Source organism: Methanoregula sp., assembly GCA_041645435.1.
Classification (GTDB): Archaea; Halobacteriota; Methanomicrobia; order Methanomicrobiales; family Methanospirillaceae; genus Methanoregula.
The window spans coordinates 1-115343 of record JBAZQB010000006.1 but is presented as its reverse complement, the minus strand read 5'-3'; the positions used below and the strand labels follow the sequence as shown (position 1 = coordinate 115343).

General features: G+C 52.0%; 122 protein-coding genes (1 of these 122 running past the window's edge). 67 read left to right on the top strand and 55 right to left on the bottom strand.

Features of this window, described 5'->3' with window-relative positions:
• The 3 genes from WC593_12835 to WC593_12825 form a co-directional block, all read right to left on the bottom strand.
• A protein-coding gene (locus tag WC593_12835) for a hypothetical protein (GenBank protein ID MFA4826031.1) crosses the window boundary here: on the bottom strand, positions 1 to 230 show its beginning. It extends 262 nt beyond the left edge of the window; 230 of the gene's 492 nt are visible here — the first part of the coding sequence; the start codon lies at positions 228 to 230; its stop codon lies off the left edge, out of view.
• Between the two features lie 117 nt (positions 231 to 347).
• Positions 348 to 1046: a type 1 glutamine amidotransferase gene (locus tag WC593_12830; protein ID MFA4826030.1), complete on the bottom strand. Its 699-nt coding sequence runs from the start codon at positions 1044 to 1046 to the stop codon at positions 348 to 350.
• 1071 nt (positions 1047 to 2117) lie between these two features.
• Positions 2118 to 2768, bottom strand: a complete 651-nt coding sequence (locus tag WC593_12825) for an HNH endonuclease signature motif containing protein (protein ID MFA4826029.1) — start codon at positions 2766 to 2768, stop codon at positions 2118 to 2120.
• A 134-nt stretch (positions 2769 to 2902) separates the two neighbouring features.
• On the opposite strand from WC593_12825, the gene WC593_12820 reads away from it, so the two are divergent.
• Entirely contained in the window at positions 2903 to 3904 is a 1002-nt protein-coding gene (locus WC593_12820; GenBank protein ID MFA4826028.1) for a competence protein CoiA family protein, read from the top strand.
• A 69-nt stretch (positions 3905 to 3973) separates the two neighbouring features.
• On the opposite strand, the gene WC593_12815 is transcribed toward WC593_12820, so the two are convergent.
• From WC593_12815 to aspS, 3 genes are all read right to left on the bottom strand, one after another.
• A complete protein-coding gene (locus WC593_12815; GenBank protein MFA4826027.1) occupies positions 3974 to 4843 on the bottom strand; it encodes an alpha/beta hydrolase in 870 nt (289 codons plus the stop codon).
• Positions 4844 to 4957: 114 nt separating this feature from the next.
• Complete coding sequence (locus tag WC593_12810; GenBank protein MFA4826026.1) at positions 4958 to 5863, bottom strand: methionine synthase; 906 nt, start codon at positions 5861 to 5863, stop codon at positions 4958 to 4960.
• Positions 5864 to 5935: 72 nt separating this feature from the next.
• The gene (gene aspS / locus WC593_12805) at positions 5936 to 7228 is read right to left on the bottom strand and encodes an aspartate--tRNA(Asn) ligase (GenBank protein ID MFA4826025.1); all 1293 of its coding nucleotides are present in this window, start codon (positions 7226 to 7228) and stop codon (positions 5936 to 5938) included.
• Between the two features lie 143 nt (positions 7229 to 7371).
• Between aspS and WC593_12800 the strand changes: the two genes are divergently transcribed.
• The gene (locus tag WC593_12800) at positions 7372 to 7878 is read left to right on the top strand and encodes a hypothetical protein (GenBank protein MFA4826024.1); all 507 of its coding nucleotides are present in this window, start codon (positions 7372 to 7374) and stop codon (positions 7876 to 7878) included.
• 11 nt (positions 7879 to 7889) lie between these two features.
• Here WC593_12800 and WC593_12795 read toward each other — a convergent pair whose 3' ends face one another.
• The 4 genes from WC593_12795 to WC593_12780 form a co-directional block, all read right to left on the bottom strand.
• The gene (locus WC593_12795) at positions 7890 to 8210 is read right to left on the bottom strand and encodes a zinc ribbon domain-containing protein (GenBank protein ID MFA4826023.1); all 321 of its coding nucleotides are present in this window, start codon (positions 8208 to 8210) and stop codon (positions 7890 to 7892) included.
• Positions 8211 to 8332: 122 nt separating this feature from the next.
• Entirely contained in the window at positions 8333 to 8749 is a 417-nt protein-coding gene (locus WC593_12790; GenBank protein MFA4826022.1) for a HEPN domain-containing protein, read from the bottom strand.
• Entirely contained in the window at positions 8746 to 9291 is a 546-nt protein-coding gene (locus tag WC593_12785) for an ArsR family transcriptional regulator (GenBank protein ID MFA4826021.1), read from the bottom strand. Before WC593_12785 ends, WC593_12790 begins: the two co-directional genes overlap by 4 nt.
• Positions 9292 to 10275: 984 nt before the next feature.
• Positions 10276 to 12429, bottom strand: a complete 2154-nt coding sequence (locus tag WC593_12780; GenBank protein MFA4826020.1) for a beta-propeller domain-containing protein — start codon at positions 12427 to 12429, stop codon at positions 10276 to 10278.
• 139 nt (positions 12430 to 12568) lie between these two features.
• Here WC593_12780 and WC593_12775 point away from each other — a divergent pair, with 139 nt between their 5' ends.
• Complete coding sequence (locus tag WC593_12775; GenBank protein MFA4826019.1) at positions 12569 to 12973, top strand: hypothetical protein; 405 nt, start codon at positions 12569 to 12571, stop codon at positions 12971 to 12973.
• Positions 12974 to 13413: 440 nt separating this feature from the next.
• On the opposite strand, the gene ruvB is transcribed toward WC593_12775, so the two are convergent.
• From ruvB to WC593_12755, 4 genes are all read right to left on the bottom strand, one after another.
• Positions 13414 to 14415, bottom strand: coding sequence for a Holliday junction branch migration DNA helicase RuvB (gene ruvB, locus WC593_12770; GenBank protein MFA4826018.1), 1002 nt, complete (start codon positions 14413 to 14415; stop codon positions 13414 to 13416).
• A 7-nt stretch (positions 14416 to 14422) separates the two neighbouring features.
• Positions 14423 to 15019, bottom strand: coding sequence for a Holliday junction branch migration protein RuvA (ruvA, locus tag WC593_12765; GenBank protein ID MFA4826017.1), 597 nt, complete (start codon positions 15017 to 15019; stop codon positions 14423 to 14425).
• A 4-nt stretch (positions 15020 to 15023) separates the two neighbouring features.
• Positions 15024 to 15494, bottom strand: a complete 471-nt coding sequence (gene ruvC, locus WC593_12760) for a crossover junction endodeoxyribonuclease RuvC (GenBank protein MFA4826016.1) — start codon at positions 15492 to 15494, stop codon at positions 15024 to 15026.
• An 80-nt stretch (positions 15495 to 15574) separates the two neighbouring features.
• Positions 15575 to 16681, bottom strand: coding sequence for a hypothetical protein (locus WC593_12755; GenBank protein MFA4826015.1), 1107 nt, complete (start codon positions 16679 to 16681; stop codon positions 15575 to 15577).
• 165 nt (positions 16682 to 16846) lie between these two features.
• Between WC593_12755 and WC593_12750 the strand changes: the two genes are divergently transcribed.
• A complete protein-coding gene (locus WC593_12750; GenBank protein MFA4826014.1) occupies positions 16847 to 17437 on the top strand; it encodes a hypothetical protein in 591 nt (196 codons plus the stop codon).
• Positions 17438 to 17966: 529 nt separating this feature from the next.
• Here the strand turns inward: WC593_12750 and WC593_12745 are convergent.
• From WC593_12745 to WC593_12735, 3 genes are all read right to left on the bottom strand, one after another.
• The gene (locus WC593_12745) at positions 17967 to 18614 is read right to left on the bottom strand and encodes a TMEM175 family protein (GenBank protein MFA4826013.1); all 648 of its coding nucleotides are present in this window, start codon (positions 18612 to 18614) and stop codon (positions 17967 to 17969) included.
• Positions 18615 to 18690: 76 nt separating this feature from the next.
• Complete coding sequence (locus tag WC593_12740) at positions 18691 to 19059, bottom strand: hypothetical protein (protein MFA4826012.1); 369 nt, start codon at positions 19057 to 19059, stop codon at positions 18691 to 18693.
• An 84-nt stretch (positions 19060 to 19143) separates the two neighbouring features.
• Positions 19144 to 19515 carry a cupin domain-containing protein gene (locus WC593_12735; GenBank protein ID MFA4826011.1) on the bottom strand — a complete coding sequence of 124 codons (372 nt, stop codon included), beginning with the start codon at positions 19513 to 19515 and terminating at the stop codon, positions 19144 to 19146.
• A 132-nt stretch (positions 19516 to 19647) separates the two neighbouring features.
• Here WC593_12735 and WC593_12730 point away from each other — a divergent pair, with 132 nt between their 5' ends.
• Complete coding sequence (locus WC593_12730; protein MFA4826010.1) at positions 19648 to 20331, top strand: flavodoxin family protein; 684 nt, start codon at positions 19648 to 19650, stop codon at positions 20329 to 20331.
• Positions 20332 to 20335: 4 nt separating this feature from the next.
• Here WC593_12730 and ilvA read toward each other — a convergent pair whose 3' ends face one another.
• From ilvA to cofD, 6 genes are all read right to left on the bottom strand, one after another.
• Positions 20336 to 21541: a threonine ammonia-lyase gene (gene ilvA, locus WC593_12725; protein ID MFA4826009.1), complete on the bottom strand. Its 1206-nt coding sequence runs from the start codon at positions 21539 to 21541 to the stop codon at positions 20336 to 20338.
• Positions 21542 to 21594: 53 nt separating this feature from the next.
• Positions 21595 to 22029 carry a nucleoside deaminase gene (locus tag WC593_12720; protein ID MFA4826008.1) on the bottom strand — a complete coding sequence of 145 codons (435 nt, stop codon included), beginning with the start codon at positions 22027 to 22029 and terminating at the stop codon, positions 21595 to 21597.
• Between the two features lie 59 nt (positions 22030 to 22088).
• The gene (locus WC593_12715; protein ID MFA4826007.1) at positions 22089 to 22526 is read right to left on the bottom strand and encodes a hypothetical protein; all 438 of its coding nucleotides are present in this window, start codon (positions 22524 to 22526) and stop codon (positions 22089 to 22091) included.
• A 124-nt stretch (positions 22527 to 22650) separates the two neighbouring features.
• Complete coding sequence (locus tag WC593_12710; GenBank protein ID MFA4826006.1) at positions 22651 to 23838, bottom strand: HEAT repeat domain-containing protein; 1188 nt, start codon at positions 23836 to 23838, stop codon at positions 22651 to 22653.
• Positions 23839 to 24050: 212 nt separating this feature from the next.
• Complete coding sequence (locus WC593_12705) at positions 24051 to 24953, bottom strand: PEGA domain-containing protein (protein MFA4826005.1); 903 nt, start codon at positions 24951 to 24953, stop codon at positions 24051 to 24053.
• Positions 24954 to 25111: 158 nt separating this feature from the next.
• The gene (cofD, locus tag WC593_12700) at positions 25112 to 26014 is read right to left on the bottom strand and encodes a 2-phospho-L-lactate transferase (GenBank protein MFA4826004.1); all 903 of its coding nucleotides are present in this window, start codon (positions 26012 to 26014) and stop codon (positions 25112 to 25114) included.
• A 39-nt stretch (positions 26015 to 26053) separates the two neighbouring features.
• Between cofD and WC593_12695 the strand changes: the two genes are divergently transcribed.
• The 6 genes from WC593_12695 (at position 26054) to WC593_12670 (ending at position 31301) form a co-directional block, all read left to right on the top strand.
• A complete protein-coding gene (locus WC593_12695; protein ID MFA4826003.1) occupies positions 26054 to 27259 on the top strand; it encodes an HD domain-containing protein in 1206 nt (401 codons plus the stop codon).
• Between the two features lie 76 nt (positions 27260 to 27335).
• Positions 27336 to 27809: a hypothetical protein gene (locus tag WC593_12690; GenBank protein ID MFA4826002.1), complete on the top strand. Its 474-nt coding sequence runs from the start codon at positions 27336 to 27338 to the stop codon at positions 27807 to 27809.
• Between the two features lie 10 nt (positions 27810 to 27819).
• On the top strand, positions 27820 to 28266 hold the full coding sequence (locus WC593_12685; protein MFA4826001.1) for a hypothetical protein: 447 nt from the start codon (positions 27820 to 27822) through the stop codon (positions 28264 to 28266).
• Positions 28267 to 28349: 83 nt separating this feature from the next.
• A complete protein-coding gene (locus WC593_12680) occupies positions 28350 to 28904 on the top strand; it encodes a UbiX family flavin prenyltransferase (GenBank protein MFA4826000.1) in 555 nt (184 codons plus the stop codon).
• Positions 28897 to 30132: a UbiD family decarboxylase gene (locus WC593_12675; GenBank protein ID MFA4825999.1), complete on the top strand. Its 1236-nt coding sequence runs from the start codon at positions 28897 to 28899 to the stop codon at positions 30130 to 30132. Before WC593_12680 ends, WC593_12675 begins: the two co-directional genes overlap by 8 nt.
• Before the next feature lie 5 nt (positions 30133 to 30137).
• Positions 30138 to 31301: an aconitase X catalytic domain-containing protein gene (locus WC593_12670; protein ID MFA4825998.1), complete on the top strand. Its 1164-nt coding sequence runs from the start codon at positions 30138 to 30140 to the stop codon at positions 31299 to 31301.
• A gap of 494 nt (positions 31302 to 31795) precedes the next feature.
• Here WC593_12670 and WC593_12665 read toward each other — a convergent pair whose 3' ends face one another.
• Positions 31796 to 32125 (bottom strand): hypothetical protein, encoded by a 330-nt coding sequence (locus WC593_12665; protein MFA4825997.1) that lies wholly within the window; start codon positions 32123 to 32125, stop codon positions 31796 to 31798.
• A 179-nt stretch (positions 32126 to 32304) separates the two neighbouring features.
• On the opposite strand from WC593_12665, the gene WC593_12660 reads away from it, so the two are divergent.
• From WC593_12660 to WC593_12610, 11 genes are all read left to right on the top strand, one after another.
• Positions 32305 to 32625, top strand: a complete 321-nt coding sequence (locus WC593_12660) for a hypothetical protein (GenBank protein MFA4825996.1) — start codon at positions 32305 to 32307, stop codon at positions 32623 to 32625.
• A 112-nt stretch (positions 32626 to 32737) separates the two neighbouring features.
• Complete coding sequence (locus WC593_12655; GenBank protein MFA4825995.1) at positions 32738 to 32956, top strand: ATPase; 219 nt, start codon at positions 32738 to 32740, stop codon at positions 32954 to 32956.
• Between the two features lie 142 nt (positions 32957 to 33098).
• A complete protein-coding gene (locus WC593_12650; protein MFA4825994.1) occupies positions 33099 to 33683 on the top strand; it encodes a V-type ATP synthase subunit E in 585 nt (194 codons plus the stop codon).
• Between the two features lies 1 nt (position 33684).
• Positions 33685 to 34734 (top strand): ATP synthase A1 subunit C, encoded by a 1050-nt coding sequence (ahaC, locus tag WC593_12645; protein ID MFA4825993.1) that lies wholly within the window; start codon positions 33685 to 33687, stop codon positions 34732 to 34734.
• Positions 34727 to 35047 carry a V-type ATP synthase subunit F gene (locus tag WC593_12640; GenBank protein MFA4825992.1) on the top strand — a complete coding sequence of 107 codons (321 nt, stop codon included), beginning with the start codon at positions 34727 to 34729 and terminating at the stop codon, positions 35045 to 35047. Before ahaC ends, WC593_12640 begins: the two co-directional genes overlap by 8 nt.
• A gap of 4 nt (positions 35048 to 35051) precedes the next feature.
• Positions 35052 to 36791, top strand: a complete 1740-nt coding sequence (locus WC593_12635) for a V-type ATP synthase subunit A (protein ID MFA4825991.1) — start codon at positions 35052 to 35054, stop codon at positions 36789 to 36791.
• A complete protein-coding gene (locus WC593_12630; protein ID MFA4825990.1) occupies positions 36788 to 38194 on the top strand; it encodes a V-type ATP synthase subunit B in 1407 nt (468 codons plus the stop codon). Before WC593_12635 ends, WC593_12630 begins: the two co-directional genes overlap by 4 nt.
• A gap of 1 nt (position 38195) precedes the next feature.
• Positions 38196 to 38858, top strand: coding sequence for a V-type ATP synthase subunit D (locus WC593_12625; GenBank protein ID MFA4825989.1), 663 nt, complete (start codon positions 38196 to 38198; stop codon positions 38856 to 38858).
• Positions 38859 to 39211: 353 nt separating this feature from the next.
• Entirely contained in the window at positions 39212 to 39496 is a 285-nt protein-coding gene (locus WC593_12620; GenBank protein ID MFA4825988.1) for a nucleotidyltransferase family protein, read from the top strand.
• Positions 39489 to 39839, top strand: a complete 351-nt coding sequence (locus WC593_12615) for a DUF86 domain-containing protein (protein MFA4825987.1) — start codon at positions 39489 to 39491, stop codon at positions 39837 to 39839. Before WC593_12620 ends, WC593_12615 begins: the two co-directional genes overlap by 8 nt.
• 54 nt (positions 39840 to 39893) lie before the next feature.
• Entirely contained in the window at positions 39894 to 40094 is a 201-nt protein-coding gene (locus WC593_12610) for a DUF2283 domain-containing protein (protein ID MFA4825986.1), read from the top strand.
• A 225-nt stretch (positions 40095 to 40319) separates the two neighbouring features.
• On the opposite strand, the gene WC593_12605 is transcribed toward WC593_12610, so the two are convergent.
• From WC593_12605 to WC593_12595, 3 genes are all read right to left on the bottom strand, one after another.
• A complete protein-coding gene (locus WC593_12605; GenBank protein ID MFA4825985.1) occupies positions 40320 to 41684 on the bottom strand; it encodes an ATP-binding protein in 1365 nt (454 codons plus the stop codon).
• 796 nt (positions 41685 to 42480) lie between these two features.
• Positions 42481 to 43203 carry a hypothetical protein gene (locus WC593_12600; protein ID MFA4825984.1) on the bottom strand — a complete coding sequence of 241 codons (723 nt, stop codon included), beginning with the start codon at positions 43201 to 43203 and terminating at the stop codon, positions 42481 to 42483.
• A 240-nt stretch (positions 43204 to 43443) separates the two neighbouring features.
• A complete protein-coding gene (locus WC593_12595; GenBank protein ID MFA4825983.1) occupies positions 43444 to 45861 on the bottom strand; it encodes a CDC48 family AAA ATPase in 2418 nt (805 codons plus the stop codon).
• Between the two features lie 42 nt (positions 45862 to 45903).
• Between WC593_12595 and larC the strand changes: the two genes are divergently transcribed.
• Together larC and radB are read left to right on the top strand one after the other, a co-directional pair.
• Positions 45904 to 47115 carry a nickel pincer cofactor biosynthesis protein LarC gene (gene larC / locus WC593_12590; protein ID MFA4825982.1) on the top strand — a complete coding sequence of 404 codons (1212 nt, stop codon included), beginning with the start codon at positions 45904 to 45906 and terminating at the stop codon, positions 47113 to 47115.
• Positions 47112 to 47786, top strand: coding sequence for a DNA repair and recombination protein RadB (gene radB, locus WC593_12585; GenBank protein ID MFA4825981.1), 675 nt, complete (start codon positions 47112 to 47114; stop codon positions 47784 to 47786). The genes larC and radB overlap by 4 nt, the downstream gene beginning before the upstream one ends.
• A 115-nt stretch (positions 47787 to 47901) precedes the next feature.
• Here radB and WC593_12580 read toward each other — a convergent pair whose 3' ends face one another.
• Complete coding sequence (locus WC593_12580; GenBank protein ID MFA4825980.1) at positions 47902 to 48501, bottom strand: hypothetical protein; 600 nt, start codon at positions 48499 to 48501, stop codon at positions 47902 to 47904.
• Between the two features lie 231 nt (positions 48502 to 48732).
• Here WC593_12580 and WC593_12575 point away from each other — a divergent pair, with 231 nt between their 5' ends.
• Positions 48733 to 50418 carry a PAS domain S-box protein gene (locus tag WC593_12575; GenBank protein ID MFA4825979.1) on the top strand — a complete coding sequence of 562 codons (1686 nt, stop codon included), beginning with the start codon at positions 48733 to 48735 and terminating at the stop codon, positions 50416 to 50418.
• A 197-nt stretch (positions 50419 to 50615) separates the two neighbouring features.
• Here the strand turns inward: WC593_12575 and dapF are convergent, their stop codons facing one another.
• Positions 50616 to 51434: a diaminopimelate epimerase gene (gene dapF, locus WC593_12570; GenBank protein ID MFA4825978.1), complete on the bottom strand. Its 819-nt coding sequence runs from the start codon at positions 51432 to 51434 to the stop codon at positions 50616 to 50618.
• A 37-nt stretch (positions 51435 to 51471) separates the two neighbouring features.
• A complete protein-coding gene (locus WC593_12565) occupies positions 51472 to 52434 on the bottom strand; it encodes a ribose 1,5-bisphosphate isomerase (GenBank protein ID MFA4825977.1) in 963 nt (320 codons plus the stop codon).
• A gap of 59 nt (positions 52435 to 52493) precedes the next feature.
• Between WC593_12565 and WC593_12560 the strand changes: the two genes are divergently transcribed.
• The 9 genes from WC593_12560 (at position 52494) to WC593_12520 (ending at position 60750) form a co-directional block, all read left to right on the top strand.
• On the top strand, positions 52494 to 53321 hold the full coding sequence (locus tag WC593_12560) for an HAD-IC family P-type ATPase (GenBank protein ID MFA4825976.1): 828 nt from the start codon (positions 52494 to 52496) through the stop codon (positions 53319 to 53321).
• Between the two features lie 76 nt (positions 53322 to 53397).
• Entirely contained in the window at positions 53398 to 55011 is a 1614-nt protein-coding gene (gene atwA, locus WC593_12555; GenBank protein MFA4825975.1) for a methyl coenzyme M reductase system, component A2, read from the top strand.
• A gap of 9 nt (positions 55012 to 55020) precedes the next feature.
• Positions 55021 to 56550, top strand: a complete 1530-nt coding sequence (locus tag WC593_12550; GenBank protein ID MFA4825974.1) for a methanogenesis marker 3 protein — start codon at positions 55021 to 55023, stop codon at positions 56548 to 56550.
• Complete coding sequence (locus WC593_12545; protein ID MFA4825973.1) at positions 56547 to 57005, top strand: methanogenesis marker 6 protein; 459 nt, start codon at positions 56547 to 56549, stop codon at positions 57003 to 57005. The genes WC593_12550 and WC593_12545 overlap by 4 nt, the downstream gene beginning before the upstream one ends.
• A 1-nt stretch (position 57006) precedes the next feature.
• On the top strand, positions 57007 to 57453 hold the full coding sequence (locus WC593_12540) for a methanogenesis marker 5 protein (GenBank protein MFA4825972.1): 447 nt from the start codon (positions 57007 to 57009) through the stop codon (positions 57451 to 57453).
• On the top strand, positions 57450 to 58688 hold the full coding sequence (locus WC593_12535; GenBank protein ID MFA4825971.1) for a methanogenesis marker 15 protein: 1239 nt from the start codon (positions 57450 to 57452) through the stop codon (positions 58686 to 58688). Before WC593_12540 ends, WC593_12535 begins: the two co-directional genes overlap by 4 nt.
• Positions 58689 to 59270, top strand: coding sequence for a methanogenesis marker 17 protein (locus WC593_12530; GenBank protein MFA4825970.1), 582 nt, complete (start codon positions 58689 to 58691; stop codon positions 59268 to 59270).
• Positions 59267 to 60205, top strand: a complete 939-nt coding sequence (locus WC593_12525) for a methanogenesis marker 7 protein (GenBank protein ID MFA4825969.1) — start codon at positions 59267 to 59269, stop codon at positions 60203 to 60205. The genes WC593_12530 and WC593_12525 overlap by 4 nt, the downstream gene beginning before the upstream one ends.
• On the top strand, positions 60205 to 60750 hold the full coding sequence (locus WC593_12520; protein ID MFA4825968.1) for a carboxymuconolactone decarboxylase family protein: 546 nt from the start codon (positions 60205 to 60207) through the stop codon (positions 60748 to 60750). Before WC593_12525 ends, WC593_12520 begins: the two co-directional genes overlap by 1 nt.
• Positions 60751 to 60874: 124 nt before the next feature.
• On the opposite strand, the gene WC593_12515 is transcribed toward WC593_12520, so the two are convergent.
• Positions 60875 to 61315 (bottom strand): hypothetical protein, encoded by a 441-nt coding sequence (locus WC593_12515; protein ID MFA4825967.1) that lies wholly within the window; start codon positions 61313 to 61315, stop codon positions 60875 to 60877.
• 94 nt (positions 61316 to 61409) lie between these two features.
• Positions 61410 to 61754, bottom strand: coding sequence for a hypothetical protein (locus WC593_12510; GenBank protein MFA4825966.1), 345 nt, complete (start codon positions 61752 to 61754; stop codon positions 61410 to 61412).
• 142 nt (positions 61755 to 61896) lie between these two features.
• Here WC593_12510 and WC593_12505 point away from each other — a divergent pair, with 142 nt between their 5' ends.
• The 4 genes from WC593_12505 (at position 61897) to WC593_12490 (ending at position 66784) form a co-directional block, all read left to right on the top strand.
• On the top strand, positions 61897 to 62937 hold the full coding sequence (locus tag WC593_12505) for a virulence RhuM family protein (GenBank protein MFA4825965.1): 1041 nt from the start codon (positions 61897 to 61899) through the stop codon (positions 62935 to 62937).
• A gap of 274 nt (positions 62938 to 63211) precedes the next feature.
• Positions 63212 to 63730, top strand: coding sequence for a protease inhibitor I42 family protein (locus WC593_12500; protein MFA4825964.1), 519 nt, complete (start codon positions 63212 to 63214; stop codon positions 63728 to 63730).
• Positions 63731 to 64042: 312 nt separating this feature from the next.
• Positions 64043 to 64810 carry a helix-turn-helix domain-containing protein gene (locus tag WC593_12495; protein ID MFA4825963.1) on the top strand — a complete coding sequence of 256 codons (768 nt, stop codon included), beginning with the start codon at positions 64043 to 64045 and terminating at the stop codon, positions 64808 to 64810.
• Positions 64811 to 64816: 6 nt separating this feature from the next.
• The gene (locus WC593_12490) at positions 64817 to 66784 is read left to right on the top strand and encodes a protein kinase (protein MFA4825962.1); all 1968 of its coding nucleotides are present in this window, start codon (positions 64817 to 64819) and stop codon (positions 66782 to 66784) included.
• A gap of 118 nt (positions 66785 to 66902) precedes the next feature.
• Here the strand turns inward: WC593_12490 and WC593_12485 are convergent, their stop codons facing one another.
• The 5 genes from WC593_12485 to WC593_12465 form a co-directional block, all read right to left on the bottom strand.
• Positions 66903 to 67277: a hypothetical protein gene (locus WC593_12485; protein ID MFA4825961.1), complete on the bottom strand. Its 375-nt coding sequence runs from the start codon at positions 67275 to 67277 to the stop codon at positions 66903 to 66905.
• A gap of 261 nt (positions 67278 to 67538) precedes the next feature.
• Complete coding sequence (locus tag WC593_12480) at positions 67539 to 67874, bottom strand: hypothetical protein (protein MFA4825960.1); 336 nt, start codon at positions 67872 to 67874, stop codon at positions 67539 to 67541.
• Positions 67875 to 67884: 10 nt separating this feature from the next.
• Positions 67885 to 69096: an ABC transporter permease gene (locus WC593_12475; protein ID MFA4825959.1), complete on the bottom strand. Its 1212-nt coding sequence runs from the start codon at positions 69094 to 69096 to the stop codon at positions 67885 to 67887.
• The gene (locus tag WC593_12470) at positions 69093 to 69770 is read right to left on the bottom strand and encodes an ABC transporter ATP-binding protein (GenBank protein MFA4825958.1); all 678 of its coding nucleotides are present in this window, start codon (positions 69768 to 69770) and stop codon (positions 69093 to 69095) included. The genes WC593_12475 and WC593_12470 overlap by 4 nt, the downstream gene beginning before the upstream one ends.
• Before the next feature lie 11 nt (positions 69771 to 69781).
• A complete protein-coding gene (locus WC593_12465) occupies positions 69782 to 71056 on the bottom strand; it encodes a hypothetical protein (protein ID MFA4825957.1) in 1275 nt (424 codons plus the stop codon).
• 473 nt (positions 71057 to 71529) lie between these two features.
• Between WC593_12465 and asnB the strand changes: the two genes are divergently transcribed.
• Entirely contained in the window at positions 71530 to 73365 is a 1836-nt protein-coding gene (gene asnB, locus WC593_12460; GenBank protein MFA4825956.1) for an asparagine synthase (glutamine-hydrolyzing), read from the top strand.
• Positions 73366 to 73477: 112 nt separating this feature from the next.
• Positions 73478 to 74827, top strand: coding sequence for a mannose-1-phosphate guanylyltransferase/mannose-6-phosphate isomerase (locus tag WC593_12455; GenBank protein ID MFA4825955.1), 1350 nt, complete (start codon positions 73478 to 73480; stop codon positions 74825 to 74827).
• Positions 74828 to 75036: 209 nt separating this feature from the next.
• Here WC593_12455 and WC593_12450 read toward each other — a convergent pair whose 3' ends face one another.
• The 5 genes from WC593_12450 to WC593_12430 form a co-directional block, all read right to left on the bottom strand.
• A complete protein-coding gene (locus tag WC593_12450) occupies positions 75037 to 76875 on the bottom strand; it encodes a YgiQ family radical SAM protein (protein ID MFA4825954.1) in 1839 nt (612 codons plus the stop codon).
• Positions 76876 to 76924: 49 nt separating this feature from the next.
• Positions 76925 to 77512 (bottom strand): PPC domain-containing DNA-binding protein, encoded by a 588-nt coding sequence (locus WC593_12445; GenBank protein ID MFA4825953.1) that lies wholly within the window; start codon positions 77510 to 77512, stop codon positions 76925 to 76927.
• Positions 77513 to 77633: 121 nt separating this feature from the next.
• Entirely contained in the window at positions 77634 to 79460 is a 1827-nt protein-coding gene (locus tag WC593_12440) for a DUF2207 domain-containing protein (protein ID MFA4825952.1), read from the bottom strand.
• Positions 79461 to 79473: 13 nt separating this feature from the next.
• Positions 79474 to 80043, bottom strand: coding sequence for a LemA family protein (locus WC593_12435; GenBank protein MFA4825951.1), 570 nt, complete (start codon positions 80041 to 80043; stop codon positions 79474 to 79476).
• 97 nt (positions 80044 to 80140) lie between these two features.
• The gene (locus tag WC593_12430; GenBank protein ID MFA4825950.1) at positions 80141 to 81112 is read right to left on the bottom strand and encodes an EF-Tu/IF-2/RF-3 family GTPase; all 972 of its coding nucleotides are present in this window, start codon (positions 81110 to 81112) and stop codon (positions 80141 to 80143) included.
• Positions 81113 to 81224: 112 nt separating this feature from the next.
• Here WC593_12430 and WC593_12425 point away from each other — a divergent pair, with 112 nt between their 5' ends.
• Entirely contained in the window at positions 81225 to 82193 is a 969-nt protein-coding gene (locus WC593_12425) for a lysylphosphatidylglycerol synthase transmembrane domain-containing protein (protein ID MFA4825949.1), read from the top strand.
• Here the strand turns inward: WC593_12425 and WC593_12420 are convergent.
• Positions 82190 to 82891 carry a class I SAM-dependent methyltransferase gene (locus tag WC593_12420; GenBank protein ID MFA4825948.1) on the bottom strand — a complete coding sequence of 234 codons (702 nt, stop codon included), beginning with the start codon at positions 82889 to 82891 and terminating at the stop codon, positions 82190 to 82192. The genes WC593_12425 and WC593_12420 overlap by 4 nt on opposite strands.
• A gap of 144 nt (positions 82892 to 83035) precedes the next feature.
• Here WC593_12420 and WC593_12415 point away from each other — a divergent pair, with 144 nt between their 5' ends.
• A complete protein-coding gene (locus tag WC593_12415; GenBank protein MFA4825947.1) occupies positions 83036 to 83767 on the top strand; it encodes a glycosyltransferase in 732 nt (243 codons plus the stop codon).
• 105 nt (positions 83768 to 83872) lie between these two features.
• Complete coding sequence (gene wecB / locus WC593_12410) at positions 83873 to 84964, top strand: UDP-N-acetylglucosamine 2-epimerase (non-hydrolyzing) (protein ID MFA4825946.1); 1092 nt, start codon at positions 83873 to 83875, stop codon at positions 84962 to 84964.
• A gap of 110 nt (positions 84965 to 85074) precedes the next feature.
• Here wecB and WC593_12405 read toward each other — a convergent pair whose 3' ends face one another.
• From WC593_12405 to WC593_12390, 4 genes are all read right to left on the bottom strand, one after another.
• Positions 85075 to 86406 (bottom strand): hypothetical protein, encoded by a 1332-nt coding sequence (locus WC593_12405; GenBank protein MFA4825945.1) that lies wholly within the window; start codon positions 86404 to 86406, stop codon positions 85075 to 85077.
• Between the two features lie 110 nt (positions 86407 to 86516).
• Positions 86517 to 87626: a glycosyltransferase family 2 protein gene (locus tag WC593_12400; GenBank protein MFA4825944.1), complete on the bottom strand. Its 1110-nt coding sequence runs from the start codon at positions 87624 to 87626 to the stop codon at positions 86517 to 86519.
• A 20-nt stretch (positions 87627 to 87646) separates the two neighbouring features.
• Positions 87647 to 89179, bottom strand: a complete 1533-nt coding sequence (locus WC593_12395; GenBank protein ID MFA4825943.1) for a glycosyltransferase family 39 protein — start codon at positions 89177 to 89179, stop codon at positions 87647 to 87649.
• A gap of 125 nt (positions 89180 to 89304) precedes the next feature.
• Complete coding sequence (locus WC593_12390) at positions 89305 to 90162, bottom strand: nucleoside 2-deoxyribosyltransferase (GenBank protein MFA4825942.1); 858 nt, start codon at positions 90160 to 90162, stop codon at positions 89305 to 89307.
• Positions 90163 to 90192: 30 nt separating this feature from the next.
• On the opposite strand from WC593_12390, the gene WC593_12385 reads away from it, so the two are divergent.
• The 7 genes from WC593_12385 to cgi121 all read left to right on the top strand — a co-directional run bounded on the left by WC593_12385 (position 90193) and on the right by cgi121 (position 97274).
• The gene (locus tag WC593_12385; protein MFA4825941.1) at positions 90193 to 90687 is read left to right on the top strand and encodes a DUF367 family protein; all 495 of its coding nucleotides are present in this window, start codon (positions 90193 to 90195) and stop codon (positions 90685 to 90687) included.
• A 241-nt stretch (positions 90688 to 90928) separates the two neighbouring features.
• Complete coding sequence (locus WC593_12380) at positions 90929 to 91960, top strand: type II glyceraldehyde-3-phosphate dehydrogenase (protein ID MFA4825940.1); 1032 nt, start codon at positions 90929 to 90931, stop codon at positions 91958 to 91960.
• A 25-nt stretch (positions 91961 to 91985) separates the two neighbouring features.
• Positions 91986 to 92927 carry a tyrosine--tRNA ligase gene (locus WC593_12375; GenBank protein ID MFA4825939.1) on the top strand — a complete coding sequence of 314 codons (942 nt, stop codon included), beginning with the start codon at positions 91986 to 91988 and terminating at the stop codon, positions 92925 to 92927.
• Positions 92928 to 92957: 30 nt separating this feature from the next.
• The gene (locus tag WC593_12370) at positions 92958 to 93734 is read left to right on the top strand and encodes a serine protein kinase RIO (protein MFA4825938.1); all 777 of its coding nucleotides are present in this window, start codon (positions 92958 to 92960) and stop codon (positions 93732 to 93734) included.
• Between the two features lie 76 nt (positions 93735 to 93810).
• Positions 93811 to 94356, top strand: coding sequence for a KH domain-containing protein (locus tag WC593_12365; GenBank protein MFA4825937.1), 546 nt, complete (start codon positions 93811 to 93813; stop codon positions 94354 to 94356).
• A 154-nt stretch (positions 94357 to 94510) separates the two neighbouring features.
• The gene (locus WC593_12360; protein ID MFA4825936.1) at positions 94511 to 96673 is read left to right on the top strand and encodes an ATP-dependent DNA helicase; all 2163 of its coding nucleotides are present in this window, start codon (positions 94511 to 94513) and stop codon (positions 96671 to 96673) included.
• A 4-nt stretch (positions 96674 to 96677) separates the two neighbouring features.
• Entirely contained in the window at positions 96678 to 97274 is a 597-nt protein-coding gene (gene cgi121, locus WC593_12355; protein ID MFA4825935.1) for a KEOPS complex subunit Cgi121, read from the top strand.
• Positions 97275 to 97361: 87 nt separating this feature from the next.
• Here cgi121 and WC593_12350 read toward each other — a convergent pair whose 3' ends face one another.
• A complete protein-coding gene (locus WC593_12350) occupies positions 97362 to 97850 on the bottom strand; it encodes a MogA/MoaB family molybdenum cofactor biosynthesis protein (protein MFA4825934.1) in 489 nt (162 codons plus the stop codon).
• 611 nt (positions 97851 to 98461) lie between these two features.
• Between WC593_12350 and WC593_12345 the strand changes: the two genes are divergently transcribed.
• The 10 genes from WC593_12345 (at position 98462) to WC593_12300 (ending at position 106040) form a co-directional block, all read left to right on the top strand.
• On the top strand, positions 98462 to 99754 hold the full coding sequence (locus WC593_12345) for an ORC1-type DNA replication protein (protein MFA4825933.1): 1293 nt from the start codon (positions 98462 to 98464) through the stop codon (positions 99752 to 99754).
• A gap of 6 nt (positions 99755 to 99760) precedes the next feature.
• Complete coding sequence (locus WC593_12340; GenBank protein ID MFA4825932.1) at positions 99761 to 100252, top strand: Lrp/AsnC family transcriptional regulator; 492 nt, start codon at positions 99761 to 99763, stop codon at positions 100250 to 100252.
• 9 nt (positions 100253 to 100261) lie between these two features.
• Positions 100262 to 101419: an aminotransferase class I/II-fold pyridoxal phosphate-dependent enzyme gene (locus WC593_12335; protein MFA4825931.1), complete on the top strand. Its 1158-nt coding sequence runs from the start codon at positions 100262 to 100264 to the stop codon at positions 101417 to 101419.
• Positions 101420 to 101527: 108 nt separating this feature from the next.
• Positions 101528 to 102538, top strand: a complete 1011-nt coding sequence (locus tag WC593_12330) for an adenylosuccinate synthetase (protein MFA4825930.1) — start codon at positions 101528 to 101530, stop codon at positions 102536 to 102538.
• Positions 102538 to 102720 carry a methytransferase partner Trm112 gene (locus WC593_12325; GenBank protein MFA4825929.1) on the top strand — a complete coding sequence of 61 codons (183 nt, stop codon included), beginning with the start codon at positions 102538 to 102540 and terminating at the stop codon, positions 102718 to 102720. Before WC593_12330 ends, WC593_12325 begins: the two co-directional genes overlap by 1 nt.
• Before the next feature lie 11 nt (positions 102721 to 102731).
• On the top strand, positions 102732 to 103301 hold the full coding sequence (locus WC593_12320) for a hypothetical protein (GenBank protein ID MFA4825928.1): 570 nt from the start codon (positions 102732 to 102734) through the stop codon (positions 103299 to 103301).
• Entirely contained in the window at positions 103283 to 104224 is a 942-nt protein-coding gene (gene cbiB / locus WC593_12315) for an adenosylcobinamide-phosphate synthase CbiB (protein ID MFA4825927.1), read from the top strand. Before WC593_12320 ends, cbiB begins: the two co-directional genes overlap by 19 nt.
• The gene (gene pdxS / locus WC593_12310) at positions 104221 to 105117 is read left to right on the top strand and encodes a pyridoxal 5'-phosphate synthase lyase subunit PdxS (GenBank protein ID MFA4825926.1); all 897 of its coding nucleotides are present in this window, start codon (positions 104221 to 104223) and stop codon (positions 105115 to 105117) included. Before cbiB ends, pdxS begins: the two co-directional genes overlap by 4 nt.
• On the top strand, positions 105107 to 105697 hold the full coding sequence (pdxT, locus tag WC593_12305) for a pyridoxal 5'-phosphate synthase glutaminase subunit PdxT (protein MFA4825925.1): 591 nt from the start codon (positions 105107 to 105109) through the stop codon (positions 105695 to 105697). Before pdxS ends, pdxT begins: the two co-directional genes overlap by 11 nt.
• 88 nt (positions 105698 to 105785) lie before the next feature.
• On the top strand, positions 105786 to 106040 hold the full coding sequence (locus tag WC593_12300; protein MFA4825924.1) for a hypothetical protein: 255 nt from the start codon (positions 105786 to 105788) through the stop codon (positions 106038 to 106040).
• A gap of 94 nt (positions 106041 to 106134) precedes the next feature.
• On the opposite strand, the gene WC593_12295 is transcribed toward WC593_12300, so the two are convergent.
• Positions 106135 to 106848, bottom strand: coding sequence for a DNA alkylation repair protein (locus WC593_12295; GenBank protein MFA4825923.1), 714 nt, complete (start codon positions 106846 to 106848; stop codon positions 106135 to 106137).
• A 156-nt stretch (positions 106849 to 107004) separates the two neighbouring features.
• The gene (locus tag WC593_12290; protein MFA4825922.1) at positions 107005 to 107382 is read right to left on the bottom strand and encodes a helix-turn-helix domain-containing protein; all 378 of its coding nucleotides are present in this window, start codon (positions 107380 to 107382) and stop codon (positions 107005 to 107007) included.
• Positions 107383 to 107555: 173 nt separating this feature from the next.
• Between WC593_12290 and WC593_12285 the strand changes: the two genes are divergently transcribed.
• From WC593_12285 to WC593_12270, 4 genes are read left to right on the top strand one after another with little or no spacing between them, the layout of a single operon-like run.
• On the top strand, positions 107556 to 108149 hold the full coding sequence (locus WC593_12285; protein ID MFA4825921.1) for a flavin reductase family protein: 594 nt from the start codon (positions 107556 to 107558) through the stop codon (positions 108147 to 108149).
• Positions 108146 to 108967 (top strand): nitroreductase family protein, encoded by an 822-nt coding sequence (locus WC593_12280; protein ID MFA4825920.1) that lies wholly within the window; start codon positions 108146 to 108148, stop codon positions 108965 to 108967. The genes WC593_12285 and WC593_12280 overlap by 4 nt, the downstream gene beginning before the upstream one ends.
• 51 nt (positions 108968 to 109018) lie before the next feature.
• The gene (locus WC593_12275) at positions 109019 to 109663 is read left to right on the top strand and encodes a flavodoxin family protein (GenBank protein MFA4825919.1); all 645 of its coding nucleotides are present in this window, start codon (positions 109019 to 109021) and stop codon (positions 109661 to 109663) included.
• A 34-nt stretch (positions 109664 to 109697) separates the two neighbouring features.
• Positions 109698 to 110141 carry a non-heme iron oxygenase ferredoxin subunit gene (locus tag WC593_12270; protein MFA4825918.1) on the top strand — a complete coding sequence of 148 codons (444 nt, stop codon included), beginning with the start codon at positions 109698 to 109700 and terminating at the stop codon, positions 110139 to 110141.
• Between the two features lie 492 nt (positions 110142 to 110633).
• Here WC593_12270 and WC593_12265 read toward each other — a convergent pair whose 3' ends face one another.
• Entirely contained in the window at positions 110634 to 111485 is an 852-nt protein-coding gene (locus tag WC593_12265; GenBank protein ID MFA4825917.1) for a hypothetical protein, read from the bottom strand.
• Positions 111486 to 111650: 165 nt separating this feature from the next.
• The gene (locus WC593_12260) at positions 111651 to 111836 is read right to left on the bottom strand and encodes a hypothetical protein (GenBank protein ID MFA4825916.1); all 186 of its coding nucleotides are present in this window, start codon (positions 111834 to 111836) and stop codon (positions 111651 to 111653) included.
• Between the two features lie 106 nt (positions 111837 to 111942).
• Between WC593_12260 and WC593_12255 the strand changes: the two genes are divergently transcribed.
• Complete coding sequence (locus WC593_12255; protein ID MFA4825915.1) at positions 111943 to 112275, top strand: DUF1622 domain-containing protein; 333 nt, start codon at positions 111943 to 111945, stop codon at positions 112273 to 112275.
• A 50-nt stretch (positions 112276 to 112325) separates the two neighbouring features.
• Here the strand turns inward: WC593_12255 and WC593_12250 are convergent, their stop codons facing one another.
• Positions 112326 to 112862 (bottom strand): flavodoxin domain-containing protein, encoded by a 537-nt coding sequence (locus tag WC593_12250; protein MFA4825914.1) that lies wholly within the window; start codon positions 112860 to 112862, stop codon positions 112326 to 112328.
• Positions 112863 to 112945: 83 nt separating this feature from the next.
• Here WC593_12250 and WC593_12245 point away from each other — a divergent pair, with 83 nt between their 5' ends.
• On the top strand, positions 112946 to 113128 hold the full coding sequence (locus WC593_12245; GenBank protein ID MFA4825913.1) for a YHS domain-containing protein: 183 nt from the start codon (positions 112946 to 112948) through the stop codon (positions 113126 to 113128).
• A gap of 170 nt (positions 113129 to 113298) precedes the next feature.
• Positions 113299 to 114102: a hypothetical protein gene (locus tag WC593_12240; GenBank protein ID MFA4825912.1), complete on the top strand. Its 804-nt coding sequence runs from the start codon at positions 113299 to 113301 to the stop codon at positions 114100 to 114102.
• Between the two features lie 99 nt (positions 114103 to 114201).
• Here WC593_12240 and WC593_12235 read toward each other — a convergent pair whose 3' ends face one another.
• Together WC593_12235 and WC593_12230 are read right to left on the bottom strand one after the other, a co-directional pair.
• On the bottom strand, positions 114202 to 115014 hold the full coding sequence (locus WC593_12235; GenBank protein ID MFA4825911.1) for a hypothetical protein: 813 nt from the start codon (positions 115012 to 115014) through the stop codon (positions 114202 to 114204).
• A 90-nt stretch (positions 115015 to 115104) separates the two neighbouring features.
• Positions 115105 to 115343: sodium/proton-translocating pyrophosphatase (locus tag WC593_12230; protein ID MFA4825910.1), on the bottom strand; the 239-nt coding region annotated here is incomplete at its 5' end.

Sequence of the window (115343 nt, the reverse complement as noted above, 5' to 3'; positions counted from 1 at the left end):
CGGTCCACGGAAATGCTGACCGATTCGTACGCCGGTACCTCCTGTGTGGGGCCGGGATTCAGCGAGCAGGTTACCGGAGCCGGGGACGGTGCCGGCAGGGGCGTGGAGACCGGTAAGGGGGTTGGTGTTACTGTAACGGGGACGGCCCGGGGGGCCGGCTGCGCACATCCCGCGGCAAGGACACAGAGGATGAGGGCGGACAGGATAAGCAGGCAAAAAGCACTCTTCATAGCAAAGAATATCTGGGGCCCCGGATTAAGACACCTGCGTTCTCTCCGCACGTACCTTGGCTTTCCCCGTATTGACGGGTTGAGAGTGAAGTAACGCGATCCAGTTTTTTTATCGTATCAGTGGACATTCGGCAAATCCCCGTACAAAAATTCCCGGGCCACCAGCCGGCACAGCCGGTTGCTCTCAGCAAGGTACCGCTCCGTATCGCGCCCGATCTTCTCTTGTAAGAATTTTCTTTCTCCTTTTGTCCAGTCCCGGATCAGGTTTTCCGTCATTTCGAGATGGAACTGGAGCCCGAGTGCAGACCCGAGCCGGAAGCCCTGGTGCGGGACCTCCCCACCCCGGCACTGGAGCTTTCCGCCCACCGGCACGTGGAATGTCTCGCCATGCATCTGGAAGACGTGGAAAGTATCCGGGAAGGATGCAAAGACCCCGGTGGAATCGGGTGTTGTGTGGACCGGGCACCAACCGGTCTCGTTTACAAACCGGTATACGGTTGCTCCGTGGGCTGACGCAATCAGCTGGGCGCCAAGACAGAGGCCGAGCACCGGCACCCGCTTCTTTACCGCCCGCCGGATAAGTGCCTTCTCTTCTTTGAGCCAAGGGAGTTCCGCCTCATCGTTCACGCTCATCGGCCCGCCCAGGAAGACGAGATGGGTGGCGTTGTCCATGATGACCGGGTCCCCTTGCCAGAGCCGGGCGTATTCGAACGGGATCTTCTGTTCGGAAAATATATGTTCAAAATAACCGAGCGGTTCTGAAGGTGAGTGCTGGAATGCCCTGACCCGGAGGGGGTGGTCCGATTTTTCCGACATGGTGGTTCCTTGCTTTAGTATCTTTGACGAGGGATATTTCGGGTTTGTGGTGGTGGGGGCACGAGATCTTCTGTCGACATGGGATTTCCTTACACCCTCCACAAAAAAAAATAAATGAAGGGAACGGTCCCGACTTCATGACCCCGGGTCGATGGGTACGTGTTTCGGTAACCTGCCCTCGAAACAATTTCTTGAAATATTTGCAATTTTTTTTCAACCGGATTTTGATTGAAAAATTTTGCGTAGATATCGTTTAAAAAATAAAAATTACCCGAGTGTAAATGAAAATTTTTCAACTACAATGGCGATTGTGATTGTGATTGAAAAAAATTATCCGGATCAATCAATTCTCTCTGCGGAGATGCGAGCGTGACCCCCCCCCTTCGGAAAAGCTAAAAGCCTCTGCCCCGCCGTGCCTCGGAGAGGCCCTTATGCGGGGAATCCTCACAAATATCGATTATTTTCCCCTACCGAAAACCGAGTGAACTCCGATCAAAAAACCCCTAATCCGGGCATTTTGCGGGATTTGATTCCGGGAACTCGCCAAAATGGGCTCCATTGGGGTGAAAATGAGGCCCTGTTCGATCGAAAACTCCTGGAGTATTTGCACAAACAGGGGATCTTTTTCATGCCGGGAAAGGCCGGACTCCGGGTGGTTGTCCGGGACCAGAGATGATCTATTCCGGGCCCTTTGCGGGCTCCGTTTGCCCTTTTTTGGATCCATTTTCCGGTTCCAATGGAAAAGGTGCCAACGCTCACAGAAAATATCAATTTAATCGATTATTTTTCGAAAATACGTGTTTAAAATAGAATTAGACCATGCAATTTAGCGGGCTCCGGTTGGTCTGTGTTTTCTGCCACCCCATTTCAGGTCATAGGGGGTGAAAAAGGCGATGGAAAAGGGCATTGTTGCCCGAAGATGTGATCACGTCGGAGAAATTGGGGGGAACGTGGATAATATTTAGTGGGGATAACAAGCAATTTGCCACACCGAAATACTTGGATTTTGTAAGTGGTTGGTTAAACCTATCCTGAATTTTTACCAGAAGACTCCCCGATATAAAATTGACATTAAACGACTCGGATAAAACATACTCCTCCAATTTTTTTGAAAAGTGAACGATTGATTTCAGAAAACTGTTCTGAGGAATAATAGCAATATTTATGTTGAATTTTTCTTTTCGTTAACAATTCTGAATAACATTTAATAACCTTATGTTCTTCGGGTTTGTTTGAATGATATCCATTGGTAATTATCTTATGACAGTTCGAACATAAAATCATAATATTCTCAGAAGAATCCGCTCCTCCTTGAATAATTGGTTTTATGTGATGTCCTTCAAGATTTAATGTTCCAGCGCAGATCTCGCATTGACTCTCTTGAATGGTTTTTCGCATTTTGCGTAGAGCGTATCTTTTTCTTTCAATTTCTAAACGATTTTGTCTAAGAATATTCTTTAATTCCTCATCAGTAATTACATCATGTTTATGCAAAGTATAAGCCACACCATTGGGAGTTTTTAATGGAATGAAAAAACGTGTATTTTTACCATACTTTTTTTCTCCGACTTTAATCCAAAACTTTTTTACAAGATCGGATATTTCTTTAAGCGTTTTTCCATTTTTATATTTTGCAATTATTAATTTCTCACATTTTTCTCGATTTACTTTTGTTACTCCAAGTATCCCGTATGATTTTGTGATTACTTTTGGATCACTCATACAAATATTATTAAATTTCGTGAATGGAAAATATTTTTCGTGAAAAATGCAATTTACTTTAGAGACACTGCCCTCTGATTGATGAAAAAAATTTATGAAATTATTTTTCAAGTCGTAAAATAATCATTAACTCAATGGAATTTGCTTTATCTGAAAATAATGAGCGGATAGTTGCAAGTCCCGGAGCCAAAGGATTCTGCTCATTATGCGGCGAATTTTTAATTCCTAAATGTGGCAAAATTAGAATCCATCATTGGGCGCACAAAACCCGTGAAGATTGTGATCCGTGGTGGGAAGGGGAAACGGATTGGCATCGTCAATGGAAAAATTTTGTTGAAGAAAAATTTAGAGAGATTACAATTATAAAAGACGGGATTAAGCACAGAGCCGATGTTCAACTACCATCACCTTCTGAAATTATCTTCGAATTTCAGAGAAAACCCTTATCCATTGATGAACGTCAGGAGCGAGAGAATTTTTATGTAAAAATGATTTGGGTAATTCATTTTTCAAAAGACAAAATATTGGAAATAACCGAAAGGAAAATGTATCTTCCAATGTTTGGCGATTCTTACGTCAAAGTAAAAAGTTTCAGTGAGGGATTTTTTCGGCCCCTTCATCCATGCCCGATTTTTTTGGATTTTGATGACGGTGAAATGTTTTGGATAAGAGAGTTTGATGACTATGATAATATGCGAGCAAGATGGTTTTATGGAAGGTTTATTAGGAAAATTGATTTTATCAATCAATATTTGAAAAATCCCTCTTTTTCTGATATCGACGAATTAAAAATTTCACATCATCATCGGGATTATGAAGCAAAACAAAAACAATTGTGGGCCGTTCGAGCAGAATTAAGCGATGTAATGGAAGAATTGCGCATTGCAAAGCAACAAAAATACTTTGATGAACATTTCGAAGAACTGCAAAAAATTAATGAGGAGTTGCGAAAAAAGGACGAAGAGGAAACTCAAAAGCGCCAGTATGAAAAAGACACAAGAAAACGACAAAACGAAGCAGACGCAAGAAAACGACAGTCAGATAAAGATGAAGCAAAAAAACGACAAGAAATAATGAATGGGTTCAATAAAACAATAAACGCATACACAGAATTAAAAAAAGAAGATTTCTGTTGATACACGTTCTTTTAGACGTTAATACACAAGACAAAGTAAAGAGACATTTGCTTTGAGTTTCTTAAAAAATTACGTACTCCACGGCGCCGACTCATTCGCGCCGAAGAATGCGAGTGCATTATTCCCGTAATCTACGGGAGCATAGTGGGACGCGGCATGCGGGAGTCCCTTGTACCGCACGAGCCACGAGCCATTGATCTGCCCGGCTATCTGGAGCGTTACTGCCTCCGGTGTCAGGACATCATCCGTCCCCACGACCAGCATGACATCTTTCTGGATGCCGGAAAGACCGGCATACGAGCCGTTCCATGCAAGATTTGCCTGTGCCTCCCGGTGGACACCCGCGGTCTGGTTGGGATCGATTCCCGCTGCTTCTATCGTGTAGAGCAGTCTCCTGGTCTCGGGAATCCGGATGCTGTACGTCACCGAATCGAGTACCAGTTTCCGTACGCGTTCGGGATGATCGATGACCAGCTGCTGGGAGACCGTGGATCCCATGGAGACCCCGTACACGTGCATGCTGTCATAACCGAGAGCGGTCATCATGCCGGCAGCGTCCTCCGCATACAGCGGGATGGTGGGGGTCGCGTTATTGTCACTGCTGTAGCCCATCCCCCGGTGGTCGTAGGTATAGACATGGTATTTCGTGGCGAGGATGCCGATGAAGGTCTGGTTCCATGTATCGATGGTTGCACCAAATCCCTCAATCATCAGGAGTGGCTCACCGGCACCGAATTCCCGGTACCCCAGCGTAACGCCGTTGACCTGTGCATACTTGACGGGTGTCACGTTGTACGATACGGCCGGATGGGGCTGGACTGCCGGAATCTGACCTGTTGCAGGCGCCGGGCAGGTGCCGGAGTTATTCGTGCAACCCGCCACCGCAAGAAGGCAGATCATGAGGGCAATTGCCAGAATTGTTGTCAGTTTAGTGTTCATGGAAGATCCTCATAACCGATTAATCATCAGGAAACCGGGTTGTCACTTAATAGGCGAAGCCGGAAAATAATTCTTCGCAAACATGGGAAAAACAAAAAAAATGTTTGAAAAAATCTACAGTGCGATCCGCACTTCCTTTGCGGCCTCGCACATGTTCTTGAGTTTCCAGTAGGCAGACTCCCGGCTCCGCATCCGCATCCCGCAGTCGGGATCGATGAGCATCGTCCTGGGCCCGAAGATCTCCACGCCTTTTTCAATCCGCTTCCGGATCTCGGGAACGGTCTCAACCCGGTCGATCGAGGAGTCCACGCAGCCAAATCCGATCATCCGCCCGCCCAGGTCCCGCCGGGAGAGGAGGTCGATGTTGGCCGTGTTGTTGGCAAACTCGAAGTCGAACACGTTGACGTTGAACTTGAGGATCTCGTCAAGCACATTTCCCAGGCCCCCGCAGACATGCATGCAGGTCGGGATGCGGACCGCTTTCGTGATCGCCTCGATTGCTTCCCTGCCCACGTTCAGGTCGGCAATCCCGGTCGAGAAGATCGGTTCATCGATCTGGAGCAGGGTGATACCGGCCGCTTCAAGGCTGCGGGCTTCGACAATGAGGGCGGAGGCCAGATCGATGGCGAGTTCTTCCTTGTTCCGGTACATCGGCGTGCTGATATGCAGGCCGTGGGCGAGCGTGGATGGCCCGGTAATAATCCCCTTTACTTTCGGGGATTTTGACACGGCGTATTTCGTGTCAGCGACCGTTATCGGCCCGTCGGCCGGCTGCACCTTGCCGATCACCTGCTGCTCCCGGATGCCGGGCAGTTTTGCGGTGAACGCCCCGATCATATCGCCCCGCACCTGGCCGTCCGATATGATATCGATGCCGGCAGTGATCTGGTCGGCAACCGCTGTCTCGACTGCGGAGTGGAGCGGATCAAAGAGGCTTTTTAAGCCTCCGCCTTTGACCACCGGGTAGCTGCCCACCACGGTTGTCGCCAGCACCTTGTTGATGAAATATTCCTTTGCCATAACCGGTCCGGAACTCCTGTTTTTTCGTACACCCTTTTGACCCGGGTGCAAAAATAGTAATTGGTCGGGGTATTACGGCACGAGCCGGTGCATATCACGGGGGAAGAGGACTGCCTCGCGGACGTTTGACAACCCGAGCATCGTCATGATGAGCCGGTCTGCGCCCAGTCCCCAGCCGGCGTGGGGTGGCATGCCGTACCGGAACGGCTTTAAGTAGAAGTCGAAGCTCTCGGGGTTGAGGCCCTTCTTTGCGATTTGCTGCACGAGCTGGTCGTGGTTGTGGACCCGCTGGGCACCGCTCGAAAGTTCCATCCTCGGGTGCATGAGATCGAACGCCTTGCAGATGGTGGGATCGTTCTCGTAGGGCATTGCGTAGTACGGCCGGATTTCGGTTGGCCAGTCCACGATGAAGTAGTGACCTCCCATCTCGGCACCGATCGCCCGCTCGGCAGCGCTGCCGATGTCGTCGCCATACTTGATCGGGTCTTCGATCTTCTTTTTCGCGATCTCGATCGCTTCGCTGTAGGGAAGCCGGGGGAACGGGCCTTTCGGCACCGCAAAGTCCGTAATATCCATGTTCGCGAGATGGTCGGAGCAGGTCTTGTCCACATACTCGTACGTCTTTATCACAACATCTTCCAGGATACGCATCACTTCGATGTGGTCCGCGTACGAGACCTCGATATCGATGCTCGTTGCCTCGTTGAGGTGCTTGGTGGTGTTGTGCTCCTCGGCCCGGAAGATCGGCCCGATCTCGTACACCTTCTCAAGGCCGGCAGCCATCATCATCTGCTTGAAGAGCTGCGGGCTCTGGTTGAGGTAGGCTTCCTTGTCGAAGTAAGCAATCGGGAAGAGTTCGGTGCCGCCTTCGGTTGCGGCGGCCACGATCTTGGGGGTGGTGATGGAGATGAAACCTTCGCGGTGGAGATAATCATTTATCGCGTGCATCGCGGCACTGCGGATCGCAAAGACGGCAGCAACCCGGGGTCTCCGCACGTCAAGGAACCGTCCGTCGAGCCGGGTGTCGAGTTCCACGGACACCTTTTCTGAAACATCGAGCGGCAGCGGGGTCTCGGCAAGGCTGATGATCTCAAACGTCTCCGGTATGAGCTCGCGCCCGCCGGGAGCTTTGTCAACTGCCTTGATCTGTCCGCTGATCCGTACCACGGATTCACGGGAGACGGCTTTTGCCGCGGCCAGCACAGCTTCACTCACTTTCTTCTTGGGGATGGTCACCTGGAGGATGCCGGTGCGGTCGCGGATCAAAAAGAAGGCAAGGCCGCCGAGGTCCCTGACCTCATGGACAAAACCGCAGACTTCCGCGTGACCGGTCTCCGGTGTGACTGACTGTATGGGTATACGCATCAAAATCCTATAACAATGGGTCGGGGGGGATAATGGACTTTATGGGAAATGCCGGTTTTTATTGCAGCACCGGTGCAATGAGAGCTTCCCATCATCCAAAACCCGTAAATAGTTCCCTCTCTCCTGTACACTTGGAGCAAAACATGCCGAATTTTCCTGCACACGATAAACCAGAGAGCAAGGAAGGGTGGAGCACCGGAACAAAGGTCCTTGTGGGAATCCTGGCCCTCATTGCCGTCATATGCGTCCTCGCCGTTGTCACCCTGACAGTAGCGGTCATCGAATCAGACACCGGGACTTCCTTTCCATACAGCAACAACTACCGGGTCTCGCTGCCCGACGGGGAACCGGTAACAATCGGGAACAGCAGGATCCTTGTCATGACCTACGAGAATGAGGTTGTTACCGAGGTCGATGGTGTCAAGGAGAAACTCGTGGTCGGTCAGGAACGGATCATCAACCCGAAGCATGCCCGCATCACGGCGCTCGGTATCCCGCTGATGGACACGGACTTCCAGATCACCCTGAAATATCTCGGCACTTCCGGCAAGAATGCCCTGTTTGACATGACGGTCAGGACCTCCCGGCAGATCCCCGAGATGGTCATCAACAAGCTGATTCCCCCCGGCATGAATGCCCAGCCGGTATAACTTTTTTAATACTATTTTCGTTTTAATTGACGTTCAAGAGAATTTTTAATTGTTTTAAATGAACTAAACAATAATATCGTCATTAAACCACCAGTTACGACTAAAATTATTGCCCAACCCCACCACTCAAAATGAAAAATTTGACTAATAGCTGCTGAAAAAATACCTGTAATTATTCCTGAACTTAAACCAATTGCAGTAGAAACTCCAACATTAATCTGATAATTATCTCTGATATCTTCAATTGATTCTTTTGAGAATTGAGTGCCGCATTTTGTGCAAAAGTTTGTCGGAACTGTAGGTTTTGGCGCTCCACATTTTGAGCAAAACATATCATTTCCTTTGATAGATCCTACAAAAATAAGGTTTTGACTTGAAAAGAGATACGCTCCGACCGGGACTTTGTCTTTGCCTTGTCAAAGAGGAAGGGCTTGTGGCCATGGCCCCGGTCTCTTTAATTCCTGACCATCTCGTACACCGTTCGTGCTGACACGACCACGATGCTCGCTGACTCGGCGTTATAGATGCAGCCATAATCAGCACCTTCGCGGAGATCCATGGCAAAAGAAAAGTGTTCCAGCACCACCGGATCGAGTGCTCCCTGATCAACGAGCAGGGCTTCAACTGCATACTTCAGGCAGCGGTGGCTCTTCTCACGGTAGCCTTTGCCAAATACCTGTGACCTGAGTGAGTGAAAGAGCGAATAGTATCCCTGGATGATCGCCCATTTCTCCTGGTGTTCCAGAAGCGATCGCTCTGCTGCGGCAAGATCCGCTTCTGCTTCGTGAAGTTCCTTTGCAACAAGGCCCTGATCAATGGGGATTTTTACGATCTTTCCCCGCTCCAGGCATTCATCGAAACGATATCTCATAGCGGCTCACCTACAAGGATTTTTCCGGATTGTATCCGCTCGAACAGCGGGCGGTCCCGGGTCCGGATCTGCACCGCCTCATCCGGTGATACGATGATGGGAGAAATTTTCCGTGACACACCGGGCTCACAGAGCGATATCAGGGTCTTTGCTGCAGGGCGATCGGTTGTTTCTATGTAGAGATCGATATCGCTTTCCTCCGCATCTTCTCCCACCGCACAACTGCCAAAGAGGATCATCCGCACGATCCCGCTTTGCCCTGCAGTGATGAGCGGCGAGAGTTCAAGCAGGGTTGCAAAAATTTTGGCTTCCCGCACGATTGGATGCGAGATGCTGGCCCGGAACAAGAGCGTCCTCCCTTTCTGCTCGTGTGTCACAAGACCAGATTCCTCCAGTGCCCGGAGCTGTCCGCTCGCAGCACCGGTACTGATCGAGAGTATCTTTGCCAGCTCCCGGACATAGAAACTGTTACGGTAATGGCGTCCGAGAAATACGAGAGTATCGAGTGCGGGAGTGCCGAGCATGTTCATGCTTTTGAACATATGTTCATTATTATGAACGATACTATATAGGAATTGTGCAAGAGACCCCTCCAAATCAGGGTCATTTCCCTCTCATAATATGAGTTAACTCTGATCGCGAAAACCTCGACTGCGGGCATTTTGCAGGCTTTGATTTCTGTATCTCTTCAAAATGGGCTCCGTTTTGGTGAAAATAGACCCCTGTTCGATCGAAAACTCCTGGAGTATTTGCATGAACAGGGGGTCCGGTGCACGTCAGACAAAATCAGGATCCGGGTAGTTTCCCTGTTCCAAGAGATACACTATTCTGAGCCCTATACGGGCTCCGATTGCCATTTTCCGGACCCGGTTTTCGGGTTTTTGGGAAGGGGTGTCAACATCTCGAAAAAATATCGATTAAAACGCGTATTTTCGAAAAAGAAGCGTTTTAAACCGAATAAAACCTGTTGAAATAGCGGGCTTCTGTTGGTCACTTTTATTGCCATATATTTCACATGGTTTTTTTGCAGAAACGGTCTGCAAATGCCCTTGGTTGCCAGTTATCGCTTTCACGTCGGAGAATTGGATATTTTATTGGGTTTTGTGGGATTTTTTACTGGTTGGGAATAATTCCGGTTTGCGGGTAAATGCGTGCACATATTTTTCCAAAAAAAAATTTTCTGATTTTTCTCGCAGGCCTGAAATTTTTTCCGGATTTTCTGTGAGCGGAGAAATTTTTTTAGGATTTTTCAAAAATAATTGCATTGTAGAAAACGTTTTTCACGTAATATATTGCCCCCCTCTTGCGCCACCAGTTCCCCGTTGGGGGACGGGCGCAGTACGATAGCCCGAGTAATGTTACAGGTAATACATTGTCATCGCAATGGGGGGTGCCCCAGTGGCGGGGGCGAAGCCCCCGGGAGTTATTCATGGCCCTTTGGGCCACAGGCGACCATGGATATGACTTATCCATAGTAGCGTCAGAGTTTTCAAAATGTTTTCTACAGAGCAAAAAAAATTTCTCTTTTACTCTCCCATCATCGGTGGATACAATACCTCATCCTTCCCGTCCAGCTGAATCGTCGCAACCGTTGTATTGATCTGGCTTAGCGGGTTGGCAAGGATCTTCGCTGACGAGAGTGTGTAGAGCGTGTCACCGATGTAGAGCGAGCGTTTCACTTCATTTTTCGAGCTGCCATACCAGTAGTACCCGCTGCCGCCCGTACCGTGCTCCACGGTGCCCCGCAGGACAAACCCGGTATCAGGATTTACCCCAAAGACATAGGCTCCGTACCAGACCTGCGGCTGATCGCCGCTCAGCTTCGTATCCTGTACTGCATCCTGCCGGACAACCCGGGCCGGGATCACGAGCAGGTTCTTTGCCTTGTCAAAGAGGAATGCCTTGTGATCCGACAGGGCTGCGGAATCCGAACCGGCATCGCCGATCTCGACTTTGCCAACCTGCCGGGGGTGCTCCACGTCACTCACATCGAAAAGCGCCAGCTTGAGTCCCTGTGCCGAGACACCGCCCCAGTCATTGGTCGCCGTCTCCTTGCCAAGACCGATGACGTAGTTCTTGTCATAGGGGTGGAGGTAATCGGAGTAGCCGGGGATCTTGAGCTTGCCGAGGATCTTCGGGTTTACGGGAGTCGAGAGGTCGATTACAAAGAACGGGTCTATGCGTTTGAACGTGACCATGTAGAGCCGGTCTCCGATGAACCGGGTGGAGTAGATCTTCTCCTGCTCGGCAATGTGCGTCAGTGACCCGATCGTCTTCATCGCACCGTCCAGCACAAAGACATTATTGTACTCGTACTGTCCCCGGGTCGTCCAGACATCGGAAGTGGTTGCAACCCGGAGGTTGTTGTTGTACTCATCCATCGCGAACTGGTTCTTGAGATATCCCGGCACTTCCCCTTTTGCAATATAGGTGATTGCGCCATTGTTGATCCCGATCTTGTGGATTGCCGTAGTGGTCTGGTCGATCTCTTTTTTGCGGATCGCTTCCTGTTCTCCGCTCTTTAACTCTGCGATGGCAGCCTGTTTGTCCGCCTCGTTCATGGTGTTGAAATCTTCGATAATGGAGGATACGGATACCGGTGCTGCACTGCCAACGGATGCCCCCGAACCCTGTATCGCGCCCATTGAGGATTCCGACATCCCCCGCATCGGGCGGTAGATGGTGTGGTACTTCTGGTAGCTCACGTACATCGCATCGGGCGAGACGTAGACGATGTTGCCGCTGCCGACCAGGTACGTCTTTGCATCTTTTGTGGCACCGTTCGTTGCATCAAATGACGTGACGGTGGTAAAATCGTACTGGCGTTCGGGGTTATCGAAGTAGTAGACGTCCGGTGAAACAACCACCTTTGCATTCTCCCGCACAGCAGGGACAATGATCCGGTCATTGTACGGGTACACCGACTCGCGGGAGAGCAGGTACACCGTGGTGCCGATCATCCGGGCATCCGTATAATCCCCGTCAATGGTGTAGTCTTTGAGCAGCTTGGGGTGCGCCCGGTCACTGATGTCGTAGAAGACTGCATGGGTGACCGGTGCAGACCGGTAGTAGGGGTACCGTGGCATCATCGCAACCTTTGCTGCGGTATCTGTGCCCTGCGCCATGTCACTTTCGGTAAATTCTGAAGTACCGGTCGTTAAGAGCACGAGCCGGTCGCCGCTGATGAATATCTCGCGGGGCGTGTCTTCCAGTTCGGTCTTTGAAAGGATGGATGCCGATGATGCCGGGTACGCGTCCACGATCGTGAGCGTACTGCCCGAGATCACGTAGATGTACCGGGCATCATTTTTAACGAAATCCGGTTCATCGACACCCGCAACCTGCACATTTGTCGCTGAGTAGCCGGGCGAGCTGACACTTCCGGTCGAAGGAAGAGCCCCGGACAGGGAAGCGCCCTTTGCCGAGGACTCCTGTACTGCCATGACCGGGACCGGAACCATCCGATCCATTGTCCAGGTCCCGTCCGGGTAATAGTCCGACTCCTGTGCGAGCTGGGTGTTGTTCCTGATGTACTCGCGGATCTCGTCTGCGGAGCTGAATTTTTTGATATCCCCTGCCGGTGCTGTCACGGGGGAGCTCATGCACCCGCTGGCAATGACTGCAGCGAGGATGAGCACGAGCGCGGTGAGCGCGACCAGGGTATGTTTCTTCCTTGACATAGTTGATCAGGATTCAATACACAGGAAAAGATGATGAATCTGGCGTTGACTTCCAAAAAAATGGAAGGTATCCTCGTTTTCCACCAGCATGCCTATCGACCACAAACCTATTCGGAAAGTGCCACTGAGCTCATTTTCTATGGATGGTAATACGCGAAAAAAGGGCTCAGAGATTGTTGTTATCTTTTTCGCTCTCGCCCTTATCAGCCTGGTTATTCCCGGGACCTGTTCAGCGGTGCCTGACGATACCCCGCGGATAACCCCGTTCATAACCTATCCTGATCTCCCGGTAACCAACGACTCTCTTTCCAATCATACGCTCCCCGCCGATTACCAGGCAACCCCAACCCTCCTCAAAGTCCAGGTTGAATTGCCCGATACCGCGTTACCCGCACCGAAAGGGGAAATGGCAGCCGGTCCCCGGGCAATTGGGTTTTCAACCGATCCGGTCTCTCTTGCGATCGTCATACTTGCGATTCTCGTCGCAGCAGCCGGTGTATTTTGGTACCTGAAACGAAAACCGGATGAAGAAAACCGGGAGTGAAAAAAATACAAAACATATCGGCTTTTCGGTGAAATGAATGGAGAACTCCAGAATTAAGTAGATTACAAAGATGGAGGCTGATGCCCCCATACCCCCAAAATAAGATGAACGCCGCCGCCCCCGATGGGACGCCCCCGCGGCGGTTCGGGTGGTGTTTTCTTATAACCGCGATTCGAAAAAAATGCCTTGCCCAGCGAGGACCAAAACGAGGCGGCCGAGCGACCCTATCAGGGGTGGGGAACATCACAATCAAAATTAAAAACCATATTTTACCCCCCCAAAACGGCAGAGAACTAAAATATCAGTCATGAAAAAACCGAAAAAATTTCCGTAGCAGTGATGTATTCATTGACGATCAGCGCGTGCAGTGAGGGTTCGGAAAAGATCTGTTTGAGCCCCCGACCTCTGAACCTGCTTGCCCGGGCAGAAGCACCACATCCTCAGAACAGCGTCTTCTGGGGGTTTTTGAGATGCCGTTGCGCCGCGGGAGTGGTCTGCCTGCCCTGCGGGGTCCGTTTTAAAAAACCGATCTGGATGAGGTAGGGTTCGTACACCTCTTCAATCGTCCGGGTCTCCTCTCCTACCGATATGGCAATGGTCTTTGCCCCGACCGGCCCCCCCCCGAAATCCTCGGCAATAACCGACAGGATGCGCCGGTCCAGTTCGTCCAGCCCGAGCTCGTCGATCTGCATGAGGGAAAGAGCGTTCTTTGCGATCTCTGCCGTGATCGTCCCGTCCCCCTTTACCACCGCAAAGTCCCGCACTCTCCGCAAGAGGCGGTTGCCAATCCGTGGCGTACCCCTGCTCCGCTGGGCGATCGCTGCAGCACCGTCCGGGGTGATGGGAATTTTTAAGATGCCGGCGCTCCGCGTGATGATCTCGACAAGTTCTGCCGGGGAGTACAGATTCAGGCGGATAATAATGCCGAACCGGTCCCGGAACGGCGAACTCAGCAGGCCCTGCCGGGTGGTTGCCCCGATCAGCGTGAAGTGTTCGAGCGTGAGTTTGATCGAACGGGCGCTCGGGCCTTCACCGATCATCACATCGATGAAAAAATCCTCCATCGCGGGGTAGAGGATCTCCTCAACTACCGGGTTCATGCGATGGATCTCGTCGATGAAGAGCACGTCCCCGTTTTTCAGTGCCGTAGCCAGGGCGGCCACATCCCCGGGCTTGTCGAGCACCGGCCCCGTTGTTGTCCGGATCGTCGCGCCCATCTCGTGCGCTATGATGTAGGCAAGGGTGGTCTTGCCCAGCCCCGGCGGGCCTGAGAACAGGATGTGATCGAGCGGTTCGTTCCGGAGCTTCGCTGCCTCGATGGCGATCTTCAGCGTCTCTTTTATCGGGTCCTGCCCTATGAATGCATCGAGAGAGGCCGGGCGGAGCGTGAGCTCCTCACCTTCATCCGGCAGGGGTTCGGGAGATATGATCCGTTCGCTCATGGCAGTATCAGTGTTCTTTGAGGTTTACCAGTGCCGCTTTGATCAGGGTCTGGATGGACGGCTCTGTTAATCCTGCGGCGGAGATCCGGACCGCATCGTACGAGTCCTTCTCGGCAAAACCCAGCGAGATGAGCGCACTGGCTGCATCGTGGATCAGGTGATCTGCTTTTCCGGTTCCCGCCGGGGGCATGGAATCGCGTACTTTTTTGATCTTGTCCCGGAGTTCAAGGATGAGCCGCTTTGCACCCTTGCTCCCGATCCCCGATATCCGTGTCAGGCTTTTCTCATCTTCGGAGAGGATTGCCATTACAAAGTCTTCGATCGTGATCTGGGAGAGGATATTGATGGCAGTCTGGGGGCCGATTCCCGAGACGCCAATGAGGATGGAAAATATTTCCCGCTCGCTTGCGTGGAGGAACCCGTACAGGGTGATGGCATCTTCCCGGACTGTCATGTGGGTGAAGAGTTTTACCTTCCCCTTCCGGCCTGCGATCTCCTGCACCTCGGGAACGGGTACATATACGCGGTACCCAATGCCGTTGACGTCCAGTACCACCCACCGGTCCCCGGTCTGGACCGGTTCACCGTACAGATGCGCGATCATTGTACTATCTCATGATGTGGATATGACATAAGGCAATCGAAAGACCATCCGCCGCATCATCCGGTCTGGGCACCTCATCGAGATGGAGCAGGCGCTTGATCATCTCCTGCATCTGTGCCTTGTCCGCCCGTCCGGATCCGGTGATGGCCTGTTTTATCTGGTTCGGGGTATACTCTTCGACCGGCAGACCGTGCTGCTCTGCGGCAAGGAGTATCACCCCCCGCACCTCGCTCACGCTCATCGCAGACGTGACATTCTTGGTAAAAAAGAGTTTCTCCATGGCCAGGTAATCCGGGGAATAGCGGGTAAAGAGTGCGGTAATTTCTGAATATATCTCCAGCAGCCGCTCTGCCTGGCGCCTGCCTGCCTTGGTCTCGATACACCCATAACAGACCGGCGTTATCACTCCTTTCTCTACCCGTATCACGCCATACCCGAGCCGGGCAACGCCGGGATCAATGCCTATGACGATCATGGCAGGTGCCGAACCGGAAGGGTGTATTCCTTTGTGAAAATTTCTTCAGCCATACAACTATCATCCATGGACCGGCAAGGTCACTGCTTTGCCGTTGCTTCGGTCAGCTTTTCCACATTGCTCCGGGTAAAAAACCCGTCAAAACTGCCATACCGTTGAATATATTCCGTGACGATCATGGTGTGCGGGGAGGGTTCGGAGAAGATCTGTCTGAGCCCCTCCGTCTCTGAACCTACGAGTTCGAGCAGGAACTCCATGCCCTCTTTTTTGAGCAGGGCAACGGTCTCTTCGATCTTTTCGGTCTGGAACGCCATGTGGTGAACCCTCGTCCCGTAATTCTGGATAAACTTCTCGGTTGGCCCGGATGTCTCGTCACTGGTATACGGGGTGATTCCTGAAGTGAAGACCATGGCAAAGTCCTCCTTGTTGCGCCGGGCTACGCTCGTGATCGAGTTGAGTGACTTGACGTGCACGCCGAAATCGTAGTGATAGTTGGTCAGCGAGATGAACTCAAGGATTGCACTGGTCCGATCCTGCGCTTTGACCCGGGTGGCAGCATGATCGAGCGGTCCAATATTTTTCAGGTGCCGGTATGCCGGCTTGGTAATGTCAGGAGATATGGCAGTCGCCCCTGCCGGGGCATGGGTTTGCATCCCGTCCATCCACTCTATAAAGCCGATGGAATTGCCGGTATACGGGGAAGGGGCGGTCTGGATAAAAGAGAAGTAATCCGATACGAGAGGTTCAGGTGTCAGGAATTTTGTCCCCCGCTCCTTCTGGATGGCCACGTACTCGTTGATATCCGGTGTGGAAAAAACAAAACTCTCGAGCCGGGTGTTGGGAAGATGTCCGGCGAGTCGTGCGGTATTTGCCCCGGCAAACGGGTTTGAAGAACTGTCCCGCGAACGGACGATCAGCGAGGCCGAACCGGGTACGGAGAGCACATAGCTCTGTGAATCCCCCTCAAAGAAGGCCTCTGTGCACGCGAGTCCGGTATACCGCAGCAGCTCATAGACTGCAGGTACGAGATGGTCGGTCTCGGTGGTGATGATCACCGAGTCAAGCCCTCCCACGAGCCCATCAAGCCCGGCGTCCCTGCGCTCATCAAGAGCCGCAGCGACCCTCTCAATGAGGAGATTCTCCTGTACAGACGCTGAATCGAGCGCAGAATCCTGTGATGTGGTCATAAGTCCGCCAACACTCCTGTGTATAGATACGGTGTCCCGGTCATAAAAATTGCGAAGGAAAAAGCACAGGGAATGATTACAAAACCGTGGATCCCCGATCTGCTGCATTCACCGGACAATAAATACTAGTTATATGGGCACGCAATATGGAATAAAGGAGAAAGTATGAAAAACGTTCATGAACCAACGTATTCCTTTGTCATTCTTACCCTTGTCCTCATTGCGGTCAATACCCTCATCGCCCGGCTCTGCGTCATCGCATTGCCTGGCGGCGTTGGGGGGATTTCTTCGTTCTATGTTGCCGTAGCGTTTATGATCCTCTTCACTCTCTGGTTTGGTGCCTATGGGGGGATTGCTGCCTATGCCGGTACTCTTATCGGATCCGGGCTCCTCTCCACCAACCCGGCCATTCCCATCGATGTTGCAATTTACTGGTCGATCGCCGGCCTCCTGCAGGTCCTCATCCCGCTCGTTGCCCTGCGCTCCTTTGAATGGGATCCGGGTCTTGAGACCCGGCGGGACTGGACGCTGCTGCTGCTCTTTGGTGTATTGATCAACAATGTTGTAGGTGCAGCCTGGGGTGCTTATACCCTCGCGCTCGGGAATGTCATTACATCCAGCCAGATCGGGAGCGTCTTTTCCGCCTGGCTTATCGGAAACATTATCGTAACGATCCTTATCGTGCCACTCGCACTCCGCTACTTTACGCCAAAAGTCCGGAAATCAAAACTCTTTGTCAGGTATTACTGGGAATAGGCAGATCATATTCCTGCCCACCTTTTTTTTGTGTAAAAATTATGGCTCTTTGCTGAAATGAATGGGGAACTCATGAATCAAGTACATTACAAAGATGGGGGCTGATGCCCCTATACCCCCAAAATAAGATGAACGCCGCCGCCCCCGATGGGACGCCCCCGCGGCGGTTCGGGTGGAGTTTTCTGCTTTGTAGAAATTATTTGGAAAACTCTGACGTTCTCGGGGGCTTCGCCCCCGCCACTGGGGCACCCCCCATTGCGATGACAACGTATTACCTGTAACCTTACTCGGGCTATCGCACTGCGCCCGTCCCCCAACGGGGGACTGGTGGCGCAAGAGGGGGGCAATATATAATAAAAAAAAAGTTTTCTACAGAGCAGTGTTTTCTTATAACCACGATTTTAAAAAAATACTATGCCCAGCGAGGCCCCGACAAGGCGACCGGGTGACCCCATCAGGGGGAGGAACATCACAACCACAATTTTAGAAACCTATTTTACCCGCACAAAACGGCGAAGAACTAAAATTATTATCCTGTGTTTTGTTCCTGGGATTGTAAGGACTTCTTCCTGCTGATGCTGATGATTATCGGGACGAGAAGATAGACCAGCAGGGAGAACGGGGGTGAAAGAATTGCCACCCCAATGCCGAGGATCGCAACGGATGGGACGGCTGCAAGGATCCAGAACCGGTATCCTTCCTTAGCGATGTCAAATCTCGTGTCACAGAGATGGTTGCGCCGGCAGATGTACATCCACTGGCCAAGAAAGAGAGAACCAACGATCAGGAGATTTGCATGGAAAAGAAGCACGGCGATCATCACCCCGTCATAAGCTCCTGACACGTCGGTGGTGAACGGGATCAGGACAATGAAGATGAGCATCGCAATATTGAACCGGAGGACCGTTGGATCAACGATTGTCAGATAATGAAACTGGCGGTGGTGTTCGATCCAGAAGAGGGCTAGTACCAGAAATGCGATAATGAAGAGAATAAACTGCGGCAATAATTTTTCAAGGTAACCGGGGAGCTCAGTTGCGGCATGGCTCACGGATAATTCCGGCATAGCGATACCGAGAACGAGCAGGGTCATGGCGAACGCAAAGATCGTGTCCACCAATGTCTCGAGTCGCCCTTTGGAGATCCGGTGGGGATTATCCTGTTCAAATCCGCCCATACAGTATAGTATTCCGGGACACGGGTAAATCTTTTATTCTTCTCTTTTGCATCCGTTCGGCCCCGATAGGGAAAAATCAGGAGGATTCGCTGACAGCTTCCGGATCCGCTTCCATCAGGAGTGAAACCAGGCACATCCCGCTTACCACAATAAAGAGCAGCAGGCTTACCCAGAGCAGGACTCCCTGCAACATCAGGAATGTTGCCCATAACATTGCCACAAGCACGATGAGGTAAAAGAAGATCCAGCCCCTCATCTTCTGCGAACTTTTCACATCCAGAAAGACAAAGACCGGATTTAATCCTGCAATGAGGGCAAACATGAGGGAGAACTGGAATATCTCCCCCTGGCGAATCAGGAACACTGCCCAGAGCGCGGCTGCAAACACGATCAGAAAGAAGATGATCCGTGTACGCTGGAGTGGTGTGAACGGCACGGCACCCATAGTGTAGCATTGTCAACCCACTATAAAAAGAGATGGTATAAAACAGATTCGCAATGATTCCCATAAACCGGGGAACTGCACGTTTTACGCCACAAGATCCTCGTCTTCTGCCTGCCACTTCGGCGAAACGATACAGAGAAAGGTAAGATTACCCTTGCCGGAATTCCGGATCCACTGGCGGGCACGGGGTGGGATCAGGATGATCTGGCCCGGTGTCGCGGGTGCTGCTTCATTGTCGATATGCATCTCTCCCGATCCCTCAAGGATGTAGTAGAGTTCCGTGGATTTTTTCAGGATATGGGGAAGTGTGGACTCCCCGGGCGGGATGATGGCATGGGCAACACTGCATTCCAGATCGTGTGCCCCGGTCACCTTGTCGGGATGCAGCAGCTCGCAGAGGATTGAGCGGTCGATGACACGTTCATGAGGGCAGTGGGCGATATCACGGATGATCATGGAAAAATCACTGGGTAAATGGTGTACAATAATGGGTGAAGAGCGTATTCTTTCGTGAACCGGTTTAACCTCTGAAACACAGAGATTTTTTAGTCATCGCATACCTTTTTACCGATCAGCAATCATCCTTACATGGAGAATGAAATCATGAAGATCATCGGCATCAATAGCAGCCCGAAAGGAGAGAAGAGCCAGACCCGGCGGCTGGTGATGGCCGTTCTTGAGGGAGCACGGCAGAGCGGGGCGGATATTACGTTTGTGGATATCTGTGGCCTTGAGATCAAGTACTGCACGGCATGCGGTACCTGTTACGCAAAAGGCGAGTGCATCCATGACGATGATTTCCCCGCGCTGCTTGAGAAGATGCTGGATGCGGACGGCATCGTGCTCGGCTCCCCGAATTACATCAACCAGGTCACCGCACAGCTCAAGACGATGCTCGACCGGATGGCGGATGTGATCCACTGTCAGTACTTTACCGGGAAGTATGGATGTGCAGTCTGCACCGCGGGCGGATCCCACGTGGACGAGGTCGCCGATTACATGAACTTTACGCTCGGCAACTTCGGGGCGATGACGGTGGGGAAAGTCGGGGTCCTTGTTGGTGCAGATCCGAACGCAATCGTCGGCGCTGAGAAGCAGGCAAAGGAGCTGGGACGGAAACTGGCTGATGCGATCAGGACGAAGTGGGCAGACCCGGCGCAGGAGAAGAACCTGAACGAACGTAAGGAATATTTCAAGCGGCTGGTAGCGTTCAACAAGGATCTCTGGACAAACGAGTACGATCACTGGAAGGGGCTTAAGGAACTGAAGTAATTTTTTACCCTCCCCTCACCAGATACCCCAGATCCCCCAGCGCTTTTTTAATCGCATGTACGTGTTCCATTCCCCTTGTCTCCAGCTCGAGATCTACCCGCGCCTGGTATGCTGCGGTATCGCTCTCACCCTGTATGTGCTGGATCGAGAGGATATTGCCCTTCTCTTTTGCTATCGTAAAGAGGAGCCGGGCAAGGGTGCCGGGCTGGTCATCGAGCAGCACCGAAAAGCGGACGATTCTCCCGTGTCTCAGGAGCGACTGCCTCAGTATCCGGAAGAGCTGCGGGCTGTCCACATTCCCGCCGCTGATCACGAGCACGACCCTGCTGCCCGGTTTTACCGGAATGGATCCGTTCAGGAATGCAGCAAGCGGTGTTGCTCCCGCACCCTCGGCAATTACATGTTTGCGTTCCATTAACAGGAGCATCGCATCCGCGATCTCATCTTCCGAAGCGAGCGCAATCCTGTCCACCAGTTCCTGTAAAACCGGCAGCGTTTCTGCTCCTGTCTGCATGACGCGTATCCCGTCGGCTATCGTCTGCCCGGCAGCAACTCTCACCGGCCCTACGGTTTTCAGGGCTTCGTATGCAGAGGGGCAGGCTTTTGCCTGTGCACCGATGATCGAAATATCCGGTCGCAACCCTTTGGCAGCGATCGCGATCCCTGCGATCAACCCGCCTCCCCCCACCGGGACGACGATCATGTCTGCATCCGGGAGATCATGGAGGATCTCGAGTGCCATGGTTCCCTGTCCCGCAATAACTTCCTCATCGTCATACGGGTGGATGAACAGTCCCCCTTCCCGTGCGATCTCCACTGCCTGTTCGATGCTCTCTTCAAGCGTGAGGCCGGCGATGATCACGTTCGCGCCATACCCCCGGGTTGCCTCCTGCTTGGCAATCGAAGTCCATTCCGGCATCACGATCGTTGCCGGGATCCCGGCACGCTGAGCGGCAATCGCAACACCCTGTGCATGATTTCCGGCCGATGCAGCAATTACCCCGTGCTCTTTACACCGTTCAGGACAGGAAAGGATCTTGCAGGTAGCGCCCCGCACCTTGAACGAACCGGCTTTCTGGAGCGTCTCCAGTTTCAGGTAGACCTCTGCTCCTGCCATTGCAGAGATCGTGGGGGAATACACAAGCGGTGTACGAATGATATGGGGGGCGATCAGCACCTGAGCATGCCGGATATCAGCAAGCGAGACCATGATGAGAAGATATCCTGAAAGGATATGAGGTTTGCGGCGTTTTTTTAGTCTGGTCAGAGCTCCCCGATATCTTCGTTCCAGAGCCGGGGATTTTTTCGGATGAATTCCTGCATCATGGTGACACATTTTCCAAGATCCAGATCGATAACCACGATGCCATGCTCTTCCATAAAGGCACGGGCACCGGTAAAATTCCGGGATTCACCCACGATGACTTTTTTTATCCCGAACTGGACTGCTGCACCGGCACAGAGATAGCAGGGCATGAGCGTGGAATAAAGCACGGTATCCCGGTACGTCCCAATCCGCCCGGCATTGCGCAGGCAGTCGATCTCCGCATGGATGATCGGGTCTCCTTCCTGCACCCGGCGGTTGTGTCCCCTGCCGATGATTAAATCTCCCCGCACCAGGACCGAGCCTATGGGAATTCCCCCTTCTGTAAGCCCTTTCATTGCTTCTTCAATCGCTTCCTGCATGAACGGATCCATGGTACATTCCACCTCTTTTAGATTGCTTGGTTTTTCCGGTTTTTTTTGTGTCAGCGCCGTTACCAGACCTCAGGTATCCCGTCAATCAGTGGCGCCAGAAAGACGTATGCGGGAAGGAGCAGCCCGGCAACAATGGCATTGTAAAACGGCAGGGATGTGACCGTTATAACCCCGAGGGCGAAGGCCCAGATGAGAAACCCGATCGCAGAGATGCTAATCTGTACCACATCGGTAATATTCTCTCCTTTCCAGAGATATAGGACCGTTCCCAGGACCCCGAGGATCAGGATCCAGCGTGCCACCACGGGATACCACGATTCGGTGCCGGACAGGAAGTACGTGATTCCATATACTGCGATAAACAGGGCGATTGTTTCCACGGGAATATATTTGATCAACCGCTCCCGGTAGGAATCATTGGGTATGTCCCGGCTGGCATCTCCCTTTACCCTGAACAGGACTGCATCCCGGTTCCGCCGGGTCACCACTAACCGCATGATCTCTTCACACCTTTTCTTTTAGAGCATCCTCTGGCGGGCTTATCATATCAAGCCATCGCAGCAGGATTGTACCTGAAATACTGGTACCCTCAGGGAAAAAAAGATGAACGGCTGGTATTTATTATGCCGCTCGTTTCTTGATCATTTCGAGCGCTTCAAACGCTTCCCGGCGCACGGACACGTTCTCATCGGACAGGAGGCTGGTGATGTGATCGACCGCTTTCTGGTCGCCGATCTCACCGAGAAGAAGCACCGCACGCCTCCGGACATCGCTCTGGTCGTCTTTTAAGACCATGATGAGGGGTGTGGTTGCCGGCTGGCCGAGCATCCAGAGTGCTTCCATAGCACCGGTTCTCATCCGTGTGTCCCCCTCGCGGAAGACCTGCATGAGCGGTGCGATTGCCGGTACACCGAGTGCTGCCAGCGACTTGACGACTTCGATGCGAACCGGCCGTTCCGGGTCATCGAGCACGCCGATGATGGGGGAGATCGCCCGGGTATTGCCGATCTGGCCGAGCACTTCCACGGCACCCTTGCGGATACCGGGGTTCTGGTCACCGAGCGCTTTGATCAGGGGATCTACGGAGGGTTCCCCGATCGTGACAAGTGCGAGTGCTGCCCTGCGCTGGACATCATCATTGGGATCAATGAGCGCCCGTATGAGTGGTTCAATGGCCGGCTCGCCCAGCGAGCAGAGTGTTGCCATCGCTGCCATGCGGACATGCTCCCGGGCATCGTTGAGGATTTCGATCAAAGGCCCGACAGCCCGTGGATCCCCAATACGACCGAGTGCAACTGCACTCTCGTGCCTGACCCAGGGATCGGCATCTTTTAATGACTCGGTAAGGTGGCTGACTGCCCGTGTCTCACCCATGACACCCAGAGCCTGCACCGCCCCACGACGGATGAGTGGTTGACTGTGCTTTACGGCCTGGACTAAGGGACCTACGGAGGGTTCACCAACCAGCTGGAGAGCCCGGATTGTTTCCTGGCGCACATCGTCGGAAGCCTCATCCAGCGCACCGATGAGGGGTGCTACTGCCGGAACACCAATCTTGCCAAGGGTGTCTGCCGAGCCGCGCCTGATGATCCAGTACTCGTCTTTGAGCCCCCGAATGAGCGGCTCGATGAATGGCTCACCGAGATCCCCGACCGATCGTACGGCATTCCACCGGGTGTCAAGGTCCCCTTCGGTAAGGGCCCTGAGGAAATTATCGTAGCGCTCCTTTTGTGCAAGGCGACGCGCCTGCTCTTCCTCCTCACCCTTGCCTGATTTGAACAAATTGAGGAATTTCTTTGTGATACTCATGGGACATCTCCGAACGAATATTAGTATAAAATCCCTCAAATAGGTATCGGATATCCAATCCGTTGGATTATGTCGCTCCTGCTTTTATTTTGGAAAAATAATGATGAGGGTAAATCTCCCACACCCGGTAAGAGATTCTTATATTCAAAATCGGTTGTTACCAGAAAGCCACTCAATTGTTCAAAAAATACGGGTTGAAAAAAAGAATACGATTATGATGCATAACCAACGGTGAATTGGACATTACCTGAGGAGGTTTTGGGGACATCATAAACATACATGGTGTAGACGCCCGTTGGCATGGTAGAATCGAGTGTGTACTTAAAAATCCATGTTTTATCTGCCAGCACCGAGAACGTACCCAGTTCAATACCGCCGGCATATTGCCCGGGCCCGTATAATACCAATATCACGTTCGGGGCACCTGTTGTGCACTGACCGGAAAAGGTTACAACATCTCCCGTGCCCGCAGAATAACTGCTTGGCGATATTGATACGAGTCCACCCCCAATCACGGTAAATTCAATTCTCTCAGACGTGGTTTTCCAGGGGTCGGATACGATCATGGTGTATGAACCCGAATCTACAGAAGAACCCGGATTCCAGGTATAACTCCAGGTGCCGAGCCCGTCAACGTTTTGCTGGACCAGCGATACCCCGCCGGCATATTTTCCCGGCCCGTATAGTGTCAGCAATACCTGATCCGTTCCAACTGCTCTTCCCGAAAAAAGATTTGAATCCCCGATAATCATCATCTTTTTCCCCACCTGTATGGTTACTTCTGTCGGTGCGGGTGTCGGTATTGGGGTTGATGTCCTGGTGATCTCCCCGGGTAACTGCGCTGTTGCCTGAGGGGTTAATGCAGCATAATAGTTTGAAGAACCCTTTGTGACGGTGATGGCAGTTGACCAGCTCTGGTATCCGGCATGGCGGTATTCAAGCGTATGGGGCCCTGCTACAATTTCCGGAATGGTGACCGGGGTGGTTCCCCGGTACTGGTTGTCAAGATAGACCTCAGAGCCCGTGGGTGACGATGAAAGAATGAGTGTTCCTTTTCCTGAATCCGGACTTGATACACATCCGGATAGCAGCACCAGTAACACAAAAACAACCAAAGAGATTATCCCAATCTTATGATTCATTGCTCTTCAAGCCTCTCACGATAAGCGTTATTCCGCAGCGTTAAATAGGTTTGCCACTCGGGACTGCCGTTTTTTCAGGTCTGGCAGGTGAAAACACACAGGACTAAGCAGTATGGCAGAATGGGCAGCCATCAATGCCTTTTTGTAAGGTCGAGAATCTCACGGGCCAGTGCCACACTCTTGTCCTCATCGGTCATGAGGGTATCTGACCTGACGGCATCGCTCACCTCGACCGGGTCACGGATATCCTGTACAAAGATATCGATCAACCCGTCATAACAGTTGAAGGTGCCCAGAGAGCTCGGTTCGAATCCGGATGCCTGCATGAGAGCACCCGCAGGACCACTGATCGGCTCTGTTCCAATAAACGGGCTCACCGCGATCACGAGTTTATCTTTGAGTGCGTTTTTCATCCCATCACAGGAAAGAATCGGCAGAATGCTGGTGATCGGGTTTGAAGGGCCGATCACCACAACATCACTCGCTCCGATTGCTGCCAGTCCCTCTTCGGTTGCAACCGGGGGCTCAGTAAAACTCCGGGTGACCTTCTGGATCTCAATTTTCCCCTTTGCCCGTATCCAGTACTCCTGGAAATGAATGAGGCCGATATCGGTCCGGACCTGGGTTGTCACTTCAGTATCGGTCATGGGAAGCACATTTTCCCGGACCCCGAAGCGGTCACAGAGGATTTTTGTTGCATTGGTCAGGCGCATTCCGTTTCGCAGCATCTCGCCGCGGGCAATGTGTACTGCCCGGTCCCGGTCGCCGATTGCGATAAATTCATCGATTCCCAGCCGGGTGATCTCATCATGGGTGGTGAACGTATCGTTTCTGATCCCCCACCATGTATCCGTGTTGAGGATGCCGGAGAAGAGATACATGACCGTGTCAACATCCGGTGAGATGTGGTTTCCCGAGATCCAGATGTCTTCAGCCGTGTTGACAATGACCGATATCTCGTGACGGTCCATCACTTTCTGCATGCCCCGCAGGAGTTTGGGGGTGCCCGTCCCGCCCGAAAGGAAAGTTATCATTACTCAATACTTTTATGCGATGTATATGAAGATTCTTTAGTGAATTTAAAGATAATCAAAGACCCGGTCCATGGCTATGTTGAAGTGGAGGAGTTTGCCCTTGCCCTGCTCGATTCCCCGGCACTCCAGCGCCTCCGCTACATCAAGCAGCTCGGTTTTTCTTATCTTGTATATCCCGGTGCCAACCATACACGGTTCGAACATTCGCTGGGGACGATGTTCCTTGCGGATGTCGCGTGCCGGCGGTTTGGACTTTCGGATGATGAGCGCAGGCTGGTGGTCGCTGCCGCCCTCCTCCATGACATTGGTCATGGCCCGTTCTCCCATGCCAGTGAACCGCTCATGGAACAGTTCCTGCACCGGACCCATGATGACATTCACCTGATCGTCGAGGAGCATGTGGGAAGCCTCCTCCGGACCCTGGATATCGATCCCGACGTACTCTGTGCGGTGGTGAAAGGGAACCACCCGCTCTCCGGGATCATCCACGGGGATCTCGATGTGGACCGGATGGATTACCTGCTCAGGGATGCGTATTTCACCGGCGCCCCGTATGGCACGGTGGATGCCCAGCGTCTTATCCGGCATCTGATCCGGACGGACGAAGGGACGGTGATCGATGAGAATGGGGTGAATGCCGCCGAGTCGCTCCTGATCGCACGCACGCTGATGCGCCCGTCCGTATATTACCACCATGTCAGCCGGATTGGGGAGTGTATGTTCCAGCTGGCGGTTCTTGAGCATCTCACCGATGCACCTGGTACCACAGCCAAACAAATTCTCACGATGGATGATTACGGGTGCATGCATGCATTACAGACTTCGGAAAAACCTGTTGCCCGGGCACTTGCAGCACGGTTATACGAGCGCCGGCTCTACAAACGGGCCCTCTCTGTAGGGAGCGACCAGGTCAATGCAGCGGCATTCCATGACGGTGCCCCCCTTGAAAAATGCCGGGATTTTGCCACCCGTATCGCTGAACAGGCAGGGATCCTGCCGCATGAGGTACTGGTTGACATCCCCTCCATCCCCAGCGAGATGTCGCTTGGTGTCCGGGTGAAGAACCGTCATGCCGTTGTGGATTTCGAAGAGTTCTCTCCCCGTGTGCGGACGCTCAATGCCACCCGGCGGGAACAGTGGCGTCTCGGGGTATATACCCTTCCCGGACAGCAGGAGCGTGTTGCCGATGCAGCCTGCGGGGTCCTGCACATTAAAAAGCCGACCCGGCAGGACACATTATTTTAAAAGGCGGAAACCGGGCCGGTTTGCGACCGGCTCTGCATAAATAAACAATAATATGCTCCCGTGCCTAACATTCCCCATGATGAAGCACAGTGTTTTAGTTATCCTTGCACTGATCATAGCCGGGGTGATGGTAGCAGGGTGCACCCAGAGCCCGGCAGTATCCGCTACAGTCCCCACGCCAACTGCCGCGACTGCTGTTGTTACCCCGACGCAGGCCCGCCCCTCGTTTACGATGGGAGATCATTATCTCCAGAAGTCCTACTCGTTCCAGAGTGAGAAGGATGTATTTGTCGAGCAGTTCCGTGTGGATAACCCGGCATGGGGCATTGAGTTTGATGTCCTCCCGCTCAACGACAATACCATCTACTGCTGGTTCGAGATGAAGGTGACCAACATCGATACCGGCCAGGTTGATACGTATGGGTACGGCAGGGAGAACGGGTTTGACCTTAAAAACCAGATCCCCATGTATACCACCGGGCCATACAAGCTTGAGATGAAGGGAAACCGGGTCAAAGTGGATGTTACTGCGGCCAAACGCAATCCCTAGGTGAACTGGTATGAACGAAGACTGGATTGTTATTGTCAGCGGGATCGTGGCAATTGTCCTGATCCTTGCCATCATCTTCTATAACCTGAAGGCCGCTGAACGCAGGATGCACGAGAATTCCCACAAACTCAGGGTCTATACCGATCTGCTCAATGCGATCACGGAACTGAACCTTGCCGGTGGCGATCCCTACAAGATGGACATTGCAAAAAAGAACCTTGCGCTCACCCTCAACCGTCTCAACCTTGTCGGAAGTACCGGGGTGCTGAAAAGTACCAACGACCTGCTGGATTTCTTAAACGAGCACAAGGAGAAGGAGTATGATACGATACGGCTCCACAATATCCTCAACACGCTCGTGATTGAAGCGCGCCGTGACTTAAACCCGTCCCATGCCCGCAGGGTTGAGGATGCTCAGGTCAGGTACCGCTTCTTTGCTCCGCCCAAAACCAAGTAACCTCCTGCCCGGGGGGAGAGATCCCGGCATAAACTCTTTTTGTCTTCAATCCGACATTGCTATCACAGGAAAGGGCAGGGTTTATGAAAAAAGAGTATGTTGTCGGAGTGACGGGGGCAAGCGGGACCTGCTATGCCCGCCGCCTGCTTGAGGTGCTGTGCCGGGATGCCAACGTCCATCTTATTGTATCAGATATTGCGCAGCAGATTGCCACCCACGAGGGTGTCTCGTTTGAAGGGTTCAATGCAACGGTCCATCACATCGATAAGATGGGGGCATCGATCGCAAGCGGTTCCCACAGGATCGACGGGATGGTCGTGATCCCGTGCAGTGCCAAGACCCTGTCGGCGATTGCAACCGGGTACGCCGACAACCTGATCACCCGGACAGCGGATGTCTGTCTGAAAGAGGGCCGGAAATGCATTCTTGTCCCCCGGGAAACCCCGCTCTCAAAAATCCACCTGAAAAATATGCTCGCTGCCGAAGATGCCGGGGCCCTGATCATGCCTGCCTGCCCTGCCTTCTACCATCACCCGAAGACCATCGATGATCTGGTGGATATGGTCGTTGCCCGCGTGCTCGACCACCTTGAGGTAGAACATTCGCTTGCACAACGCTGGAGTGGTTACGATGCGTGAATTTATTGAAAAGATGCGTAAACAGGGGCTTGTTATCGAGGTAAAAGAGCCCGTGTCTGCAGATATGCAGGCGGCTAAGATGGCGAGCACTACTGACAAGCTCCTCTTCTTTTACAATATCGAAGGCAAGCGTGCGGTGATGAACCTCACCGCCAGCCGGACCTCGCTCTCCCTTGCCCTTGGGATTGACGAGAAGAAGATTGTCCCAACGCTTGCCGATGCAAAATTCGATGGTAAGGTGGTCGAAGCCCCGCCGCTGAAGATGGAAAAGCCGGATCTCACCCGGATCCCTGTTATGCATCACTTCCCGAAAGATGCGGGAAAATACCTCACGTCTGCGATCGTCTTCTCCCGCTGGGACAGAGTGGAGAACGCATCGATCCACCGGATGCAGGTGCTCGATTCCCACCGGGTGGCGGCCCGGCTCGTAGAAGGCCGGCACACGCACGTGATGCTCAAAAAAGCGCTGGCAAAGGGGGAGAAACTCCCCGTTGCCGTTACGATCGGGACTCACCCGGCCGTCACGTTTGCAAGCTGCACCCGGGTACCGACGGGTATGGAACTCCCGTTTGCCGCAGAACTGATGGGCGGGGAGATGAAAGTGCACCGGTGCAGCAACGGCGTGCTGGTCCCGGATGCCGAGATCGTGCTGGAAGGGTTTATCACGGGGGATCTCACCGAGGAAGGGCCGTTTGTGGATATCACCGGGACCTATGATCCGATCCGCATGCAGCATATCATCGAATTCACCGGCATGTACCTGAAACCGGACTGTATCTACCACGGCATCCTGCCCGGTGGCGATGAGCACAAGATGCTGATGGGCGCACCGTATGAGCCGAAGATCTACAAGGCAGTGGCCGGGGTCACCGAAGTGCGCAACGTGGTGCTGACCAAGGGCGGGTGCGGATACCTCCATGCGGTGATCCAGATAAAGAAGAGCACGCAGGGCGATGCGAAGAACGCGATCATGGCTGCGTTTGCCGCCCATACCTCGCTCAAGCATGTGGTGGTGGTGGATGAGGATATTGATCCCAACGATCCCCATGACGTGGAGTACGCGGTTGCCACCCGGGTGAGCGGTGACCGGGATATCATGGTCATCACCGGTGTCCGGGGCTCGTCGCTCGATCCCTGCCAGCTTGAGGACGGCACGAATGTGAAAATCGGTGTCGATGCAACGATGGTGCTCGGGCGCGAGGCGGACTTCTCGCGTGCCACCTGGTGACCGCGATGTATCTCGATCCTGAGGATGAACGGATTCTTGCCGGTGAACAGGGTGAGACAAAGGCGAAGATGCTCGAGCTCCTCGTTGCCCTGGGCAAGGTGTTTGGTGCCGGGCGGCTCGTGCCGATCCGGAGTGCACAGGTAAGCGGAGCCTCCTACAAGACGATCGGGGAATACGGCCTCCAGTGGCTCTCCAGCCTCGATGCACGGGCAGTCGTTCCTGCTGTGCTGAACCCCATCGGCATGCCCCGGGGACGCTGGCAGGAGATGGGCGTAAAAGAGGATTTTGCCCGGAAGCAGCAGGCCGTGGTTGCGGCCTACGAACGGCTCGGCATCGGCCTTGAATGCACCTGCACTCCTTACTACCTGCGGGAAACTTCCTATGGTGACCATCTCGCATGGTCGGAATCGTCAGCGGTCAGCTACGCGAACTCAGTGATCGGGGCACGGACGAACCGTGAAGGCGGCCCCGGAGCCCTTGCCGCGGCCCTCATCGGCAAGACGCCCTGCTATGGTCTGCACCTTGCAGAGAACCGGAAACCGCAGGTCGTCATCAGGGTACAGGCAGATACCCGCGACTGGAGTATTGCCCACTTCGGGGCGCTCGGGTACCATACCGGCAGGCTGGTGGGAAACCGTATCCCGTTCTTCTCCGGTATAAACCCGGACAGCGACCAGCTTAAAGGGCTTGGTGCGGCAATGGCGGCAACCGGGGCTGTTGCCCTGTATCACGTGGAAGGTGTGACACCGGAAGCAGTGAAGATCCCTTACGACCTCAGCGGGCTCGAGACGATACCCGTGGAGTCTGATGGGATCCTGCAGCTGTTTAAGGACATGCCGGTTGAAGCAGTTGCGGTAGGCTGCCCGCACTGCTCTCCTGCGGAACTGGCTACCATTGCCGGGCTGCTTTCGGGAAAACTCGTTTCAAAACCCCTGTATGTTTTTGCTGCACAGGGTGTGATTGACAAGAACCTGCGAACCGTGGACTCCATCGAGAAGAGTGGCGCGCGGGTCTTTGCCGATACCTGCATGGTTGTTTCGCCCGTTATGGAGCAGTACTCCTCGATCATGGTGAACAGCGGTAAGGCACTTGCATACGTGCCGGACATGTGCGGGGCCTTGGCGAGAATCGGGACGATTGAAGAGTGTATCGCTGTGGCAACGGAGTAATTCACGGTTTTATAAAAAAATGCTGCATTGTAGAAAACTTTTTTTCACGTAATATATTGCCCCCCTCTTGCGCCACCAGTTCCCCGTTGGGGGAAGGGCGCAGTGCGATTGCCAGAGTAAGGTTACAGGTAATACATTGTCATCGCAATGGGGGGGTGCCCCAGTGGCGGGGGAAAAAGCCCCCGGGAGCGTCAGAGTTTTTTAAATGATTTCCTATGAAAATCAGATTATTTGGAAAAAATGGAGATGTATCCTTTCTTCAACTGCGATGAACCCCGCCGCCCCCGAAGGGACGCCCCCGCGGCGGTTTTGATGAATAATCTGTTGAAACCTCATTGCCCCGCCGTGCCTCGGAGAGGCCCTGAGGCGGGGGAGAATCATATAAACGATTTTCATGATTTGGGAGTGAACTTAATGGTTCATGCCCGTTTCTACAAAGCAAAAAATTCTAATCCCAATCCTGTATTCTTTTTGGGATTTTAAAAAAAAGGGAATCAGGATATTGCAAGCAGGATCTTTTTGATCTCTGCAACCGCTTCCTGAGAGGGGTTCTTTCCCGGGCCAACCCCATCGCCATGGGAAAGAATCATCTGGACATCGCTCTTTTTGACGCTGGCAAAAGATATTTTATCCCAGATCTTCTGGTCGATAGTGTTCCATGTACACTGCAGAAGGTGCCCGAGGAGGTGAATCTCATCTTCAGAAAATGATTTCCACTCCGTTCCCAGACCCTGCTGGATCATTTTAATCGCATGTTCCACAAGTTTCCCACGGTGAACATGGTACATTCGCCGTCCAATCTCAGCCTGCGTTACATTTGGCATTCGTTTCTCCTCCCACGCATGTGTGAATGTTGAATGAATCCCATTCTCCCCCCATATACTTTGTGATAGAATGGCAGTTCCATGCAAACGATCACAATCAGGGAGGAGAATGGATCTGACTGTGGCTCGGGGAAAACAATATATTCCGGCATGGGCATAATTCCCACCAGTACCATTCCATGTCCCGCAGCACTGAAGAAGACCTGGGCAGGCGGCGGTTCCAGATCGAGAAGGAAAAAGCCGTTGAAGATGCGTATGAAAAGATCCGTCGCAGCTTCGGTCAGGAATGGCAGGTTTTTTCTGCGGAGGATTGTGCAGTTCTCCGCGATGTATTAGGAGAGATCTGGATCAGTGTTGACCGGCATCGCTGGAAAAATTACTGCTTTTCTACGCTGTCACATAAGGAAATACTCTCCCTGATCGCTATAGCAAAAGAGGGACTTTGCCAGAAGTGTATGACCAAAGATGCCCTCACCCGCCTGGACGAAATCCTTGAGTAGGACCATGGTGGAAGCTATATACCGACGACACCTGCGAATATTTCCAACCCATAACTCCCATACATTAATATAGGTTAACCTGTTAGGTTGTATCATTGGGAGGTATCAAAGAATGGTCGGTTGGGAAGTCCCCATTGGAGCCGCAATTGCATTTGCTTTCGGTGCGATTGCAACAGGTTGGGCGCAATCACGAATTGGTGCAGCCGGAGCCGGTGCAATTGCTGAACGCCCGGAAACCGCCGGGTCGATCATTATTTTAGAAGCGATTCCCGAAACACTGGTGATCTTAGGTTTTGTCGTCGCTTCCATGATCATCCTGATGGTCAAGTGATCGCGGAAATTCCGGAATAACGCGACACGGATCGTGTTCTTCTGCCCGAACGATATTTTTCTTCCCCAGTCCGGGAAGAACCGGAAATTTTCCGGGCAGGTATTCCGGTTTTCAGATGAGATAAGAACGGCTGGTGATTCGTTTGGCCTATGAAAACCTGTTGAAATCGGTTGACGAAAGTGCACAGGAACGGGAGCGCGAACTTGAGGAAAATGCACGCGTTACGATAGAGAGTATCAGAAGAAAAGCACGCGAACAGGCAGAACTGATACGACAATCACAAGTTTCTGATGCAGAAAAGGCAGCTGCTGTTGAGAAAAACAAACTCATGTACATTGCCGGTGCAGAGAACAAGGCACGACTGATCCAGATCAGGGGACAACTCTTCTTATCGGCATTTAATGAGGCCAAGCTTCGGCTTTCCCACCTGAGAAACGATCCGGAATACCCGGATATTTTTAAAAAACTCACCGTGGATGCAGCAGAGGCTCTGGGGGCGGGGACGTTCCATGTTCACGTGGACAAACGGGATGAAGATCTCTGCAAAAAAACCCTTGCTTTGTTAAACCTCAACGCCGAAATTATCCCGGACCTTGCATCTGCCGGTGGACTCGTAGCGAGTCTGCCCGACGGATCGATCATCATTTCAAATACCGTGGAATCCCGGCTGGAACGGGCACAAGAACGAAAAAAACTGGAGATCTATTCAATCCTGTCTGGTGACTGAGATGGACTGGGGGTACATCAACGCACGGATGCGGGGGATGAAAAGCCGCCTGCTGGACCGGCGTGCGCTTGATAACCTGGTATTGCAGCCGGATCTCGAGTCCCTCATTGCCGATCTCGAAAAGACTTCCTACAAGCCGGACATCATCGAAGCAAAAGTCCAGTATTCCGGCGTGCTCTGCATCGAATATGCCCTGCGGAAAAATTTTACCCGGACCTTCCGGAAGATCCTTAAGTTTGTCCAGGAGGAAGAGGCAGAACGGTACATCACTATCTTCCTGCACCGCTGGGATGTCCAGAACATCAAAACGATCCTCCGCGGGAAAAATATCCATATCACAAATGAAGAGATCCTGGAGTGTCTCGTACCTGCAGGGGAACTGGATGAAGCAACCGTAATCGAACTCGTCCGGCAGCCGGATATCAGGGCGGTTATCGATATGCTTGCCACATGGCAGATCGTGTATGCAAAACCCCTGACCGGGGAATTCCCGGAGTTTGCAAAGTCCGGAGATCTTGCCCTGCTCGAGTGTGCACTGGATGAATACTATTATGAAAATGCGCTCGAGCAGGTCAAAAACCCGTCCTACAACAATGGACTGATCCGGAATATCATCTCGTTAGAGATCGATGTCGTGAACCTGAGGACAATCCTTCGGATGATCCGTGATCACATTGAACCCGATGAGGCAAAAAAATTCCTCATCAGTGGCGGGAAGGAATTTGATTCCCGCCAGCTCGATCATTTCCTTTCCCTGCATTCGATTGAAGACCTGGTAGAAGAACTTAAAAATACACCATACCGGTTCCTGGCAAATGTGCCACCGTCTGCCCTGAGAACCCAGAAGATCTCCGTTATCGAAAAACAACTGGAGAAGTTCCTGGTACAACAGGGCGTGAGCGCATTTTTAGGAGATCCCTTAAGTGTGGCCTCGGTTATCGGGTATTTCTGGGCGAAATATAATGAGATCACGAATATCCGGATCATCTCCCGGTGCAAGACAGCGGATTTTCCGGTAGAGCAGCTGAAAGAGGAACTCGTGTATGTTTAAATTCGTGGTTGTTACCGATCGGGATCGTGCTTCAGGATTCCGGCTTGCCGGCGTGGAGGTCCTTGAAGCGGGAACCATGGACGAAGCCCGGAAAGTGATCCCTCCGCTGCTGTACAAGGACGATATCGGTATTGTGGCGGTGAATGAAGAGTTCATGCTCTCTTTAGATGAGAAACTGATGGACAGGATTGAGAAGATGCACCGGCCGCTCATTATCCCGATCCCCTCCAAGTCCAAAGAGGTTGACCGGAGGACGTATATCGAACGGCTCCTGAGAAAAGCAATCGGGTATAATATCGTGTTGAAGAGGTGATGGTATGATTACAGGAACCATTTCAAGAATTTCCGGACCCGTCATCATTGCCCGTGATATGAAATGGTCAAAAATGTATGACGTGGTCAAGGTGGGAGAAGAGGCACTCCGGGGGGAGATCATCCGCCTTGAGGGGGACGATGCGGTCATCCAGGTCTATGAAGACACGACCGGTCTGACGATTGGAGAGCCTGTTGAAAATACGGAAAACCCCCTGTCAGTAGAACTCGGCCCCGGGCTCCTTTCCTCCATCTACGACGGGGTACAGCGCCCGCTGCCGGTACTCCTGAAACTCAGTGGGGATTTTATTGCCCGCGGTATATCGGCCCCGGGGCTCAACCGTGAAAAAAAATGGGAGTTTGTTCCTGCCGTCAAAACCGGTGATACGGTAACTACCGGCGATATTTTAGGCACCGTGCGGGAATTCCATTTCGAGCACCGTATCTTGGTCCCGCACCATGTGTCCGGAACCGTCACCGATATCCGGAGCGGTCAGTTCACGGTGGAAGATACCATATGCACTCTCAATTCCACCATCAACCTCTCCATGATGCAGGTCTGGCCGGTCAGGATTCCCCGGCCGCACCAGAAAAAACTGGATCCGGTCCTGCCGCTGATCACCGGCCAGCGGGTCTTTGACTGCATCTTTCCGGTAACCAAGGGTGGGACAGCGATGATCCCGGGCGGGTTCGGGACCGGAAAGACGGTATCTGAGCAGACGCTTGCCAAATGGTCTGATACGCAGGTGGTAGTGTATATCGGGTGCGGTGAACGGGGCAACGAGATGACCGATGTGCTCGAAGAGTTTCCCGAACTGGTGGACCCGCGGACCAATCTCCCCCTTATCCAGCGGACGATCCTCATCGCAAACACCTCCAACATGCCGGTCGCTGCCCGTGAAGCCTCAATCTATACGGGGATCACGATTGCAGAATATTTCCGGGATATGGGATATGATGTGGCCCTGATGGCGGACTCCACCTCGCGGTGGGGCGAGGCCCTGCGGGAAGTATCAGGACGGCTCGAGGAGATGCCCGGTGAAGAGGGTTATCCTGCGTATCTTGCCACCCGGCTGTCTGCCTTTTATGAACGGGCGGGCAGGGTCGTATGCCTGGGTTCGGGAGAACGGAATGGTTCCATCACGGTTGTCGGGGCCGTGTCACCCCCCGGGGGGGACTTCTCCGAACCGATCACGCAGAACACGCTGCGGGTGGTCGGGACCTTCTGGGCACTGGATACCAACCTTGCATACCGCCGGCATTTCCCCTCGGTGAACTGGATCAAGAGTTACTCGCTGTACCTTGACAGCATCGGTGACTGGTACACGACAAATGTGGCCCCCGACTGGCGGGAGCTGCGGGAAAAATCCATGTACCTGCTGCAAAAGGAAGTCGAGCTGCAGGAGATCGTCCAGCTGGTGGGTCCCGATGCCCTGCCGGAGAGCGAGAAAGCGATCCTTGATGTTACGAGGATGATCCGCGAGGACTTCCTCCAGCAGAGCGCGTATAGCGATACGGACTCCTTCTGTCCCATAGAAAAACAGTACCTGATGCTCAAGGTGATCATGACCTACTATGCCAGCGTGATCGAAGGGATGAACCGGGGCATCACGCTCAAACAGGTGCAGGGTCTTTCCTTAAAGGCCGATATCGGGCGGATGAAGGAGATCCAGGAGATCAACCTTATCCGGGACATGATTGGTGAAATCGATAAGCAGCTGATGTCTCTGGAGGTGGAACGATGAAGCCCGTTTCGCTGGTAACAAAAGAGTACAAGACGATCGATTATGTCTCGGGTCCCCTCATCTTTGTCAATAGTGTCAAAGGTGCATCGTTTGGCGAGATCGTCCGGATCACCCTGCGGGATGGGGAGGAACGGACCGGGCAGGTGCTCGACATCTCCGAAGATCATGCGGTCATCCAGGTGTATGAAGGTACCCGGGGCATTGACACAACGGCAACCACCGTCCGGTTCACCGGTGAACCCGCACGGATCAATGTCTCTCTGGATATGCTGGGCCGGGTGTTCAGCGGAGTGGGAAAAGCCCGGGACGGCGGGCCGGAGATCATACCGGAGGCGGTTCTCGATATCGCCGGCACGCCCATCAACCCCTCCGCGCGGGACAAACCGGCGGACTTTATCCAGACCGGCATGTCGGCCATTGACGGGCTCAACACGCTTGTACGGGGACAAAAACTGCCGATCTTCTCCGGCTCCGGCCTTCCGGCAAGCAAACTTGCAGCCCAGATCGCACGGCAGGCAAAAGTCCGGGGTGAGGGCGAGAAGTTTGCCGTGGTCTTTGTTGCGATGGGCATCACCCACAAGGAGGCATCCTTCTTCATGCGGGACTTTGAGCGGACGGGAGCGCTCGAACGGGTGGTCTTTTTCATGAATCTCGCCGATGATCCCACGGTGGAGCGGCTTGCAGCCCCGCGATGCGGGCTGACGGTTGCAGAGTTCCTCGCGTTCACCCACAACCTGCACGTGCTCGTGATCCTTACCGACATGATCAACTACTGCGAAGCCCTCCGGGAGATCTCAACTGCCCGGGAAGAAGTGCCCGGCCGGCGGGGCTATCCCGGCTACATGTATACGGATCTCTCCTCGATTTACGAGCGGGCCGGCAGGCTGAAAGGAAAGAGCGGGTCGATCACCCAGCTCCCGATCCTGACGATGCCGGACGATGATATCACCCACCCGGTACCCGATCTCACCGGCTATATCACCGAGGGGCAGATCGTCTTGTCCCGGGATCTCTTCCGCCGGGGTGCAGATCCGCCGGTTGATGCCCTCCCCTGCCTCTCCCGGCTCATGAACTTAGGGATCGGTCCCGGCAAGACCCGCGAAGATCACCGGGGGGTTGCTGACCAGCTGTACGCCTCCTATGCATACGGCCGTGACCTGCGCCGGCTCGTCGCAATCGTCGGGGAGGAAGCCCTGACCGAACTGGATAAAAAATATCTGAAGTTAGCAGACGGGTTTGAGAAACAGTTCATCTCGCAGGGAGATGACGACCGGTCGATCGAAGAGACATTCAGGATCGCGTGGGACCTGTTTGCCATGCTTCCCGAGGACGAGCTCAAGCGGATCAAACGGGAATATATCAAAAAATACCACCCCCAGCACCAGGAAACGGGCGGAGGCTGATATGGAGCAGGTCAAGCCTACCCGGATGGAGCTGATGCGGAAGAAATCCCAGATCAAGCTTGCAGAGCAGGGCAGGGACCTCCTGCGGGAGAAGATGGATGCGCTCATCCAGGAGTTTTTCAAGATCCTCAACACGGTATCGAACTCACGCGATGAACTGGAACTGATCTCCAGGGAAGCAGATCTCGCCCTGATGATCGCACAGGCAGTCGATGATCCGGTCACGCTCAAGTCGGCTTCGTTTGCTACGCGAAGATCAATTACGGTTGATATTACGGGAAAGAACATCATGGGTGTCCCGGTTCCCGTGATTGAGAAGAAACGCATATCCAAGAGCATGCTGGAACGGGGGTACGGGATCATCTCCACGAGCGGGAGAATAGATGAGACTGCCGAGCGGTTTGAAGCGGAACTGGATCTGCTTATCCAGCTTGCCGAGACCGAGACTGCCATGCGGCGGCTGGGGGCAGAGATCCAGATGAACCGCCGGCGGGTCAATGCACTGGAACAGATCCTGATCCCCGAGCTCAAGAGCCAGGCGAAGTACATCAAGAACGCGATCGAGGAGCGGGAACGCGAGGACCTGTTCCGGTTAAAGAAGGTCAAGAGTATTCTTGAACGGAAGAAGAAGAAAGCAAAGGAGAAACAGGACGCGGCGGTGTGAGTCCGGCTCTCGTGTGCGGTGACCGGATTTCGATTGCAGATTTTTAATGGACTTTGTTTTTTATTTTTTAATCGGAACGAGATAAAATTTTGACCGGGCTATTAAAAAAATTTGCCGCGATCACGATTGCGTTTGAAAAAATTATCCGGGGCAATCGATTCCTTTTGCGACAGAAGCGATGGTGAACCTCTCTCTCCCCCAGAGGGGGAGGCATCCCACGGGGGGCGCCCCCTTGACCCCCGTTTTAGAAGTTCTCAGGGCTCGTAGGCGTAAAAAATCAGTATTCCTGATAAAACCGGGTACCGTCAATGCATTAATAGTAAGGAACACACAAACTCTCACGTACAGAAACTATGGATGCACTCAGTCTCCTCCGTCAACACGAACCTGAACTGAAGAAGCGGTTCGGTATTGCAGCAATCGGCATTTTTGGCTCATTCATACGGGGAGAAGAGCGACCAGAGAGCGATGTGGATGTCCTCGTATCCTTCCGCAGGGGACAAGAGACATTCGACAACTATATGGATTGTAAATTCTATCTCGAAGATCTCTTCGGGCGCAAGGTTGATCTCATCATGAAAGGTGCGATCAAAAAACGGCTGAAACCCTATATTCTCGGCGAGGTCGTGTATGCGTAGAACCGCACTCCAGTGCCTCGATGATATCCTTGAATCGATCGGTAATATTGAAGAGGACACCACCGGGATATCATGCGAAGAATTTTCCGGGGATCGCCGGCGCAGGGACGCAGTAATCAGGAATTTTCAGGTGATCGGCGAAGCCATAAAGAAACTCCCGGACGAGCTCAAGGAGCGATACCCTGATACGGACTGGAAGAAGATTGCCGGGTTCCGCGACGTCATCACCCACGTTTATTTCGGTATCAAAGATACGATTCTCTGGGACAATGCTACAAACAAACTTCCCGGTCTGAAGAAAGAGATCCGGCATATCATCAAAAGCGAAGAAGCGAGGAAATGAGGGAGTCCAATTTCTGCGGGTGATCACGGTGTTCTTTGACAGGAGAGTGCAGCCATGAAAGTGACCGTTGACAAAGAGGCCGATGCGCTGTATATGCGCCTTTCCGATGCCCGTATCCATGACTCGGAAGAGGTGAAGCCCGGTGTGATCCTGGATTATGACGACCAGAATAATCTTGTCGGGATAGAGCTTCTCAGGATATCGGAGCGGGTTCCCGCAGCCAGCCTGAAAACCGTGATGATCGAATCGGCATAATACCGGACTCGTGCCGGAACCATGCCGGAACGATCTCAAGAATTCTGCCGTCGTTCTTCTAAAAAGGCTCAATCCATCGCACAGTGTCAATGACAGGCCCTTCTTATTATGCCGGAACGTGCCGGAACCATGCCGGAATGCCGGGCGGGCCTCAAATTAAAGGCAGGTTATACCTTATTTCTTAAAAACTCAAAGAAAATTCCATTTTCACGAAAAAAATTTCGCTTACCGGGACCCATCCGCTACGGGAAAATAACGGAAGCCGGCATGGATGACATACCGGGTAAGCTTCCCCATTCCCACCTTAACAACCACATTGAGCCTTATCAGTTCCGCCAGATCCTTGCGTGCCGTCCGTTCGTGGCAGCGGATGTGGTTCACGTATTCCAGAGTCGTGATCGATTCATGAATCTTCAGGTACTCAATCGCCTGCTTCTGCCGCTCGTTCAACAGCTGAGGCTGATCGAGAAGAACATTCACAGAAGAGCGCCGGAACGTCACCATGAAATCCTCGTCCTGCTCTAAAAACTCCGGTTCCGGCACCCCACGCTCCCGGCAGACACGGATCATCTTTGTCGTGCCGGAGCCAAACTTTTCGATGTACTTGATCTTAAAGAGCGTCTCTGCTATGAGCCGGTTCCTCGGCTTCGAACTGTGCCGCCGTTTCAGCGATTCGATAGTGAGCGTTGACGGTAGGAGCCCGGGATTGAGAATCTCCAGCGAGTTTGAAAAGATGCTGACCTGCACGTTCCCCGATGACTGGTAGTCCCGGTGGCAGACCGCGTTGATGACCGCCTCGCGGAAGGCATCCGGCGGATACTCCCAGGACTCTTCCCGCTCGAATTTTTCCTTTGGGATCCATGCGGCTTTTGCGATATTGTCCCGGATGAACTGTTCGGTCTGATCAATCTGGGCAACAATCGCACCACGGATGACCTTCATGTTCGAGTATGGCTGGGTAACATCATCGCCCCGGAATTTTGCGCAGCGGATCTCTGCCTGATCAACAAACTTCTGCGGATTCCTGCCAAAGAGAAGGATCGCGGCATTGGTAAGTCTTCCCTCTTTGAGTAGTTCGAGCGATTCAAGAGCGGTCTCTACTGGCGTGTCCGGGTCGAGATCGATATGCCGGACCTGCAAGGCCCTGGATAGGTAAGATTTCACAAGAGCGGGATCGATATCATGCAAGCTGGCGCCCGCACAGATGTCACGGTCCCAGGCATATCCATGCTGCTCCATAATAAGGCGGGAAAGTACATCCGGAGGCATCTTCACGCTCTCGCTGCCGCTTCGGATGTATGCAACCCCGTCAACAAAATAGGGCTTGTGAGTACCCTCGCTGATGATCACTTCAATGATAGATTTGCCACCATCAGCCCGCTCCTTAATTTCCGGTATGATCTCGGGTTTGAGTTTCTGCCGTACTTTCTGGGAAACCTTCAGGAATGTGGAATCGGCGACGGTGAGCCCGATAACACAACCATCAGGTTTCACACCAAAGTAAAGTTTGCCGCCCCGGTGATTCAGTAATGCGCAGATATCGACAAGAGCGGCATCCAGCTCAGCAAGGGAAGCTTTGAGCTCTATCATTTCAGATTCCTGATATTTCATCGCTGGCAGTCCTGAGTTCATGGTATTCTATACATGCATCTTAGTCCGGTTGTTAGATGCCGCCACATAAAAATAGTATTATGCGGTTTTTCCGGTACTGCTACGCAAAACAAAAAACAGATTTGCTTTTGCCGAAATCGCATGAATACTTTTAGCCAGATCTCCAGGATTGTGGCATTTTCCCCCACTCACAAAAACCGGGTTAACTCCGATCGAAAAACCCCCTGTTCCGGGCATTTTACGGGCTCTGATTTCCGTAACTCGCCAAAATGGACTCCGTTATTGTGAAAATGAGGCCCTGTTTAATCGAAAACTCCTGGAGTATTTGCATAAACAGGGGGTCCGTTTCATGTCGGACAGAGTGGGACTCCGGGCCATTGTTCAGGTCCGGAGATGATCTATTCCGGGCCCGTTGCGGGCTCCGTTTGCCCTTTTTTGTATCCATTTTCCGGCTCCAATGGAAAAGGTGCCAACGCTCACAGAAAATATCAATTTAATCGATTATTTTTCGAAAATACGTGTTTAAAACAGAATTCGACCGTGCAATTTAGCGGGCTCCGGTTGGTCTGTGTTTTCTGCCACCCCATTTCAGGTCATTTGAGAGGAGAAATGCGATGGGAAGGGACATTGGTGCCAGATGGTGCGATCACGTCGGAGAAAATGAATAAGGGAAATAACTTGAATGATATTTAGGGAGCAGTCAAATGGAATTGTTTTTAAAATTATGACTGCATTTGATCCCGTATCTAAAAAATGACCAGCGATCCCCATAGTATCAGGATGTCATCCCGAAAAAATTCTTGAACATCTGGATGATCTGGTCCAGAGAACTGTTTTGATCAGCCTGTTTTTTATCCTGTTCTTCTGACCATCGATTTTCTGATTTTACCGGTGTCCTTTCCGTAGACCGGGTTCCTGGTGAAATATTCCCTGAGTTCCCCATAGCAGGAGCCGGTGTAACCGGTGTCACTGCATCCGAAAGCTTTGCCGGGAAGGGGGTAGGGACAGCATCCTGGGCAATCACGATTACGGTGCGTTCAATACGGGGAGTCGTCAGACATCGCGAGTATGAATCAAGCACCTGCACAAGAAATAGTATCTTCGACGTTGTTTGCTTCACCCCGGGAGCTGTCCCCGTAAGGGTACAACGTACAGAGACTGTTGGAGCCGGAACTTTCTCATACGGTGACTCATATCCAACAGATCCGAGTTCAGATCCGGGTATTGTGAAGACCCGACCCTCTTGTGAGGGTTTGGGTGACTCGATGCCTCCCACAATGATCGTGTATGTCCAGGTCTGATTCTCCAGCTGAGTAAAAAACTGGAGATCATCACGCAGCAGGAAATTCGTTGCATCAATCTCAAAATTTGCAGTGACTGGTGTGCCGGGAGTAACAGGTCCCCATGGATCAACGGTAGACGATGACAGGTGGAGGGCGGATACCGGATATGTTATTACCACAACAAGGAAAACCAGGAAAAAAAATGGTAATTTCATTGACTAATCTGTGAATTATCTTTTACTTTAATAGATCTTTTTTTTATTTTGCAGAATTATTGCATTTTTGCGACAAACGCGATGGATCCTTCACTGCTCGCCTACATGATCATCCCCGGGCTTCTTGTCGTATGGGACCGGGTCCTCGACCACATGGAAGACCGGGGCACCAGCCCGAAGTAATGCGATAGGAACACGGGCAGAGGGGAGATTCCCCTGCCGGGATTTTTTTTAAAGATTTTACTGATATTCCGGCGGCTGCACCTGCTTCGGCAACCCGCCCTTGAAGTGCTGCTGGATTCTTGTGTAATATTCCCGGAGACGCTCGTTCATCATCGGGTGCACCTTCTTCTGCGCTTCCTCAAAGTGTCGCGTCGCAACAGCCGTTGCATTCTCCCGCAGCGCCAGCATCCCCGCCTCGCGGCAGATCGATTCAAGGTCCGAGCCCACGAACCCTTCCGTGATTGCCGCCAGGTTCGCCGCCAGCGTCTCCCGGGCGGGATCGGTGAAGGCGAGATTCTTCTCCGCCATCAGCTCGATAAGCCGCCTGCGCCGGGTTCCGGCAGGAATGCCGGCAGCATCGTCTGCGGCAGGAGTGATGGCGGCCTTCATCTCTTCAGCGGTGACTGTCTTGTCCTTCCCGAGCTTCTCGACCAGTTCGGCAATCGCTTCTTCATTGTATTTCTGGCAGAGCCCGACAATCTCTTCGAGCGCCGAGCCTTCGAGCGGCATGAAGCGGGTGTGGATGCCGATGATCTTCTTCCGGTCCTCCAGCGTGGGCTCACCGATATACACGAGCCGGTCGAAGCGTCCTGCACGGAGCAGGGCCGGGTCCACGATGTCGGGGCGGTTCGTTGCGCCCATGACCACGACATCCTTGAGCTCCTCAAGGCCGTCCATCTCGGTGAGAATCTGGTTGAGCACATTGTCGCTTACGTGCGAATCGCTGTTCGAGCCCCGGGCCGGTGCAAGCGCATCGATCTCATCGAAGAAGATGATGGACGGCGCAACCTGCCGGGCCTTCTTGAAAACCTCGCGGACCGCCCGCTCGCTCTCGCCCACCCACTTGGATAAGAGCTGGGGTCCCCGGACCGGGATGAAGTTCGCGCCGCTCTCGGACGCGACTGCCTTTGCGATCAGGGTCTTTCCCGTTCCCGGCGGACCGTAGAGCAGGATGCCACGCGGGGGCTGGATACCCAGGTCTTCGAACTTCTGCCGGTCGGTGAGCGGGAGCTCGACTGCTTCCCGCACTTCGGTCTTGGCCGAGTCGAGGCCCCCGACGTTCTGCCACTTCACGTGCGAGACTTCGAGCATCACTTCCCGCATCGCGCTCGGTCCCACATCGCGCTGGGCGCTGCGGAAGTCGCTGGAGTACACCTTGAGCGTATCGAGAATCTCCTGCGGGATCTCCTCGGCATCGAGGTCCAGGTCCGGCAAATACCGGCGCAGGGCACGGATGGCTGCCTCACGGGCAAGAGCCGCAAGGTCTGCGCCGACAAACCCGTGCGTCTGCTGGGCGAGGACTTCAAGGCTCACATCCTCCGATAAGGGCATGCCCCGGCTGTGGATCTTCAGGATATCGATCCGGTCCGGTTCTCCCGGCACCCCAATCTCGATCTCCCGGTCAAACCGCCCGGGCCGGCGGAGCGCTGCATCGATCGCATCCACGCGGTTTGTTGCACCGATCACGACCACCTGCCCGCGTTCCTCGAGCCCGTCCATCATGGTGAGGAGCTGGGCCACGACCCGGCGCTCGACTTCCCCGGTCACTTCCTCGCGACGGGGTGCGATGGAGTCCAGTTCATCGATGAAGATGATCGAAGGGGCATTCTCCCGCGCCTCTTCAAAGACCTCGCGGAGCCGCTGCTCGCTCTCTCCGTAATATTTCGAGATGACCTCGGGGCCGGCAATCGAGATGAAGTGCGCACCGCTCTCGCTTGCCACGGCCTTTGCGATCAGGGTCTTTCCCGTTCCGGGCGGACCGTAGAGGAGCACGCCCTTGGGGGGCTCAATGCCGAGCTTCTGGAAGAGTTCCGGGTGCCGGAGCGGGAGCTCGATCGTCTCGCGGAGCCGCTGGAGCTCGTCTTTCAGGCCACCGATATCCTCGTACGAGAACCTTTTTATGCCCTCAAAGCCGGCCGCGGGTTTGTCTGAGAACTCAATCGAGGTATTCTTCGTGATGATGACCGCTTCTTCCGGCTCGATCTCCACGACCTTGAACGCCACGATCTGGGGCTGGATAAAGGGGAGCCCCAGCATGATCGGCACGGAATCGTTGATGGTCACGGGAAAATCGATCAGGCCGTTGACCACGTGCGGGTTATTTGCTATCGGTATTTTCTTCGGCAGGTCTTCCGGGGGTGCAAGCACTATCCGTTTGGCTTCGACTTCCTCCGATATTTTAATGACCTTGACCGTATCGCCAATGGCAACACCGGCATTCTGCCGGGTAAAATTATCGATCCGGATCTTGCGCTGGTTCCAGTCCTCGACAAGAGACCTCCAGACCTTGGCCACCGTCCGGCGCTTCCCCTCAATTGCAACCAGATCTCCGGGCGAGATCTTCAACAGCAGCATCGTCTCGGGATCGAGCCGTGCCTTCCCGCCACCCTGATCGCCGGGATACGCGGAATCCACTCTCAATTGCACTTCAGGCATTACCTTAAAGGTCATATACGCAGGGATTTATAGGTACTGTAAATGCGTATCCTCATTTTCGATCCGTTCCACGGCGCGGCAGGCGACATGATCACAGCCGCACTGCTCGACTGCGGGGCTGACCGCCAGCTTGTCGTGCGGGCGATGAAAACGGTGGTGGCAGAACCCGAAATCTCGACCGTGACAAGGGCCGGCATCCGGGCTGCCCGAGTGGATACTCACGCCACACCGGTCCACCGTACGTTTCCTGAAGTGATGCAGCGGATCGATACCGCAGTCAGAGACGTGCCGGCTCCGGCGCTTGCGATGGCCCGCCGGGTCTTCGAACGGATCCGTGCAGCCGAAGAAGAAGTCCACGGCGCCCATGCCCATTTCCACGAGGTCGGGGCTGATGACGCGATCGCCGATATTATCGGCGCCTGCACGGCCCTGCACTCGCTCTCCTTAGATGGTGTCAGAATCCTCCCCATCACCGTAGGCCACGGAACTGCTACCGGGTCGCATGGTACGTTTCCCATCCCGGCACCGGCTACGGCCCTGATCCTGAAAGCCGCCGGCCTTCCCGCTGTTGCCGGTAACCATATGGGTGAGCTCTGCACGCCCACCGGTGCTGCACTTCTCGCAGAATTTGCCACGATGACCGTTCCCGATCCCCGTGCATATACCATCCTCGCGGTAGGATACGGTGCGGGAACCCGCGATCCTCATCATGCCCCCAATGTCCTGCGGGCCATGATCGTCCAGCCGGCCACAGAGGCAGCAGACCTGGAGCAGGACACCGTTGACCTTCTCGAGACCAATGTGGATGACGTGAGCGGCGAGGTGATTGCCCACGCGATCGCCCGGTTCATGGAGGCCGGCGCACGGGATGCAAGCGCCATGCCGGTGATCATGAAGAAGGGGAGACCCGGGTATCTCATCCGGGTCATCTGCTGCAAAGAGACGAGTGCTGCGCTTGCCGAGCTGATGGCACGCGAGCTCGGGACGCTGGGTATCCGCTGCATCCCGGCCGTCCACCGCTTCATCGCTGAGCGCACCATAGAGGAGATTGATGTCGTTATCGCAGGAGTACAGAGGAAGATGCCGGTCAAGTGCGGGTGGATGCACGGAACCGTCTACACGCTCAAGGCCGAGTTCGACCCTGCCCGCGACTGGGCCTGCGAGCTGAACATCCCGGTCAGGGATGTGCTCCGGGCAATCGAAGAGGCGGGCTGGAAATCCCGGCGGCAGGCACGCGGCTCCGGTGACCCATGAAGACCGATAAACAGACCAGCGGGAATGCAGCATTCGACAAACTGCTGGGTGGCGGGCTCGAAGTGCGGACGGTCATCCAGCTCTATGGGGAGCCGGCAAGCGGGAAAAGTACGCTCTGCACCATCGCTGCAGTCGCTGCACTCCGGGCCGGCCAGGCAGTCGTATACATCGACTCCGAAGGTTTCTCGATCGAGCGGTTCCGGCAGATTGCGGGAGCGGACACCGAGAAGATCGCTGACCGGCTCTTTCTCTTCGAGCCCATTGATTTCGAACACCAGGGCCAGATGATCGCAGAAGCAGAAAAGATCCTAAAGACGCAAAAGGTGGGACTGCTGGTCATGGACTCTGCCACGGCACTCTACCGCACCGATCTTGAAAAAGGCCGGGATGCGATCCAGGTCCTCACCAAACAGATGATCCACCTGCTGGGGTATGCCAAGCGCTACGGCATGCCGGTGATCATCACCAACCAGGTGTACATGGATACCGGAAAAAACACCTGGTACGGCCTTGGAGGATTTGCGCTTGAGCACCTCTCAAAAATTATTGTCCGTATCGAAAAGACGGATACTCCGAAGCGCCGCCGGGCCCGGCTGGTCAAACACCGTTCCCAGCCCGAGGGAGCATCGTTTGAGTTCGAGATTGTGGAAGAGGGTATCGCGGCAAAATGATCGGGGCCGGCGACACCGGGACACATTCTTTTTTTTAATTTTTTTTTAATAACACACTATTGACTGTAAAAATGATGAAAATTCCTATTAATAATACACTTTTGATCGTAAAAAATCAATTTTTCTCTTCATTAAGAGATTCTTTGTAGGTCTCACTTACTAAATTAGAGTATAAAGATATGTGAACTAGTGTAAGATCACATATTTTTTGGTACCAATCGAGAACACTTTTCGGAGATAATAGATTTTCGCCTTTGTTATCAAGAATAAATGCTTTTCTTTCTTTAAAATTAATAACAATATCTTCATGTGCAAATTTATTGCGATATTCCATTACTTTCCTTATTGTTGTAATAATCTCCCTTCGCTTTTTTGCTGACTCCAGATGAAACTTTTCTGAATTATTTGTTAAAAGAAAATTTAAAACTTTTAATTTCTCTCCAAAAGTAAAAAATTCCTTTTGAAGAATACACTCATTAAACATTTCCATTTGTTTTCGATTATCGCCGATAAAAAAAAATCCAATAATTTCATTTAAGTAGTATTCTATATCTAAAGATAGTGAGATAACTTCTCCACGAATTTTTTTTGCATCAGAGACAATCTTTTCAATTAATTCTTTATTTTCGGGAAGAGTGATGTCAATATTGTCACACTCGATGATGCAATAGCCCGTTCCCAATGGCTTAATCGTCCCTTTTTTTTTGAGATACATTTATTTTATCAATTAATTCATTCGATTTCTCTGTTCTTTTAGTTTTCGAGTCCGATATTCACGTTGATTTTTTCGCGTGTATTCATTTTCTGCTTCGTCGACAGATTCACCATTTTTGATAGAAGTTAATGCAATGATATGTTGGTTGATTATGGGTTGTTTTTTAAAAAAAAAGCGAAAAGAGAAAAATTGTAAACATTATATCTGAACGCAGCAAATAATAATAGACCAATGGCATTGATCAGGGAAAATACCACCAAAATACTCGATCTTTTAAAGAAAAATCCCCAGGGACTCAGTATAACGGATATCGTTAAAAAAACCGGTATAAACCGGAACACGGCCGGGCGGTACCTGGAACGCTTTCTCATCTCCGGCCAGGTGGAGATGCGCCATTTCGGCATGGCGAAGATCTATACTGCCTCGCAGCGGGTCCCGGACTCTGCCATGCTCTCGATCTCTTCCGATCTCGTCATGCAGCTGGACAGTGGCCTGCGCATCATTTTTGCCAATGAGCCTTTCTTAAAAATGCTGGGAGTCCCGTCAGCAGAACTGCTGGGGAAAAATATCGAATATACGGCAGCGGCAACAATCTTTGACGATGACCTGGAACATTTTATCAACCATCTTAAAGAGGGAATCCTGGGAAAAGAGTGGCGCAATACCCTCACGCTGAACAACGGGAAGCGAATTTTTTCCTGCCATATATCTCCCATTGTTTTTAATGACGGGCGTAAAGGAGTCTCGGTTCTTCTTGAAGAGGTCACTGAGATACGACAGAATGAGTGCGCATTGCGCGAGAGTGAAGAGCGGTTCCGCAAACTCGTGGAAATGTCACCGGATGCGGTTATCCTTCACCGTGACGGTAAGATTATTTACGTGAACCCTGCAGCGCTAAAACTCCTTGGCGCTTCAATTCCTGGCGAATTAACCGGTAAATTCATCCTTGATTTTATCGATCCCGCTTTCCACGGGATTATTAAGGAAAATATCCAGAAGGACCTGGACGGGGAACCATCACCCCAAACCGAATTACAGATGATCCGGCTCGATGGTACACCGGTGATGGTTGAGGGCAGGGGGGTACAGACATTCATTGACGGTAAACCTGCAGTAATGGTAACGTTACGGGATATCACTGACCGTAAGCAGGCTGAGGAAAAACTGTTCAACTCCCGTCAGATGCTCCAGCTGGTGCTGGATACAATTCCGGTGAGGGTATTCTGGAAAGATCGGGATTCGGTGTATCTTGGTGCCAATCAGGCCCTTGCCCTTGACGCCGGCTATGCCGACCCGGGAGAACTTGTCGGAAAAAACGATTACGATACTGCCTATGCAGCAACAGCCGATCGGTACCGTGCGGATGACCGGACGGTTATGGAGACCGGCCTGCCCAAGCTTAATTACGAGGAAATCCAGATCAAGCCGGATGGCAGCAGATCCTGGCTTCGGACGAGCAAGGTACCCCTGCGCAACAAAAACGGGGACGTGATCGGGGTGCTTGGCACCTATGAGGATATCACGGAACGCAAGGTAAAAGAAGACGCGCTCCGTTCCAGCGAGGAACGATACCGGCGTCTGCTCGAACAATCCTTTGACGCGGTTATCATCCACAAAGAGGGGAAGATCACCTATGCAAACAATACTGCCGTTGCCAATGCAGGTGCACATTCACCAGAAGACCTTATCGGGCGATCCATTTTTGATTTTATCCACCGGGATTCCCGGAATATCGTAGAGAAACGGGTAGCATCGCTAAAAAATGCCGAAACCGTGACCCTGCCCCTTATCCGGGAAAAATTTCTCCGCCTTGATGGCAGGGCCGTGAATGTAGAAGTCATGGCCACCTGTTTTATCGACGAGGGTCTTCCGGCAATCCAGGTTGTTTTCCGGGAAATATCCGATCGGATAGAGTAATCCCGTGTAACGAGAGTCCAAAGAGATATACTGCCGGTCTGATTGTCTCTTCCCGCATCGTCAATAATACCGGCCGCAGAAAGCCAGATAACAAGATGGCTGCTGTTTGCCAGGCACAAGGTGAAAAGACGCAGGAATTGCCAGAGACGCGCCTTATCGTGCCGGGCGAGGGATTCTCTTATTGGGGATGAGAAAAATTAATAGGAAATTTTCCCGGAAAAGACCGTCTCAGCCGGGCCTTCCATCTTTGCGCCGTCTTTTAAGTAAATGACCAGCGGTCCGCCCTCGGTCTCCACCTTCACGGTTTCTCCCACCAGCCCGAGGTGGTGGATAACTGCCGCAGCAGCCGTTGCCCCGGTGCCGCAGGAGAGCGTCTCGCCTTCAACCCCGCGCTCGAACGTGCGGATGCGGATGCTGTCCTCACCGGTCTTCTGGACGAAATTTACGTTCGCCCCCCGGGTAAACGAGTCATGGTGGCGGATGGGGGGTGCAAGCGCTTCTACGTTCACGCTCTCCACATCATCCACGAGCACTACGGCATGCGGGACACCGGTGTTGGCTGCATAGACATCGAAAACACCGATATGTTCCTTGTATTCCCCTTCTCCGGTTGCCGGGATATCCGGCCGCTTAAATTTCGGCGTGGGCATGCTGATGGTGGCAACGAAGGTGTCATCACGGTATGCCATCTCGACACCCACGGGACCTGCAAGGGTTTCTACCGTGCAGGAACCTTTGGCATAGCCGGCATCAAACGCATATTTTGCCAGGCAGCGGATGCCATTGCCGCACATCTCGGCTTCGCTCTCGTCCGGCTGGAGGATCCGCATCCGCAGGCTGCCGGTTGCGGTTTTCATCAGGTACAGGACCCCGTCGGCACCGATCCCGAACCTGCGGTCGCAGTAGGTTGCTGCGAACCGGGCTTTCATATCATCGGGAATGATCGTCTTTTCGTATTCGTCGATCAGTACAAAATCATTGCCATTGCCCTGTAATTTGGTGAATGGTATCTCCATGGTTTTTCGCTCTCCTTCGTTGTGCGGTTATCAGCTGCTACTCGTTATGTCCGGTATGAATTTCAAAACCTTTATTGAATTCCCCGATATCCCAGCCAAGATACTCCTTGATGATCACGTACGCCATCTGGGGGGGAATTGCACCCTGCTCGGTCACGATGATATCGATGAACTCCGCCGGGGTGACATCAAAAGCCGGGTTGCGGACGGTCACATGCGGCAGTGTCCGCGCAATCTCATCCGGCAGCACCTCGCCAGCTTCTCTCTCTTCGATCTGGATCATTTCGCCGATGATCGTGCGGGGCGCAAACTTGTACGTCTCGGCAGCCACGAGCACGTTCACCCGCGCTTCATGGGCCGAGTGCGCGACCTGCGAAGTCCCGATCTTGTTCACCACCGCTCCGTTCACGGTCACCGCATCGGCGCCGACAATGACGAGATCGATATCATGGATGAACGATCGCACTGCGGAATCGACGATAAAATTCGTTTTAATCCCCGCATCATTGAGGGTCCGGATGGTGATGAGTCCCTGGTTTCTCGGGCGCACTTCGGTGGCAAAGACCTCGATCTCCTTCCCGCTCCGGTGCGCTTCGATGATGCATCCGAGCGCAACTTCGGAGTTGCAGTGGGTAAGGATCGTGTCGCCATCCCGGATATGCCGGGCGCCGAACTCTGCGATCTTCTCCACCGCATGCTGGGATGACTGGATGAACGCATCTGCCCGCTGGACAATTCCTGCCCGCGCTTCGTCCGCAGTTTTAGCCTCTCCGATACCGGTCATCACGATATGCACCGCGTTCGGGAGTGAGACCGCCGTTGGCCGGGTTGCAACCAGCAGTGCGGCGGCCCGTTCCATCTCACCGGTAAATGCAGCGGTGATCGATGCTTTTGAGCGGAGAGCCTCGTTTTTCAGGGCTTCGGCTGCGGCACGCGCTATCCTGCCCGCACCGCGGATCTCCATGCATTTTATCTTCTCTGCGGTTTCAGTAGGAAACATTAAGCTTCATTGATTCAATGGCAACGTGAAGTACATATAAGTTTATTACCGGGTGCCCCATGTCCGTAGCCGTAGTCTTTGACAGTGCAGGAACGCTCCTCAATACTTACCGGGTGGCAAAGGATATCTGCCACAAAAAACTGCTGCCGGGTATCGAGACAACCACGCTCACCTTCAGTTCACCGGACCGTGTCCTTGTCGTGCTGCCCGTGCACTCGAAGGAGATGATCAGTACACCCGCTGATACGCTCCTTTCCGAATATCTCGTCCGGCACAAGATGGGCTTTGGGGTGAGCTGCACCCGCAAGATCACGACCGCAGAAGAGATCGGCGATATCCTCTACACGGATAAGCGGGCACGGGTGGGCGACTTACAGGAATGCATCCGCAATGTCTGGACGGTCTGCAAGGCAGAAGAGGTGGTTACCCTGAACAGCGGGGCGATCATCAACATGGCGCTCGGGGCCGTCGAGTTTGCCATCACGGCGGGCGGCTGGCCGTTTGACGGGGCAAAAGAGACGATCACTGCCCTGCACCGGATGGGCGTCCCGACGTTCATTGCATCAGGAGACCGGGTGACAAAACTGGAGAAGATGGCAGACCATCTCGGCATCCCCCGCGACCGCGTCTACGGTGTTGCCACACCTACGGTCAAAGCGCAGATTGTCAGTGACCTGCAGCAGGAATATGACCGAGTGCTGATGGTGGGTGACGGGATCAATGATCTCGGTGCCATGCGGAAGGCTGATATTGCCATTCTCACCATCCAGCAGGCGGGCGACAGGCCTGAGGAACTCTATGCTGCCGCAGATTATGTTGTAAAGGATGTCGGCGCTGTGCTGCCCATTGTGCAGGAACTGCTCACATTGCAGAAGACTGCCGGATAATTTGCGATCGTGACTGCCGTGGTGCAGCATATAAAAGGTAATATGACACCAGTACAACATTAGATACAAGGGAATTATGAAGGCTCCATTGATCACGGTCGACAACCTCTGCATGGATTTCGATGGCCAGAGGATACTCAGGAATATTTCTTTTGAGATCGCAGAAGGAGAGATTCTCGGGATTATCGGCAGGAGCGGGGCCGGTAAGACCGTGCTGATGCACCTGATGCGCGGTGTGGAGCAGCCCCCCACGAGCGGCACCGTTGTCTTCCACGTGGCGGCCTGCAGAAGCTGTGACTACATGGATGTGGGGAGCTCAGCGGGCAAACCCTGCCCCCACTGTGGCGCAACACTCTCTGCGCTGAACGTGGACCTCTGGAACGAGAAAGATGAGGAGCTGCGGCGCAGGCTGATGCGCCGTACCGCGATCATGTTCCAGCGCACCTTTGCCCTGTACGGCGATGACCGCGTTATTGAAAATGTCCTTCATGCACTCGATGATATCAATTACCCGCAGGAACTTGCGATCAACCGGGCGGCTGACCTCATCGACCAGGTACGGCTCTCGCACCGGATGATGCATATCGCCCGTGACCTTTCCGGGGGTGAGAAGCAGCGGGTGGTGCTCGCCCGCCAGCTCGCAAAAGACCCGTTTATGCTTTTTGCCGATGAACCGACCGGCACGCTCGATCCCGGTACGGCCAAGATCGTCCACGCTATGCTCATCGAGGCGGCAAAGGCCAATAACATGGGTATGGTTGTCACCTCCCACTTCTCGCAGGTGATCGAGGATGTGGCCAACCGTGCAATCCTTCTCATTGACGGGAGCATTGCAAAACTCGGATCGCCCAAAGAGGTCATTGCCGAGTTCATGAAAGGGTGTGACGATACCGAGCAGTTTGAAGCAGCGGAGATGGGCGAACATGTCATGGTGGCCCGGGATCTCGTGAAGCGCTATATCTCGGTTGACCGGGGAGTTGTCAAAGCAGTCAACGGCGTCACGTTTGATGTCTCAACCAAGGAGATCTTCGGCATTATCGGGAAGAGCGGGGCAGGAAAGACCACGCTCTCCGGTATTATCGCCGGCCTTATCGAACCCACCAGCGGGGAGATAAACATCCGCATCGGTGAAGAATGGATCGATATGACCAAGCCGGGGATCGACCAGCGGGGACGGGCGACTCCCTACATCGGTCTCCTGCACCAGGAATATGACCTCTTCCCGCACCGCACTGTTCTCGACAACCTGACCGATGCCATCGGCCTTGAGTTCCCCAAGGAACTGGCCATGCGAAAGGCACTGGTCACGCTCAAGATGGCCGGATTTACGGACGAAAAGAGCAAGGAGATCCTCAACCGGATGCCCGCCCAGCTCTCCGAGGGGGAACGCCATCGCGTAGCACTGGCACAGGTGCTGATCCGGGAGCCGCGTATCGTGATCCTCGACGAGCCGACCGGGACTATGGACCCCATCACCAAGATCGATGTGAAGCATTCGATCCTCCATGCCCGCGAGGAGATGGACGAGACTTTTATCGTCGTCTCGCATGACATGGAGTTCGTGCGGGACATCTGCGACCGGCTCGCCCTGATGCGGGGTGGCAGGATCGTGCAGATCGGAAAGACTGCGGATGTGCTTGCGATCCTGACCGAAGAAGAGCGCAAGGTCATGAGCCAGCCAGCCGCGTGAGGCGATCGATTGACCACCATCCACCTCGATGGAAAGAGGCTGGAGACCGGCGAGGGCAGCACGCTTGCCTCGATCCTTTCCGATCACGAGAAGGGCTGTTGCGTGGCGATCATCCGCCCGGCTATTAAAGAACAGGCCAAAACCAGCAGCCTTGCGATCACCACGACGGCGGGTGAGGTCACGATTGAAGTCCAGGGGCAGGCCGCAGTTTTTCTGGAATCCCCCGGCATCGTCGAACAGCTCAAGCTCCACTGGACGGACCGGTACGCAACCGCGTTCGGGCCCTTTCCTTCCGGCATCCACCCGCAGCGCAAACCCCATCTCTATGATCGCGGGGACGTTATTCTCGGGTGCGGGGGGTATGAACCGGCTCGCTCCTACCTCATCTTCTCCCGGGTCCGGCATGCCGCAGACCACGGGGCCGATGAGAGTGGCGGAGTGATAGGAACGATCGTGAGCGGCAGGGCCGTGCTCGACCGCTTTTCCCCCGGGGACCGGATCACCAGGATCGAACCGGTCATCAGCTGGGCTGATACGAGCCGCTCGTTCACCACAACGGACATGAGCCTTGTGCTGGAAGACGGGATGCAGGTGGTAACCCGCGTCCGGATCATGGCACAGGGATATAGTCCTGAAAAAATCACTACCGAAGCGGCCGGCAGTGTTGAGCATATGCTGCTTGCACTCCACGCAGGAAAGTATACGGTCGGGCGGGCCACAAGCACCCATATCCTCGACCAGCGGCTGGCAGGAACCGAGGATGTGCCCAGGGAGTTCCGCCGCCCCCGCCGGGAGGGGACCGTGACCGTGCGGGCCACCGGAAAAACCGCGGGCGGGGTCTATATCTACCGGTCAGATGTTCCCGCAAGCCTCGTGCACAGCGTAGTCGGGCAGGTGGTGCAGGGCATCGAACTGGTAAAACTCGCCAAAGAACACGATGTTTTTGCCGTCAGCGTGGAACCGTCACGCATCGACCTGCTGGGCCTTCCGTTCAATAAAGTACAGGAGATCGCTGCGGCCCGGGGCGTGACGCTTACTGCCGATAAACAGGAGGCCGGGCGGATCGTGGTGTCCCAGGAACCGGGCACCACCCTGGATGTGCTCAATGAACGGGCAGTAAAAGTGACAACGGCACCGCTGGAGAAGGTGATCGATATCGCGCTCGATGATGCGGCTGCACCTCTCAGCTGCGATGTGTTCCGCCGGGTTACCGGGCTGCACCAGCACGATGCCGGCATGATGCCGGTCTTTTTCAAGTTCGATGACGTAGTACTCTTCAGGCCGATCATCCCTGCGGGCCTGAAGATCAACCCGGAAAATACCCCAAAGGACGAAGCGGAGGCAGCTGCGCTTGCCATCACCAACGATTCCCGGAAAGGTACCGGGCTTGTCGGGGTTCGCCTCTCGGCCAGCAAAGAATTCGGCCCCACTTCGGAACCATTTGAAGGGACCAATATCATCGGGCGCGTGATCGATACGGACAAGCTCAAAAAAGTGCGGGAGAAAGAGACCGTGTATATCCGTGAGGTGAAGCCGTGACACCATATACCCCCGTCCATGTTGGCAGCGTAACGAAATACGTCGTAATAGAATCGTTTGATCTCACACCGGCTGACCTTGCGATCCGCGCCTACGAGATCTCAAAAGGGGCGATGATCAAAGAGACCTGTTTCGGTCTTGTCATCAACGGGAGGGAAGACGAAGTCAACCGGATCATTGCCGGGCTGCGGAAGATCGATCCCGACCATATCTTTGTGAAAGACCGGGGCTTTCCTCCCGGCGATCCCCGCCGGTGCCGGGCAAATCTCGGCGGGGCCCGCCCCGGGTATAACGGCATGGAGTACGAGATGACGATCATTCCCTACATCTCGCACGGGCTTGAAGAACTCAACAAAAAAGATGCAACAGCCGTTCCTCCGCCGGCAAATCCGCTGGAACACCCGTTGCTCGATATCTCCCGGCTCAAAAAACTGATCGATGCACAGGAGTCCTGAAATGGTAAAAGTATTCATCTACCCTGCAACGAGCCTGATTCTCTCAGATATGGTGGCACGCTTCGGGCACACCCCCTTATCGTCTGCTACCGCCATCCGCGAACGCGTCCAGACGGCAGGACTTGAATCCCCCCCGCTCCAGATCACTCCTGAAGAGCCCAAGAAAGGGCTGAAGTGGGCGGCAGTCGAAGTCCCCGCCGGGGTGAGGGGCCGGATGTCGCTCTACGGGCCGATGATCGAGGCGGCCGGGGCAGCGATCATCATCAACGATGCCGATCTCGCGTTCGGGTGCATGGGATGTGCCCGGACCAACGAGCTGGTCAAGTTCCTCCTCCACCAGAAGGATATGCCCCGGCTCGAACTGAACTACCCGAAGAATGAGGATGAGGGCGTGAAATTCGTGGCTGCGATCAAGCGGTTCTTAACGGAACTGGGGGCTGCGAAATGACGCAGCCGGTACGGATTGCCCAGCTCTCCTGCGGGCCGGAATATTCCGGTATCCAGCACGAGATCGACGAAGCTGCCCGGGAAGTCGGCGGCGAGATCTTCTACCCGGATGTTGCCTTAAAAGACATCCGCCGCGATTTTGAAAAATTCGGGCTGGATGTCAGGAGCCCGGACTTAAAACTCGCGATCGCCCGGGCGATTGCGCTCGTGGAGGGGCGGGTGGAAGCCGACGCGGTCTTCATCGCCACCTGCTTCCGGTGTGCAGAAGCGGCCATTGTCCGGAACGAACTCCGGCGCTACATCAACGAGCACTCCCGGCTCCCGGTGGTCAGTTACTCGTTTACCGAGCGGACGACCGCCGGAACCCTCCTCACCCGGATGGAGGCCCTCACCACCATTGCCCGGCGCCGTGCCCTGCTCGCCCGGGAGACCCAGAGCGGCCTCACGCTCGGCCTTGACTCGGGATCTGCCACGACAAAAGCGGTCGTGATGCGGGACAACAAGATCATTGGCACGGGCTGGCAGCCCACAACCGAAGTCCTGAAAAGTGCCCGGGACGTAATCGCCCACGCCCTTGCCGAAGCGGGGGTTACCCGCGAGGAGATCCAGGCTGTCGGGACAACGGGATACGGCCGGTTTCTCGTGGGAAAAGATATCAACGCGGATCTCATTCAGGAAGAACTGACGGTCAACTCCAAAGGGGCAGTCTATCTCGCGGATCGCCAGCATGGCCCGGCCACCGTGATCGATATCGGCGGTATGGACAACAAGGCGATCTCGGTGATGGACGGTATCCCCGGGGTTTTCACGATGGGCGGGATCTGTGCCGGGGCAAGCGGCCGGTTCCTTGAGATGACCGCAAAGCGGCTCGGTGTCGATATCACCGAGCTCGGCCCGCTCTCCATGAAGGGCATGGGCGGGCGCGTGCCGATGAACAGTTACTGTATCGTCTTTGGCACGCAGAGCCTGGTCAATGCCCTTGCAGCCGGCAGCACCCGCGAGGATGTGGCGGCGGCGGCCTGTCACAGTGTGGCCGAGCAGGTCTTCGAGCAGCAGCTGCAGGAAGTGGATATCAAGGAGCCGGTGATCATGGTCGGGGGCACGTCGCTCATCGAAGGCCTCGTCTTTGCCATGGGTGAACTCCTCCAGACAAAGATTGTCGTGCCGCCCTACTCGCAGTATATCGGTGCCGTGGGATCTGCACTCCTTGCATCAGGATTCATACAGGACGATTAGATGCTCGCCGTTGAGTACTTTGAAGTGGAATGCCCCGAGCCGGTGGGCGCCGGGTACTACAAGCAGATCACCAACGACGTCCTGCTCGACCACAACCTCCTCAAGGTGATCGAGAAGATCCACGTCTACATCGACCCGAAGATCCCGGTCTTTATTGCCGTCGGCGTACTCAAGCCGATCACGACGGTTGTCCGCGTGGGGGATATCGCGAACATCAACCCGCAGGACAGCAAGATGACGCTCGTTATCACGGACGAGACCTACCTCGCGTCGATGCTGAAGATATTCTGGGAGCGGTTTGGCAAGGACAAGGTCGAGCAGCCGGACCGGTTCACGGTTGTCCTCTACGATGCCAGGGCAGATCCCAGGGAACTCGAACAGGTCGTGATCGGTCATCCCGGCGAATCGGTAAACCGGGATCTCATCTACGCCCTCCGGTGCGTGGCACCGGAAGGCTTCCGGCTCCGGAGCGAGCGTTTCGAGAACGGAAAGTTCTCGTTTGTTGCGAGCGAGAACACGCTTGCCGAGAATATCGACGAACTGGTGAAGGCGAAGTTTGCCCTGATGGGAGAGACGCCATGACGCTGGTTCCCGTCACCTACAAGGGCGGCATCTACCAGCACGATATCGTGATCGACCTCATCGAAGACCTCGGGGGCTACGTGGTCCAGAAGCACGTGCTCGCCCAGGAAGTGGTGCTCCAGTGCTTTGTGCCCAGGGACGATATCGAGCTGATCCGGGAGATCTCCCGCCCGATCTTCGGTGAAGTGACCGATTCACCGCTGGTCGGAACCGAGATTGCGATCGTCAGCATGAGCCTGGAGATCCATCACCTCCCCCACCCGTCCTGCGACATCGCCGAGTACGTACGCCGCATCGGGGCCAAGAGCAACATGGTGAGCCTTGCCCGGGGGCCCGGCAAAAGGATCACCGGGCTCAATGACGAGGAGCGGGACGTGATCAACGAGCACGACATCGCCGTCTACCTGATGGGTAACTTCGAGAACTGCATTGAGCACAAGATGCCCATTCTCCTGCGGGGGATAGAAGTGCCGGTCGTGGTCTGCGGCGGCCCGGACAAGGGGACGCTGGTACGGATCGTCGACCCCCCGGTCGAAGGATACGTGGGCGGAGTCGGGCGGTTCATGCGCAGGACCAAGGAGGCCGACCAGCTGGACAAGCTGGACGAGATCATCGCCGAGATCACCCGGGTGCTGGAGAAGAAACGCGAAGATATTGCAAAAGACCCGCTCTCGGTATCCCCTGCCCGGCTCATGAACCTGATCCGGGAGAAGATACCGGCGATCCTTGACGTGACCTCCCCCACCCCGCTCACGGTCCAGATGGCCGGGCTCCGGGTGAAACTGCCCTACGATACGTTTGCACCGGAACTCCGGCGGATGGAGATCGAAGACGGGATCACGCTGGGGGATGTGGCAGAGATTGTGCCCTCGCGGATGCGGGACTATATCCTTGTCAAAGTCCTGCCCTTCTCCGAGACCAACACGGTGATATGATGGCAAAAAAGGTATCAGCACAATCAACCAGGGAACAGTTCGAGGACAAACTCGCGCTCATCGTAAAGCAGGGCGCTGATGTCACGGCGGACGAGTGGCTGAAGGCAATCGAGGTGGAATACGGGAAAGTTCCGCTGGTCTTCAGGCGGATGGGCGAGCGTCCCGAAGTGCTCATCTCCCACCTGCTCTACAAGGGGACCGTGGCCCAGACCAGCCCGCTCGATCCCAAGTACGTGGAACTGATCAGCATGGCAGTGGGGGCGGCCCTCAAGTGCCCGCACTGTACCGGGTATCACATGCAGGCAGCGATGCGGATGGGGGCCACCCGCGAGGAAGTGCTCGAAGTGATTCTCCTGTCGGGCATGATCTCGAACTCGTCGGTGCTTGCCAACGCTTATAGGATCATCGACGACAAGCTGGAGAAGTGCATACCGTGCGAGACGAAGGGTGTGGAGCGGGGGGCTGCGAAGAAGGCGGCGGCCGGGAAGGTTCCGGCTAAGAAGAAGCCGGTGGGGAAAGCGGTGCCGGTGAAGAAGAGGAAGTAGTGCCCAATTTAAAACTTTTTTGTTTATTCTGGTAATTGTCAGTATTCGTTTCCGGGAAATCCCCTCCAGCCAAAGGGTCATTTTTTCAAAAAAGGTGAGGCTCTGAAAAAAAATCAAAGTCTGGTTAAAATTTTTTAATCAAGATCCGAATGAAAATTTTTAGGCAGAGTGTGGTCGAAAAAATAAAATCAAAGTCTGGTTGAAATTTTTTGATCAAGATCCGATTTGAAAATTTTAGGCAGAGTATGGTTGAAAAAATAAAATCAAAGTCTGGCTGGAATTTTTCAAGCAAAGTCTGATTGATCCGTAAATGATTTTCAATCGCGATCGCGTACCTGTTTGAAAATTTTTGAGCACGGTCTGGTTGATCCGGCTGATCGACCGGATGGACTGTTTGGGTCAGATGCCGGAGCGGGTTCACGTCGGAGGTGATGAGCGGTTTTTCTCCCTTCCGGTTGAAATAATCAAAAACGGACCGCGTTTTTTTATTTCCAGGCAGAGTCTGGTTGATCTGCGAATGATTTTCAAACAGGGGCTGGGGGGTTGATTGAAATTTTTTGAGCATGGTCTGATGTATTTTTTTTAAGCAAGGTGTGGTTGAAAATCAAAATTCAAAGTGTGATTGAAAATTTTTGGGTGAAGTCTGATTATTTTTTTTTTCAAGCAGAGTCTGGTTGAAAAAATAAAATCAAAGTCTGGTTGAAATTTTTGGGCAAGGTCTGGTTAAAATTCCCCACAAACACTTTCCCCAGTACTATCTGCGTCAACCGCCACTCAGGAAATAACACCCGGGCCAGTCTGAAGAAGTTATACGCGATAATCGCAGAGAAGGCAAAGAAATAAAAAAACACATCGAGCGGTACGGGACCTTTCCAAAAAGAGAGCCAGAGCAGAATGTACCCGATCATGGCAAAGGAAAAAACGATTAAGAAGAGATAGGACAGCACCTCCCCCGCCCCCCAAACGCGCCTCAATCCAGCCCCCGATTCCCCCATACTTGCCAAAATAACTGTACCTATGTCCCTCGGTTTCAGACCCTGTTGTTAACCCCAACAAAACGATTCCACGATTATTTTCACCCCACGGTAATACACTATAAAAGGCCAAACATCCGGTTAAGACTAAGGAAGCGATGGCGGTGAACTATTGAGCGATAACCCAGTTCCGGAACCGGTGACTCGTTCCCGGATCCTCTTTTACCAGTCCGAAAACGGGACAAGCCGTATTGAGGTACGACTCGAAGAAGGAACAGTATGGCTCACGCAGGCACTCATCGCAGATCTGTACCAGACGACCGTACCGAATATCAGTATCCATATAAAGAACATTTTTACTGAGAACGAACTTGACCGAAATTCAGTTGTTAAGGAATACTTAACAACTGCAGCTGATGAGAAGAATTACCGTACTCTTTACTATAACCTCGACATGATCCTCGCCATCGGCTACCGCGTCCGTTCCCACCGAGGCACGCAGTTCCGCAGGTGGGCAACCGAACGGCTGAGCGAATACCTCATCAAAGGATTCGTACTTGATGACGAGCGGCTCAGGGAAGGGAAGAACATCGGTGCGGATTACTTCGATGAACTGCTCGAACGCATCCGGGATATCCGGGCATCCGAGAAGCGGTTCTACCAGAAGATTAAGGATATCTACACGCTTGCGATCGATTATGATCCGCACGCAGAAACAACGCTCGAATTTTTCAGGATCGTGCAGAACAAACTGCATTGGGCAATCACCGGCCATACAGCTGCGGAGATCATCGCGGAACGGGCCAACGCATCAAAACCGAATATGGGGCTCACTACTTGGAAAGGTGTCAAGGTGAGAAAGGGGGATGTTGTGGTTGCGAAAAATTATCTTGATGAAAAAGAGATCTGGCAGCTCAACCGCATCATCACCATGTATCTCGATTATGCAGAGATGCAGGCTGAACGAAAACAGCCCGTCCACATGATCGAGTGGAAAAAGAAACTGGATGCATTTCTCACATTCAATGAACGGGAAATTCTTGAGGATTCCGGGAAAATATCAATGGAAATTGCACAGCAACTTGCATTAGAAGAATATGAAAAATTTTCCCAGCGCCAGCTAGCTGAAGATCCTCCTGTTTCCGATACGGAGTTTGAGACGATTTCAAAAAAGATTGAACAAAAGAAACGCGAGAACCGGAAAAACCCGTGATTATTCTCCATTTGCCGCACCTCCATCCACCCCTCCCAAATCTGGCCCCATAAAACCGGACATCCACTACCCCGCAGCCACTACCAGGAGTCAGGAGGAAACGGCCCAAAGTAACGCAATAAGAACAAACGGGTGGGAGATTTTTCCCCACCCTACTTTTATTTCAGGTATTCATACAACGGATTCCCACAAGTGAATCGTTAAATCATCCATCACTGCAACAAATTTCGAAGTCAAAGGTATGTATAAACCGATCCGATCACCATCAGTGATCATGACATCGTCACCACGTCACACCGGGCGATACCTGCCCGGGATCATCGGCCTTTCGATCATGCTGGTACTGGTGCTGCTCGTCAGCGGGTGCACCCAGCCGGCTGCTTCACCCCCGACACCAACCCAGGTATCGGCTGCAACGCCGGCACCCACGGACATGACAACGACAACCATGGCAGCAGGAGGAAAGAGGATGGTAACCTTCACGGAGGCAGATAACGGTAAAACTGAGACCATTGCACACACTACGCGGTTTGCAATCCAGCTTGCAGAAAACCCGACCACCGGATTCCAGTGGAATGCAACCCTCTCACCCGGCCTTGAACTCCAGTCATCGGACTACCGCATGAATGATGCGGCCCCGGGCATGACCGGCGTGGGCGGGACCCGCACCTGGATTGTCATTGCAAAGGACCTTGGCGCCCGGAAATTCTCTGCATCCTACCTTCGATCTTGGGAACCGGTGACCGGTAACGAGACGGCCTATAGTGTGAACATCAACGTTGTTAAGATCTAAAGCAGCCGTAAAAAAACGGCTCTCCTTTTTTAATCAGGTCACTCCACAGAACAGGATCTCCGCCCGGTATTTCATTATCGTTTCCTCTAAAGTAATGACCAGCGCTCCCGCACATGATGGAGCGTGCCGGTAATTTCGCGGACATGGTCACCGGAAAAAAGGAGCACGAAACGACAGGAAAGACGGGGACCGGGCGAAAAACAGCCGTTCACAGAAAAATACCAACCATTTTTATCAGGGAGGGTGACATTATGATAAAGCGCACGTTCACCATACCGTGATCGACGATTATCAAACGGGGAGTTTTTCAAAATGGCAGAGAAAGAAACGATTTCTATCTCATCGGATCCTGCTTTTTTGCAGGAGCTTTCAGAATACCTAGAAGTGCTCTCCAACCCGGTACGCTTAAAAATACTCAAAGTGATCGAGAAAGAGCCAAAAGAGATCAGTGAGATCGCGTCCCGCATTGATACCAGTTATGCCAACACCAAAAAACACATCGATCAGCTTGTTCATATCGGCCTGGTGAAAAAGGAGGCGGGTTTTGGCCGGGAGACGGTAAAGGGCATCCACCCGGTCTGGAAGTTTTCTCTTGCCGAAGGGAGCATGGAGATGCTGATCAAGAACCTGGGGGTTTTTTCACGCATCAATATCCCCATGGGATATGGTGAGATCCAGGGAACGCTCGAATCGGTGCGAATGGCAGTTCTCAGGGAATCCGGTTCAGATTATCCGGCACTCCATCTCATGGCAGGGAAAGGGGCAGGTCATACGTACCTTCTCAAAAAAGAGCGGGCAGTCATCGGCAGGATTGACAAGGACAACCCGGCAAAGCTCAGCGAAGGGGACATTGCCCTTCCCGAAGAGTACGTATCGGTGACCAGGATCACAAAACCCCATGCTATCGTGACAAAGACCGTAACCGGGTGGCTGATTGAGGACCGGGGCAGCTCCGGCGGGACCTACCTGAACTCTGAACTCATCGCACCGATGCACAAAACAAACCTGAAAAACGGGGACGTCATCGATCTTGCCATGGGTGAAGATGCTGCACGGTTCCTGTTCATCGCAAACGAGTGAGGGCGGATGGCAGCTCGGGCAGGTCTGGATCTCCGAAGGAGTGTATTACCGGCAGCGGGCGGAATCCGGTTAATTGTAATATTCATCCTCCTGTTCCTCTTTATCCTGCCGGCATCGGCAAACGTATTTACGTATGACGGGAAAGGAGATGCCCGTGCGATTCAGGACCTGATTAATACCACAAGTAACGGTGACAGTATCTATCTTGCAGGCGGGACCTATCACGAGAATCTCCTGATTAACCGGGCGATTGTGTTCGGTGCCCTGGACACGAACAACCCGCCGGAGATTGTCTCTTCCAGGGCATCCGATGCCGGGATCACCCTTGCATCGGATGGCATAACGCTCAACGGGGTAATCATCTCCGGGACAGCCCCGCATGGGCTCCTTGTACAATCGAGCAATAACCGGATCAGTGCAATTACTGTCAGGGGGTTTGACACAGGTATCAGCCTGAAATCAGCACTAGGTAACATTTTTTCCGGTAATACGGTTGTGAATAATTCTGTGGGTATCAATGCGGATCGCACCACGCATTCCAATATCTTTTACCTGAATTATCTCGATAATCCCCTACAGGTAAACACGCAATCTGCTGATAATGTCTGGTCATCGGGTCAGCAGAGCTACCGTTACTCGGGAAGCGAATTTTCCGGTTCGGTGGGAAATTTCTGGAAAGGGTTTGAGAGCACTGACCGTAATAACGACGGCATATGGGATACCCCCTACACCATAACGAGTTCTGTTTCCCGGCTGAACACCGCAACGGAGATCACCGATCGTGCTCCCTTAGTCAGCATACCCGCTTCGTATACGCTGGTCAGTAGTGTAAGCCTTGTCAACACCTCTCCGTTAGAGAGGGGATTGCATCCCCCGGAATTCATCTCATCCCAGCAGCTGGGTTATCCGGCTGCCTCTCCGGGTACATCTTCCCCGGGCAGCGGGAATCCATCCGGACCGGCAAACCCGTTTATCCCCTTCCTTATACAGAACTGGTGGGCAATCCCTGTCGTTATCGTCATTTCTGTTGTTGCCGGCATCTGGTTTGAGAGAAAATGGAAACGGAGGGGGCAGACCACGGATGAAACGGATGGTGCGGGGGTTTCCTCGCGTAACGTAACCGTCGTTAAAAAGACCGTCCCCCCGGCAGCATCAACAGGACAGGACTCGCTCCATTATGCGGCCCACCTTCCACCGGCACTGGAGAAGAAATACCCGACAGCAGAATACGTTGCCGAAGGGGGGGTGTCGCGGGTGTTCCGGGCATGGGACGAGAAGGAGGGGCGGGATGTCGCCGTAAAGATCCCCATCCGCTTCGATGAAGTGACCGGGACACAGTTTACCAAAGAGCTCCATGTCTGGGAAGGGCTCCATCACAAAAACATTGTCGAGATCTATGCGGCCAATATCTTCCCGGTGCCCTATATCGAGATGGAGTATGTTGCTTCGTCCCTTGCGTCCCTTAAGTTCCCCCTTGCAACAGAAAAGGCCCTGACGATCGTCAAAGGAGCCGCCGAGGGGCTCCGTTATGCCCATGAACAGGGAATCGTCCACCGGGACATCAAGCCCGATAACATTATGATCGCACCGGATGGGACACCAAAGATCTCGGACTGGGGGCTCTCCAAAACGGAGGGAACCAAACAGTCCGGCCTGATTGGATTTTCCTTAGAATATGCGGCCCCTGAGCAACTGTCCCCGAACCTCTATGGCGAACCCGGCCCGTGGACGGACATCTACCAGCTGGGAGTACTGTTCTACGAGATGCTGGCAGGAGATGTCCCCTTCCGGGGCGGGGGTATGGGAGAAGTGACCCACGCGATCCTGCATGACGACCCCTTACCGCTGGTTCTTGAAGGACAGGACGCGGCAATGATCCGGGACATTATCGCAAAATGCATGGCCAGGAAGCCGCAGGACCGGTATGGTTCGGTATTACAATTACTCGATGACCTGAAAAAAGTCAGGTCCTGAGCGGATGGACAAAAACAATCCATCCCGGGACCTGTTCACGGTAAAAGGGGCAGAACATCTGAAAAGCCCCTTACACCAGACGTGTTCTTCCTCCGTTTCTCTACGGATTGTCCCGGCACTATGATCCGGAGGGTGGCGTGCCGGATGGCGGGGTGCCTGACGGGCGTGTTCCGTTCATCTGCATACCATCAGGTGGTGTTCCTGAGGGCCGGGTGCCATTCATCTGCACTCCCTCAGGCGGCGTTCCTTTCTGCCCGGCAGACTGGTTGAACTGCGGCTTGTCACCAGTGCCAGATTGGCCGTATGTCACTGATGACGATACTCCACCGGAATCTCCTGCCGGCCCCTGTCCAACGGTCTGTGCTTGTCCTGCGGAGGGGGTACTTCCGGTCTGGCCGGCTGCACTCCCGGTATCCTGGGTACAGCCTGCAACCAGCATTCCCGCAACGAGAATTGCTGACGCGATCAACATGATGATACTGCTTCTTTTCATCTGATTCATCTCCTGAAATTGCCGGCCCTGCATCATTAGTGCTGATAACCGGCATTTGTATCAACATCTTTTCATTCCCGGGCTCTGTTCACGTGTTCGGATGTTGATCGTGTGATTAATGTAAATTGCACCCAATAGCGCCCGAATACGAACAGAGCCTGATCGGTTCATGAACTTTTTTTAACGATTCCCTGTGGAGGGGATCATCCTGCATCCCAATAACCGTCGATTAATATATATTCGAACCATACGAGAAGTGAACTATTCCCCGGATACGGGTAATAATTGAACTTTTGCGGATCTGTTATCATCCTGCGGACAATCGGCATTCCCGGGCCAGACAATTCCATGGTAATCGGGTGCTGGTAAAAAAGAGGGGGGGCAGAAACCAGCATTATTGCGTCGATAATGTAATGTATGGTTGCGCGTTTCAGGGTATTTTCCTGATATTTTTACCCTTACTCCACACCGCTCTTGTTTTTCCGGTTCGAAATTGTTTTCTGTTTTACTTTCCGGGAGTGTTTTATCTTCGAGACAACCTTCAGGAAATAGTATTTTAATAAAACGGACATCTTGGTTTTCCGCCCCTGGGTACATTACAATTTGTTCATTCGCTCCTCAGTGCATCAATCGGGTCCATGTTCGATGCCCGCCATGCGGGGTAGACACCGGAGAGGATACAGACCATAAGACCGAACGCCATACCCACGGGGATATAGACAATACTCTCTGGGAGGAAGAAGAACTCCGTAGTGCCGATCATGTAGCTCACCACCGAGTACCCGATAATAAGGCTGCCCATTCCCCCAATTCCTGCACCCAGAATTCCCAGGATGACCGCTTCATACAGGAACATCCGGCGCACCTCACCTTTCTCGGTACCGATGGAAAGGAGGATCCCAATCTCCTGGATCCGCTCATTCACGGACATCATCATCACATTGAAGATGCTCGTGGCAGCGACCAGAAGTGAGATGCCGCCGATCGCAAGGATGAACGTAGTTATCGAAGACAGTGATGACGTGATACTGGAAATCCGGGAACTGGCATCCGATATCCTCACCGCAGGGGTTTTTTCATTGGTGTTCAATTTGGTGTCAATAGCAGTTTCCACATCCGTGATCGTACTAATATCCCTGACAATTACGTTTACCTGGCTGTAGACGTCCTTCCCGCCATACTGGTTCGTATACCAGTCACTGGAAACAATGATTGCATTATCCGTATTCACATTGTCCGAAGACATTCCCCGTTCAGCGAGGATTCCGACGACCCTGACCACCGGGCGGGACTCATCGGTATCCTTGCCGATCTTGATCCTGCTGCCGATCTTTAAATTGAAGGTTGTAGCGATGGTGGATCCAACAAGAGCATCATTTATACCTTCGATGTTTGTCCCGTTCGATATCGTGAGGAACTTTGTGATGTCATCCGGGTCGATCCCGTAGACCGAGCTCCTGCCAGGTGTGGATAAGAGGGTGAATTCGGTATTTGTCGAATATATTGGCACAATCTTACTCGTCGTTCCCGCAGCGAGTTTGATCTTATTCAGCTGCGTTTTTGTTATTCCCGTTGATGAGGATGTGGATGACGAAGAGCTGGATCCCGGCGGACCCATCCTGACCGCATCTGCGGTGATGACGATAGTATCTGCACCTGAAGAGAGCTGGTCTTTTACCTGGAGCTGCATATTGGTCCCCAGCATCCCCATAGAAGAGATTGCCACAACACCGATCACGATGCCAATCGAGGCCAGGAGAGAGCGCAGGAAATTCAGGCGAACGCTCCTGACGGAGAGATCAAAGAATATATCTTTCATGCTGCTATCCTCCCGTCTTCAAGAGTGATTGTCCGGTTCGCGTACTCCGCAATCTTCGGATCATGGGTCACAATGATGACTGTCTTTCCTTCGCGGTGAAGACTGCAGAGAATATCCATGATCTGGTACCCGGTCTTCCGGTCAAGATTGCCGGTCGGCTCATCGCAGAGCAGGATCTTCGGGTCATTGACCAGGGCCCGGGCTATTGCCACGCGCTGCTGCTGGCCACCGGAGAGCTGGGTAGGACGGTGGGCACTCATGGCCTCATCAAATCCCACGGCACTCAGCATGGCTGTGGCTTTTCCGGACTCATCCCGTTTCTTGTACTTCAGGATCAGCGGGTATTCCACGTTCTCATACGCAGAGAGCAGGGGGATCAGGTAAAATTTCTGGAAGATGTACCCAATCGTATCCCTGCGCATGTGCGTCCGTTCAAGCGCGGTTAAACCGGCCACGTTCCTTCCCGAGATATACAACTCTCCCGATGTCGGGACATCGAGGATGCCGAGCTGGTTCATCATCGTTGACTTTCCGGAACCCGAGGGTCCCATGATCGCGACAAATTCGTTCTCATCGATTTCAAGGGAGATCTGGTTGAGCGCGGTAAAGTCGCCACTTTCTAAGTGGTAGACCTTGCTGACATCCGCAAACCGGATAAGCGGGGTAGTGATCATAGCCGATCCCCTCACTGCTTCTTGAATTTTGCAGTGAGCCACTTGCGTTTGGTATACAGAACGATTCCGACGACAACGAGGACTCCCGCCGCAATAACCGGGTAGAACGAGCTGATACCGCTGATACCGCTGCCGGAGAAGAGGCTGGTGCTACCCATTCCCGGAGGAGCACCGCCCATGCCCTGCGGACCGCCGGATCCCATGCCGGTACTTCCTGAGGTCTTCAATGCGGTGCTGTTACCGCCAGAACCTGAAGCAGATCCGAGGTTGAGCATCTTGGTGACCCGGTAGTCATTCCCCTCTGAATCTTTCCAGAGCATTAACAGGGGAACCGATGAGAGATCCGAAGAGCTAAATGTCACTTCAAAACTTCCGGAATCATCGGAGGCCAGGCTGCCGATCGCGTATTCAGCGTACGTTCCTGTTGCCTCTGCCGGGGATCCAACCGTGACCGTGAGACCTTTTGCAGCAGTGATGCCGGTATTGGTGATATCACCGGTCAGGTCATAGTACGAACTTTTGGTTGTCAGGGCAACATTGTTGACAACCGGCACTGCAGCAGTCTTGTCGTTCCCGATGTTGATGGGTAGGATTACATCCGTGGAATGATCGACGTCTCCGCTCTGGTAACTGATATGGAAGGTTAAGTTTGTGGACTGGCCGGGAGTCACGGTAAAGGGGACAACGACAGAACTTTGTGCATCGAGTGAACTGACATATTTTTCGGAAGGGCTGATTTTTATGCCACTGCCGGATGCGGTAACAAAGATATTATCAATAATTCCATCACGGGGATTGACGATACTCAGGTTGACTGTTTTTTCTATTGCAAGAGGATATACACTGGGTGCATCGGAGATACTCGCCATGAGATCCGTTGAATCAACGGTAATGAGGATTGGGTAATGGAAAATATCGCCATCTTTCGTTTCTACCGAGAACAGAGAGAAATGGCTGCTGTCGGGTGGATTTGCAGAGACAATGAATGAATAGGTTATCGTAGAACCGGATGCGATATAGCTCATTGTATTCCAGGAATCCTTTTTGTCAATAGTGAGAGTATCGCTGATGAGATTCGGATTAGAAAGTCCGACGGACTGATTACCGGAGTTCCCCAGCGTTACTGAAACGGTACCCTGCTCATAAGGATAGAGCACTGCAGGGTCCATGGTTACTGAGGATACATACAACATCGATGAGGTTGTAGTGGCGGCACTTGCGATTGGTATTGAAAATACCATCAGCAACATGAGGACTATGCTGATTATGGCGGATTTTTTCTTCATGATTTCTCCCTTGTTCACGGGCAAAGAACCAAAAGGCATTACACATTTTTTTATAACGGTAGCCTTCGTTTCTCTGCTAAAATTCCCCTGTCGGGGGTAGTCTTCATGACGATGTTTCCCGGGCCACTTATATTCGCATCATGGGGGCGGGAGTATTATTGACGAAAAACAGGATTCGTTTCACTTGGGAGTTCACTATATGCCTGAAATGCAATTCGTGCCAGAGAGGATCTCGTTATCTCATCCCGTGCCTTCCTCCCAAAAATATTATTTCCTCCCGGTGGGGATCCTTGTCGTCATAAGTGTCGTAAGCAGGACAACGGGGTGTAATCTTCCCCAGAGAGATCCGGCCCTTCCACTTGGTCTCCCGTCATTTACACAATTTTCGCTGCGTTACACCTTTCCCGGGTGAGGTTCAGAAAAACACGGAACCCTCACATCTTTTTAATCCCGAACCACCCACCTTTACCATAATGTGCGGTATCGCTGGGCAGTACTGTCTTGACGGGAAAGAGCCGGACACAAAGCTCCTTTCAGTCATGTCCGAACGGCTCGCCCACCGGGGACCAGACGGTAAGGGACTCCATATCAGTGGTCCGGTAGCGCTTGCCCACCGCAGGCTCGCGATCATTGATCTCTCGAACGAGGGGCTCCAGCCGATGACCAGTGAGAATGGCACCCTTTGGATTGTCTTCAACGGTGAGATCTACAATTTTGTCGAGCTCCGCGAGGAGCTGATCGGAAAAGGCCACCGCTTCCATTCAAAATCCGATACGGAGGTGATTCTCCATGCCTACGAGGAATGGGGGCACGAGTGCCTCAACCGGTTCAACGGCATGTGGGCCTTTGCACTCTGGGATGAACGGCGACAGGAGCTGTTCTGTGCCCGGGATCGCTTCGGGATCAAACCGTTCTATTACGCAAAGACCGGGGATTCGTTCCTGTTCGCGTCAGAGATCAAGGCGCTGCTCGCTCACCCGGCAATCGGCACGAAACCCGACGATGCTACGCTGGGTACGTATCTTGCATGGGGGGTACTCGATCACTCCGAACGGACGATGTTTGACGGGATCTTCCAGCTGAAGCCCGCCCACGCGATGGTGGTATCAAAGGACGGGGCCCAACCGCCGTTCCGGTACTGGGATGTGAAGGTCAACGCGAAGATACATGACAACGTGCCTGACGCGGAAGTGGCATCGAAACTCCGTATCCTGCTGCACGATGCAACCAGCATCCACCTCAGGAGCGATGTCGCGGTCGGCACCTGCCTGTCCGGGGGCATTGATTCGTCCGCACTTACCGCGATCATCAACGGGATTATCCGAAAAGAGGCGCCGGCAGGTGTCGGGGCCCGGCAGAAGACGTTCTCCGTGGTCTTCTCCGACAAAAGATTTGACGAGAGCCGGCATATCGACGAGATTGTTGTGGCAACCGGGGTGGATGCCTATCGTACGGAACCCTCTCCCGAGAAGCTCTGGGATGATATCGACCGGCTGGTCTATATGCAGGACGAACCGTTCGGTTCGCTCTCGATCTATGCCCAGTACTGCGTGATGCGGCTTGCCCGTGAGCAGGTCAAGGTCGTTCTCGACGGGCAGGGGGCGGATGAGCTGATGGCAGGATACCTTGCGTACCAGGGCAGTTATATCGGGGGACTCCTCCGCTCGTTCCATGTATTGACCGGATTCCGGGAGATCATCGGAAGCCTGAAGCACCATCATGGCTTTTTTGGTTTGGCAATAAAGCAACTGTTGGTTCGCAAAGGTCGCCGGGGGCTCCTGAAGTGCACACCACCACCTGTATATCGGTATGGGGTCAGGCTTGATGAGGTGCTGCTCCGCGAGCTGACCCGCACCAACCTGCCGGCTCTCCTCCATTACGAGGACCGGAACGCCATGGCGTTCTCGATCGAGTCGAGGGTTCCCTATCTCGATGTGCGATTCGTGGAGTATGTGGCATCACTCCCGCTCGACCAGAAAATCCGGAACGGGATCACAAAGATCGCTCTCCGGAATGCCATCCGGGGAATCGTCCCTGAGTCAATCCGGTGCCGTATGGACAAGATGGGTTTTGTCACGCCGGAAGAAGTCTGGATGAAAGAGGCACTTCGCCCATTCGCGCTCGAATTGCTCAGCTCCGGGGAATTCCATGCACGCCCGTACTGGGATGCGGATGCGGTTGTCCGGAACTATCTTTCGTTTCTTGAGGGTAAATCCACCTATTCGCCGGAGATCTGGAGGATTATCTGTACTGAACTCTGGCTCAGGAAATTTTTTGATATGCCGGTCATCACATCCTCCGGTTCCTGATATGCAGGCCCGACGGGATCGAATCCTATAAATGGTGTCTCTGGACAGATCTATGTGATACAATCCCGCCGGTGGGTTTAATTACCACCACCTTCCGGGATCACGGTGACCCATGAAATCCATCATTCTTGCCGGGGGTGTCGGGACACGACTCTGGCCGCTTTCCCGGGAGTATTATCCCAAGCAGTTTATCCAGCTGGATGGTCATTCACTCTTCCAGAAGACCTGTAAGCGGGCAGCCCTGCTTTCGGGATTTGATGGAATTTACGTTGTTACAAATGAGATCTACCATTATCTGGTACAGAACCAGTTCGAAGAACTGGGCTATTCCCTGCCGGAAGATCATCTCCTCGCAGAACCCACGGGGAAAAATACCCTGCCCGCCATTGCATGGGCAATGCAACGAGTGCGGGCAGACGATCCATTGGCATCAGCGGTTGTCTTCCCCAGCGATCACCTGCTGGACGATGCAGCCCTCGACCCGATCCGGGCAGCAGAACCGCTTGCCAGCCAGTATCTCGTGACATTCGGTGTCAGACCCACATCACCCCACACCGGGTATGGGTACATCAAACCGGGTAAACCCCTGTCGGTTGGTAATGTTGCTGATGCGTTCAGGGAAAAACCCGATGAAAAAACCGCAGAAGAATATGTGAAGAGCGGATATCTCTGGAACAGCGGAATATTCCTCCTGTCCACCGGCTGTTTTTTTGAAGAGCTGAAACAGCACTGCCCGGATATCTCCGCTGCATTCTCTCCCGGTACAATTCCCGATTATGCAAACCTTGAGTCCATCTCGATCGATTACGGACTGCTCGAGCATTCACAGCACGTAGCGGTGGTCCCGCTTGACACTCCATGGAGCGATCTCGGGACATTTAAGGCACTGTACGATGTCGGGCACCATGATGCGCAGGGCAACGTGGGGAAGGCAGAGTATCTCTCAGCAAAAAACAACTACGTATACGCTTCAGGAAAGCATGTCGGACTCATCGGCGTGCACGATCTGGTCGTGGTAGATACTACGGATGCACTCCTCATCTGCGATAACCGGCACACCGAGCAGGTGAAAAAACTTGTCAGCCTGTATAACAAGGCAGACGATCCGATAACCCGGTTCCACCGGCAGGTGCATCGACCCTGGGGATCCTATACCGTGCTCGAAGAGTCCGGGATCTATAAGATCAAGCGAGTGACGGTGAGACCGGGTCAGAAACTCTCACTCCAGCTTCACCATCACCGGAGCGAGCACTGGGTGGTGGTGAGTGGTACGGCAGAAGTCGAGCTCGATGGGGAGACACGGCTGCTCCGGAAAGGGGAGAGTACCTTTGTCCGCAGCGGGATGAAACACCGGCTGAGAAATCCCGGTGTAATCCCGCTTGAGGTTATCGAGGTGCAACTGGGGGAGTACCTTGAAGAGGATGACATCGTCCGGTTTGAGGACGATTACGGCCGGGATTGAAAGGATTGCATAATTCGTCAGACTTTTATCCAACTATCCCCTATTGTTCTGATGAGACTCTGAAATCCTTCGGGATGTTTTTCCCAACCGTATCATTCTTTCCCAAACGGTCAGGAAAAAACCATAAAAACCGTATTTTTTAGTATAAACCGTATAATGCTATACGTAAGAGCGGGTTTTGCTGTCAGAAAAAAGACGCTGAATCCGGGTTATTTTTTCGTTCCGGGATATTTTGTCATGAATTGACGATTTCCCCGATCTTCTGCAGTAACTAAAGAATCGCTTCCGGTGCCGATAAGATCGGTTCTGCCAGCAGCCCTGAGCCCTTCGATCACGAATCCCTTGTTGCGGGGATCGCGGTACTGCATCAGTGCCCGCTGGATCTTCTTCTCCTGGCCTTTGGGCACATGCACCGGTTCCAGCGTGAACGGGTTAAGCCCCGTATAATACATGCAGGTGGAGACACTCATTGGCGTGGGGGTAAAGTCCTGCACCTGTTCCGTGTAGAGCCGGTTATCGCGGATGTAGAGCGCGAGCTCGATCATGTCTGCCATTGTGCAGCCGGGATGTCCTGACATGAAGTAGGGAAGGAGATACTGCCGGCTCTTTTTTCCTTTCTGGAGCGTCTCGAACTGTTCACGGAACCGGTCAAAGACTGCACGATCCGGTTTGTTCATGATCCCGGTCACCTTTTTTGTTATGTGTTCCGGTGCAACCTTGAGATGCCCGGAGACGTGATGATCGCAGATCGTGCGGAGATAATCTGCATCGTCGGCTAGAGCAAGATCATACCGGATACCCGAGCCGATGAAGATCCTTTTCACTCCCGGGATTTCCCGGAGAGACCTTAGAAGCTCGCACTGGTTCCTGTGACTCGTCTTTAAGGATTTGCAGGTGGGGGTGCAGTGCTTGTTCCGGCAGGCTCCATAGGTTTCCCACTGCTCGCATGAGAGGCTGTACATGTTCGCCGTAGGGCCGCCTACATCCTGCACAATGCCCTTGAACTCCGGCATCTTCGTCATCCGGGTCACTTCACTGATGATAGAAACAGTACTCCGGCTCTGGATGATCCTGCCCTGGTGATGAGTGAGGGCACAGAACGAGCATTCTCCGAAACACCCCCGGTGGCTGGTTACCGAGAACTGCACGGGTTCCAGAGCGGGCACGGGTTGTTTGTATGACGGATGTGACCTCCGGCTGAACGGGAGTTCGTAGATAGTGTCGAGCTCTTCAGTTGTAAGCGGGAGTGCCGGGGGATTCTGGATGACGACCGTCTTTGGATGCGGCTGGGCAACGGGTTTTCCCCGCACCGGATCCTGCTCGTAATAATGCAGGGCAAACGCACGGGCGTAAGCAGTTTTATCCTGGGAAACTTCCGTAAACCCGGGCAGTTCGACAACACCCTCAGGACGTCTGCTGCGCCATTCTGCAACCTCCATGGCGTACGCGGTTCCCCGCACATCCCGGAGGGATGCTAAAGGTTCACCGGCAGCAAGCCGCCGGGCAATCTCAGTAACCTGGCGCTCGCCCATACCAAAGACAAGGAGATCGGCCGGGGCGTCAGCAAGGAGTGCCTGGCGCACGCGATCCTGCCAGTAATCATAGTGGGCAAACCTCCTCAGGCTTGCCTCGATACCCCCGATTACGATAGGGGTGTCCGGGAAAAGCCCATGCACCTTGTTGGTGTAGACTATCGTGGCACGGTCAGGGCGCCGGGGAATTCCGCCGGGAGAATAGACATCATCACTCCGCCTTTTCAGGTTGGGGGTGAAGTTATTCACCATGGAATCGACATTGCCGGACGAGATCCCAAAAAACAGCCGGGGTTTTCCCAGCACAGTAAAATCGCCGTCGGTCTTCCAGTCGGGCTGGGCAATAATCCCCACCGAATACCCGGCATCCCAGAGGACCCTGCCAAGCAGGGCTGTCCCGAACGAAGGGTGGTCCACATAAGCATCACCCGTAATAAGGATAATATCAAACTGGCGGATGCCGAGCTTTTCCGCTTCTTTGACGGACATGGGAAGAAAAGGGGGTTGGCGGGTCATGACGAAAACGGGGGATGGGGGGTGTTCATATTAAGAGATATTATTTCAGTCATGGTGGCGGGCGCCGGGTCAGGTCCCGGATAATATCTGCAAGCCCGCCCGGAAGATCATCCTTCTCTTCCTTTTTATCTACGGGATGCACTTCCTCTTTTTTTCCGGCGGGTTTTTCAAAATCCGTGAGTTTTACGGCATCCCCCTTATCGCCGAGGACGGGAAGGTGGAGTTGGGTCTTCTGATCAAATTCCCGGCGGGCTTTAAGACCGGTGAACTCCATGATGACTGCTTCAATGATCAGGTAGGTTGTGGCTTGTTCCCTGAGACAACCGGTGAGTGCGTGCCCTGAACGGCCTACCGAAGCGTGGTAGTGGATATGCGGGCCACCTTCGCCCGGGTAGATTGTGCCGATCCCAAATACTTCCCAGCCGCCTTCAAACATCACAAAGTGCGGAACGGGGGGTATGACCGGCTCTTCCGGACCAGTCACCATTCTCCCGTTCATCAGGGCACCAAGGAAGGTGATCGAGCCGGACTGAATGCTTTTGTCGAGAATGAACTGACGCAGCGAGACGAGCATATCTTCGCCATCATCGATCCTCACGACGAAGACCCTGCCGAGCTGACCTTCCGTATATTGCATATGATCAGATTCCTTTTTTGGTATTCATATGGTTTCTGCGGGTTTATATCTTACATGACTGTCCATTGGCGGAGTTTGGAGTTTAATAAAGGGTGACCTGTTTATCAATAAAAGGTTAAAGTTACCGACCTCCGGCTCCACCGCCACCAAAACCCCCGCCACCGCCAAACCCTCCTCCGCCAAAGCCGCCCCCACCGGAACCACCGTGACTCGGGGGACTGAAATGCATGAGGGGAATAAACGCCGCGTTCATACCCATAACCCCTACCGGGACCCCGGTTTCGGGGATGCTGATCTTCAGCGTCTTCATGGCACGCTCTACCTTATCACCAACCCCGAGCGCTGTACCGTATACCAGCCATTCGCCCCACATGGAGAGATCTGCGGGTGCATACTTCTGGATCATGGCCATGTCCGAGAGGAAGTGGGTGAATGCATCCCACTCAAGCTTCTCTTTATACCGGTCGTCCTTCCAGTGCCCGAATAACGTTGACGGTGCAGCAAATGCAATCGCTGTCTGGACAACCACAATAATCCACAGCACAACAGCGGGGAACAGGATATACGACTGCATGGGCATAACCATGGCAAGGATGAGCGTGACTGCAAACAGGACCATGGCGACAAATCCAAAGGGTACGATATGTTCCCTTCCATCCACAATGTACTGGTTAGCGAGCGAGGTGTCTACCCTGCTGGTGACATCAGTAAGCGATCGCTGGTACTGCAAGGCTTTCTCTTCTGCACTGCTGACCGTTTTGGCACGTGTCGCGAGCGCTGCAATCGAATCGGTGTCCAGCACACCGTTCTCCGATACGAGCCCGATAAACCCGAGCACCCGCAGCTCATAGGAATCGGTGGTTGCTGTTGAGAGCACCCGTATCTCGATACCTTTGCCTTCGCCCTTCTCGGTTATGGAGATGATCTTTCTCCGGTGGAGATCGAGCAGCGTGGCGTAATACCCATCGTCATCGAAATCGAGAGCATCGCCTTTAAAGAGCAGGTTCACCTGCCAGGGTTTCAGCGCCGTTGACGGGAGGGTACTCAGGTACGCGGGAACCGTGAACTCCTTCTCCCTGCCATACCGGTTGTAGATTACGATGAAGAGAAGCGGCACCAGAATAACAGCCACCTTCGCAATCATGCTCAGCAGAATCGACAGGGTATAGGGAGCGTTATACCAGAAGCTCGCAGAGGAGGCCTGGCCCCGAATATCCTTAACTTCGGTTCGGAAACCTTTGATCTGGGAAAAACCCTGTGCATTTCCCACCATCTCAACCGCAATGATCTCATTGGCCTCAGCATTCCCCGTGATAATGTAACGGGTTCCGGCCTTTTGCGTTGTAAGAGAGGGGGGGTACGCATACACCTGTTCGATGTTATTTGCAGGCACGGTGATCCTGACCGACCGGTACGGGATGTGGGTTTCACCCGCGAGTTTCAGGTTGAGATGGGTCGCAGCCGCATCGTATTCAACGGGGGGGTGGAGGGTATAGGTGTAATCAACCGATTGTTTCCCGGCAGAAAAGTAAACGGGATTGAATATTCCCACTTCGTTGGTTTGTGCAAGGATTTCTATGAGTGACTTCGATTCGTTGGCTCCGACACCACCGGTAAGCTTGACGGCACCCTTGTCATTCTTTGCATACCCTGTCGTAAAACCGGGCGGGTTCATTGAGACAAAACTAACTGAAGGTTCCTTAGGACTGCTTTCAAAAACAAGAGGGGCTTCCCATGTGCGATAGAGCATACGGTACTCCCCCGGTGATGAGACATCGTAGGTATAGTGTTCCTGCAGGATCCCGTCTTCTGAAAGGGTCGCTTCATACGAATCAACCGCGAGATCCCCTTCGAAAAGGGGAGGTATCAAGGTAACGATGAGCAGACCTGTTATCCCGAGGATAAGTCCCCCGATAACAAGCGCAGCCAGCTGACCTTTTTCACTCACGACAATTGCCTCATCAGAATTCTATCTTCGGGGGGGTCGCGATCGCCTCTTCGAATTGCAGGTACTCGAGTTTTATGAGCCCCATGAATTTTCCAATGATGTTGGAAGGTATCGTGTCCATCATCGTGTTGAATTCCTGCGAGATGTTATTAAATGTATACCGCTGACGACCGATCTCGTCTTCCAGCCCTTTCACCGAATCCATCATACTCATGACAGTGCCGGAAGTTTTTAAATCGGGATAATTTTCCGCTACCGCGAGAAGTCGCCCGAAGATAGATCGGGATTCCGCTTCGACCTTGTTTAAGTCACCGGGATTGGCAGTGGCAACACTCGCCCGCATGGCAGTGACCCGTTCAAAGGTTTCTTTTTCAAACTTGGCGTAGCTCTTCACGGAACCGAGGAGTTGCTCGATCATGTCCAGTCGCTTCTTCATGGCAACCCGGATCTGGCCCAGGGTCGCCTCAGATGAATTCTTCAGCGTGACGAACCGGTTGTAAATGCCGATTGCCCATAGGATAAGTCCAAGGATCACAAGGACGATAATTCCGGGGATAATCCATCCAATAAGACTCTCAAACATTGTTACTCAGAATAGTGATGATCGTTCCTGAAGATAAGATCATGGGGAGGGTGAAAGAAAAAAAGCAAAAAATTGGGGGGGGAAGAAGTGACAGATATTATGGGAGGGTGAGCGAACCAACCACGCGGAGTTTGCCCCCTTCGAGGTAATGCAGCACCACCCGTGCACCGGGAGGATACACCAGCGCTTTTTCCAGGGTTAAGGTAATGGTCGGCATTCTCCAGTCCCCTTCTACGGTTATTTTTTCCAGCCGGGTGGGAAGGAACTGCATCCAGTGGCCGGCATACAGCACCATGCCTTCCTTGAGGGGGGCTGGCCAGTACTTCACAAGCTGGGCTTTTCCGGAAATGGTGGTGGCGTATTTTATTGCGGGATCGTTGGTCAGGACAAAACCCCGGTCAAGATCTTCGGATTCGATATTTTTCAGGGCGAGTCCAACCCGTTCACCGGTTATCGCATGATCGGAGTCATCATCGTGTTTCTGGATGGAGCGGATCTGGGTGGTTTTTTCCGTGGGGAGGACTTTTAACGTGTCGTGCTTTTTTATAATTCCCTGGGCCACAAAGCCAAGCACAACTACGCCGACTCCTTTTACATTGAAATGGGAGTCCACCGGTACAGATCCTTTTCCTGCCGCGTCGTGCGTTTTGTGGTGGGCGGATTGTTTTACGGATATCTCAAGCATCCTCTCGCGAAGCCCGACGATATCTTCCTCAATTACCTCGTAGTGTTCAAGGACCGTACCTTTGATGAGCGGGGCGATCTGATCCGGGGTGATATAATTTTTTAAGATGAGATATCCGCTGGACTTGCCGGCACACTGGAGCATCAGTACACATTCACCAAAGGTGGCGTTGATCTCATCAACGACAAGAACCACCCTTTCAGAAACGGATACGGTGTAAAACAATGAGGATAGCTTCTCAGGGTACCGCGTCGGTTCGATAAAGGTGACAGTAGCATCACCTTTCTTCAGGTTATAAAAGGTGATATCGCTTACGGTGCCCTTCTTTCCCAGATCTTTGGCATAATCGGGAGGGGCGAGGATTGCGACGGTGAGATTGGACATAGTAGCAATAGTTTATTCATTCTCGCTATTAGGACTTAGGATCAAAAAGGAAATCTGATATTTTTTTTATCGCAAAAACTAATTATTGTCCGGAAGACAGTTGTGGGAACAAATGAAGAGCAGTGTAAAATTATTAAGTCTTGTGGGAATCGCTCTCTTTCTCATAATTCTTTCCCGAATAAACCTTAATACCCTGATTGAGATTATTGCTCACACCAATATCCTGCTCCTTATCCTTGCATGTTTTGTAAACGGGATTGCAATTGTATTAAAATCCCTGAAGTGGAAAATTATTGTAAACTCGGTAAAACCAGACTTTTCGCTCAGGGAGAGCGTTGTGGCATTTTTTGTCGGTTTTTCCTTTTCGACGATCACGCCGGCAAAATTGGGGGATTTCATAAAAGTATTGTATATAACGGATGAAAACTGCGGTCTGGGAAAATCACTTTCCACCATCGTCATCGATCGTCTTATCGATATAATACTGTTGTTTTCCATAGCTTTTATTGGCATTTACGGATTCTCGGTTTTCTATCATATCGAGATCCTATCTATCGGCACCATTATCCTTATCATTACAGGGATTTTAGCAGGAGTGTATATAGTACTCAACAGGCCGCTTCTGTCTGCTCTTCTCAAACCCTTTTTCAATATCTTTGTGCCAAAGCACCTCAAGAGTAAGGTTACCCTCTACTATGATGATTTCTTCACGGGATTATTCACATTTTATCACGATCGGGTACGGTTTTTTTCCAGCATCGGTATCGGAATCATCTCTTGGATCCCGCCTTTCCTCTATGGGTACCTGCTGGCACTCTCAATAGGTATTGATACAGGGGTTCTTTTCTTTGTACTCGTTATACCCGTGCTCAGCCTGCTCGATTTGCTCCCGATAAGCATCTCCGGTATCGGCACCCGTGATGTGGCACTGATATTCCTTTTCGGTCTTAAGGGAATATCACCTGAACAGGCAGTGGCCTTCTCACTGCTCTACCTGTTCATGAGCTACTGGCTCGTAGCATTGATCGGCGCCGGTGTTTATTTCCGGTACCCGGTCACCATCCCGGAAGAGCTGAATTAATTCCTGTCAGGTTTCCTGGCAATTATCCCAACTGTGTAGGCATAGTATTGTTTACAGGGAAACGCCTTTTCAATGAGACCAACCTTCTTCCGCAAACCCATGCTGATAATTTCGCGATCGTTTGTTGCAAGCGGGGGGAGTGCCTGGAGACCGAATGTCTTTTCAATCTCGAGCCCTGCCTTTCGGACAGCGGTTTTCAAACGTTTTGGGGAGTAGTCTTCTTCATACCCGAACTCAAAGTTTCTCATAATAACCGCAACGAATTTTCCCGCTTTATACCATAGGCAGAACGTATTTGGGACAATAATGATAACCCTGCCGGAGGGTTTGGTCACCCTGGCCATCTCCGCTATTGCGGCAACATTATCCGGGTCTTTAAAATGCTCAATGACGCCTGAGTTGTAAACGAGATCAAAAGTATTTTCCTTAAATGGGATCTCAAAAATGCTCCCGAGTACGGGGTTTTTACAATTTAAGCGGGCAAGGTTCAGGGCAGCTTGCGAGATATCAAGACCAACGGTTTCGTACTTTTTTGAGAGGGGGGAGAGGGTTTGACCGGTCCCGCACCCGGCTTCAAGAACAATGGATCTTTCGGGAAGTGCCAGTTCAATCTCCTGCATGAAATCGAGATACTTCAGACTGTAATCACTAACGATAAGGTTCTTTGTCCAGACCTTTTCCCAAACCTCTTGTCCCATCAGCCCGCCCTCATTTTGATGGTGAACATATTATGCTGTATTCTATATCCCCTTTAGGATCAGTATTTTTTAAAACTGACGTGAATTCAGAGTGGGTTAACGAGGCTTTTATGTTCTGCACGTGCAAAATTGTACAGAGCCCCCATGATATCTATTATATTTCCCCTATACAACGAGCGGGAGAACGTTATCCACTACAATACGGATCTTTTTCCGATAATTGATGATATTGCAGAAAAGACCGGTGAGAGATTTGAGTTTGTTTTTATTGATGATGGCAGTAAGGACGACACCGTTGAACAAATCAGGCTGATTGCTCGCAACAGGTCAGATGTAAAAGTGCTTATACACCAGAAAAACAGCGGAATGGGGACGGCGATACAAACGGGGATCGGATCCAGCCATGGCGACCTTATCATAACAATGGATGCCGATCTGACTTTCCGCCCGGTCGATGTCTTGAAACTCATAGAAAAATACCGTGAAACTGATGCGGACTGCATATCCGGTTCACCTTATCTCGAAAAAGGACTCATGGAGGAAGTAACACCTTTCCGGCTGTTGATGAGCAAATCCGTGAACTTCCTATACCGCATGCTCCTTTGGAGTGATATTACCTGCGTAAGCCCGATATTCCGCCTTTACCGGCGCAGCACACTCGCGGGGATGAAAATCTCGAGCAGGAATTTTGAGATCAACGCCGAGATTATCTCAAAGCTCCTAATCAGCGGGAAAAAAGTAGTGGAAGTTCCCGTCCCGCTCCTGAAAAGAAAGTATGGAGATTCAAAAATCAATGTAAAAAAAGAGATAAAAAATTATATCCTGCTACTCTGCAGGATTTTTAAAACAAAGTATCTCCACATGAAGTGGAATTAATCCCTGTTTTTAGTTTTTTCATCCTTTTTACTTGATAAAATAAAATAAAAGACCGGGTCGGTTACACATCACCTATATCTGACTCCGGGAAAAATACCATGTAACATGTTTGCGATCGTTCTTGGTACCCGACCTGAAATCATCAAGATGTCGCCGATTATCCGCTCGTGCCAGAAAAAGGGCGTGGAGTTCTTTGTCCTCCACACCGGACAGCACTATACTTATGAGATGGACCGGGTCTTCTTTGAGGAACTCAGCCTTCCCACCCCTGATTTTAATCTCGATATCGGTTCAAAAAGCCATGCGGAGCAGACGGGTCTTATCATGACCGGCATCGAGAGGATCCTTCAGAAAGAAAAACCGGAGGTGGTGCTCGTGCAGGGAGACACCAACACGGTCCTCGCCGGAACCCTCGCTGCATCCAAATGTTATGTGCGTGGGGATCGATCTTTACCAGTAAAAGTGGGACATGTAGAGGCAGGATTACGCAGTTTTGATCGGACCATGCCAGAAGAAGTGAACCGTGTTGTTGCAGACCATCTGTCAGACTATCTCTTTGCACCAACCGTTGTTGCCAAGCAAAATCTCCTGAATGAGGGAATTGCAAAGCAGAAAATCTCTGTTACCGGAAATACGATAGTTGATGCGGTTCTTGAAAATCTGGCACTCTCAAGAGATAGATCAGATGTGGTCCATGAGCTGGGACTTGTTACTGATGGCTATTTCCTTGTCACACTTCACCGTCAGGAAAACGTTGACAGTAAGAAACGATTCAAAGGAATTCTTGAAGGACTTGCCCGGATTCACGAGTCTTCCGGCTTGCCGCTTGTATTCCCGGTTCACCCCCGTACAGAAAAAATGATCAAGTCCTTCGGGCTAAAACTCAAGGGATTCCAGATGATTAAACCGCGAGGGTTTCTGGAATTTATTCAACTTGAATCGAATGCCCGCCTCGCCCTGACCGATTCCGGCGGTGTCCAGGAAGAGACCTGCATTCTCAAAGTTCCCTGTGTGACCATCCGAGACTCTACTGAGCGTCCGGAAACGGTCGATGTGGGGGCAAACATTATTGCCGGAATTGAACCACGGTCTATTATAAATGCAGCAGAGATAATGCTGGATAGGCCGCGCTCCTGGAAAAATCCTTTCGGCGATGGAAAAGCGGGCGATCGCATCGTTGATCTAATAAATTCGTAATAAAAAACAAAAATCGTGAAATATTTATCAACAGATCGTTTGGGGATGGAGATTGGTTCCCTCCCGGATTTTTTTCTAGCTATACAATTTCACAAAGTAATATTGAAAATTTAATTACCCGATATTATTGCCCTGATTTTTTTTATAATTCCATCGGGGGGGCGGATAATTACGTACATCAACAGGAGGAGGGCCAGGTATTGAAGCGTGAAGAACAACAATGTCAGATACCATTCTGCAGAACCCGCAGGGTTAGTATAATTAAGATTGGCATAATATTTTCCGAACATCAGGGGAAATTCAATATACGCAAAGACCTGGGTGACGTAGAATAATATAATTTTTACCAGATCATCAGCAACAAGCAGGGCAAGAAGCGGTGTAAACCAGACAAGGTATTGGGGGCTGTGAAATTTCGTGAAAAATACGAGCGAAAATATTGCACATAACAGAACTTTAAGCAGTGTTTTTGGCTCCCTCTCTTCACTGATGTAGGAAATATACAGCAGAAGGAGGAGTGCAACAGCCATTACCCCATACATGAACAGGGATACCAGACCTGACGAAATACCCAGATGAAGGACCTCGTTGAGGTTGGCATATAACGTGTATGTGGCAGTATTTACGTAAATTCCAAGACCCCCGCCTGTTGCAAAAATGTAGGACTGAATTACATTCGGGTTGATAATTGCAAGCGGGAGAATTAAAATGACACACAATACGAGGAAAATTTTTCCTGCGGACATGATTTCTGCTTTAAGAGAACGGGTTTTTGCATTATACAAGACAAAAAACGGCATTGCGATGACCGGGAATATTTTTGCAAAAAAGCCTAGCGCTGTGAAGAGGTATCCTCTCGTATTCATATTATAAACCGTAAATAGGACAGCCAACATGAGGAGACAGGTGGGGAACGCATCATATTTTGTCAGTACAAAATATGCGGTTGAAAACGCTGTTGCAAAGATCAGGCCGGCACAAAAGGCGGTCTTTTCATTCCATAATCTGAGACCAATAAAATAAATACAGAGGATTGTGACAATGTCGCAAAGCACCATCAGGATCTGAAATGAATAAACGAATGCCATCGCATTCTGGAGTAGTAGTGCCGGTATGAGGGCTATTGTGATGGGAACAAAAATCAGGATGGGGTAATCAAAGTTGTAATTAATATAGGGCAGCTGGCCCTGAACCAACTTTATCGCATGCTCAAAATAAAACCCTATGTCGAAAAGATCAATAAAGGAGTGAAATATCGAGGTTGTTGCAAATATGACAATGAATTTTGTCAAGAGTGAGACAAGGAATAAAATCAGCAGATGGCGCTTGACGGTCCGAAGATCTACATTTTTAAACTCAACATTCAGAAAACACAACGTGCCCTCCCCCTTTTTTACCCTTTTTTCGGGGAGTGAAACGTCAAATTTATTTTTTTTTCCCATACTGAAAATCTCCGTTAATCATTAATTATTGAAGATGCGTGTTTGTAGCCATCCCAGAAATACTCTCGGAAATTGTCTTGATAATAAACACATGAAAAATCAATATTTAATTATTTCCTTGTCCAGGTCATTCTCCTGTTAATAAGGAAGTTCCAGACAAATCCAACCAGTATTCCGATGATGTTTGCAATCCTGTAATCAATTCCCATCATATATGCTAAGACGTTAAGAATTCCAAAATTTATGACCGCTCCTCCGGCAGAAACAATCTGGAATGAGATAAGTCTGTGCCACCTGCTGGATATTTTTTGCGGTTGTCCGCCAGATTTGAATGTCCAGAGATCGTTCCACAAAAAATTATTCAGTATCGCAAATTCGATTGCGAACAAACTGGCAACTGGAAGGGGAAATCCGGCAAATTCCTTAAGGAAAATGAGGATCCCCTGGTTGACAATAATGCCAGAAATCCCAACAAGCCCGAACTTAAAAACCCGTTTCCACTCCCTCCAAGCCGCACTCTGGTGATGCAAAAAAGAAAAGAGCGTTATATCGATAACCTGCTGAGCATACTCAATAATAGTTTTGAGTTTTAGCTTGCTCGAACCGATCTCCCGATCAACAAATTCAAAAGGAATTTCCTTGTCCATTTCCCAGGTTCCCTTACCAAGCACTTCAAGCAGGATTTTATAGCCCCGGGGTTTCAGGGGTGCTTTTTCCACAACACTTTTTCGGACTGCAAAAAAACCACTTACCGGATCCGAGACATCGGGGAAAAGCAGTCTTCCTAAAAACGTTGCTCCGAGCGAGATTACCCGGCGTTTGAGAGGCCATTTTTTTATCCCGCCTCCTTCCATGTACCTGCTCCCGATGACAATATCATTTCCTGCCAGGATCTCATGGTACATAACGGGAATGTGTGCGGGGGGATGTGAAAGATCTGCATCTATTACGATTAGTATATCCGATGATGCGTGAACAAATCCATCCGCCACGGATTGTGAGAGTCCGTGATCTGCCAGACGAACGAGAATATTTACGTTCGGTTTTGTTTTTTTAATTTCATTAACAATTGAGATCGTCCTATCAGGAGAATTATCATCAACGACAAGGATCTCCCCATTGAGATTGTTCTGCCTGAAAACCGCATCTACTTCAGTGACGATATTCCGGATATTTGCCTCTTCTTTATAGGTTGGGATGATTACCGTAAGGTCATACATGGCGATTCACATGGGGGCAGTTACGCTGAGACAAAAAGATAGATTCCGGTGTTCTGCCCGAGAGGTTTTGTGTTCTCTTTTAACCATGCAATCGCATCGCCGTCAGGATTTGCCGCACTGATATCTCCGGTGACAACGAAGTACGCGGAATTATTACCTTTACCTGCATTAATCGCATCAAGATCTCTTGCAGTAGAGACACCAAACTCGAACGTCTGATCTGATGCATTTGAATAATAATAATTGAGTGGTTGGGAAACATAGCCCGGTACTACAACAACAAGATCGCCGGGTTTAGTCATCTGCTGAATTTGGCCGGAAAAACCTCTCCAGTCCTCTTTTGAGTATCCGGAATAATAACTCATGAAAAATGGTGTAGTGACGCTGATCAGGACGAGCACAGCCATGAATCCATACACAACCCCGCGGTTGTTTATAATACGGTAGAACATTTTGTACGATATAGCAACACCGATAAAAAAAACAGTGTTAAAAAAGATCAGGTAGCGGGGAACCATCGGCATTTTGTAGGAAAGAATGAAGCTGATGACAAAGGTAAGAATGGTGAGTGCCACTAAAAAGATTCCTTTGTTTTTATCGGTGAGAAATGCCTGGATAATACCGATTATAAAGAGGATGAGGAGGAAAACCATCGAGATATCAGAAAAGCCGGATAACTGTTTGAACGTTTCACTGATGATTCCCAGACCCTGGATCCCGAAAGCCGGTGCGGTGGATGTCCGGGATGCGAAAAGTTGGATCGCCAGCAGAATGAGAGGGAAACAGAGAACGACAAACAAAACAATGGATACAGCAATCATTTTGAGATTTTGTAGATTTTTCTGGAAATTTCCGATCTGAAGGAAAAGTGCATAGAGGATAAGTGAGGCAATAATGACAAACGAATAGAAGTGAGACCAGAACGCAAGCGCGGAGAGTATGCCAAAAAGGGCCCAGTTTTTCAGGTCATTCGTTTTGAGGGCTTTGAAATAAAAGACCAGTGCAAATGCCACAAAAAAGAGCATCATTGAATATGCCCGGGCCTCCTGTGAATAGAAGATCAGGAATGGTGAAAATGCAAACGCTGCTGCGGCAATAATTCCGACATTGCGATCCATGAATTCTTTTCCAGCAAAATAGATCAGCGGGATGGTCAGTACCCCAAGGAGAGCTGGGATAAACCTGAGAATTAACTCGTTATTACCAAACACCAGCATAAAATGTTCCAGCCAGTAAAACAGAGGTGGATTAAACTCCCCTCCAGCAGTTGCCTGCCAGATGCCGGAAACTGACATAACAGCAAACGTGTTCGTCGATGCTTCATCAAGCCACAGTGAATTGAATCCCAGATTATAAAACCGGAGGAAAAAACCAATGACGGTTAATACGACAAGAGACTCTACGTAACGGCTGTGAGTGATAACCGATTTGACATTTTCAATATTGATATCCCGAAACGACCGGATCGGGGAGATGTAATCCCCGTCAAGATTACATTCATTATCTCCACCCGGTTTTTTTTCTTTTCCCCGATCCTCGCGTTTCTTTGCCATTACAATCAGGTACTATTTCGTAAATATTCGGATATAGATTGTTGCATCTCTGTTCTATTCAGAGAGCATTCCGCTAACGAGATGTTTGTGATATCTGCTTTAAAGTGATTAGGTATCTGGAAAATTCAGAGATCGCTTTTGCCTATAAGCGGGGATTTGACGGATTCCAGTAAGTCTGTGGTTGTGGAGACGACCTTTGCAGATTCTTCAAGCATCAGGTTTACCTGTTCGTGTAAGCCAGCCCTGCGGAAATCCGTGCGAACCGCAATCACCGGTTTGTTGTGTGCATACGCATACCCCATCTCCCATGCAGTACCGGAATCCGCATCTGCCCCATCGATAACTGCAACAACGAGATCTGCTTTGTCGAGATCTGCTTTGTTTTTAATGAAGATCCGCGCCTGCTCCCGTTTCATCCTTGTATCTGTGTCATCACCCGCTTCCTGGGGAAGGATGACTTCAAACAGATGTTTCCTCAGCAATACCGCTAAAGAAATATTATAGGTGCGTTCAGCTTCAGAGAAAAGAGGGGCGGCAAGATATATCCGGTACCTTGCAAATGTTGCCACGTCTATTGCGCAGATATCGGGAAACCGAGCAAGAAACACCCCCCGTCCCATTCGTTTTGGGGGTTGTTGATCCTCACTCCCATAATAGGTACTGGTCACTCCGCATGTCGGAGAGGAGTTGACACCAAGAATGCAGAGGGGCAGACCGCGATCATCAATGATGTCCCGCACTTGTTGTTCAAGCGTATCCATCAGGTTGGAAAATGCCGGTGTGTTCAACCGTTCAAGAAATGTCCCGGGTTTCCTGTCAGAACCGAGGTATAACGTCTCCGGACAGGGAAGCGGCACCAGTTCAATATCAAAGGTTTTGCAGCGTGCGATTGCTTGTTCGAACAATGCGAGGTCCGAGTTCTTTGTAATACCCGTAGCCCGGAGTTCCGGATGGAGAATGCAAGGGCTGCAGAGCACGTACATTGATACAGTGTGTGCACGCATGGATGATCAATGATACCCCTGTATGCCTACCGGGACAACAGCTGTGATCCCCGTAAGTGCACGGTCAAAAAACTTGAAAAGGCGGGATTTTTAAAAATATTTACCAAAATATCCCAGATCCCGCGAAACACCCTCCTGCTCGATCCCACTGCTGAACAGGCACTCTCTCCTGCAGACAGGTTCGTGAGATCTATCACTGTACTCGACTGTTCGTGGGTGGTGCTGGATACAGGCTCTGTCCGTTCATGGCGCATCCGCAGGGCACTACCATTCCTGATGGCGGCAAATCCCGTCAACTTCGGCAAACCCTGCGTGCTTTCCTCGATCGAGGCCCTCGCTGCAACATTATATATTCTTGGAGAGAAAGATCGGGCTGCAACCGTTCTCTCAAAGGTGAACTGGGGAATCCGTTTCATAGAAGTGAACCAAGAGCCGCTTGATCTCTATGCAAATGCCAAGGATAGCACAGAAGTGGTCAAAATTCAGGCGCTCTACATAGACTGAACGACAGATGGGTATGATAAAAAGGATTTTTCATTTTTTTGAATTCCTCAGTTTGAGATCATTATACAATGCCCCTTACAACAATATGGGCACCATAAGCGAGTGTTGCAAGGGGTTTGCAAGAGGACCGTTTTTGAATTATTGGGTAAAATCAGTGATTGATTTGTTTTCGTGGTAAATTTCAGATTGGCCGCGAAACGTTCCGCATAGTTTTTTCTGTACCAGCGTCAAGTAGGATTGTATGATCAAGGTTGCCATCAACGGTTATGGTACAATCGGCAAGCGTGTTGCCGATGCGGTCGCTGCCCAGAAGGATATGAAAGTGATCGGTGTCTCAAAGACCCGCCCCAACGCCGAGGCCTTTGTTGCAAAACAACGGGGATATCCTCTCTATATTGCCGATCTCTCCAAGAAAGCTGCTTTTGAAAAAGCCGGCCTTACTGTTGCAGGGTCCGTCGAAGATATGTGTAAAGCCGCTGACATCATCGTCGATGCAACACCAGGGGATGTCGGGGCAACGAACAAGCCCCTTTACGAGAAACTAGGTAAAAAGGCACTCTGGCAGGGTGGAGAAGAGCATGAGATTGCCGGATTCTCGTTCAATTCATCCTGCAACTACAAGGATGCAATCGGCAGGCAGTTTGTCAGAGTCGTCTCTTGTAATACAACAGGGCTCTGCCGGATTATCCATGCAATTGATAAAGAATACGGTGTCGCTCACGTACACGCGATCATGGTTCGCCGCGGTTCCGACCCCGGTGAGATCAAAAAAGGACCGATCGATGCGATTGTTCTGGATCCCGTAAGTGTTCCCAGCCACCACGGCCCGGATGTTCTGTCAGTGCTTCCCCATATTTCGATTGTTACCATGGCTATGATCGTGCCAACCACGATGATGCACATGCATGCGATCCGGATTACCACAAAAAAAGAGGTATCGAGAGATCGGGTCATAGAACTGGTTAAAAACCATCCCAGAATGGGCCTGATTAAAAAGACTGCGGGGATCAGGAGCACTGCAGAGCTCAAGGAGTTTGCAATGGATCTGGGAAGACCACGTTCCGACCTGTACGAGAACTGCATCTTTGAAGAATCGATCTACGCAAACAAAACCGATCTCTGCTTCTTCCAGGCAATCCACCAGGAGGCAGATGTCGTAGTTGAGAACATCGATGCAATCCGCGCGATGATGGGCGGGCAGAAAGATGCTGCAGCGTCAATAAAAACAACCAACGATGCGCTCGGGTTTATTCCGATCCAGAACAACCATTAACACCCTTTATCACCCATTCTTTTCAATGGACGCGTACGAACGGGTTACCCGCAACACAGTCGAGATCGTAACAGAAGACGATCTCCGTTCGCTACTTAACAAACCCACAAAAAAGGTCTATGCAGGATACGAACCCAGTGGCGAGATCCATCTTGGCCACCTGGTTACGGTCAACAAACTCGTGGATCTCCAGGCAGCCGGATTTGAAGTTGTTGTACTGCTTGCTGATGTGCATGCATTCTTAAACCGCAAAGGGACCATGGAGAAAGTGCGGGAACTTGCCGATTATAACCGCCGCTGTTTCGAAGGGCTCGGATTAAAAAATATCCAGTACGTGCTGGGATCTGATCTTCAGCTCAACCGGGACTACGAGCTGCTTGTGCTCCAGCTCTCGCAGCAGATCACCCTCAACCGTGCAACACGCAGTATGGATGAAGTGGGGCGGCAGATGGATCATCCCACCGTATCCCAGATGATCTATCCTATCATGCAGATGGCCGATATCGCGATGCTTGGCGCAGATGCAGCAGTAGGTGGTATTGATCAGCGTAAAATCCACATGCTTGCACGAGAGCACCTGGTCAACTTCGGCTACGCTGCACCTGTCTGCATACACACGCCAATCCTGAATGGGATCGATGGAAAGAAGATGTCCTCTTCACAGGGAAATTATATCTCTGTTGCAGACACGGAAGAGGAGATAAAAAAGAAGTGCCAGAAGGCATTCTGTCCACCGGAAATTCCTGAGAACCCGGTGCTCCAGATCTTCCAGCACCACATCTTCCCGCGCCTTTCCGAGATCACCATTAAACGGCTGGAAAAATTCGGGGGAGACCGGACGTTTTCAGGTTACATGGATCTGGAAACTGCCTATGGCAAAGGTGAAGTGCACCCGATGGATCTCAAGAAAACATGTGGCGAATCCCTTATCGAAATCCTTGCACCCGTACGGGACTATATCAAATAATAGTCCCAAAAATCAGGACTGTGATCAACTGTGGATCTGGATAAAAAAGAGGATAAGTTCGATCAGCGCCTCGAAGAAATGGGTATCCGTATCAAGGATGCAAACATGTTCAAAGTGCGGGAGGATGTCTTTGACGAGGTCACTCTCCTGGCACTCTATAAACTTGTACATAAAAAATGGTTATCGGTAATCGGTGGATCGATCAGCACCGGGAAAGAGGCAAATGTATTTTACGGCGAGCGGGATGATACAGCAATCGCCATTAAGATCTACCGGATCCGCACAGCGAATTTTACCACAATGAGTTCCTATGTCACTGGTGACCGCAGGTTTTCACACGTAAAAAAAGCAAAAAAAGATCTCATCTTTGCATGGACCAGAAAGGAATTTTCAAACCTGGTAAGGGCGAGGGATGCGGGTGTTGCTGTCCCTGAACCACTTGTATGGGACAGGAATATCCTGATTATGTCGTTTTTAGGGGAAGGTGAGATTGCTTACCCACAACTGAGGAATGTCACAATGGAAGATCCTGCAGAGATTTATGAGACAATTGTCAGCACCATCGATATCCTGTACAACAAAGCGGAGCTGGTGCATGCAGATCTCAGCGAGTTCAATATTTTATACGGTGACAAACCCTATTTCATAGATATGGGGCAATCGGTCACTCGCGATCATCCTCGTGCACTCCAGTTTTTAATGCGAGACATTCGTAATATCAACCGGTATTTTAAAAACCGATGTGATGTTCGTAAGGATGTTGACCTGTTTAATGCAGTCACCGGACTGAATGCTGCCGAACCATGATAACTGTTGACTGCCAATGGATGAGTGTCGCAACGTTATGCAATTGAAATTATAACAAAACCAAGGTGAAACAAACATGATGCAGGAAGTCAAAATTGCCGGAAGCAGGGTGGGTGTCCTCATTGGAAAGGGCGGCGCAACCAAGAGAGAGCTCGAGGCCAAAACCCACGCCACCATTACCATAGACAGCAAAGAGGGGATTGTAAAAGTTGAAGGTACCGAAGAGCACACGATCTCCGTTCTCCGGGCTGTCGAGATCATCAATGCCATCAACTGCGGGTTCTCCCCGGAACGGGCATTTGAGATGATCGAGGACGAAGATCTATTGCTTGAAGTCATCGATCTGTCGGGAATGGCGGAAGGGCCACGCCAGTTAGATCGGCTTAGGGGCCGAATTATTGGCAAAGATGGAAGAGCACGGGAACAGATCGAAGATATGACCGATGTGGAGATATCGGTATTTGGTAAGACCGTAGCCCTGATAGGATATCCCGAGCAGCTCAAAACCGCCCGTGCTGCTGTTGATATGCTAATTGAGGGTGTGCCTCATGAGAACGTCTTTGCCTTCCTTGACCGGAAAAAGAAAGAGGCAAAACAGGATATGATCAGTTATTATTATTGAGCGTTGTAATAACAGAAAATCCTGCAACAATATTTATGTTTTTGCTGATTTTCCACTGGAGAATAACTACGGAAAAAAGACTTAATTTTTTAAAATATCTAAAATACGTGATTATTTCAGTGGAATTAAAGGGGTTTAGGTTTAGGGATTTGACATGCTGATCCATGAACTTCCGATTCCGGCAAGCCTTAAACAGCAATACACACAGGCAGGTATTTCTGAGCTCTATCCCCCCCAGGCTGAATGTGTGGAGCGCGGCATCCTTGCAGGAAAAAACCTGCTCGTTGCGATCCCTACTGCAAGCGGAAAGACCCTGATTGCCGAGATGGCGATGCACTACCATATCGCTCATGGTGGAAAATGCCTTTATATTGTCCCCTTAAAAGCACTCGCAAGCGAGAAATATGATGAATTCGGCAACAAAGGTGTCCGAGTCGGTATATCAACGGGGGATCTTGACCGGCGCGATGATCTGCTGGGAAAAAATGATATTATCGTTGCTACAAGCGAGAAGGTGGATTCCCTTCTCCGCAACAGCGCACGCTGGATCAGCGATATCACTCTGCTTGTTGTGGATGAGGTTCACCTGATTGACTCTGATAGCAGGGGACCAACGCTTGAAGTGGTGATCGCTAAAATGCGGTCCCGCAATCCCGCTATGCAGGTTATCGGGCTTTCTGCCACAATCGGTAATCCAAAAACACTTGCCGACTGGTTGGATGCCGAACTGGTCACCAGCGACTGGCGCCCGGTCGATCTGCGTCAAGGGGTCTTCTGCAACAACCGCATCCATTTCAAGGACAGGGAACGCGCAGTAAAACAGATCTCAAAGAATTTTGATGACCTCAACCTCTGCCTTGATACCATCGAAGAGGGCGGGCAGTGTCTTGTCTTCGTCTCTTCCCGCCGTAATGCTGAGGCTTTCGCAAAACGGGCTGCCGGTGCAATAAAAAGTGAAGAAGCCGCACTTGCTGCCTATGCAGAAAAGCTCAGTAAAAGTGCTGAGACAGAGATGGTCAAAACACTGGCAGCCTGTGTGGCAAAAGGCGCTGCCTTCCATCATGCCGGATTGAGCCGCCCCGAACGTTCGATTGTGGAAGAGGGGTTCCGGAAAGGCCTGATCAAAAGTATCTCCTCCACACCAACCCTAGCTGCGGGTCTTAACCTCCCTGCACGTCGGGTGATCATCCGGGATTTCCTGCGATTTTCTGCCGGTGAGGGGATGCAGCCTATTCCGGCCAGTGAATACCACCAGATGGCAGGGAGGGCTGGCCGCCCACGACTCGATCCGTACGGAGAGGCAGTGCTGATTGCAAAGGATGAAGGGCAGATCGAAGAGCTCTTCGATCGGTATATCGATGCGCCTGCAGAAAAGATCCATTCCAAAATTGCTGAACCTAATGCACTCTATACCCATGTGCTGTCCCTTATTGCATCGGGTTTTGCCGCCACGAGAGTGGAACTTGCCGAATTTATGGACCGCACTTTTTACGTCCATGAACATCGGCAAGGCCGGCTTATGAAGAAAGCAGTAGATGCGGCTCTTGTCTTTCTCGTGTCATCAGAAATGGTTGTGGAGGTGGGAGAACATCTTGGAGCCACAGAATTCGGCGGAATGGTCTCCCGGTTGTATATCGATCCCCGCAGCGCCGCGCTTATTGTCGGTGCACTCCGGAAAAACGCTGATTACGCAGATCTCGGGGTTCTCCAGGTTATCTGCAGTACTCCCGATATGCCAAAGCTCTATGCCAGAAACACCGATATTCCCGCACTTGATCGCATGACGGAGGCACATGCCGGTGAACTCTGGCTTGAATTCCCGCTGGATGATGAGGAGGCTGAACCCTATTACCGGACACTTAAGACTGCCATGCTCCTTTCAGACTGGGCGGATGAACTTCCTGATGCAAAGATCTGCGAGCGGTATTCCGTGGGGCCTGGTGATCTCTACGGTATGGTAGAAAGCGTGAACTGGCTGCTGCACGCTACTGTTGAACTGGCAAGAATGTTTGCACCCTCTGTCCACCCGAAGATCAGAGAATATGAGATCTGCATGAAAAACGGGATCCGGCGTGAACTGCTACCCCTCGTGAAACTGCGCGGGATCGGGCGCATCCGTGCACGACGTCTCTTCAATAATAGCATACCTTCACCGGAGGCTCTGGATGCTGCTGGGATTGAGAACGTGACAAAGATTCTTGGGCGGGGAATTGCAGAACAGCTTTTTACGCAACTAGGTAAATCCAGGCGTGTTGCACCGGGAGAAATGGATGGAGGTGCTGTACGTGGACAGTCAACACTCTCAAAATTCGGGTGATCATATGACGGGGAAAAAAGTAACTGCAGAATCAGATGGTATACACAAGGTGTGCTGCGATACGAAGACGAGTGCACTCTTTATCCATCAGGGCAGTACGTATGATATACGTGCGGCTATCAGCACAATTGAAGATCGTGCCGCATTTCTCCACACAATCCGGACTATTGCAGAAACCCATGAAACCCATATCATCTGTTTTAATGCTGACATGCTGGCCGGAATACCACACGCTCATGTTGCGTTGTCTCATGCAGTACGATCTTATGAGAGGGGAGTGATGGTCTCCAACACCCTTGAGATGGAGGCGCTCTTGTATGCTGCAGGTTCCCGCCAGTGCTCACTGGCTGCACCGTTTGGAGTTCACGAAGGAGAGAACCACCTGTACGTCTGCTGCTATCCAACCTCGGACGGAGTATGGGGGGCGCTCGCCCCTGTAATTCGTATCGTTAATGACCCCTGGAGCTGTATTGATTCTCAAAAACTGGCATTTCTTATGGATTTATTTGGTATAACTCCTGATGAACTTGCCACAACTGAAAGAGCCCGAATCATTGATCTCGTTCTCGAACGCATCGCGCTGTTGGACGTGTATCGGTAACAGGTTCATACGGGAATACCGATAGTCAATACACATCCAGAAAATGTTGCGGTATGATATTGTTACATATGGTGAGGATTTGCAATATTACCTGTTTGCATGAGAGAGAATGTGAGTAATCTCCGGGAGGATCAGCTCTTTTGTTGCGAGCGTCACAGCTGGTGTTGATCCGGGGATGCAGAAAACAACCTTTCCATCGATAACACCGGCAATTGCCCGGGAGAGCATTGATGATGTGCCAATCTCCTGAAGACTTTTCATACGGAAGAACTCCCCAAATCCATCAATTTTTTTGTGAAGTAATGGTGAGATGGCTTCAATAGTACAATCATCATGGGTAAGACCGGTTCCCCCATTGATGATAATGCAATTGGCAGTCTTCATTGCAATATAGAGCTCGTTGCGGATTGCTTCGATCCGGTCAGTAACAATTGCATAGTGACTAATAGGAATGCCGGTTGTTGTGAGCAGGGTTGATATTGCCGCTCCACTGGAATCATTTTCCTGCTTTCTTGTACTGGATACTGTGATAATAGCAGCAGAAATCTGGATGTGTTGTATGTGATTTTGATTCATGTTAATAATTGTTCAGTTAATTAAGCATTAATAAAATTCTCAGGATTACCATAGCAGATTCTTTTTATTCCAGAGGCTCCCCCCTTTACTTCCAGTGGAAATAGTATTGGGGGGTATCGTTCATTTTATTGATTTTATTCATTTACAATGAAAACAGACATGATGCTGGTGAGCCACAAGCCTGCAAAATGAAAATTGCCGGGGGCATTTTCATATTAAATTGTCCTATAAGATATTGCAATAGCTATTTCGATGACTATATATATTAATAATTAAATATATTAAAATGGCTGTTTTTATTGTACTAAAAAATATCAGAGGGTATTTTTTTAAAAGTTCCACACGAAGTAAAGGGGTCTCCCCCCAATGAAAGAAACACTCCAAAATCTCATGAATATTCAAAAAATACCTATAAAACACATTTTTTATAAAAAACACCTATCATAAAAACCAGAGAAAAATAATAAAAATCGAATCTCAAGTTTAAGCCACATTTAGTGTTTTAAGGGTTATATAGCAATATTTCCAATGGAAGTAATGGGGTATATAAATAAGATATACCGATCGTTTTTTAGGGTATTCGCACCAATTCTCTGCACTACAGTGTGACCATGCCCGAAACAGAAGACCCGTCAACGGGACTATTTAAAAAATATCTCACCAACAACCGGATATTTAAGGATCGTGAGGTGCTCCGACATTCTTACCGACCTCAGATTCTCCCCCATAGAAAACCGCAAATTGAGGAGGTGGCATCAATCCTTGCACCATCACTGAGAAATGAAACCCCTTCAAATATCCTGATTTATGGGAAAACCGGCACCGGTAAGACCGCATGTGTCCGATATGTCGGAACGGAGCTGGAAAAGGCAAGCAGCAAGATGGGACCAATCTGCCGCCTTGTACATCTGAACTGTGAAGTGATTGATACCCAATACAGGGTGCTTGCCCAGATTGCCAAGAGTCTTGACGTGTCTGAAGAACTGGGAAGCGATAAAACACGTACACATATACCTATGACCGGGTGGCCTACCGATCAGGTATATGCGGAGCTCAAAAATCAGCTGGAAGCCAGTGGTGGTGTGCTGGTAATAGTGCTTGACGAGATCGACAAACTGGTAAAAAAGAGTGGCGATGATACCCTCTACAATCTTACCCGGATCAATTCCGATCTTAAAAATTCCAAAGTCAGTATTATCGGGATCTCAAACGACCTCAGCTTCAAGGATTTCCTGGATCCCCGCGTTCTCTCCTCGCTCTCTGAAGAAGAGATTGTGTTTCCCCCCTATAATGCACCACAACTGGTGGATATTCTTGCACAACGTGCTGATGGAGCATTTATTGCAGGAGCCCTTGCGGAAGGTGTTATCCCCCTGTGTTCAGCGCTTGCGGCGCAGGAACATGGAGATGCCCGCAGGGCGCTTGACCTGTTCAGGATCTCCGGGGAACTTGCAGATCGCGATGAATCCTCGCAGGTTACTGAGGAACACGTCAAACAGGCGCAGGCAAAAATTGAGACCGATAGCATGATTGAATGCATTGCAACGCTGCCAACCCAGAGCAAGCTGATCCTCTTCTCCATGCTGGTCTTAGAAAAACTGGGTCAGAATATCTTTACGAGCGGGGAAGTCTCACGCATATACCAGGATATTGCACCGACTATTCAGCTCGATGTGCTTACCCACCGCAGGATCACCGATCTGATCTCCGAGTTGAATATGCTCGGAGTGATCAACACCCGGGTTGTGAGCCGCGGACGATATGGCAGGACAAAAGAGATGTGGTTTGACTCCAACACGGACAAGATCCGCGAAGTTGTCTTAAAGGATACACGTCTCAACGGGCTTAAGGATCTTGATGTATCCCAGATGGAAGCGAAGTGGTTGAAGACTTGGTTCAGGTGATTATGGATGGATGAAAAAGATCTCGAACTCCTCCGGATTCTTGAGGAGAACAGCCGGCTCTCGGCAGATGAAATTGCGATCATGACAAACCTCTCAACAGCCGATGTCGAGAGTCGTGTTCACGCACTCGAAGCTGCTCAGGTAATAAAACGGTACTCCACCGTCATCAACTGGGAACGGGCAGGAAACGGTGAGGTCTCAGCCATCATTGAATTGAAAGTCAGTCCTGAACGCGACTTTGGCTACGACAGGATCGCAGAACGCCTCTCCCGGTTCCGGCAGGTCAAGACTCTGCGGCTTATGACAGGTACCTATGATCTCCAGCTTGTTGTCACAGGAAAGAATATGCAGGAGGTTTCGCGGTTTGTATCGGAACATGTCGCTCCCATGGACCGGATCCGCGAGACTGCCACGCATATCATCATGAAGTCGTATAAGGAGAACGGTCACACGCTCTTTGAGCAGCAGGAGTCAGAGCGCCTCCCCTATTCATTCTGAGGTTGAGCAATGCGCAACTTTGTTTCAGAACGTGCAAAAATAATCCCTCCATCCGGCATAAGGAAATTTTTTGACCTAGCCCTGACAATGGACAACGTGATATCGCTAGGTGTAGGTGAACCGGATTTCCGGACACCCTGGAACATCTGCGAATCGAGTATCTACTCCATCGAGCAGGGGACGACATCATATACATCCAACAAGGGTCTCCAGTCACTCAGGGATGCATTGTCCCGGTACCTTGGGCAGCACTACCACCTCCCGTACACCAGTAATGATGAGATCATCATCACCAGCGGCGTATCCGAGGCACTCGATATTGCGATACGCTCTGTCGTTGACCCGGGCGACGAGGTGGCTATTGCCCAGCCCAGTTATGTCTCTTATGCACCCTGTGTAACACTTTCCGGTGGAAAGCCGGTCCCGGTCCGGTGCACGGAAAAAGATCATTTCAAGCTCAACCCTGATGCCCTGCAGGAACAGATCACGCCAAAAACCAAGGCCCTGATTATCAACTTCCCCAATAACCCGACCGGTGCGGTGATGAACGAGAGCGACCTGAAAGAGATCGCTGATATCGTCATAGATAAGGATATACTGCTGATCAGCGACGAGGTCTATGCAGAGCTGACGTATGACAGCACCCATGTAGCGGCAGCAACGGTCAGTGATCTCTGGGAGAGGACGATCACGCTCAATGGCTTTTCGAAGGCGTACGCAATGACCGGATGGCGTATCGGATACCTGTGTGCCCCCAAGGAGCTCTGTGATGCAGCGCTCAAGATCCACCAGTATATTATGCTCTGTGCCCCGGTGATGGGTCAGGTGGGGGCACTTGAAGCGCTCCGGTCCGCTGAAGAGGATAAGAACAGCATGGTCAACGAGTACCGCCTCCGGCGCAACATGTTTGTGGCAGGTTTAAATCGGATCGGCCTGACCTGTCACGTTCCCGAAGGAGCGTTTTATGCGTTCCCCTCCGTGAAAGGAACCGGCCTTTCCGACGTGGAATTTGCCGAACGACTGCTCAAGGAGCAGAAAGTAGCAGTTGTTCCGGGCAGTGTTTTTGGTGAGGGCGGTGAAGATCATCTCCGGTGTGCCTATGCGGTCTCCAGGAAAGATCTGTCAGAAGCACTGGGCAGGATGGAGACTTTTATCCAAGGTCTCTGATCCGCTCTCTCTATCTGAATCTCTCACTTTTTTTTCTTGCCGATAACCGGTACAGGGAGATAAGGGATAGTTTATTTTGCACTTCAACCTATACTACATGAAACTAATATGAGCTGCACTATCATCGTTGGTGGATTTTTTGGGGATGAAGGTAAGGGCAAGATCGTTGCCCACATTGCTTTTCAGGATAAACCCGCAATCATCTCCCGCGGCGGTGTGGGTCCGAATGCAGGACACACTGTCCAGGTCGGAGACCGTGAATATGGCGTCCGAATGGTCCCGTCCGGTTTTGTCTATAAGGATGCAAAACTCTGTATCGGGAGCGGCGTTCTCGTTGATCCCAGAGTCCTGAAGTTCGAAGTTGACACTCTCGGTGTTAAAGGCCGGGTCTTTGTTGACAAGCGCTGCGGGATCATCACAGAAGATCATATCGCACGCGATAAGGGAAGCGACCACCTGTCAAAGAAGATCGGGAGCACAGGATCCGGATGCGGACCTGCGAATTCCGACCGGGTCATGCGGGTTTCCCCCCAAGCGAAGGATGTGCCTGAGCTTGCTGAATACCTGCTCGATGTCCCCATGGCTATTGACGAAGAGCTGAAAAAGGGCAGCAATATCCTGCTGGAAGGCACGCAGGGTTTTGGGATCTCCCTCTATTACGGAACCTATCCGTTTGTGACCAGCAAAGACACCTCTGCCTCCCAGATTGCGGCAGATAACGGTGTCGGGCCGACAAAGATCGATGATGTGGTCGTGGTCTTCAAGGCTTATCCCACCCGCGTCGGGGAAGGCCCGTTCAGCACCGAGATGTCGTTTGAGAAATCCGATGGGATGGGGATCAAGGAGTTCGGGACTGTCACTCACCGTAAGCGCCGTATTGGCGTATGGGACGGGGAAATGGCAAAGTACTCGGCCATGATTAACGGGTGCACGCAGGCTGCGATCACCGGCATCGATCGTGTGGACAAAGATTGCTTTGGCGTCAGGGAGTATGCAAAGTTGTCCAAGAAGGCAAAGGACTTCATAAAACAGGCCGAAGATGACATTGGCTGTGCTGTAGCCCTGATCTCTACCGGCCCTGAGGTCACCCAGATTATTGATCTAAGGAATGAGCTGTAATGAGACGTTCCCTGATGGATATTCTCTGCTGCCCCGTTTGCAAGGGAGATCTGGTCTTATCGGTCATCAAAGAGGACGATAAAGAGATCCTGGAAGGCGGACTGCATTGTGCTGCATGCCGGGTGGACTATCCCATCAATGAAGGCATCCCCAATCTCCTGCCCCAGACTCACCAGGAATAACAGGTGGAGGTATGAACTTCCCGTTACCCTTTTTTGTACTGATTTCCGTAGGTACCGAGGGTAATGATACCTGTACAGAAATATATCTTAATCGCAGTGGGATCAATTCGATCGACCTGCCAAGGGGAAAGATTCAAGCATTAACCGGCAACAATCTGCGGATAAAATTCGTAAACCGCGGGGCGCCGATTCACATTACCGCAACTTCTGCAAATGCCAGCATGTACACCGATTTTTTTCACGAGAACATGTATGTTGTCGATGAATCGGTGCTGACGATTCCCCTGTTTCCTGATATCCAGGAAGGATTCTTTAATCTAGAAATTATTGCAGGATACGGCGTGATGAAAACAACTGCCCGTGTGGATGTGGTCCATCCGCCACAAAACGCACCGGTCATCCCGGAGGAATCACCCATCCAGCCGGTTGCCCGCGGTCGTCCTCATCTCCTGATGGTCATGATGGGAATTGCACTTATTCTCTATACTGCCTGGCTCTATACCACTATTGAACTGTTAAATATCGCCTCGTTTATCATTCTCATCGTTGGCGCACTTTACACATGGTACCGTCAGCGATAGCATCAGTGGCTATAGTCCTTTTTGCCGCGCTTCTTGTAGACCGGCTGATCGGGGATCCCCATTCAGCCTGGCACCCCGTTGCACTTCTCGGCCGGTTTATCGGCTGGTGGGGAAAACCAGAATACTATTCTCCCAATATCCAGCGATTTACCGGAGTACTTCTCTGGCTGGTGACCGTTGTCCTCTTTGCGGCTCCGTTTTATTGCTTTGCGGCTGTCGCACCGTGGTACTGGTACCTGGTTGTCGCCCCATTCCTGCTGAAGTGCTGTTTTGCAGGGAGATCTCTTGAGGAGCATACGCTTGCTGTCGTGGATGCCCTTAAGGGTGGCATAGAGACCGGGCGTGAAAAGGTCAAGATGCTGGTCTCCCGCAGTACTGCAGATCTTGACCGCGAACACATCCTCTCTGCCGGTTATGAATCCATGACGGAAAACCTCACTGACAGCATTATCTCACCGCTCTTTTTCTTTTGCCTGTTCGGCATAACCGGGGCTGCAGTCTTTCGTGCAGTCAATACCATGGATGCGATGCTGGGATACCGCGACGAACGTGAGCGTATCGGGTGGTGTGCAGCCCGGATGGATGATATCCTCAATTATATTCCGGCCCGGATCACGGTTCTTCTGCTCCTGCTACACTTTCTCCAGCGGGGACGTATTTCCCCTGCCCTCAGGATTATGCGGCGGGATGGCAGGAACCGTCCCGGGTTTAATGGGGGGATTGTCATGGCAGCAATGGCGGGAGGTGTGGGTATCCGTTTTGAAAAACCGGGTGTGTATACAATTGGTGATGGTGAACGGACACTTGACGAGGGTGGAGCCGACATTCTTGAGGCAACAAGGATGGTGACCCTGATGTTTGCACTGATTGCTGTGGGTACTCTGTTTTTATTGGGATCGTTGATCAATAGTACCGGCATATGAAACTCGAGGAACTGAGATTCGGTACCGAGCTCCTCAAGCGCGGCTTTGCATCCATGCAGAAAGGGGGCGTTATCATGGATGTCGTGAACGCTGAGCAGGCAAAGATAGCAGAGGATGCCGGGGCCGTTGCAGTCATGTCTCTGGAGCGGGTGCCTTCAGATATCCGGAAGATGGGCGGCGTTGCCCGTATGGCAGATCCCCAGAAGGTTACCGAGATTATCGAAGCGGTATCCATTCCGGTGATGGGCAAAGTGCGGATCGGTCACTTTGTCGAGGCACAGGTGCTCGAAACGCTCGGCGTCGATATGATCGACGAGAGCGAAGTCCTGACACCGGCAGACGAGCAATACCATATCGATAAGAAACTGTTCAAGGTCCCCTTCGTCTGCGGAGCCCGCGATCTCGGCGAGGCGTTGCGCCGGATCAATGAAGGAGCCGCCATGATCCGGACCAAGGGCGAGGCCGGAACCGGAAATGTTGTTGAGGCTGTGCGTCACATGCGAAATATCATGGGAGAGATCCGCATGCTCAAGGGAATGGACAAGCAGGAGATGACCGATTATGCCCGGGATATTGAAGCCCCGGCAGAACTGGTCATCGAATGTGCCGGGCGCGGGAGACTTCCCGTTGTGAATTTCTCCGCAGGAGGAATTGCCACACCATCAGATGCCGCAATGATGATGCAGCTGGGAGCTGACGGTGTGTTTGTCGGGTCCGGTATTTTCAAGTCCACCAATCCTGAACTGATGGCAAAGGCGATTGTCGAAGCCGTCAACCACTTCAATGAACCCGAGGTTATTGCCCGGGTGAGCCGCGGGCTCGGCGATGCAATGCCCGGTCTCGATATCCACACCCTCAGGGATGATGAGGTGCTGCAGACCCGTGGACGTTAAGATAGGAGTACTCGCACTCCAGGGGAACGTGAGCGAGCACATCGAGGCGTTCGTGCTCGCGCTCGATCGTCTCGGTTATGGTGGAACTTCTGAAGTTGTCACTGTACGGAATCCCACCGAACTGGAAGGCTGCCATGCATTGGCCCTCCCGGGCGGGGAATCGACCACCATCTCCCGGCTCATCGATAAGAATCATCTCTATGAGCCGATCCGGAATTTCTCCGGTGGTATTTTTGCAACATGCGCCGGTATGGTGCTGGTTGCAACCCATGTAGACGATGCCCGCATTCATACACTAGGTCTTATCGATATGACGGTAGACCGGAACGCATTCGGCCGGCAGCGGGAATCGTTTGAAACGGATATTCCCCTTACCGGTATTGACGGTGGGCTGTTCCATGCAATTTTCATCCGGGCACCGGTAGCAACTCAGGCAGGTGCCGGTGTTACGGTGTTATCCCGGCTGGATCAGGGAATTGTCGCTGCTGAACGGGGAAAGCACATGGCCCTGTCATTCCACCCGGAACTTGGGGGGGATACCCGGCTGCATGAACGATTTTTGAAAAAGAATGGCATTTAACCGCGTTTCCCCGGTTTACCCCTTTTTTGGTAGGTTAACTATCGAATTAGCATGAATATTTATTATCCCGCGCGTAGCACGTACCATAATGACTATCAGAAAAACGCGCCGGAAGAATGCTGAAAAACCATTTCATGAAGCGGTAACCGATCTGCTCTTCTCGTCAATGGCAAACCATGAGGATTTTGTTCTGACCTATGAGGTCAACCCTTCCACTAATAAAAAGGAAATTCATGTGATGTCCGGGAAATTAATATCCTCCGATCTGCTGGGGAAGCTCAAGGAACATGTCGCACAGCAGCTGGACGATGGGAGCGGACACCATATCCGGCAGATGGAATAAGGAAAAAATCTTTTTTTTACCGATTATTATCACGGGACTGTGCCCGTGAGCCCCTTCTCTGCACTGCAAGAGGGGAGTGATCTCTCTTGTCGGATCACCAATCCTTCATCATAGCCACTGCCTTTAGTTCCTTGGGCATCAGCTCGATCGCATACCGCAACGCTGTCCGGGGCATCGCCTTCTTGTTTCGCATCACGTAATCGTACACCACTTTCTGGTGCTTTCGGCTCGCTTCCTTAAGCAGCCATCCGTAACCTTTCTGCACAATATCGTCCTTATCTGTCAGTAAAAGGTCGGCAATCTCAATAGATTCTTTGAGGAACTTCCCGTGTTTAGCCGGAACGATCAACGAGACTGCCGCCGCCCGCCGCATCCAGCGGTTCTCCGATTGTGTCCAGTTTTTCAGTTCTTCGATAAACTCCGGGAATTGTTCGATAAAATCCCCCATCGTATGGTTGCAGAACCCGTCGCAGGAAGCCCAGTTGGTTATGTACGTCTCAATCCAGTGCCGGAAGATCCCCAGATCTCCCCGTTCATATCTCCCCGAGAGAGCGTGCGCCCAGTTCGAGACGATGAAGGACTCCTCGATGTAACCAGACTGGTATAACTCTTCACAGAGAGCGAATATCTCCGGTTTTGGCCGCCCTTTAACCTCTTTCCAGTATTTCTTCGCAATCGCAATCACGGTTGCTGTTTTTATGCCATGGCACCGGATCTCTTCCTTGAAGAACCGCTGCGAGGTCTTCCGTATCTCAGGGTCCGCGTGACTTTCGAGTTCTTGCCGTATAAGAGTAATTATCGGGTCCATGCAGAGAGGTAAGCGAGTATGCGGGATAATTGATGTGGCATGCGGGAGGTGAAAATGACCGTCCACCGGAGCTGCTGACATTCCGTTCGGATTTCAATATGCAGATATTTCCTAAAAAACGGATTCTTTCCGGGATGACCCCCCGGCACCCATCCACTATTTCTTCTTTTTCCCGGTTTTTGTCGGGCACTCGTACGAGGATGCCTCCTCGATACCAAGATAGTGGGCACCCCAGTTGCAGAGAGCCACCATGATAGGCAGCAGGGTCTTGCCGAAATCAGTGATGGCATATTCCACCCGTGGCGGTACTTCGGGGTAGATTGTCCGCTTAATGACACCATCATTCTCGAGCTCACGGAGCTGCTTGGTGAGCATCTTGGCATTGACTCCCGGCAATCCTTTCTGCAGTTCGCCGAAGCGTACAACATTATCCCCAAGATGCCAGAGGATGAGCGGCTTCCACTTGCCACCGATAACATCCAGTGCCGCCTCTACCGGGCAATGGTAGGTCTTCCCGTTTTTACTGTAGGTCATGGTTACTCCAATGAAAGTATGTTACCTTATTTACTGTATTTCCTATATATTCACTTAAGGCTGAATTTATCATAATGAACCAGATTACCCTTGCAGAAGAATAGTATGTGTTCTATCTGCTTATGGATATCTGTCAGGATACTCCGCATTCAGCGGAGAGTGAGGAAAAACCTATGGATAAGATACAGATTGGACAGAACTTTTTCATACCAATGCCCGTTGTTCTCGTGGGAACACAGGTGAATGGGAAAGACAACTTCATGACCGTGGGCTGGTGTGCCCGGGCCAACGCGAATCCCCCGATGATAGCCTGCGGGATCGGAAATCATCATTACACACCGAAGGGGATCGCAGAGACAAAGACGTTCTCGGTAAACATCCCCTCTTCGGCCCTGCTCGAAAAAACCGATTACTGCGGTCTCGTATCCGGTGAGAAGACCGACAAGTCCCATGTTTTTGATGTCTTCTACGGATCGCTCAAGACCGCGCCGATGATCAGGGAATGCCCGGTCTCACTCGAATGCCGGCTTGTCCAGGCCGTTCCCCTGCCCACCAACACGCTCTTTATCGGCGAGATTACCGGGGTGTATGCCGATGGCTGCGTGGTAAAGGACGGGAAGCCGGACTTCCCGGCGATCGACCCGCTCTTCCTCACCATGCCCGACAACCGCTACTGGACTCTCGGGAAACATGTCGGGGATGCCTGGAGTGCCGGAAAGGATCTGGTACAGCAGTCACAGAAATGTATACCAAAGGATGGTGAATGATGGCAACGATACTCGTGGATCAGGATCTTTGCACCCGGTGCGGGATCTGCTCAGTTGTCTGCCCGGTGGCGATTGTCTCCCCCGCAGATGAGAATACCCTGCCCGCCGTAAACGATGCTGCTGCCGCCAGGTGTATCCAGTGCGGGCACTGCGAGATCTCATGCCCCTCGCAGGCGCTTCTCTTAAATATCCGCCCGGACGAGAAAGTCCCCCTGCCGGCCGGTGCCGGTACGATCTCTCCTGATGACCTGGCATTCTACCTGAAGAAACGGCGGTCCGTGCGGCATTTCACGAAGGATCCCGTACCAAAGGAAAAGATCGGGCAGTTGCTCGATATCGTCCGGTATGCAGCGAGCGGAAGTAACGGACAGCCAGTACAGTGGATTGTTGTACACGATCCAAAAAAGGTAAAAACGATCGCCGGGCTGACTGTCGAGTGGATGAAGACCCTCCTGAATTCCAGTCACCCGATGAGCGGCTATGTACCGATGTTTATCGGTGCCTGGGAGAGCGGGAACGATGTCATCTGCCGGGGCGCCCCGCACCTGCTCTTTGCCCATATCCCGGAGGATAATCCCGTTGCACCCGTTGATGCGATCATCGCCCTCACGCATTTCGATATCGCTGCCCCTGCGTTTGGTATCGGCACCTGCTGGGCCGGCTTTGTGGCGGCTGCAGCCATGTCCTATGAGCCGCTCCAGAAGGAGCTCGACCTGCCTGCAGGACGGAAGATTGCCTACGCGATGATGTTTGGTCACCCGCAGTACAAGACCTACGGGATCCCCCGGAGAAAACCCCTCGAAGTGACGTGGCAGTAAAGCTCCGGACCTGAGAAACCAAAAAGAGAACCCGAAAGAAGGAACACGATCATGAAAGTACTTGCATTCAATGGAAGCCCCCGGAAGAAGTGGAATACCGCAATGCTGCTCCAGAACGCCCTCGACGGCGCCGCATCCCAGGGTGCGGAAACAGAACTCATCCATCTCTATGATATGGATTTCAAGGGATGTACCAGTTGTTTTGCCTGCAAGCTGAAGGGTGGGAAGAGCTATGGGAAATGTGCCATGCAGGACGGGCTGACCCCGGTCCTTGAAACGATACCGGAGGCAGATGCCCTGATCCTCGGCTCCCCGATCTATTTCGGCACCGTAACCGGGGAGATGCGGTGTTTCATGGAGCGGCTCTTGTTCCCGTACCTCGAGTACACCAGCCCCCCCTCGTCCCTTTTCAACGGGATGATCCGGTCCGCGTTCATATACACGATGAACGTCTCGGAACGGCAGATGAAGGAGTACCACTATACCGTGCATACCGGGCTGAACGAGAGCATTCTTAACCGCACGTTCGGGCACGCCGAATCGCTTTTCTCGTGTGAGACCCTCCAGTTCGAGGACTACGACAAAGTCGTATTCAGTTATTTTGACCCGGAGGAACGGAAGGAACGGCGCAGGACGGTCTTCCCGCAGGACTGCAAACGGGCGTTCGAGCTGGGAGCACGGCTGGCACAACCGTGACAAAGCAACCCTGAAGGGTCACCGGGAAGAAAGAATGACCCTCCCATTCCAACGAGAGAAGCGAAGGAAGGTCAGAATCGTTAACAATGTTGAGGAATATTCCTTATGCAGGAGAGGTAACAGCGTGAGTGAATTTGTCAAAGCTTCCCGCACTTCTGACCTCGCAGAAGGGGGCCTGAAAAGAGTTACCGTCGGCGGCACCGGAATTCTCCTCGCACAGGCAAACGGGCAGTACTATGCAACCGGGCTGCTCTGCCCCCATCTCGAAGCCGACTTGTCCGAGGGGACTCTCAACGGCACGATCCTCACCTGCCCGATGCACAGCTCCCAATTCGACCTGCGGGACGGGCGGGTGGTGCGCTGGACCAACCTGGAAGGCACGATCCTCGCGTATGCCAAAAAAACCCGTCCACCCCGGCCCCTGAAGTGCTACGAGGTCCGGGTCGAGGGCGACACGATCTTCATCGGGCTTCCCTGATGAGCCGGCCCCAAAGATGCCGTCAGAAGATGGGTGAATAAAAAAAATATGATGGTCGCAGGCAGCAGGTCGGTTTTTCTGCCCGTTCCCGGTAATCATGCGACCGGCAGGGAGAAGTGGACCTGCTCGAAGAGCCTGCGGCCACCCAGGTAATCGGCTGCCATGTCGCAACCTCTCCCGGCAGGGAGACCTTTTTGAACTTCGCACCAGCATGAATATTCTGGGCATCAAAAACAAACGCATGCCGAACAAAGGATAGTAAAACCCCCATCTTAAAATTTTGTCAAAAAGGACACGAGGTCACTTTTACATTATAACAAGGAACCCCCCATGGGGATCCCTGCCACCCGCGTGAAAAATGAGCCACCCCCCTTTCATGTCCAGGAGGGGGTACCCCCACCCCTTCCCAAAATGTCTCCGGCGTGAGTAAGGTGATTTTTGTCACATGTACATGTGATAATAGCATGTACATGCTACAATAACATGTACATGTTACCCGCGTTTTCGCGGTTTGATCTCTGCGAGCTGTAAAGCCAGGGCTCCTGATGGGGTAATGGTGTAGTAATTTTCCTTCCGGTTGCTGTCCGGATTCGGGAATTCTCGTACCAGATCCAAAGCGACCATGGTCCTGAGGATATTCGAAAAGGTCCCCTGGCTTAGCGTGTGCATTACTGCCTTCTTTCCGGTGTAAAGGTCCGTCTTGCCCATCGTGTTCTCGGCAATCTTCACCCCCTTCTTCCGCGTGGGAATATAGGCCGCAGAGAGCTGGTTGAAGAGATATGATCGCGGTACGACCCTCAGCGGGTGATCCTGCTTCCCCGGGGTGTTGTACAGCGTCTGGAGGATCTTGATGTAATTCGGATTTGCCGCAACATTCTCCGCAGGGGTCTTTGGCACCGCGAGTTTCGCACCGGCTGCCGCACCCTTTCGTTCAGCAAACGTGTAGTACGCATCTCCCTGCACCCAGAGCGAGAGTGTGAACAGGGCCATGCACATATCCTTTGAGCCTGCCGAGAGATCGAACGAGATTCTCGCATCCGGGTGCTCTTTTCTGATCTTCAGGATCGCGTCGCGGGCGGTGACATCTGCCGGGGGGCTGACGTACACGAGCAGGGCAGGAATCTTCAGGGAAGCGGCCAGGGCCCTGACCTGGTTCACCGCTTCCCGGGCAGTGTCTTTCTGCTTCCGGAGTGCCTCGGCGTCCCGGGCGCTGTTGGAATAGAGTTCGATATCGGCAAATACGAAGGTATGCGTGATATCGGGGTTGCCCCGCAGGGTTGCGGCGTAGGCTGAGTAACTGGTCTCCCCTGCGGTGATGATATGGACGTGCTCCGGCCGGGTCATGATCAGCGTCCGGAGTGGTATGATAAATGGTTGCTGGAAGAACAGGAGGCTTCCCGGGCAATGTTTATTCCTGAGGGTTTTTCCATTTCAAAAGGGAGTCGCCTCACCGGAGTAGAACTGAAAATTCTCACCTGGTGTAACATCTGCCCTTTAGTGATACCGACTCTAAAAAAATAACTGCTTCTTTAGCCCGAGCATCTTCCGTATCTTTCCCCAGAGCGATAATGCCGGCTGCCTGCAGAATGGCAGCATACCTTTTGCCTCTCGGAAGGACTCGCATTCGTCACAGAGCGTATACCGTTTGCATGTTGTCTTCGGGCAGGGGCAGTCTTTTCGGATGGTCGGGGACATTTATGTTCAACCTGAAACGGGCAGCGGCTTAATGGTTTTGTGAAAAGCGGTATTCAGCCCCGGACAAGACCCCAAGGTTCATGCTATATCGTGATCCTGTCTCTGTATGGAAATACCGGTTGTATATCCTATTGTCAGCCTGTGTGGGGCAGTTCTTGGTATTGTCGGGGCAGCCCTCATTATCTACGGGGGATTTAAGGCGGTCATAAAGGTCATTTTTCTGGAACTCTCAAAACCGGTATTTACCTATAACCAGATCCGGCGTGAATTCACTGACAAGATCGTCTTCGGGCTCGAATTCCTCATCGCAGCCGACATTCTTGCCACCCTGCTCTCCCCCAGCCAGCAGGATCTCATCAACCTTGCTGTGGTAGTCGTGATCAGGACAATCCTGGGGTATTTCCTCTCAAAAGAGGCAGCGGAATTCAATCTCCAGTAACTCCTGAATCTCCGATTTTTTGTTAAACCGTACGATGGCAAAACAACCGGTCAGAATCCCATCTTTCCCGGCAGATCGCGCGACCATGCAGCAATTGCATCCCAGTCGCGGAAATCACCCATGGGAATCTTACCCATCTCCAGGAACTTCCGCATCACAAAGTTTACCGTCGAGGGATCGAGCTTTCCGGCAAACAGGACCGATGATACGGGAGTCAGCGGTTCAAGGGATTTTTTCAAGGCAACCATTGCCATCTCAACAGAACCCGGCTCCGGGCTCTTCGGTGCAATACCAACAGCAAACGCGGCGACCGGCAGTTTCAGGAGATGTTCTCGGTTTTTCCTGATAAACTTCCCGACAGCTCCATCGACACTCCCCATATAGAGCGGCCCGCCGATTACAACGGCTGAATAAGCCACGAGCGAGGATATGGTTTTAATCTCGGTAACATCAACAGTAAGACCTGCGTTTGTCAGTTCCTTTCCGATTGCCTGGGCAATTTCCGCTGTTGACCCGTTCCGTGTTGCATATGCGACAAGAACCCGTGCCGGCATGATGATCACTAACGGATATAGACTGCTCTGCAATAAATATTCAGGCCCTGGTGCAAAAGGCGATAAGACTTAAGGAAATAAACACGATTCTAGTACAGTGTAACGAGGTAAAATCCATGGCCACCGATCCCGTATGTCTGATGATAATTGATGAAGAAGATGCGAAAATTACCAGCACCCATAAAAACCAGAAATACTACTTCTGCTGCAACTGGTGCAAGAAGCAGTTCGATGAGAACCCGAAGCGATACTCCCGGATCTCCAATGATGTCAGTGTCAACCTGAAAGAAGTGAGATAATCGGAATTGACCTGGTAACAACTCTTTCGGAGGCGGATAACCGTTTCCGTATCCCGGTGTGAAATCTCCCTTGGGAAGTACCGGGTGCGGGGATCGTTTTGAGGCCGCGAATGCAGATACAGATAAAATAATCCAAAGGCCAATTTAGGTCAGACCTATTGGGAACGTATATGAAACCTGAAGATGATCCCTGGTTAAAAAATGCTCATAAAAATGCAGAACACATAGACCGGGAGATAAAGAAATTATCACTGTTAACCAGTCCGATCCGGGAAAACCGTCCGATTATAACTAAATACCAGGATTTCTGGAACCAGGCAAAACTGATCACCGGGTTATTCAAGGATCTTAAACCGCTTGCCCAGACCGATCGGGATCTGCTCTGGAAACAGTTCAATGCCCACTGCGGGGAAGTCAAGGAGAAACAAAAAGCCGAGTACGGATCGTTGGAATCCTTATCCCAGGGCCATTTCAATGAAATTATGAAGGTTACCGAGCTGGCACAAATCCCCGCTGGCATAAAGGTTTTAGAGGTCCACGAACTGGTAGAAAAAGGGCAGGCACTTAAAAATGCCGGTGATCTGTTGGGGAAATTCAAACACGAGATGATTGCAAAACACAAAAAAGCCGGTTTTGACCACATCCAGAAGATACGGAAAACCCACGATGCGGCATGGCTTACCGTAAAAGCGGGGAAGCCCTCCCGGCAACAGTCGGAAACGGAGTCTCGTGTGCGGAAGAATCTCGAAGCTAATTATGAGCGGTACCGGAAAGCTGCGAGCGCCCTGGAGAATTTCCAGATTGGCAGGGGTCATATCCTGACCTTTCTTGCAACCTGTGAGAATCCTGAGAAGGCAGCACAGGCAAAAGCCCAACTCGCGGAAACCGAAGCCCGGATCAGGGATATCGAGGAGGGGATCCGGAAATTGAAAAAATGGATTGCCGAAGATGAGCGAACGCTGAAGGAACAGTAACCTCTTTTTTATTGTGCCCGTTCGTGATCATACAGTATTTTAACGGTTTTTCCTGTCAACTTCATTTATAGTTCCGCTTGTCTCTCCCCATCCAGAGGATCACAGGAGACCGGGTGGGCTGGCGACACCCCGTTTTTTCATCCGGGCTGAATATACGAATAATGCCAGCTCTCCGTCTGGAGTAATGCTGTAGAGTTTTTCTTGTTCATTGTCCGGATCAGGCTCCTCCTGGATTAGGTTCCAACGGATCAGGGATGCAATAAGCCGTGAAAAGACTGACAGAGAAAGATCCTGTCCTGTGTCTTTCTTCGTCGAATCCCAAACCGGGATCTGCCATGCTTTTGTCTCGTTGAACAGTGTCTCTTTCGGCACCAGAGTACTCCCTCTCTTCCCGCGTTCCTGTCCCCGGAAGAGAATGGTGAGGATTACGAGGTAGTACGGATCGGCCGGCAGGTTTTTTATGGGTAGTGTGGGAACCGGCACTCTTCGCGGGGGGGAATTTCCGAATGCATAATATGAGTCGCCTTCAACCCACAACGACATCGAGAACAGGCCCATCGAAAGACGTTTTGATCCAGCAGAGATATCAAACGAGTACCGGGCTTCCGGATGGTCGCTGAAAATACCGAGAACCGGATCACGAATCGAGTCAAACGCTGCCGCATCGATAAAGACCAGTGCACAGGATATCTTACGGGAAAGGGAGATTGTATTTACTTCATCAATCGCGTCGCGGATGGTACACTTCCACGTCCTTTTCTGGGCATCATCCCGAGTCGAGTTGGTGTAGACCTCTTTTTCAGCAAAGATGAATGTGTGCGTGACCGACCGGAGATCCTTAAGAACAGCAGGATAGGTTTTATGGATACTATCACCTGCGCTGATAATGAGGATGTGTTCCTGCGGATCCATGAGTAGTATCCGGCATTGGATGATAAATGATTGTCTTGGTACCTGAGACGGCAGTTCCTGAAAATCTGACAGGAATAAAAAAAAGTTTTTTTAAATAAAGAGCGGCGCGAGCACGAGCGTCAGGGTCGCAAGGAGCTTGATGAGCACGTGGAGCGACGGGCCGGCAGTGTCCTTGAACGGGTCGCCGACTGTATCCCCGATGACGGCTGCCTTGTGGGCCTCGCTCTTCTTGCCGCCATGGACACCGGTCTCGATGTATTTCTTGGCATTGTCCCATGCACCACCACTGTTGTTGAGGATGAGTGCCATCAGGATACCGGTGATGGTTG

Coding starts and splice junctions, on each gene's coding strand:
- WC593_12345 (MFA4825933.1), top strand. CDS start 98,462: ATGCCCGAAACAGAAGACCCGTCAACGGGACTATTTAAAAAATATCTC.
- WC593_12300 (MFA4825924.1), top strand. CDS start 105,786: ATGACTATCAGAAAAACGCGCCGGAAGAATGCTGAAAAACCATTTCAT.
- WC593_12515 (MFA4825967.1), bottom strand. CDS start 61,315: ATGCTCAAAAAATTTCAATCAACCCCCCAGCCCCTGTTTGAAAATCAT.
- WC593_12795 (MFA4826023.1), bottom strand. CDS start 8,210: ATGTTTTGCTCAAAATGTGGAGCGCCAAAACCTACAGTTCCGACAAAC.
- WC593_12240 (MFA4825912.1), top strand. CDS start 113,299: ATGAAACCTGAAGATGATCCCTGGTTAAAAAATGCTCATAAAAATGCA.
- ahaC (MFA4825993.1), top strand. CDS start 33,685: ATGGACTGGGGGTACATCAACGCACGGATGCGGGGGATGAAAAGCCGC.
- ruvC (MFA4826016.1), bottom strand. CDS start 15,494: ATGATCGTCATAGGCATTGATCCCGGCGTTGCCCGGCTCGGGTATGGC.
- WC593_12335 (MFA4825931.1), top strand. CDS start 100,262: ATGCGCAACTTTGTTTCAGAACGTGCAAAAATAATCCCTCCATCCGGC.
- WC593_12350 (MFA4825934.1), bottom strand. CDS start 97,850: ATGAATCAAAATCACATACAACACATCCAGATTTCTGCTGCTATTATC.
- WC593_12395 (MFA4825943.1), bottom strand. CDS start 89,179: ATGGCAAAGAAACGCGAGGATCGGGGAAAAGAAAAAAAACCGGGTGGA.
- WC593_12425 (MFA4825949.1), top strand. CDS start 81,225: ATGAAGAGCAGTGTAAAATTATTAAGTCTTGTGGGAATCGCTCTCTTT.
- WC593_12255 (MFA4825915.1), top strand. CDS start 111,943: ATGGAAATACCGGTTGTATATCCTATTGTCAGCCTGTGTGGGGCAGTT.
- radB (MFA4825981.1), top strand. CDS start 47,112: ATGAAGACCGATAAACAGACCAGCGGGAATGCAGCATTCGACAAACTG.
- WC593_12790 (MFA4826022.1), bottom strand. CDS start 8,749: ATGAGATATCGTTTCGATGAATGCCTGGAGCGGGGAAAGATCGTAAAA.
- WC593_12675 (MFA4825999.1), top strand. CDS start 28,897: ATGCGTGAATTTATTGAAAAGATGCGTAAACAGGGGCTTGTTATCGAG.
- WC593_12330 (MFA4825930.1), top strand. CDS start 101,528: ATGAGCTGCACTATCATCGTTGGTGGATTTTTTGGGGATGAAGGTAAG.
- WC593_12830 (MFA4826030.1), bottom strand. CDS start 1,046: ATGTCGGAAAAATCGGACCACCCCCTCCGGGTCAGGGCATTCCAGCAC.
- WC593_12295 (MFA4825923.1), bottom strand. CDS start 106,848: ATGGACCCGATAATTACTCTTATACGGCAAGAACTCGAAAGTCACGCG.
- WC593_12280 (MFA4825920.1), top strand. CDS start 108,146: ATGATGGCAACGATACTCGTGGATCAGGATCTTTGCACCCGGTGCGGG.
- WC593_12720 (MFA4826008.1), bottom strand. CDS start 22,029: ATGGATCCGTTCATGCAGGAAGCGATTGAAGAAGCAATGAAAGGGCTT.
- WC593_12635 (MFA4825991.1), top strand. CDS start 35,052: ATGATTACAGGAACCATTTCAAGAATTTCCGGACCCGTCATCATTGCC.
- pdxS (MFA4825926.1), top strand. CDS start 104,221: ATGAAACTCGAGGAACTGAGATTCGGTACCGAGCTCCTCAAGCGCGGC.
- WC593_12685 (MFA4826001.1), top strand. CDS start 27,820: ATGAACGAAGACTGGATTGTTATTGTCAGCGGGATCGTGGCAATTGTC.
- WC593_12575 (MFA4825979.1), top strand. CDS start 48,733: ATGGCATTGATCAGGGAAAATACCACCAAAATACTCGATCTTTTAAAG.
- WC593_12775 (MFA4826019.1), top strand. CDS start 12,569: ATGGATGGTAATACGCGAAAAAAGGGCTCAGAGATTGTTGTTATCTTT.
- WC593_12710 (MFA4826006.1), bottom strand. CDS start 23,838: ATGAGTATCACAAAGAAATTCCTCAATTTGTTCAAATCAGGCAAGGGT.
- WC593_12615 (MFA4825987.1), top strand. CDS start 39,489: ATGCGTAGAACCGCACTCCAGTGCCTCGATGATATCCTTGAATCGATC.
- WC593_12450 (MFA4825954.1), bottom strand. CDS start 76,875: ATGACCCGCCAACCCCCTTTTCTTCCCATGTCCGTCAAAGAAGCGGAA.
- WC593_12745 (MFA4826013.1), bottom strand. CDS start 18,614: ATGGGCGGATTTGAACAGGATAATCCCCACCGGATCTCCAAAGGGCGA.
- WC593_12430 (MFA4825950.1), bottom strand. CDS start 81,112: ATGTCCAATCTCACCGTCGCAATCCTCGCCCCTCCCGATTATGCCAAA.
- WC593_12470 (MFA4825958.1), bottom strand. CDS start 69,770: ATGATCACTACCCCGCTTATCCGGTTTGCGGATGTCAGCAAGGTCTAC.
- WC593_12690 (MFA4826002.1), top strand. CDS start 27,336: ATGATGAAGCACAGTGTTTTAGTTATCCTTGCACTGATCATAGCCGGG.
- WC593_12375 (MFA4825939.1), top strand. CDS start 91,986: ATGGACGCGTACGAACGGGTTACCCGCAACACAGTCGAGATCGTAACA.
- WC593_12630 (MFA4825990.1), top strand. CDS start 36,788: ATGAAGCCCGTTTCGCTGGTAACAAAAGAGTACAAGACGATCGATTAT.
- cofD (MFA4826004.1), bottom strand. CDS start 26,014: ATGATAACTTTCCTTTCGGGCGGGACGGGCACCCCCAAACTCCTGCGG.
- WC593_12610 (MFA4825986.1), top strand. CDS start 39,894: ATGAAAGTGACCGTTGACAAAGAGGCCGATGCGCTGTATATGCGCCTT.
- WC593_12625 (MFA4825989.1), top strand. CDS start 38,196: ATGGAGCAGGTCAAGCCTACCCGGATGGAGCTGATGCGGAAGAAATCC.
- WC593_12525 (MFA4825969.1), top strand. CDS start 59,267: ATGACGCTGGTTCCCGTCACCTACAAGGGCGGCATCTACCAGCACGAT.
- WC593_12595 (MFA4825983.1), bottom strand. CDS start 45,861: ATGCCTGAAGTGCAATTGAGAGTGGATTCCGCGTATCCCGGCGATCAG.
- WC593_12360 (MFA4825936.1), top strand. CDS start 94,511: ATGCTGATCCATGAACTTCCGATTCCGGCAAGCCTTAAACAGCAATAC.
- ruvB (MFA4826018.1), bottom strand. CDS start 14,415: ATGAGCGAACGGATCATATCTCCCGAACCCCTGCCGGATGAAGGTGAG.
- WC593_12235 (MFA4825911.1), bottom strand. CDS start 115,014: ATGGATCCGCAGGAACACATCCTCATTATCAGCGCAGGTGATAGTATC.
- WC593_12275 (MFA4825919.1), top strand. CDS start 109,019: ATGAAAGTACTTGCATTCAATGGAAGCCCCCGGAAGAAGTGGAATACC.
- WC593_12500 (MFA4825964.1), top strand. CDS start 63,212: ATGACATCGTCACCACGTCACACCGGGCGATACCTGCCCGGGATCATC.
- WC593_12785 (MFA4826021.1), bottom strand. CDS start 9,291: ATGTTCAAAAGCATGAACATGCTCGGCACTCCCGCACTCGATACTCTC.
- WC593_12535 (MFA4825971.1), top strand. CDS start 57,450: ATGACGCAGCCGGTACGGATTGCCCAGCTCTCCTGCGGGCCGGAATAT.
- WC593_12340 (MFA4825932.1), top strand. CDS start 99,761: ATGGATGAAAAAGATCTCGAACTCCTCCGGATTCTTGAGGAGAACAGC.
- WC593_12735 (MFA4826011.1), bottom strand. CDS start 19,515: ATGATCATCCGTGATATCGCCCACTGCCCTCATGAACGTGTCATCGAC.
- WC593_12580 (MFA4825980.1), bottom strand. CDS start 48,501: ATGTATCTCAAAAAAAAAGGGACGATTAAGCCATTGGGAACGGGCTAT.
- WC593_12365 (MFA4825937.1), top strand. CDS start 93,811: ATGATGCAGGAAGTCAAAATTGCCGGAAGCAGGGTGGGTGTCCTCATT.
- WC593_12540 (MFA4825972.1), top strand. CDS start 57,007: ATGGTAAAAGTATTCATCTACCCTGCAACGAGCCTGATTCTCTCAGAT.
- WC593_12780 (MFA4826020.1), bottom strand. CDS start 12,429: ATGTCAAGGAAGAAACATACCCTGGTCGCGCTCACCGCGCTCGTGCTC.
- WC593_12655 (MFA4825995.1), top strand. CDS start 32,738: ATGGTCGGTTGGGAAGTCCCCATTGGAGCCGCAATTGCATTTGCTTTC.
- WC593_12600 (MFA4825984.1), bottom strand. CDS start 43,203: ATGAAATTACCATTTTTTTTCCTGGTTTTCCTTGTTGTGGTAATAACA.
- WC593_12400 (MFA4825944.1), bottom strand. CDS start 87,626: ATGTATGACCTTACGGTAATCATCCCAACCTATAAAGAAGAGGCAAAT.
- asnB (MFA4825956.1), top strand. CDS start 71,530: ATGTGCGGTATCGCTGGGCAGTACTGTCTTGACGGGAAAGAGCCGGAC.
- WC593_12290 (MFA4825922.1), bottom strand. CDS start 107,382: ATGACCTACAGTAAAAACGGGAAGACCTACCATTGCCCGGTAGAGGCG.
- ruvA (MFA4826017.1), bottom strand. CDS start 15,019: ATGATCGCGCATCTGTACGGTGAACCGGTCCAGACCGGGGACCGGTGG.
- WC593_12530 (MFA4825970.1), top strand. CDS start 58,689: ATGCTCGCCGTTGAGTACTTTGAAGTGGAATGCCCCGAGCCGGTGGGC.
- WC593_12465 (MFA4825957.1), bottom strand. CDS start 71,056: ATGAAGAAAAAATCCGCCATAATCAGCATAGTCCTCATGTTGCTGATG.
- WC593_12325 (MFA4825929.1), top strand. CDS start 102,538: ATGAGACGTTCCCTGATGGATATTCTCTGCTGCCCCGTTTGCAAGGGA.
- WC593_12445 (MFA4825953.1), bottom strand. CDS start 77,512: ATGCAATATACGGAAGGTCAGCTCGGCAGGGTCTTCGTCGTGAGGATC.
- cbiB (MFA4825927.1), top strand. CDS start 103,283: ATGGTACCGTCAGCGATAGCATCAGTGGCTATAGTCCTTTTTGCCGCG.
- WC593_12800 (MFA4826024.1), top strand. CDS start 7,372: ATGCCGAATTTTCCTGCACACGATAAACCAGAGAGCAAGGAAGGGTGG.
- WC593_12455 (MFA4825955.1), top strand. CDS start 73,478: ATGAAATCCATCATTCTTGCCGGGGGTGTCGGGACACGACTCTGGCCG.
- WC593_12715 (MFA4826007.1), bottom strand. CDS start 22,526: ATGCGGTTAGTGGTGACCCGGCGGAACCGGGATGCAGTCCTGTTCAGG.
- wecB (MFA4825946.1), top strand. CDS start 83,873: ATGTTTGCGATCGTTCTTGGTACCCGACCTGAAATCATCAAGATGTCG.
- WC593_12260 (MFA4825916.1), bottom strand. CDS start 111,836: ATGTCCCCGACCATCCGAAAAGACTGCCCCTGCCCGAAGACAACATGC.
- WC593_12390 (MFA4825942.1), bottom strand. CDS start 90,162: ATGTACGTGCTCTGCAGCCCTTGCATTCTCCATCCGGAACTCCGGGCT.
- WC593_12490 (MFA4825962.1), top strand. CDS start 64,817: ATGGCAGCTCGGGCAGGTCTGGATCTCCGAAGGAGTGTATTACCGGCA.
- WC593_12620 (MFA4825988.1), top strand. CDS start 39,212: ATGGATGCACTCAGTCTCCTCCGTCAACACGAACCTGAACTGAAGAAG.
- WC593_12815 (MFA4826027.1), bottom strand. CDS start 4,843: ATGAACACTAAACTGACAACAATTCTGGCAATTGCCCTCATGATCTGC.
- WC593_12605 (MFA4825985.1), bottom strand. CDS start 41,684: ATGATAGAGCTCAAAGCTTCCCTTGCTGAGCTGGATGCCGCTCTTGTC.
- WC593_12825 (MFA4826029.1), bottom strand. CDS start 2,768: ATGAGTGATCCAAAAGTAATCACAAAATCATACGGGATACTTGGAGTA.
- WC593_12565 (MFA4825977.1), bottom strand. CDS start 52,434: ATGTTTCCTACTGAAACCGCAGAGAAGATAAAATGCATGGAGATCCGC.
- WC593_12750 (MFA4826014.1), top strand. CDS start 16,847: ATGAAAAACGTTCATGAACCAACGTATTCCTTTGTCATTCTTACCCTT.
- WC593_12435 (MFA4825951.1), bottom strand. CDS start 80,043: ATGTTTGAGAGTCTTATTGGATGGATTATCCCCGGAATTATCGTCCTT.
- WC593_12755 (MFA4826015.1), bottom strand. CDS start 16,681: ATGACCACATCACAGGATTCTGCGCTCGATTCAGCGTCTGTACAGGAG.
- WC593_12320 (MFA4825928.1), top strand. CDS start 102,732: ATGAACTTCCCGTTACCCTTTTTTGTACTGATTTCCGTAGGTACCGAG.
- WC593_12380 (MFA4825940.1), top strand. CDS start 90,929: ATGATCAAGGTTGCCATCAACGGTTATGGTACAATCGGCAAGCGTGTT.
- WC593_12680 (MFA4826000.1), top strand. CDS start 28,350: ATGAAAAAAGAGTATGTTGTCGGAGTGACGGGGGCAAGCGGGACCTGC.
- WC593_12670 (MFA4825998.1), top strand. CDS start 30,138: ATGTATCTCGATCCTGAGGATGAACGGATTCTTGCCGGTGAACAGGGT.
- WC593_12265 (MFA4825917.1), bottom strand. CDS start 111,485: ATGACCCGGCCGGAGCACGTCCATATCATCACCGCAGGGGAGACCAGT.
- WC593_12405 (MFA4825945.1), bottom strand. CDS start 86,406: ATGGGAAAAAAAAATAAATTTGACGTTTCACTCCCCGAAAAAAGGGTA.
- WC593_12415 (MFA4825947.1), top strand. CDS start 83,036: ATGATATCTATTATATTTCCCCTATACAACGAGCGGGAGAACGTTATC.
- WC593_12420 (MFA4825948.1), bottom strand. CDS start 82,891: ATGGGACAAGAGGTTTGGGAAAAGGTCTGGACAAAGAACCTTATCGTT.
- cgi121 (MFA4825935.1), top strand. CDS start 96,678: ATGACGGGGAAAAAAGTAACTGCAGAATCAGATGGTATACACAAGGTG.
- WC593_12640 (MFA4825992.1), top strand. CDS start 34,727: ATGTTTAAATTCGTGGTTGTTACCGATCGGGATCGTGCTTCAGGATTC.
- WC593_12560 (MFA4825976.1), top strand. CDS start 52,494: ATGTCCGTAGCCGTAGTCTTTGACAGTGCAGGAACGCTCCTCAATACT.
- larC (MFA4825982.1), top strand. CDS start 45,904: ATGCGTATCCTCATTTTCGATCCGTTCCACGGCGCGGCAGGCGACATG.
- WC593_12475 (MFA4825959.1), bottom strand. CDS start 69,096: ATGAAAGATATATTCTTTGATCTCTCCGTCAGGAGCGTTCGCCTGAAT.
- WC593_12740 (MFA4826012.1), bottom strand. CDS start 19,059: ATGGGTGCCGTGCCGTTCACACCACTCCAGCGTACACGGATCATCTTC.
- WC593_12820 (MFA4826028.1), top strand. CDS start 2,903: ATGGAATTTGCTTTATCTGAAAATAATGAGCGGATAGTTGCAAGTCCC.
- atwA (MFA4825975.1), top strand. CDS start 53,398: ATGAAGGCTCCATTGATCACGGTCGACAACCTCTGCATGGATTTCGAT.
- WC593_12810 (MFA4826026.1), bottom strand. CDS start 5,863: ATGGCAAAGGAATATTTCATCAACAAGGTGCTGGCGACAACCGTGGTG.
- WC593_12520 (MFA4825968.1), top strand. CDS start 60,205: ATGGCAAAAAAGGTATCAGCACAATCAACCAGGGAACAGTTCGAGGAC.
- WC593_12730 (MFA4826010.1), top strand. CDS start 19,648: ATGGAGAATGAAATCATGAAGATCATCGGCATCAATAGCAGCCCGAAA.
- WC593_12245 (MFA4825913.1), top strand. CDS start 112,946: ATGGCCACCGATCCCGTATGTCTGATGATAATTGATGAAGAAGATGCG.
- WC593_12480 (MFA4825960.1), bottom strand. CDS start 67,874: ATGTACCCAGGGGCGGAAAACCAAGATGTCCGTTTTATTAAAATACTA.
- dapF (MFA4825978.1), bottom strand. CDS start 51,434: ATGGAGATACCATTCACCAAATTACAGGGCAATGGCAATGATTTTGTA.
- WC593_12660 (MFA4825996.1), top strand. CDS start 32,305: ATGTCCCGCAGCACTGAAGAAGACCTGGGCAGGCGGCGGTTCCAGATC.
- WC593_12385 (MFA4825941.1), top strand. CDS start 90,193: ATGATACCCCTGTATGCCTACCGGGACAACAGCTGTGATCCCCGTAAG.
- WC593_12285 (MFA4825921.1), top strand. CDS start 107,556: ATGGATAAGATACAGATTGGACAGAACTTTTTCATACCAATGCCCGTT.
- WC593_12485 (MFA4825961.1), bottom strand. CDS start 67,277: ATGAAAAGAAGCAGTATCATCATGTTGATCGCGTCAGCAATTCTCGTT.
- WC593_12665 (MFA4825997.1), bottom strand. CDS start 32,125: ATGCCAAATGTAACGCAGGCTGAGATTGGACGGCGAATGTACCATGTT.
- aspS (MFA4826025.1), bottom strand. CDS start 7,228: ATGCGTATACCCATACAGTCAGTCACACCGGAGACCGGTCACGCGGAA.
- ilvA (MFA4826009.1), bottom strand. CDS start 21,541: ATGGTCTCGCTTGCTGATATCCGGCATGCTCAGGTGCTGATCGCCCCC.
- WC593_12495 (MFA4825963.1), top strand. CDS start 64,043: ATGGCAGAGAAAGAAACGATTTCTATCTCATCGGATCCTGCTTTTTTG.
- WC593_12270 (MFA4825918.1), top strand. CDS start 109,698: ATGACCCTCCCATTCCAACGAGAGAAGCGAAGGAAGGTCAGAATCGTT.